The following is a 115,343-nucleotide window of genomic DNA, read 5'->3' on the forward strand; positions in this document are numbered from 1 at the left end:
GGCTGGATGCCGGCCTTCGCCGGCATGACGACGAAGGTGAATTCAACCTCGCTTGTCATCCCGGACTTGATCCGGGATCCATCTGCCCGTGAGCCAAGATAAGGTCCGCTACTCCAAGGTCGCACGGTGGGAGGCTGGATGCCGGCCTTCGCCGGCATGACGAAACAATGGAAACCACCATCATCCGTCATCCCGGACTTGATCCGGGATCCATCTGCCCGTGAGCCGAGCTAAGGTTTGCTGCTCCAAGGTCGCACGGTGGGAGGCTGGATGCCGGCCTTCGCCGGCATGACGATGTGGGCAGCGATGGCTTTGTGACTGGCAGGTGCCTCCGCGCCTTGTCATCCGCGGGCCAGGGTGCCTGGCCCAGCGGTTCAGGCTTGGATCAGCCCTGCTGGGTCGAGGACGCCAGCTTGCCGTGGCACTGCTTGTACTTCTTGCCGGAACCACAGGGGCACGGGTCGTTACGACCGACCTTGGGGCCGCGACGGGCAGGCTCGGGAATCGCTTCCGGTGCTGGCTGGGTTTCCGGCATGGCGGAAGCCTGGGCATGCTGCAGTTCCAGCTGCTGCTTGCGCTGCTCCTCGATGCGGCGCTGCTCCATTTCTTCCATCTGCTCGCGGGTCATGGGCTCCACGTGAGCCAGCACGCGGATTACCTCGTGCTTGAGATTGTCCAGCAGGCTCTGGAACAGGTGGAAGGACTCGCGCTTGAACTCCTGCTTCGGGTTCTTGTTGGCATAGGCCCGCAGACCGATACCCGCGCGCAGGTGGTCCATGCTCGCCAGATGCTCTTTCCACAGCTGATCGAGTACCTGCAGCATGATCTGCCGCTCGATGGTGGGCATCAGGTTGGTGTCGCCGGTGGACTCGCCGATACGGGCCACTTTGGCGTCGTAGGCTTCCTGGGCGGTGGTGACGATCTTCTCGCGCAGGCTCTCCTCGTGGAGGGTACGGTCCTCGTCCAGCCACTGCTGGACCGGCAGCTGCAGGCCCAGTTCTCCGGCCAGCTGCTTCTCCAGGCCCGGGATATCCCACTGCTCTTCCACGCTCTGCGGCGGCACGAAGCCGGAGATCAGCTCGTCCACCACATCCGCGCGGATGGCGGTGATGGTGTCGCTGATGGTCTCCGCTTCCAGCAACTCGTTGCGCTGGCCATAGATCACCTGACGCTGGTCATTGGCGACATCGTCGTATTCCAGCAGCTGCTTGCGGATATCGAAGTTGCGACCTTCCACACGGCGCTGGGCTTTTTCAATGGCATTGGAAACCATGCGATGCTCGATGGCCTCGCCCTTCTCCATACCCAGCATCTGCATGAAGTTCTTCACCCGGTCGGAGGCGAAGATACGCATCAGGCTGTCTTCCAACGACAGGTAGAAACGGGTCACACCCGGGTCGCCCTGGCGGCCCGCACGGCCGCGCAGCTGGTTGTCGATACGGCGGGATTCATGGCGTTCGGTGCCGATGATGTGCAGGCCGCCGGCCTCGATCACGGTGTCGTGACGCTTCTGCCACTCGGCCTTGAGCTGCTCGATCTCCGCCTCGGTGGGTTCGCGTCCCTTCTCCTGATGCAACTCTTCGACCTGGGCCTCCCAGTTGCCGCCCAGCACGATATCGGTACCGCGACCGGCCATGTTGGTGGCGATGGTGACGGTGCCCGGGCGACCGGCCTGGGCAATGATCTGTGCTTCTTTTTCGTGGTACTTGGCGTTCAGTACCTGGTGCTTGATCCCCGCCTTGGTCAGGCGACGGGACATCTCTTCAGAGGTCTCGATGGAGGCAGTACCGACGAGGATGGGAGCCTGCTTGTCACGGCAGTACTTGATGTCCTCGATGATGGCATCCATCTTCTCTTCTTTGGTCAGGTAGACCAGATCATTGAGGTCTTCCCGCTGCTTCGGCTTGTTGGTGGGAATGACCACCACGTCCAGACCGTAGATCTGGCGGAATTCAAACGCCTCGGTATCGGCAGTACCGGTCATACCGGCCAGCTTAGGGTAGAAGCGGAACAGGTTCTGGAAGGTAGTGGAGGCCAGGGTCTGGCTCTCGCTCTGGATCTGCACGCCCTCTTTTGCTTCCAGTGCCTGGTGCAGGCCCTCGGACAGGCGGCGGCCGGGCATGGTGCGGCCAGTATGTTCGTCGATCAGCACCACCTGGCCGTTCTGCACGATGTAGTCCACATCGCGATTGAACAGCACATGCGCGCGCAGGGCCGCGTGCATGTGGTGCAGCAGGCCCAGGTTGCCGGGCGCATACAGGGACTCGTCCTGCTTGATGAATCCACCGCGGGCCAGCAGGTCTTCCACCAGCTGGTGCCCGTCTTCTGTCAGCTCCACCTGGCGGGTCTTCTCGTCCACCGAGTAGTGGCCCTCGCCACCCTCTTCTGCGCGCTCCAGCTGCGGCACCAGTTTGTTCATGGCCATATAAAGCTGGGAGGAGTCCTCCGCTGCACCGGAAATAATCAGCGGCGTGCGCGCCTCGTCGATCAGGATGGAGTCCACCTCGTCCACGATGGCGTAATGCTGCGGGCGCTGAACCCGGTCTTCCTTGCGCAGCACCATATTGTCGCGCAGGTAGTCGAAACCGAATTCGTTGTTGGTGCCGTAGGTGATATCCGCCTGATAGGCAGCCTTCTTGTCGTCCGGGTGCTGCCCGGAGACAACCACGCCCACCTGCAGGCCGAGGAATTCGTACACCGGGCGCATCCAGTTGGCATCGCGGCCGGCCAGGTAATCATTCACGGTGACAATGTGCACACCCTTGCCTTCCAAGGCATTCAGGTAGGCCGGCAGCGTGGCCACCAGGGTTTTACCCTCACCGGTGCGCATCTCGGCAATATGTCCTTCATGCAGGGTCATACCACCGATCATCTGTACGTCGAAGTGGCGCATGCCGAGGGTACGGCTGCTGGCCTCACGCACGGCAGCAAAGGCCTCGGGCAGCAGTTTGTCGAGGGCCTCGCCGTCAGCGAGGCGTTGCTTGAACTCGTCAGTTTTGGCTTTCAGCGACGCGTCGTCGAGCTGCTTGTACTCGTCTTCGAAGGCGTTGATCTTTGCCACGGCCTTCCGCATGCGCTTGATCTCGCGGTCATTTTTTGAGCCGAAGACCGTTTTTATCAGTGTGCCAATCATTATGTAGAAACCACTCAATCCAAATTGCAGATCCGGCCCTCTGCGGGACCGGCCTCTCACGGCATCTGGGCCGGAGAGCGACAAGGGGTGCAAGTAAACAGGAAGGCGCCAAGACTAGCAACTCCCCACGGGAGCTGGCCTGGCGCATACGGAAGGATAGTTGTTAACGGCCGGTGCGGCGGATGTAGGTAGCCGGGTCGACAGGGCGGTTATTCTTGTACACCTCGAAGTGCACATGGGGACCGGTGGAGCGTCCACTGGAGCCCATCAGGGCGATCACCTGGCCTTTCTTGACCACGTCACCCAGCTTGACCTTGATCTCGCTGTTGTGCCCGTAGCGGGTCTTGTAGCCATTACCGTGGTTGATCTCCACCAGCTGGCCGTAGCCGTAACGGTCTTCAGCCCAGGTTACAACGCCGGAGGCCACAGCCACTACGTCGGAACCGTTTTTGCCGGCGAAATCGACACCTTTGTGCCAGGAGCGGCGGCCACTGAAGGGGTCCGTGCGGTAACCGTAACGGGAAGACATCCAGCCGCGGGTAATGGGGCGGCCGGCGATGAACTGCTCGTCCTGCAGCTGGCGGCGGGCCAGCAGGGATTCGAGGGTGCTCATCTGCATCTGGCGATCTTCGATCTGGTCGGACAGATCGCCCAGAACATCAACGAATTCGGGGGGCTGGTAGGGCAGCTCCGCCGCACCGGCGATACCCGGATCTTCCGGCCCGCCCAATGCCGGTGCAGTGCCGAACTGGAACTCTCCCTCATCCAGCTTGGCAACAGTGGTGAGCCGCTCGCCGAGGGCATCAATTCGGGTCAGGCGAGCCTGCATCTCCGCCATTTTGACGGTGAGGGCAGTCAGTTGCTCGCGGGCGTGGCGATCAGCCTCTTCGATCTGCTCTTGCTGCTTGCGCAGGGCCTTGTTCCAGGCCTTGGCGGTGCGGGAATCGAAGACGTCGCTTTCAGAAACCGGCAGGTTAGAGCCAACAAGGAAAGCCCCCACCGGCAAACCGAGCAGGCACAGCCCCAGCAGGGCCTTGCTCAGGCCGCCGAAACGGAAAGTGCGCGACATTCCGCCGCGCTCGTTGACAAGGATTACTTTCATAACAGGCGTATTCAGGTCTGGCAGTCTGTTGTTGTCTTCTCTATCTGCTGCTCCGCAGGGCGTAACCTCTCCCTGCTACACCTCACACCTATCCATTGGCTTGCGAACCGACGATTCCCTTCACTGTACCACTGGTCGGCCGCTGTGAACTGTTCGCTGGGGCACAGTTGTCCAACTGCGCCCCATAAAAAAACCGGCAATTTTCATGCCGGTTTTTCGTATCCCGGCTCAGACCGCCAGGATGGGTTTGACGTAGGAGATGGGGGACTCTTCTTCGCCCTCGAAGGTCACCATTTCCCAAGCGTCTTCCTGCGCCATCAGGGTGCGCAGGGACTTGTTGTTCAGTGCATGCCCGGACTTGAATGCCTTGTATTCGCCGATCAGGCTGGTGCCCAGCAGGTACAGGTCACCGATGGCGTCCAGGATCTTGTGCTTGACGAACTCATCCTCGTAACGCAGGCCGCCCTCATTGAGGATGCGGTACTGATCGATCACGATGGCATTGTCCACGCTGCCACCCTGCACCAGGCCTTTTGAACGCAGGTACTCGATTTCGTGCATAAAGCCGAAGGTGCGCGCGCGGCTGACTTCCTTCACAAACGAGGTACTGGAAAAGTCCACGGAAGAAGTCAGGTTGCGGCCCTGGAAAACCGGGTGGTCAAAGTCGATGGTGAAAGACACCTTGAAGCCATTGAACGGCAGGAAGCTGGCGACCTTGTCACCCTCTTCCACGGTCACAGGCTTCTTGATCCGCAGGAATTTCTTCGGGGCGGACTGCTCCTGGATTCCCGCAGACTGAATCAGGAATACAAACGGACCGGCACTGCCGTCCATGATCGGCACTTCCTGGGCGGACAGTTCGACCACGGCATTATCGATACCCAGCCCCGCCATGGCGGACAGCAGGTGCTCGACGGTGGCGACGCGAACGTCGTCTTTCACCAGGGTGGTGGACAGCAGGGTGTCACCCACGTTTTCGGCGCGGGCTTCAATTTCGACCACCGGATCCAGATCGGTGCGACGGAAAATGATGCCAGTGTCCACCGGCGCCGGTTTGAGAGTCAGGACGACTTTCTTACCAGTGTGGAGACCCACGCCCGTGGCGCGGATAGCATTTTTCAGTGTGCGCTGCTTGATCATGTATTCGTGTTTTCCCAGTCGGTGAGCGGCATAAACCGCAGCAAGCCGGCGATCTTAGCAGAATTCATACGCCAAGACCACCAATAAGATGACAGTCATCCTGACTCCCCTGTCACAACTCCCCGCTCATCATTCGGACATTGCTGACAAAGGTGTAGATCCACTCTTTTTCAGCTTAGTCCAGCGAGAAGACTGCTGCGCCACTGCCCTATTTTAAAGCGCTTCCCTGGGCACACGCTGTCAATAAAAGTAAACCCGGGTGAGCCCGGGCTACTTTTCCGACCAATCGGTCGAAACCGAACCACTCGCCGCCGAAGCGGGGTGCCCGGCCCGAGGGCCGGGCGGACATGAGCGGTGTATTTGCCTCGCCTGCGCGGCGGTTCGGTTCCAGCGATGGTCGTAAAACCAAGGCTCGCTGACCGAACTAGTCCGCCTGACGGCGCAGGAATGCCGGAATATCCAGGTATTCCATATCCGTATCGGCCGGGTTCATGCTGGGCGCCGGGCGCTTGGGCCGTTCGGCCTCCGTGCGCGGGCGACCTTCCATGGGCTCACGGGTAACGGCAGACTTGGGGCTTTGACCATCGCGGCCCTCGCGCAGTTCCGGGCGACGGGTGTTATCCACCACTTTGGTGGGGCGGGCAGCCTGCTGGGCACCCTCACCCAGACCTGCTGCCACCACGGTTACCCGCATCTCATCACCCAGCTTGTCATCCACAGCAGTACCGATCACTACGGTGGCTTCGTCTGAAGCGATTTCCTGAACGATTTCCGCAACCTCGGAGTACTCGCCCAGGGTCAGCTCCTGACAGCCAGCTTCTTCGCTACCGGTAATGATATTGACCAGGATACCGCGAGCGCCCTGCAGGTTGACGTTGTCGAGCAGCGGGCTGCGCACCGCCTTTTCCGCCGCTTCGCGGGCACGGTTCTCGCCCACTGCGGCACCGGAGCCCATCATCGCCATACCCATCTCGGACATCACGGTGCGCACGTCGGCAAAGTCGACGTTCATCTCGCCGGGACGAATCATCAAGTCGGCGATGCCCTGAACTGCGCCCAGCAGAACATTGTCCGCTTCTTTGTAGGCTCCCTTCATGGTCACCTTGGCACCGAGCACCTCCATCAGGCGGTCGTTGGGAATGGTAATCAGGGAGTCGACTTTGTCGCGCAGCTCGAGGATGCCCTCCTCGGCGACTGCCGTGCGCTTCTTGCCCTCAAGCTTGAAGGGACGGGTCACCACCGCAACGGTCAGGATACCCAGATCCTTGGCGATTTCTGCCACGATCGGTGCACCACCGGTACCGGTACCACCACCCATACCTGCAGTAATGAAGACCATGTCCGCACCTTGCAGCACTTCGGCAATGCGCTCGCGGTCTTCCATCGCTGACTGGCGGCCTACATCCGGGTTAGCGCCGGCACCCAGACCCCGGGTGATGTTGTTACCCAGTTGCAGGATTGTGCGCGCCTCGATGTCCTTGAGTGCCTGTGCATCGGTGTTGGCGCAGATGAAATCTACTCCCTCCACCTCGCTGGCGATCATATGCTTCACGGCATTACCACCACCGCCGCCGACACCGATCACTTTGATGACAGGCTTGTCCTGTACGCTATCGACTAGTTCGAACATTGCTGTTCCCCTTTTTTGCTCATGTCAAAATTGTTATTCGTTCCTGAATTTCCAGAAGGGCCAGTCGAACTTCAGCCCATTCTGTCTTGGCGGCTTTTAACCGCCCTTTTTCTTACAGATTTCCCCGGAACCAGTGCTTTACCTTGTCCCACCACTGATTTTCTTCCCGCTGCGGCCGCTGGCGATTCCCCGAGGTGTCCTCCCTCTGTATGGCATACATCAACAGGCCCACGCCAGTGGAGTAAATCGGGTTGCTGACGATGTCGGTCAGACCAGCAATTCCCTGCGGCACCGCAAGGCGCACCGGCATATGGAAAATCTCCTCTGCCAGTTCCACCGCGCCCTCCATCTTTGAGGAGCCACCGGTCAGCACGACGCCGGCGGCACACAGGTCTTCGAAACCGCTGCGGCGCAGCTCCGCCTGCACCAGAGTAAAGAGCTCGTCATAACGGGGCTCTACCACCTCGGCCAGCGCCTGACGGGACAGATCCCGCGGCTCGCGGTCGCCAACACTTGGCACCTTGATGGTTTCACCTTCGCGCGCAAGCTTGGCCAGCGCACAGGCATATTTGATTTTCAGCTCTTCTGCGTGCGGTGTCGGTGTACGCAATGCCATGGCAATGTCATTGGTGACCTGGTCACCGGCAATGGGTATGACACCGGTATGACGAATCGAGCCGCCGGTAAACACGGCAATATCGGTGGTGCCGCCACCGATATCCACCATGCACACGCCGAGCTCTTTCTCATCATCGGTCAACACCGCATAGCTCGAGGCCAGCTGTTCGAGGATGATGTCTTCAACCTCCAGGCCGCAGCGGCGGATGCACTTCTCGATATTCTGTGCCGCGTTTACTGCACCGCTGACCAGGTGCACTTTTGCCTCCAGGCGAACACCGGACATCCCCAGAGGTTCCTTCACGCCCTCCTGGTTATCGATCAGGTACTCCTGCGGCAGGGTGTGCAGGATTTTCTGGTCAGCCGGAATCGCCACGGCCCGGGCAGCGTCGATCACCCGGTCGAGGTCGTGCTGGGTCACTTCACGATCTTTGATCGCCACGATGCCGTGGGAATTGAGACTGCGGATATGGCTGCCTGCAATACCGGCGTAAACGGAATGGATTTCGCAGCCCGCCATCAATTCGGCCTCTTCCACGGCACGCTGAATTGACTGCACCGTGGACTCAATATTGACCACCACGCCCTTCTTCATACCTGTGGAGCGGTGTGAACCGATACCGACGATATTCAGCTCTCCCTCGCCAGTGACCTCGCCAACGATGGCCACCACTTTGGAAGTGCCGATATCCAGCCCGACGATCATGCGGTTATCGGATGCTTGTGTCATTCTTCTACCAACCTCGCTGAACCTCTCCGCCCGTTATTGTTAATAATCGGCCAGGGTCGAGTTCTCGCTTTTTTACTATTTTGATTGTGCCGGCTTTTGGCCGCGTTTACTGCTTTCCGTTTATTCCATTTCTTGTTTTGTTCGCCACTGCACTGCCAGAGCGTTGCTATAGCGCGTATCCACCCGCGCCACCTTTTCCAGGTGTGGTGCCAGTACACCCCGGCTGAGAGTCAGGAAGCGATTGACCCGCTCCAGCAACTCGTCGTGCCCGAGATACAACTCCACCCCTGAAACCAGTTCCAGATGCCACCCGGCGAGGTCGTCGAACGTTAATCGCTTGACCTCCATGTCCCGGGTTGTCAGCAGTCCGGCCAGCGCCTGGTACTGCGACAGAATACGTTCCACCAGTTCCTCATCACCGGCAAGTTCCGGCAGTTGGCCTGTCTCCAGTCCCTCGGGACGAGGCAACAAGTCTCCACTCGCCACCAGCAATTTGTCTTTACCCCAGACCGCCAGCGGACTGGCTTCTTTTACCGCCACCTCAACACCCCGGGGCCAGCGACGGCGCACATCCGCCTCGGTGATCCAGGGGTGCCCGAGCAGAGCTTCCTGCATCGCGGCAATATCCACGGTGAGAAATCCGCGCTGCAAATACGGCAGCAGGATTTCCTCGACCTGCCGCTGTGAAACGGCTTTAAACGGGCCCTTCACGCGGACCTGCTGCAGCGCATCCACCCGGCTGAGTTCCGTCACCGGCACCTGTCGCCAGAGCCACAGGCCGCTATACGCCGCAGACAACACCGCACCGGTGGCCAGCAGCGCAATAACCAGCATGCGCAGGCCGCCGCCGGCAGACGCGGAGCGTTCTGTCCGGGGACTTGCGCCGCGCACCTTGCGCTGCCGCTTGTCACTGTTGGCGGTGGCCTTTTTCACTGGCTGCCTGCGCTCCTCATCATTCTCTGTGTTTGCTGTCTTCGAGCTTCTATGCTTCTTCGCCGGTATCACCCAGGCGCCACTGCGCCAGCTGCTGGGACAAGGCACCGACATTACCGGCCCCCTGGGTCAGCACGATATCACCCGGCTCCAACAGATCAGCCAGGATCGGCGGCACCTGTTCGATGGTCTCCACGAAAATCGGGTCTACCTGACCACGATTGCGGAGGCTTCGCGCCAGGGTGCGACCATCTGCCCCGGGGATTGGTGCTTCGCCGGCACTGTACACATCCAGCAGGATCAGCTTGTCCACCTGCGACAGCACCTGCACGAAGTCCTCGAACAGGTCTCTTGTGCGCGTGTAGCGATGCGGCTGGTAGATCATCACCAGGCGCCGCTCCGGCCACCCGTCTCGAACGGTCTTGATCGTGGCCGCCACCTCTCGCGGATGGTGGCCGTAATCGTCCACCAGCATGACTTTTTCTGCACTGGCGTCGTCGCTGACCGCGTAATGACCGTAGATCTGGAAGCGTCGACCGACCCCCTGAAAGCCAAGCAGTCCCTCGCGGATCGCCTCGTCAGCAACCCCCTCTTCCGTGGCAACGGCAATCGCGGCGGTTGCATTCAGCACATTGTGGATGCCCGGGGTGTTCACGCACACTTCCAGCACATCTCCTTCCGGCCGCTGTACTTTGAAGTGGCTGCGCAGGGGTTCCTGGTTCACTTCGACGATCCGGTAGTCATTCCCCTCATCAAAACCGTAAGTAGACACCGGACGAGAGAACTGCGGGATTACATCCTGCACGTTTTCATCATCCCCACACACCACCGCCAGACCATAGAACGGCAGGTTGTGCACAAAGTCGATAAAGATCTGCTTGACCTTTTCAAAATCCCCGCCGTAGGTCTCCATATGGTCCGCATCGATGTTGGTGATCACCGTCACCATCGGCTGCAGGTGGATAAATGAAGCATCGCTCTCATCGGCCTCGGCAATCAGGTAGCGGCTCTCACCCAGCGCGGCGTTTGCCCCGGCTGCGTTCACCAGGCCACCGATGACAAATGTGGGATCCTTGCCGTCGGCAGCAAAGATCGAAGCAATCAGACTGGTGGTCGTGGTCTTGCCATGGGTGCCGGCCACCGCGATTCCGTAGCGATAACGCATCAATTCACCGAGCATTTCAGCACGACGCACTACAGGAATACGGTTTTCCCTGGCCGCAACCAGTTCCGGATTGTCTTCCTGTACCGCAGAGGAGTTCACCACCACATCCACGTCGCGCACGTTGTCTGCGGTATGACCGACCTGCACTTTTACACCCAGGTCCCGCAACCTGCGGGTGACCGAGGACTCTTTCAAGTCAGAGCCCGAAACTTCGTAACCCTGGTTCTGCAACACTTCGGCAATACCACTCATGCCGGCGCCGCCGACTCCGATAAAGTGAATACGGCGGATGCGGCGCATGGCAGGCACGCTGTAGCTGCTCTTTTCCATTGCTGCGTCTTTGGTCATGTTAAATTCCTTACCTCCGCCGAATTTCTCACTTGGTGCCGGTCATAGCCGCACAGGCCTCGACCACACGGGTTGTCGCATCGGTGCGGGCTGCACTGCGAGCGGCTTTTGCCATCGCCAGCAATTTTTCCGGCTGCGTAAACAGGTCACTCAATAGGCCGGCCATCTGCTCGGCGCTCATGGTGTCCTGTTGAACCACAATCGCGCCGCCGGCCTCCTGCAGCCACTCGCCGTTCCTGGTCTGGTGGTCGTCAATGGCAAACGGAAACGGCACCATGATCGCGCCCACTCCCGCCGCCGCAATTTCCGAAACGGTCAATGCCCCGGCCCGGCAGATAACCAGGTCTGCCTGCTCGTAGGCGCCGGCCATGTCCGCGATAAACGACACCACCTCCGCATCAATGCCCGCCTGGCGATAACTGTCGCGGGCCACATCCAGATGACGCTGGCCGGCCTGATGTGTCACCCTTGGCCGGATGGATTCTTCCACCAGCGACAGTGCCTGCGGTACCACCTCATTGATGGCAACCGCGCCGAGGCTACCGCCCAGCACCAGCAGTCGCAGGGGGCGCTCTTTTGCTATGCGCTTTTCCGGCGACGGCAGCTGGACAATCTCCTCTCGCACCGGATTACCGACCTGTTCGCCGCGGCCAAGGCCGCTGGGAAACGCCTCCAGAACCCGATTGGCAATTTTGGCCAGCAGCCGGTTGGTGGTGCCCGCTACGGCATTCTGTTCGTGTATCAGTAGCGGGATGCCACGCAGTCGGGCGGCAACACCGCCCGGGCCCGTGGCATAACCGCCGAATCCGAGTACCGCATCCGGATTAACTTTCTTCATCACCCCAAGGGCCTGACGCACTGCGCCCAGAATCTTGAACGGTGCTTTTGCCAGAGCCAGCTTGCCCTTGCCCCGGACACCCTCGACGGTGATGAAATGCAGCGCAATGCCTGCATCCGGAATCAGCTGCGCCTCAATGCCACGCTCGGTACCCAACCACTCCACTTCGGCGCCACACGCCTGCAGCGCCCTGGCCACCGCCAGCGCGGGAAACACATGGCCGCCGGTACCGCCGGCCATCAGTAAAAAGCGCTTGCCGGAAAAATCCGGGGCACTCTGCTGGTCCGGGGCACTCTGCTGATCCAATGTCTCCTCCACCATCAGGCCGCCTCCCCCTGCGTTCGATCGCCGAGTTGTAGCGGATTGAAAATCGGCAACTTGCGCACGCTGCCACTGGACTTTTTCTCGCTGGTGGATTCTTGCAACTCGCCCTGAATTCGCAGGGCCAGCGCAAACAGGGCGCAGCAAATCACCAGGCTACTGCCCCCGGAACTGACGAACGGCAGCGTCAGTCCCTTTGTCGGCAGCAGGCCCGAGGCCACGCCCATGTTGACGAAGGCCTGACCGGCCAGCAGCACTGCAATCCCGAAGGCCAGCAGTGCGGCGAAGAACTGCTGTTTCGCCAGCGCCTGGCGCACCAGCCGCAAAAGCGACCAGGTCAGGGCCGCAAACAGTCCGATCACCAGCAAGCCACCGACCATGCCCCACTCCTCAGAGAGGATGGCGAAGATAAAGTCCGTGTGGGCCTCCGGCAGGTAAAAGAGTTTCTGCACGCTATTACCCAGTCCAACACCGAACCATTCACCACGGCCAAACGCGATCAGCGACTGGGTCAACTGGTAGCCACTGGCGAACTGATCCCGCCAGGGATCCAGGAAAGTCGTCAGTCGCTGCAACCGGTATGGGCTCATCAGCGCCATCATCGCCAGGGCGCTGGCCGCCAGCCCCACCAGGGTGAAGGTGTGCGGCAGGCGGGCGCCAGCCAGGAATACCATTGCCAACACCGTCCCGGAAATCACCACCACCGAACCGAAGTCGGGCTGCAGTAGCAACAGCAGAGCCACCAGGCCGAGTATCACTACGGGCACCATAAAGCTGCTCCAGTGACGCAACTGCTGGTTTCGACGGGTCAAAAAGCTGCCGAAGAAAACCAGCAGGCAGAACTTCGCCACCTCTGCCGGCTGCACCGTAATGGGGCCGAAAGACAGCCAGCGGCGACTGCCGTTTACCTCGCGCCCAATCCCCGGCACCAACACGATCAGCAGCAGCAGGCCAGCAAAAAGCAGCAACGGCCAGGAAAGGCGCGACCATGCGGCGAGCGGTACCTGGCTGACCACACCAGCAATCACGGCACCAATACCGAGAAACATCAGGTGGCGCTTCAGGAAAAACCAGGGATCGCCGTAGGTATCGCTGGCAAAGGCAATCGAAGCGGAGGCCACCATCACGACACCGATACTGGCCAGGGCGAGCACACTGAAGGGCAACACCCACTCCGCTTTCATGCCACTGCCACCGTCAGCAGCCAGCTGCTGCAGTTTTTCTTTTGTGCGACTCACAACGCACCTCCCGCCGGCACACTGGCGCCGAGCGCGGTCACCGCGCGACGGAAGTCTTCGCCGCGGGCCTCAAAATTCCGGTACATGTCAAAACTGGCGCAGGCCGGTGACAACAGCACGTAATCACCCGGCTCAGCCAGTGTCATCGCGGATGCGACAGCTTCTTCCATACTGCCGGCAGTTTTCACCGGGCAGGCCCCGGTCAGTGCGGCGGCAATTTTCGGCCCGTCGACACCGATCGTAACCAGCCCACGCAGATTGCCCGCCACTTCACCCAGAGGCGTGAAATCCGCACCCTTGCCCTCACCGCCGGCAATCAAAACGATCTTCTGACTGGACGAACCGAGTCCCTCCAAGGCTGCGCGAGTAGCGCCGACGTTGGTGCCCTTGGAATCGTTGACGAAGATCACTTCGCCGATATCGCCGATCCGCTCACAACGGTGAGTGAGGCCGGGGAACTCCCGCAGCACGGTCAGCATGGTGTCCATCGGCAGGCCGACAGCGTGACCTAGGGCCAGTGCCGCCAGCGCGTTGGCCGCATTGTGTCGACCGACCATGGCCATCTCAGCAACCGGCATGAGCTTTTCCACACCGCGGACCAGCCATTCCTCGCCATCGACCTGGCGCAAACCAAACTGGCCCAGGTCCGGGTTATTCAGACCGAAGCTCCACTCCTTCACTCCCTGGGCCAGGGGTGCGCGGGTTAGCGGGTCGTCACGATTGACCACCAATTGCTGTGCATGGCGGTATATACGCTGCTTCGCGGCATGGTAGGCGGCCATGTCCGGGTAGCGATCCATATGGTCTTCACTGAGGTTCAGAATGGTCGCCGCAGTCAGCTCCAGTGAGTGAGTGGTTTCCAGCTGGAAGCTCGAGAGCTCCAGTACAAACAGCTCGGGTAAAGCCTGTTCCAGCAGATCCAGCACGGGGACACCGATATTGCCACCGACAGCCACTCGCACACCGGCTCGCTGCGCCATTTGCCCCAGCAGGGTGGTCACAGTGCTCTTGCCATTGGAGCCCGTGATAGCGGCAATCTTCGGCGGCTGCTCGAGGCGATTCATTTCCCGCGCGAACAGTTCTATATCCCCGACCACGGGAATGCCCTCGGCGAGGGCACGCTGCAGGGCCGGCTCCGCCAGCGCGACACCGGGACTGGTGATGATCTCGCTCGCCGCGAGCAGCGTCTCTGCATCCAGCGGCCCGAGCTGCACCGGCACATCGGGAAACTGTTCGCGGAAACTTTCCAGCCCCGGGGGCTGCGGGCGGCTATCGAGCACAACGGGGACTAAACCGGCGCGCAGCAGGTAACGCACCACCGATACACCGGTGGCGCCTAACCCGATTACCACTTTTTGCTGCGAAGTTGCGATCAATGTCATCCGTTGTCTTTCCAGTGCGCTTTGCGCTCTTATGCTCTTGTCGTGCTCTCTTCGTGCTCTACTGTCGATCTACTGTGAAATTCTTTCTACTCGTGCTTTTGCCTGTTCTTACCGCAGCTTCAGTGTTGCCATGCCCAAAAGCACCAGCACCACGGTGATAATCCAGAAGCGCACGATCACCCGCGGCTCCGGCCAGCCCTTCAGTTCGAAATGGTGATGCAGCGGCGCCATGCGGAAAATCCGCTTGCCGGTCAACTTGAATGAGGCCACCTGCATGATCACCGAAACAGTTTCCATCACGAATACGCCGCCCATGATGAACAGCACGATTTCGTGCCGGGTGATCACCGCAATGATGCCCAGTGCCGCGCCGAGGGCTAGTGCACCCACATCACCCATAAATACCTGGGCCGGATAGGTGTTGAACCAGAGAAAGCCCAGACCGGCACCCCCAAGCGCAGCACAGAAGACAGCCAGCTCACCGGCACCGGGAATCGATGGAATATGCAGGTATTCCGCGAACTCCACGTGGCCGACCAGGTAAGCGATAACGCCCAGCGCTCCACCCACCATCACGGTTGGCATGATGGCCAGACCGTCCAGGCCATCGGTCAGGTTAACCGCATTGCTGGAACCCACCACTACGAAATAGGTCAGCACAATAAAGAAGACCGGGCCCAGATCGATGGCGATATCCTTGAAAAACGGCACGAAGAACTGGGTTTCCGCAGGGCTGACAGCAGCCATATACAGGTAGATAGCCGCACCCAGCCCGGCGATGGACTGCCAGAAATATTTCCAGCGCGCGATCAGGCCGCGCGGGTTTTTCTCCACCACCTTCTTGTAATCGTCGACGAAGCCCACCGCACCGAAGACAAAGGTCACCAGCAGGGTGACCCATACATAGCGGTTGCTGAGATCGGACCACAGCAGGGCAGCGGAGAAGATGGCAGCCAAGATCAGGGTGCCGCCCATGGTGGGCGTACCGGACTTGCTCAGGTGCGTCTGCGGGCCATCATCGCGCACCGCCTGGCCCACCTGCAGCTGGTTCAGCCAGGTAATCATGCGCGGACCGACCAGCAGGGAAATGCCGAGCGCAGTGAGCGCACCCAGAATCGCCCGCACGGTCAGGTAGTTGAACACCGAAAAGGCGCTCACGTGTTGTTGCAGTAATTCTGCCAGCCAGAGCAGCATCAGTTTTCCTCTTGCGCGTCCGCGCCTTCCGTCAGTGCCTGCACTACCCGCTCCATGCGGGCACTGCGGGAACCTTTCACCAGCACCGTGGTGTTTTCATCCAATTCGCGTTTTAGCGCCTCCACCAGCGCCCGATGTTCGCGAAAGTTATGACGCGGCTTGCCGGTTCCCTCGGCGAAAGCCACGCTGGCCGCCATACCCAACGGCCCCAGGGTGAAGAGTGCATCCAGGCCACGATCCCGGGCCAACTCTCCCATCTCGCGGTGCATCCGCTCCGCGTCTGCCCCCAGCTCTGCCATATCGCCGAGGACGAGAATTTTTTTGCCCTGCCGTTGCGCCAGCAGTTCGATCGCTGCCGCCACGGAGCCGGGGTTCGCGTTGTAGCTGTCGTCGATCACGGTCTCGCCACCGAGACCGGTATGCACCTGCAGGCGGCCGCCAACGGATCCCGCCATGGCCAAGCCACTGGCGATTTCCAATGCCGGAATCCCGGCAGCCAGCGCGCAGCCGGCAGCCACCAGGGCGTTGTGTACATTGTGCTCACCGAGCAATTGCAGCTGTACCGGGTGAGCCACCTCGTCGATGACCAGGTCGAACCCGGGGCAACCGCGTTCGTCCAACACGATATTGTCAGCGTGCACCGCACAATCGTGACCGAGCCCTACTGCCAGCGTGTTTACTTCCTCGGGCATCTGGCTCAGCCAGTAGCGGGTGTAATCCTCGTCCGCATTGATGACCGCGGTGCTGCCGCCGGCCAGGCTGGTGTAGATCTGGCCTTTTGCCGCGGCGATTCCATCCACTGAGCCGAAGCCTTCCACGTGCGCCGGCATTACGTTGTTGACCGCTGTGATCTGCGGCTTGCCAATACCGCACAGGTAACCGATATCGTCGGGACCGTTTGCGCCCATTTCCAGAATCAGCACCTCGTGCTCCGGCGTGAGCCCGAACAGTGTCATCGGCAGGCCGAACTGGTTGTTCAGGTTACCCTGCGTCACACAGACCTTATGGCGCTGCGAAAAAATCGCCGACAGCATCTCTTTCACGGTGGTCTTGCCGCAGGATCCGGTAATGGCGATCACCGGCCCTTCAAACTGCTCACGACACAGCAGGCCGATCTGGCCCAGGGCTACAGTCGTGTCCTCGACCCGCCACTGGGGCAGGGACACGCCGGGAATCTCGCGCTCTACCACCAGCCCCAGGACCTTGCCTTCCAGTTCCGCGGCAAAATCGTGCGCATCGAAGTTCTCACCCACCAGCGCCACGAACAACGCGCGCTCGTCCAGCTTGCGGGTGTCGGTGCAGACGCGATCAAACGTCACCGAGCCGTTAATGAGCTCGCCACCAAAACGGCGCTGCAACTGTTCAAGGGTCAGCGGGGCGATCATCAGCGCATCCCCTCGTCATCGGCAGAGGCATGCCGTTTGGCCAGGGCCGCAGCCGCCTGCTCCCGATCACAGAAATGGAAGCGCTCACCACCGATGATCTGGTAGTCCTCATGCCCCTTGCCGGCGATCAACACAATGTCGCCGGGCTTCGCGGCGGTCACCGCGCGTTCGATAGCCTTGCCGCGGTCGATCTCCACTTCGATATTGCTGGCAGCGCCCTCGAGGATATCGTCAATGATTTTCTGCGGATCTTCGCTGCGCGGGTTGTCGCTGGTGGCAATGGCGTGATCCGCCATCTCGGAAGCGATCCGCCCCATGGGCGCGCGCTTGCCGGTATCGCGATCGCCGCCACATCCGAAAATGCACCACAGGCGCCCGCGGCAATAGGGGCGTGCCGCCGCCAGCGCGGCGCGCAGGGCATCCGGCGTGTGGGCGTAGTCCACCAGAACACTGACTTCTTCCTCCATCCCCTCCACTCGAACCCGCTCCATGCGGCCCGGTACGGCACGGATTTTCGGGAAAGCGGCGAGGATGTCTTCGAGCGGCATACCCGAGGCAGCCACAGCCGCCACCACCGCCAGCGCGTTGTGAATATTGAAGTCGCCGATCAGGGGCGCCTCCAGCCTTCCCGAGCCCCAGGGGGTGGTGAGCTGAACAGAAAATCCGGTTTCATGGCGCTGCAGGTCAGTGGCGTGCAGATCGCCCGCCTGCAGGCCGTAAGTAATCACTTTCAGGTTGCGCACTTTGCAGCGCTCGGCCAGCTGGGCACCGAAGGGGTCATCGAGGTTGATAACACCGCGCTTCAGCTTGGGCAGACCAAACAGTTTTTCCTTGGCGGCACCATAAGCCGCCATGCTGCCGTGGTAATCCAGGTGATCCCGTGACAGGTTGGTGAAAATCGCCGTGTCAAAAATCAGGCCGTGGACGCGCCCCTGCGCCAGGGCGTGGGAGGACACCTCCATCGCTGCAGCCTTGACACCGCGGCCGCGGAAGTCGGCGTATTCCGCCTGCAGGCGCACCGGGTCCGGCGTCGTCAGGCCTGTATCTTCGAGCGAAATATGCCCTTCTTTCCAGACACCGTTGCCGATGGTGCCCATCACGCCGGCGCTGCCGAAGTGATACGCCAGCAGCTGGGCTGTCAGGTAGGCGCAGGTGGACTTGCCGTTGGTTCCGGTCACACCCACCAGGTACATTTCCTCGGTGGGGTTGCCGTAGAAGCGCGCAGCGATCTCGCCCACACGCTTGGCCAGGCCCGGTACGGTCACAACCTGCACGCCATCGCGGGTGATGGTGTCCAATTGGTCGCCATCCGCGAGCACCGCCGCAGCGCCGGCATCAATCGCATTACCGATAAACTCTCGGCCATCGACGACGCTGCCGCGCAGGGCCATAAACAGGTCGCCCGCGCGCACCTCGCGGCTGTCCAGAGCCACCCCGGATACCGGCACGTCTGGAATACCGGCATAGCCGGGCACCAGTTGCTGCAGGGAAACTTTGCTCTGATTCACGATTTTTTACCTCTTTCGCCCAGCTGTACGGCCAGCTGCTCGTCCGCCGGGGGAACCTCTTCCGGCGGTACCTGAAGCAGGCGCATGGCACCTTCCATCACGGCACCGAAAACCGGTGCAGCCACTTCACCGCCGTAGTACTTGGCCTGACTCGGATCGTCGATGACCACCACCGCCGCGAGACGGGGATTGTCCGCCGGAATGAAACCGGCGAACACCGAGCGATAGCGATTCTCCACATACCCCTGGCTACCCACTATATGCACCGTGCCGGTCTTGCCAGCCACCCGGTATCCGTCCACACCTGCGCGGCGGCCGGTGCCTTCCTCGCCAATGACCGTCTCAAGCATCGAGGTCACCTGCTGGGCCAGCGCGTTTTCAACCACTCGCTCACCCTCGGCGGGGGCTTTTTTACCTTCCGCCAGAACCAGTGAAACCGGGCGCTTGAGCCCGGCATTGGCGATGACGCTGTAGGCCTGTGCCAGCTGCACGGCGTTTACTGTTAAACCGTAGCCGAAGGCGAAGTTGGCCCGCTCGATTGGATGCCATCGACTTCGACTGGGCAGGATGCCCGCGGCCTCTCCCGGGAAGCCGCTGCCCACCGCCTCCCCGAGACCCAGTCGGTAAAAGAGTTCACGCAGGGTGTTTGGTTCCAGGTCCATGGCAATTTTTGTGATCCCGACCTGGCTCGACTTCGTGATCACCCGGGTCAGGTCGATGCGACCGTAATTCACCGGATCCACCAGGGTCTTGCCCGGCAGGCGGATATAGCCGGGACTGGTATTGATCGCCGTGTGCGGCTCGTAGCGCCCGCTCTCCAGAGCGGCCAGCGCCGTCAGCGGCTTCACCGTGGAGCCCGGTTCAAACTGATCGATCAGGGCGCGGTTGCGCATGGCCGCTGCGGTCACACCCTTGCGGTTGTTGGGGTTGAATGACGGCTGATTGGCCATGGCCAGCACGTCGCCGCTGCGAGTGTCCAGGATCACCATAAAGCCGGAGGCGGCACCGTTTTCGTTGACGGCGCGCTTGAGCTCACGGTACGCCAGGTATTGCAGGCGCATATCGATGGACAGCCGCAGGTCGCGGCCCGGGCGCGCCTCACGTTTGGTGGCCAGATCCTGCACGGTGCGGCCCTTGAGATCCTTCAGCACCTGCTGCTGACCGGGCTGACCCGACAGCCAGTTGTCGTAGGCGAGTTCGAGCCCTTCCTGGCCACGATCGTCGATATTGGTAAAACCGAGCAGCTGTGCCACCACCTCACCGGCGGGGTAGAAGCGGCGGTACTCTTTCTTGCTGTATACACCCGGAATATCCAGCGATAGCGCACGGCCGGCCTGCTCCGGAGACAGATGCCGGCGCAGGTACATGAATTCCTTGCTGCCATATTTTTGCAGCCGCTTGGCGAGCGTGGCGGGCTTTATTTCCAGCGCTCTGGCGAGACGACGCAGATCGTCCGCTGACGCTTCGCGGAGATGCTGAGGGTTGGCCCACAGGGTTTGCACCGGTGTACTCACCGCGAGCAACTCACCATTGCGGTCGACAATGGTGCCGCGATAGGCGGCGATTTCTTCGGTGCGAATGGTCCGTGCACGGCCCTGGTCCTGCAGGAAGCGATAGCCACGCTCCTCTGCGGGCAATACCTGCAGGCGCGCCAGATGAAACACCAGGGCCGCGGCCAGCAGGCACAGCAATACTGCCACCAGCGCAAAGCGCCAGCGGGCAATACCCGGCTGTACCTGTTGTTTCTTAACCGCACCCATGACAGTCCCCAAAGACCCTTTCTAAATTATTGTTGCGGTACCAGGACTCGCTCGTCCGAATCCGGCATGTGCATATTCAATTTTTCCTGCGCCACCTGCTCAATGCGCCCGTAGGCTGACCAGGCACCTTTTTCCAGTAGCAGACGCTCCTGCTCAAAGCGCAGCTCATCGCGCGCTTTCTGGGCTTGCACCAGCTCGGCCGTCAGCACTCGACTGCGATGGGTGGTGTGCACTACCGCCAGCGCCGAGGCAATCACCGCCAGCCACAATCCAACCAGCAGCAGGCCCCTGTTTACCTTCACCCTGCCCCCTCAGTTCCGAGCTTCTCCGCTACCCGCATCACTGCACTGCGAGAGCGCAGATTTTCCCCAAGCTCCTCGGCTTCGGCCTTGACCGCCTTGCCGACCGCTCGCAGGGTCTTGACGATCTGGCTATCCATGACCGGCAACCCCCGCGGCAGAGTAGGGCCGCGTTCCTTGTCGCGGATAAACCGCTTTACCATCCGGTCTTCCAGCGAGTGGAAACTGATGACCACGAGCCGCCCATTGGGTGCAAGCAGTTCAATCGACTTCTCCAGCGCCTGGCGCAGGTCCTCCAGCTCGCCATTCACGTGGATGCGAATGGCCTGGAAAACCCGTGTCGCCGGGTGCTTACCCTTCTCCCAGGCGGGGTTGGCCTCCTTGACCACCTCTGCCAGGTCCAGGGTGCGCTCAAACGGACGTTCGGCACGCCGGCGTACGATGGCGCCAGCCATACGGCGAGCGAACCGCTCCTCACCGTATTCCTTGAACACCCGCGCCAGCTCCGCTTCGGACTCGGTATTGACCCACTCCGCCGCGCTGATACCGCTGGTGGTATCCATGCGCATGTCCAGCGGCCCGTCTTGCATAAAACTGAAGCCGCGCTCCGCCTGGTCCAGCTGCGGTGATGAGACACCGAGATCCAGCAGTACGCCGGTCACCCGCCCCACCTCGGTTGCCGCAGCCCTGTCCATATCGGCAAAAGAGCCGTGCCAGATGGAAAGCCGTGGGTCACCGGCAAAACGTTCTTTCGCGTATGTGACTGCGTCCGGGTCTTTGTCAATCGCCAGCACGCGACCGTTTTCGTTCAAGCGCTCCAGGATTGCGGCACTGTGGCCACCGCGACCGAAAGTGCCATCGATATAAAGGCCGCCCGGATCTGTGACCAGGGCGTCCACGGCCTCGCGCAACAACACACTGCGATGCAACTCTTGCGACACCCGGGTCATCTCCTCTGTTATTACAGCGACAGCGAAGCCATTTCCTCCGGCATTTCGCCCTCACCCTCACTGCTGTCGAGCCAATCCATCCAGCGCTCTTCGCTCCACAGCTCCAGTTTCTTGCCCTGCCCCACCAGCATCAGCTTCTTTTCCAGCCCGGCGTACTCACGCAGGGTGGGCGGGATTAACACACGGCCGTTAGCGTCCACCTGTAACTCACAGGCGTAACCGATCAACAGCCGCTGGGCACGGCGGGCCACTTTATTAAAGCTAGACAGTGCTTCAATCTTTGGGAGAATTTCCTGCCACTGCGGCTCTGGATAAACCAGCAGGCAGCGCTCTTCGGTGTGGGCAGTCACCACCAGATTACCGGCGCACTCTTCCAGCAGCGTGTCGCGAACGCGCGCTGGAATCGCCAGACGCCCTTTGGCGTCCATATTGATTGCGTGGCTGCCGAGATACACGAGTGTGTCCGATTGATGCCCGAGTTTTGCCCCCTTAAAACCGCTTGGGCGCGCTGTTATTAGCGGAAAAATATTGTGTGTTTTTCATCCAACTGATGGTGAATACCCACTCACCCAACCAGATGAACCACCAAAACCCACAAAACTCCACTTTTCTCCACCTCGAACACTATAAATCTGGATGGTGCAAAGTCAAGGAAATAGGTGCGATGAAAACGCAGAAAGCCCAGTAATTTCGCGGCCTGCGAGGTTAATGAGGCTCAAGGAGGGAAATTTTGCCGCCAAACTTTTGCGCCTGAAGCGAGTACTCACTTTTCACTCCTCAGAGACTACTTTAAGTTTCGCGCGGAGGTTATTGAATCAGCGACAGTGAGCGAGCACTCACAACAAATCGTGCGTTTTTTGTCCACAAAAAATGATCCGATGGAATCTCCGGGCTTGTATCGCTACCCTGCATCGCTGGCCCTTTCTGGCGCATAATCACAGCGAGAGACGCTGCCCCCGGCACTTCCTCGGCTGCCCGGAATAATAAGGATGCACTCCATGAAACATTTGCTGCTCGGCCTCACCTGGATCCTGCTGGTCGCCACCGGCGCAGCGGCCAGCGACGCGGGCAGGCTTTACCTGCCCCTCGACGATGCAATGGGAGCCGTTGACCGCACGCTGCTGAAGGCGCGAGAGAACAACAAACGGGCACTGATCATCATGGGCGCCAACTGGTGCCACGACAGCCGCGCGCTGGCTTCAAACCTGCAAGCACCGGAGCTCGCGGCACCAGTCTCAGAGGCATTCGAAATCCAGTACGTGGATGTGGGATTCCTGGAGAAGAACTTCGATATCAACCGCCGCTTCGGCCTGCCAGTGATCTTCGGCACCCCCACCGTGCTGGCGATAGACCCCGAAACACAACAACTGGTCAACCGCGACTCGCTGCACATCTGGAGCAATGCGGCCAGCTTCAGCAAGGATGAAACCCTGGAGAGACTCGCAGTGCTCGCAAACCCGACAGCCCAAGCAGCCTCTCCGCCCGCGGACACCAGTGAAGTTCTTGCGATGTTGCTTGCCCAAATCGATACATTCGAGCGACAGCAGGCCGAGCGCATCTACGGCGGCTTTGCTGTGGTGGGACCGATGCTGGCAGCGTATATGAAAGGCGAAAAGCCGGAGAACTTCGATAGCTACTGGCGACAGCTCCACACCATGCGATCGCAGCTACCGAAGGACCTGATCCGGTTGCGGGAGCAGGCAGAGTTAATAGTCGCATCCGGAAAAGAAGAGGCCCAGCTCCAAATTCCGGCTTATCCGCTATTTGATTGGGAGAAGCCCTCCGAAACCAACTAGCCCTGGCGAGGACAGTAGATCGCAGGCAAACAGGAGCATTCATACCAGGGCCCCGACTGCTCTGACAACGGCGGGCATTGAGCCCCGGCAGGCGCTTACAGGGTTAGCCGCATCGAGGCTGCGGCTGACTTTCAGCAAATTTGGTGAGCTGGCCTGTAAGCCGGGTTCTGTCGAGGACAATCATTCATCTGGGATGCCTGTCACCAGACACCTCAAGCGACCTACCCGCCCTCAGTGCGGGTCACACCTGTAGAGGGCCTATTTGGTCTTGCTCCGAACGGGGTTTACCGTGCCGCGGACTGTTACCAGCCGCGCGGTGCGCTCTTACCGCACCCTTTCACCCTTACCTGTGCTTCCGGGGAAGCCATCGGCGGTCTACTCTCTGCTGCACTTTCCGTAGGCTCGCGCCCCCCAGGCGTTACCTGGCGTTCCACCCTATGGAGCCCGGACTTTCCTCCGCTCCCCAGAAGAGAAACAGCGATTGTCCGGCCAGCTCGCGCGCAAGCCTAATGAGGGGTGTGCCCGTGCGCAAGGATTATTTGAGACTGGTGCTCAGCCCAATCAGGGTTTCTGCTCCAGCGCCCAGTTGTAGAGCGCCTTCTTCTTTACCCCAGTGATCTCGGCAGCCAGGGCGGCGGCGCGCTTGGGCGGCAGCTCCGCCATGAGCAACTTCATGACTCTCTGAGCCTCCGCGTCCACCTCCCCTGTCTGGCTGACATCAGCACCTCGGACCATCAGCACAATCTCCCCGCGCTGCTGGTTACTATCCGCCCGTACCCAGGCTGCCAGTTCCCGGAGCGGGGCCATATGGAAGGTCTCGAATGCCTTGGTCAGCTCGCGGGCGATCACCGCCTCCCTGTCACCGCCAAAGGCCTTAGCCATGGCATCGAGGGTATCCGCCACCCGGTGAGGCGCCTCGTAGAACACCAGGGTCCTCGGGTCGGCGGACAGCGCCTGCAGGGCATTGGCGCGCGTACCCGACTTCGACGGCAGGAAGCCCTCGAAGCTGAAGCGATCGCTGGGCAGGCCGGCGGCACTGAGAGCGGCCACAAACGCACAGGCACCGGGGACAGGCACCACCCTGATACCGCGGCTGCGGGCCTCCCGCACCAGCCGGTAGCCGGGATCGGAGATCAGTGGAGTGCCCGCATCGGAGATCAGGGCAATGGTCTGCCCCGCCTCCAGCTGGGCCAACAGCTCGCCGGTGCGCTTGTCGTCCGAGTGGTCATGGTAGGCAACCAGCGGCGTGGTGATGCTGAAATGGGAAAAAAGTCTCTGACTGTGACGTGTGTCTTCCGCCGCCACCAGATCGGCGGATTGTAGAACTTCGATAGCTCGCGGTACCATATCCGCCAAATTACCAATCGGTGTTGCGACTACGTAAAGCACCTGATCCGGCCCCATTGTTCACTCCGATTTAAAGAATTGCTGGAGAAGCATATGTCCGTCCAGTCCCGGCGCACGCCCCAGATGTTCGCCAGAGTTGCCGCCGGCGCACTGGCCCTGGCCCTGGCCGCCTGCCAGACACCGGCGCCGAAGCCGGGGGCCCAGCCCCAGATGCCGGTCACCGGCCCTGCGGCCAGCCGCGCCAGCGCCCAGCAGCTATTGCAGAGCGCCAGAACCCTGCCCTCTCCGCAGCGCGACCAGCAGACCCTGCAGGCGGCGGCCATTCTATACGACTTGGGAGAGGCTGAGGGTGCCCGTGACGCGGTCACGCAGATCGACCCGCAGCAGCTGAACGATGCGCAGTTTGCCCGCTACGCCCATGTCTACGGCAACCTGCTGGCCTCGGAGGATGAGTTCTTCCGCGCCCTGGACCTGGCAGCATCGCCGCGCCTGGATGGCACCTGGCTGCAACTGCCGCGGGAGACCTCCCTGCCCCTGCGGGATCTGCGCGCCGATCTCTGGGGCTTGCTGGGGGATCTGGACAGCGCCATCGCCGAGCGCCAGCAAATTGCCATGATGGCCCAGAACGCGGAAATGGTTGCCGAGAACAACAACGGCTTCTGGCAACTGCTGACCCAGCTGCCCTCCAGCGAACTGCAGCTGCGCGCGGATGAGTCCAACGACCCAATGATGCGCGGCTGGTACGAGCTGGCTCTACTGGGCCGCGATACCCAGACCGATATCAGTTCCCAGCTGACGGCCCTGAGCCGCTGGCGCCAGCAGTGGCCCCGGCATACGGCAGCCAGCAACCCGCCCCAGGCACTGCGCCTGCTGGAACAACTGGCGGCAGAGCGGGCGGACCAGATCGCACTGCTTCTGCCGTTATCCGGCCCGCTGGGCAGTGCCGGCCGCGCCATCCGCGACGGCTTTATGGCGGCTTATTACAGCGCTCTCGAAGCCGGCGCCCCGACGCCCAAGGTGCAGGTGTACGATACCGGCGCCAACAAGCCCTTCGAGGAGATCTACCAGGAGGCCGTCAACGGCGGTGCCCAGGCCATTGTCGGGCCACTGGACAAGCAGAAGGTCGCCAACCTGGTGGCCACGGAAAAGCTGCCAGTGCCCACCCTGGCCCTCAACTACGCCGATGAAGGTCGCCTGACCGGCGACCTGGTCCAGTTTGGACTCGCGATCGAGGACGAGGCGCGCCAGGTGGCCCGCCAGACCTACCGGCAAGGCCATCGACAGGCCATGATCCTCGCCGCGGACTCCGGCTGGGGCCAGCGTGGCGCCGATGCCTTCACCGAGGAATTCCAGCGACTGGGCGGCTCGGTCAGTGTGCGCCGCACTTTCCACGATCGCAGTGACTTCTCCAAGCTGGTCAGCGACACCCTGCTGATCCCGGAGAGCAAGTCCCGTGAAGCAGCCTTGCGTCGCCAGCTGGCGGCACCGCTGGAGTTCACCCCCCGCCGCCGCGGTGACGTGGACATGCTGCTGGTTCTCGCCCAGCCGCAGCAGGCGCGCCAGATCAACCCGATGCTGGCCTTCTTCTACGCCAGCGACCTGCCGGTGTTCGCCACCTCCCAGGTCTTCGCCGGCACGATCAATCGTGAGCGGGACCGGGATATCAACGGTGTGCGCTTCACTGCAATGCCATGGCTGTTCGAGAACGACAACCAGACCAAGCAGGTGATCGAATCACAGGCAGCGCCGGCACCGGCCTTTGCTCGCCTGTACGCACTGGGGGCGGACGCCTTCCGGCTCTTCCCGCGCCTGCCCATGCTGCGCCAGTTCCCGCAACAGCGGGTGCACGGCCTGACCGGCGCTCTGAGCCTGACAACAGATGGCCGCATAGTCCGCGAGCAGGTGTGGGCGCGAATCGACCAGGGGGCACCGGTACCCATCACCACCACAGTGGAGCCGCTGCCCCGGCCGCAGGAAAATATGGAAAGCATCGAGCTGTCGAGCAGCGGTGAAAATCTTTAGAGGCAGGGATACCAGCGCAGGGCCGACGGCGGACCCGGCCCCGGTCGGCGCCAGGATGGAGGAGACCGCCGCACGGCACCTGGCCGCGGCGGGCCTCGAGATCGTTGAACAAAATTTCCGCACCCGCAGTGGTGAAATTGACCTGATCGCCCGCGACGGCGCCATGCTGGTTTTCGTCGAGGTCCGCTTCCGGCGATCCCGCGCTTACGGCGGCGCCGCCGCCAGTGTGGATCGACGCAAACAACAGAAACTGCTGGCGGCAGCGGCAAGCTACCTTCAGCAAAAACGGCTGGACTGCCCGTGCCGCTTTGATGTCATCGCCATTGAGGGCAGGGACGGCGAGCAGTCCGTTGACTGGATAAAAAGCGCCTTCGAGGCGTAGTGAGCTGTAACCGGGCCGCTGGCGGACCCGACTGACACCAGAGGCGGGTTTGCTACCGCCCAGATAAGGCAGGGAATGGAACAGAGAGTCGTCACCCTTTTTCATCGCAGTCTCGAGGCAACCATGAATGCCGGCGAGGTGCTGGCCCCTCTGATCGCCGAAGCCAGCGACATGATCGTGCACACACTGCTGGGGGAAAACAAACTGTTGCTCTGCGGCAATGGCGTCAGCGGCGCGCTGACCCAGAGTTTTGCCGCACAGATGCAGGGCGGCTTCCAGCGGGAGCGCCCGGCACTCCCTGCGATTGCACTGAGCAGTGACGCGGTCTCGCTTGGCACTGTGGTGCGCAATCATGGCCGCGCCGAGTCTTTCGCCCGGCCGGTGCGGGCACTGGGCCAGCCCGGCGACCTGCTGGTGATCATCTCCAACGATGGCCGCGACTCCAACCTGGTGCAGGCCATGCGCGCCGCCCGTGACCGCGACATGGGCATCCTGGCGCTGACTGGCGGCGACGGGGGCGACTGCGCTGCACTGCTGGATATGGACGATATTGAACTGCGCGTACCTTCTGAAGTCGCAGCTGAGGTACACCAGGTACACCTGTTAACTATTTTCTGTCTGTGCGATCTCATCGACAGCAGTTTGTTCGGTGGCTACGAGGACTGATTAATGAAACCACTGTTTAATAATGGAAAGAAATCCCTGCTCACGACCGTGTTGGCTTCCCTGTTACTGAGCGGTTGCGCCACCGTGATGGAGGCAACCAGCGATGGTCCCATCCAGGAAGATCCGGGCGAACGTTCCCTGGGAACCTATCTCGACGACGAGAAAATAGAGACGGTCACCACAGTCAATATCAACAAGTCACACCCGGACCTGAAAGCGTCCAACATCAATGTGAACGTTTTCAACGGAGTCGTGTTGCTGACAGGCCAGGTGCCGAATAATGAACTGCGTCTGCTGGCGGGCCGTACGGCACAGCAGGTGAAAAACGTGCGCCAGGTCTACAACGAAATTCAGGTTCGGGGCAAAGTCTCGCTGCTGGCCAGCAGCAGCGATGCCTGGCTGACCACCAAGGTTCGCAGCACCCTGCTCGCGGATAAAGAGATCGACAGCGGCCGGATCAACGTGATCACCGAAAATGGTGTCGTCTACCTGATGGGCCTGCTGACCCGTGCGGAGGCTGAGCAGGCTGCCGATGCCACCCGCAGCGTCGGCGGCGTGCAGAAAGTGGTCAAAGCGGTGGAATACATCGACTGACAGCGGCGCTGTGTGCTGCATTCACCACGAAAAACGGAGGCCGAAGCCTCCGTTTTTTATTGACGGCTGAATGGGTCTATCAGACCCGCTCGATCGCCACTGCGGTGGCCTCACCACCGCCAATGCAGAGGCTGGCAACTCCCTTTTTCAACCCACGCTTCTCCAGCGCGCCCAGCAGGGTTACGAGAATCCGCGCGCCGCTGGCGCCGAGTGGATGACCCAACGCGCAGGCACCGCCGTTCACGTTCACCTTTTCATGGGGCAGGCCCAGCTCTTTCATGGCCGACATGGTCACCACGGCAAAAGCTTCGTTGATTTCGAACAGGTCCACCTCGTCGGTATTCCAGCCGGTCTTTTCGAGCAGCTTCTGCATGGCACCTACCGGCGCAGTGGTAAACCACTCCGGCTCCTGCGCAAACTGGGTCTGGCCCTTCAGCACTGCCAGCACCTTTAATCCACGTGCCTTGGCCTCGCTCTCGCGCATCAGCACCAGTGCCGCGGCACCGTCAGAAATAGAGCTGGCATTGGCGGCAGTCACGGTACCATCCTTGCGGAAGGCGGGTTTCAGCTGCGGAATCTTGTCTGGACGCGCGTTGCCGGGCCCCTCGTCGACGGAGACAGTGACATCGCCACGACGGGAAGAGATGGTAACCGGTGCGATCTCACGCTCGAAAGCGCCACCCTCAATGGCGCTGCCGGCCCGAGCCAGTGATTCCAGTGCAAACGCGTCCTGTTCCTCGCGGGTAAAGCTGTACTTGTCCGCAGTGCACTCGGCAAAGGTGCCCATCAGCTGGCCGTCGTAGGCATTCTCAAGGCCATCTGTGAACATATGGTCCAACACCTTGCCGTGCCCGAGGCGCATTCCGCTGCGGGCATTGGGCAGCAGGTAGGGCGCGTTGCTCATGCTCTCCATGCCTCCGGCCACCACCACTTTGGCGTCGCCGACCAGCAGGGCGTCGCGGGCCATCATCACGGTTTTCATGCCGGAGCCACAGACCTTGTTGACCGTGCTCGTGGGTGTGCCCTGCGGGATACCCGCGCCCAACGCTGCCTGACGGGCCGGAGCCTGGCCGACACCGGCTGGCAGCACACAGCCCATTAACACCTCGTCGACATCCGCAGGGGCGATGCCGGCGTCCTCTAGCGCTCCCTTGATCGCCACAGCACCCAGTTTCGGTGCACTGACCGCGGACAACGCGCCCTGCATGGCGCCCATGGGCGTGCGGGCCATACCGACAATGACCACCGGATCTGAAGTTACTTCGCTCATACTGGCTGCTCCCGTTGTTGACCCTCAGGTACCGCATAGTCGCGGCCCAATGGGCTGGATCGTTATTTCGCGGCGCATTATACCTGAAGGAACCGGGACCTCCGCCATCCACCCTTAGCAGCACTCCCAGAGCAGAACCGGCGACCATTTCCGGCCGCATGCCCATGGTATGATCCGGTGACAGCGCCGCCTGCTTCGCGGCCGGGATTACTAACGACAAGAAGGAAAACCATGGAAGTCTCTACCATTGTCTGGCTGGTGGCCATCGCCGCCCTGCTCTTCTACGTGATGGGCATCTACAACAAACTGGTGTCCCTGAAAAACCGCTACGAAAATGCATTCGCGCAGATCGAGGTGCAACTCAAACGCCGCTACGACCTGATCCCCAACCTGGTAGACACCGCCAAGGGATACCTGAAGCATGAGCGGGAAACCCTCGAGGCCGTGATCAGTGCCCGCAATACCGCCCTGACCGGCCTAAAGAATGCGGCGGCACACCCGGACAACCCCAATGCTATTGCCGAACTCGGGCAGGCCGAGGGTGTGCTGGCCAGCGCGCTGGGACGCCTCAATGTGGTTATGGAGGCTTATCCGGACCTGAAAGCCAACCAGAACATGATGCAACTGACCGAAGAGCTGACCAGCACGGAGAACAAGGTTGCCTTTGCCCGTCAGGCTTTCAACGACTCCGTGATGGCTTACAACATCTACAAGCAGAGCTTCCCACCGGTATTTTTTGCCGGTTTCTTCGGCCACCGCACCGATGCCCGCCTGCTGGAATTTTCCGACTCCGAACAGTTCCAGGCCGCCCCACGGGTGGAATTCTGAGGTAGCCCAGAATGAACTTTTTCGAGTACCAGGACCGTGCCCGTCGCAATAGCGGACTGCTCGTCGGCCTGCTGTCACTGGCGGTAGTGTTACTGATCGGCATCACCACCCTGGCGGCCGCCGCACTTGTCGCCTATTCCAGCGGACAGCCCTTCAACCCGGTGAACGTGGGCACACTGCTGGGCTGGGACACCGTCGGCGCAATCGCACTGACGATCTCGGCCGTGATCGTGCTGGGAAGCTTCTACAAGCTCCGCCAGCTGTCCTCCGGCGGGCGGACTGTGGCGGAGGCGCTCGGCGGCCGCAAGATCAATATCGCCCAGCACAGTGATGCGGAAAAACGGGCCCTGAATGTGGTCGAGGAGATGGCCATCGCATCCGGAACCCCGGTGCCGGAGGTTTACGTGCTCGACGACGATGCCATCAATGCATTTGCGGCCGGGCACGAGCCCCAGGACGCGGTAATCGGCCTGACCCGCGGCTGCATCGAACGCCTCAGCCGCGACGAACTGCAGGGCGTCGTGGCCCACGAGTTCAGCCATATTTTTAATGGCGACATGCGGCTCAATATCCGTATCGTCGGTTTACTGCACGGCATTCTGGTCATCGGCCTGCTGGGTTATTGGCTGCTGCGCGGCACCTATATCGGCTCCAGTCGTGACAATCGCGGGCGCGCCGCACTGTTCGGGATTGGCGCCGGCCTGATGGTCATCGGCTATACCGGCACATTCCTCGGCAACCTGATCAAGTCGGCCGTGAGCCGCCAGCGCGAGTATCTCGCCGACGCCTCGGCAGTGCAGTTCACCCGCAGTAATGCCGGCATCGCCGGCGCGCTGAAGAAGATCGGCGGCTACAGCGGTGGCTCGCAACTGTCCTCCGCCCAGGCGCCAGAGTTCAGTCATATGTATTTCGCCAGCGGGCTGCGGCGCTCCTTTACCAACCTGTTTGCCACCCACCCGCCACTACCGTCGCGCATCAATCGTCTCGATCCAGACTGGAGCGGGCATTTCCCGTCGGTAGAGAGCGCCGTGCCCGGCCCTCAGGATGAGCGCCTGGCCGGAATCGTGGGAGTGGCGCCACTGGATTCCGCCGCGTCACTGGAAAGACTATCGGAGTCGGTAGACAACAGCATCGGCAACCCGGGGCAGGATCACATTGAGCTTGGGCAGCGCTTGCTGGACAGTATTCCCGTAGACCTGCGCGCCGCCGCTCACGACCCTTTCGCTGCCCGCGCCATTGTCTACCTGTTACTCAGTCATCGTGAGGCATCGCAAAGGCAGAAACAGCACGCCATACTGGAAAAAATTGCCCACCCCGGTGTTTACCGGGAACTGCAGAAGCTCTCACCCTCCATTCGTGCGATGCCGGCCTGCGCCCGCCTGCCCCTCCTCGATCTGTGTATTCCCGCATTGCGGGCTCTGGCACCGCAGCAGTATCAGGTTTTCAAGCGCAACCTGATCAAGCTCCTGCGCAGCGACGGCCGCGTGGAGTTATGGGAGTGGGCGCTGTATCGGGTCGCTATGCACGGAATCGAGGGTGCTCCGGACGGGCATCGGGTCAGTCACAACCGCAAAGCCCTGGCGGACGCCACCCGCTTCCTGCTGGCAGCACTGGCGCACGCGGGCCATGAGGATTATCTGGCTGCCAACCGGGCATACGGTGCGGGCCTGGAGGCGCTCAACTACAGCAAAACGCCACTGCCATCCCGCTCCGACATCACGCTGCCTCGATTGGATAAGGCGATTGCCATCACCCGCTCCATGAAGCCGCTGCAGAAACCGGGGCTGCTGAAGGCGCTGGCCGCCTGTATGGCCCATGATGGCGTTCTCGAGGCCGAGGAAATTGAGTTACTGCGGGCAGTCGCAGACAGCCTCGACTGCCCGATGCCGCCTCTGGCAGTGGACATGGTGACCCGGGAAGCCTTGCAGAGATCCACAGAATCCATCCTCTGAGGCGCCGGCCCCATTAAGCGGTTTCGCTTCGATCCACCACCGCGCAGCAAAAACAACAAAGCCGGCCATGATGGCCGGCTTTTTTTTGTTTTTGCTTCTCCCTTTCATCTTGGAAGGCCCCGGGACAGATGGGCCTTTCAGGCCAGTCCGGATTCTGTCACACGTTCTGGTAGACCGGCCCGACCCCCATACTCCAGAGAATCACGGTTCCGATCCGCACCGTGATCAGTAGCACCAGGCCGACGGTCACTACCGATGTGGCATACAGGAACGCCCGATCCTTATCCAGGTTCATCAGGATCGGGATGCCCTCGTAGATCAGATAGATCGAATAGCAGGCCGCCAGCATGGTGACCGCGGCATTGACCCACAGGTTAGGATAGAGGCCGATAAAGCCCACCAGGAAAATGGGCGTGGTAACGAATACTGCCAGGGCCGTGCCCTCATAGTGGCGCGTGGGCTCGTCACCCTCCACGTTGTAGGTCTTGGCCATCCAGTTGATGAACTCACCAAAGAGGTAAACACCGATCAAAATGGAGATATAGGTAATGATCGAGAGAGTCAGGGCACTGCTGGCCGTGAGCTTTTCAACATTGTTGCCAATGCGGAAGCCCACCTGGGTGACGCCGATATATCCTGAGATTGTTGGTATCAGCGCCAGAATCGGCACATGGCTGAGAAAAACCTGAGCAAATGAATGCTTGTCCCGCCGAATCGCCTCCCACTCTTTGTCCGGGTTGGTCAAAATCCCAATAGTATGACTGAGTAGACGCACGCTTTTTCTCCCTTCTCTGCTATGTCATGCAGTATCGGGGCGCCGGATACGATTAACCAACCCAAAAGAAGGAATGCCCGCCAACTTTTTTCGAGCTGCAACCCGCCTCCTCACGAGGCCGTGCAAACCCGGTTACGGCCGGCGCGTTTTGCCCGATACAGAGCCCGGTCCGCAGCTTCCAGCACCTGGTCGGGGGACCGCGCTTTAGGCCCGCTACTGGCAAGTCCGACACTCACGGTCGCGCGGATCTTTCGCCCACCACCCTGCCCGCGGCTTTTGCGTGCGTTGCCACCTGCCTTTTTGGGGCGCCCCATCGCACGGATTTTCATCGGATAGGCGGCGATCTTCTCGCGCATACGCTCCAGCGCTCTCTCAGCGCGCTGGGGGTCTCCGCCCCGCATCACTACTACAAACTCCTCACCGCCGTAACGGAATGCCCGCCCGCCACCGTAACGGGCGATCCTGGACGCCACCATCCGCAGGGCCTGGTCCCCAACCTGATGGCCATGTCTGTCGTTCAGCTTTTTGAAGTGATCGATGTCCACAACTGCAATGGAGTAATTCCGGCCCAGGGTGAGCAGGTAGCGGCTGTAGGCACGGCGCGAGGGAATACCCGTAAGCTCATCCCGAAACGCCAGATCGTAGGCCGTTCGCAGTGCCAGCAATACCAGCAGCAAACTAATGGCAGTGGTCACCAGCAACAGGGTTTGGCCCCCACCGAAATAAGCGACAGCCAACAGGGCATTTGCGCCGAGCAGGCCAATACTGACCTGATCCCGGTGCCAGAGGGTGGCGAGGACGGCGCTGGCGAGGGCCGACCACAGCAGGAGATCCGACAGGCGAGTATCGCCGAGTAATGTACCGACTACAGGCAAACCAGCTGCCGGTGACCAGCGCGCGGCCAGCAAGTCGCCGCAGCAGCCCCCCAGCAGGTAGTGAATACCAGCGGCCTGTGCTGCCAGCAGAAGCACAAGGGTCAGCCCGGAAAAGCTCAGCAGGCTCCGGTCCCGGGTCAGTGCAACCAGTGCCACATTGAGCGCCCCCAGTGCCAGCCAGAACGGAAGCTCTGCCTCACTCGGCGACCAGCCCCAGTAGCTGAGGCCGCTCAAAAGCAGCAACAGCAGCAGAGCCGCAGTGGCGATCCGGCTGGCCTTGAAGAAAATGCCGAGCGCGAATGCCGAGGCGGCAAGTCCTCCCGCAAGCAGAGTGCTGAGGGGAAGATCGAGAGACAGCCACTGTTGCCACTGGGCGACGACGACGAAAAACAACAGCACAGGAGGCCAGATATGGCGCAGGGGGATCATATTCGGGATGCACAGGCATTGATGGATGTAGAAAGGGAATTCTACCGCCTGTTTGGCAAAGTCGCTGGGGTGCCGGTCGCAAACTGGCGACCGGCAACGCAGGCCGGCCGCCAGAGCGGGGTTATTTGACTACGCGCAGAGAGGGCTTCTTGGCGGTTTTTTTGCCCAGGCTGGTTGGCGGCGTCGGCTCCGGTGGTTCCGGAGTCTCCTCAGCCTCGAACACCATGCCCTGACCGTTCTCCCGCGCATAAATCCCGACGACCGCTCCCACCGGCACCTGGATATCAGTCGGCACACCGCCAAAGCGCGCGCTGAAGCGGATCGCGTAGTTATCCATGTTGAGCCCGACTACTGCGCTCTCGGAAATGTTGAGCACGATCTGGCCGTCTTCATTGACGTGGTGCTGGGGAACCAGCACGCCGGGCAGGTGGGTGTCTACGAGGATATAGGGAGTACACCGGTTGTCGGCTATCCACTCGTAAAACGCTCGCAGGATATACGGGCGATTGGATGTCATTTCCGGTTTACTCAAACCCTCTCCCCTCAGCGCATCTCGCGCTCAAATTCGGTCAGGCTCTGCTGGAAGGACTCGCGGTTGAACAGGCGGTCCATGTAATCCAGCAGCGGCTTGGCCTGCTTGGTCTTCGGCAGCGAGATCTCAAACTGCTCCAGGCGCCACAACAGCGGAGCCATGCAGCAGTCCACAAGGGAGAATTCCTCGTTGAAGAAGTACGGCAGGTCGGTAAACATCGGCGCGATACCCACGAAGCTGTCGCGGAGGTCCTTGCGCGCTGCTGCGACGTCTTTACCGCCGGCGAGGATTTTGTCCACCAGCGGGCACCAGTCACGCTCGATCCGGTGCATGATCTGCCGGCTCTGGGCGCGGGCCACCGGGTAGACCGGCAACAGCGGCGGATGTGGGAAGCGCTCGTCCAGGTACTCCATCATCACCTTGGTCTCAAAGAGCACCAGGTCCCGGTCTACCAGGGTCGGCAGAGAGTTGTAGGGGTTGAGGTCCGCCAGCTCCGCGGGCTTGTTGTCGGGATCCACATCGATAATGTCCACGGACACGCCTTTTTCCGCCAGGACAATTCGCACGCGGTGGCTGAGATGACTGCGACCATCGGAAAAGAAGGTCATTGAGGAGCGCTTGTTAGTCGGCACACCCATGTTCTAACTACCTCAAGATTGGAGGCCGGCAGGGTTGCCGGCTTGTCGAGCTAAAATACAAAAAGGGTGGCAGAGCGAGCCCACCACCCCCGGAATCAAAAATCCGTAGCGACCTCAGTGGTGCACGTCTTTCCAGTACTCACGATTGAGCAGCCAGGCAAAGACGAAGAACACCAGGATGAAGGCCAGCACGAAGAAGCCCACACGCTTGCGGTCTTCGGCCATCGGTTCAGCGATGTACTCCATGAAGTTCACCAGGTCGTACATCGCCTGATCAAACTCCGCTTCCGTCATCGAGCCCTTTACACTGCCGACTTCGATGCTGCCGCAATCCGCGTCCATGATCGGGTTACCCAGCTCATCGCGCACCACTTGACCGTGGTCTTTCTTGGGCCCCGGGGCACACTCGGGCAGGCCCTGGAGCTCCATCAGCACATGCGGCATACCCACATTGGGGAACACTTTGTTGTTCACGCCAGTAGGACGGCTGTCATCCTTGTAAAAACTGCGCAGATAAGTGTAGAGCCATTCCGGTGACCGCGAGCGGGCCACCAGGGTCAGGTCCGGCGGCGCGGCGCCGAACCAGACCTTGGAGTCTTCCGGACGCATGGAGATCTTCATCAGGTCACCGATCTTGTCGTCGCCCAGGACCAGATGCTCCATCATCAGCTCATTGGGGATACCGAGATCAGTCGCCACACGCCCCCAGCGGGAAAAGTTGGCGCTATGACAGCCCATGCAGTAGTTGACGAAGAGGTTGGCACCGCGCTGCAGTGACGGCTTGTCCTGCAGATCGATGTTGATGTTGTCCAGTTCCACTTTCGCACCGGCTGCGACCGCCTTGATGGGCAGGAATGCCAGCAGGCCAACCACGATGATGCCACCAAACAGGATCGCAAAGGTCTTCTCACCAGAGGGACTGGTCACACGCTCAGGCGGCTGCTTGATGTGGTCGCGGTTGGTCAGCCAGGGCAGTGCAGCAAAGAATGCCGCCAACACAAGGCTCATCAGGCCGACAAACAGGCTGGCCTTGAAGTTGGTAACCGCCATCCACAGGAACAGCACGCCGAAGATCCCGCTGACCACCCAGGAGATGGTGCTCTTGCGCTCTTCCGGGTTGGTCCAGATCGGCATGGTAATGAAGTACGCGAAGTAGAACAGTGTCGCTACCTGCGCCAGGAAGTTACGGCCCGGAGTCGGGGATTTCACACCCAGGTACCCCAGCACGATGAACATCGCCGCAAACACCAGCAGCAGTATCTTGGGCAGCATGCCCTTGTAGCGGATTGAGCGCACCGGGCTCTTGTCCAGCCACGGCAGCACGAACAGGATCGCGATCGCCGCCCCCATGGCCACCAGGCCGAGGAACTTGGCGGTCAGCGGACCGATATCGATCGTTACTGCACGTAGAATCGCGTAGAACGGGGTGAAGTACCATACGGGCGCAATGTGCTCCGGGGTCTTCAGCGGGTTCGCCTCCTCGAAGTTGGCGTACTCAAGGAAGAAACCGCCCATTTCCGGGAAGAAGAACACAACGACGCAGAAGATGAACAGGAATACCGCGATACCCACCAGGTCATGCACGGTGTAGTACGGGTGGAAGGCGACGCCGTCTTTCGGCACACCGTTCTCGTCCTTGTTCTTCTTGATATCGATGCCGTCGGGGTTGTTGGAGCCCACTTCGTGCAACGCGAGGATATGCAGCACGACCAGCAACACCAGCACCAGCGGCAATGCAATCACATGCAGGGAGAAGAAGCGGGTCAGGGTAATACCAGAGATCAGGTAGTCACCGCGAATCCACTGCACCAGGTCCTCGCCGATACCCGGGATGGCACCGAATAGGGACACGATGACCTGCGCGCCCCAGTAGGACATCTGGCCCCAGGGCAGTACGTAGCCCATGAAGGCTTCTGCCATCAGCACCAGGTAGATGCACATACCGAAGATCCACACCAGCTCGCGCGGCGGCTTGTACGAGCCGTACATCAGGGCGCGGAACATGTGCAGATACACCACCACGAAGAACGCGGAAGCACCGGTGGAGTGCAGGTAGCGGATCAGCCAGCCCCACTCCACATCACGCATGATGTATTCGACCGAGGCGAAGGCACCGTCGGCAGACGGCTCGTAGCTCATCACCAGCCAGATGCCGGTTAGCAGCTGGTTGACCAGTACCAGCATCGACAGGACGCCGAAGAAGTACCAGAGGTTGAAGTTCTTGGGCGCGTAGTACTTACCCATATGGGTGTCCCACGCGCGATAGATCGGCAGACGCTGGTCTACCCAGTCACCCAGTGCGGTTAGCCAGTTCATGCGCTGCCCTCCTGATCCACGCCAATTACGATGATGTCATCCCCTTCGAAGGAATACGGCGGCACGTCCATATTGGTCGGCGCCGGTACACCGGTGTATACACGGCCGGCCATATCGTATTTGGAACCGTGACAGGGACAGAAGAAGCCGCCCAGCCATTCGTCGCCACCGAGGTCGGTGGCGCCGACCTCAGGCCGGAACATTGGCGCGCAGCCCAGGTGGGTACAGAGGCCCACCAGCACCAGCAGGTGCGGCTTGATGGCGCGGTTCTGAGGATTGACATATGCCGGCTGAATAGACTCTTCGGAGTTCGGGTCGCGCAGCAGCGGAGTGACCTCCTCGAGGTTCTGCAGCGTCTCGTCAGAGCGACGCACGACATAGACCGGCTTGCCACGCCACTCTACGGTGACCATCTGGCCGGGCTCCATCTTACTGACGTTGAATTTTACCGGTGCGCCGGCGGCCTTGGCCTTGGCACTCGGATTCCAGGACTTTACGAAGGGGACGGCTACCCCCACGGCACCCACGCCACCAACTACCGAGGTAGCGGCCGTCAGGAACCGGCGCCGCCCTACGTTTACACCGTCATCACTCATGACGTATTTCTCCCATCACAGCGAATTTTCGCTGGCCCAAACCCAAAAAGTGTTCCGAAACGAGGCGCCGCCGGCAAAGTGCCGGCGCCAAGAAACCCCAGAAATCAAGCGGATACAAATTCGCGCAATGTTAAAGAAAATGCCAATTTGATACAAGGAGAAGCCTGGGGGAACGTCGGTAAACCGGCGGCAAAATGGCGAGAAAGCGAACAGAACTGGCAGCGAGGCACCGCCCAGCCGACAGACTGCCTCCACTCTCGCACAAATAAAAAAGCCCGGCAGGTGCCGGGCTTTGCAAGCAGAGATAAGCAGATCAACGCTTGGAGAACTGCGGCTTCTTGCGCGCCTTGCGCAGGCCGATCTTCTTACGCTCTACCGCGCGGGCGTCGCGGGTTACATAACCCTCGGCACGCAGCGGCTGGCGCAGCGCTTCGTCATACTGCATGAGGGCGCGGGTCAGGCCGTGACGGATAGCACCCGCCTGACCGAAGGAACCACCACCTTTGACAGTGACGTTGATATCGAATTTTTCGACCATGTCGACCTTTTCCAGCGGCTGGCGCACGATCATGCGAGCCACTTCACGGCCGAAGTACTGGTCCAGACTGCGACCGTTCACAGTGATTTTGCCTTCACCCGCCTCGATAAATACGCGTGCGGTGGAGGTCTTGCGGCGGCCGGTACCGTAGTATTGAGTAGTTGCCATCAGATTCTTCCCGTTTAGATCGCCAGTTCAGTCGGCTGCTGTGCCGCGTGAGGATGTTCGCTGCCGCTGTATACCTTCAGCTTCTTGAACATGGCACGACCCAACGGACCTTTCGGCAGCATGCCTTTAACGGCGCTTTGAACGGTGCGCTCGGGCGCTTTCTCGATCAGCTTTTCGAAGCTGATGGACTTGAGACCACCAGGGTAGCCGGAGTGGCTGTGGTAGATCTTGTCTTTGGCCTTGTTGCCGGTCACGCGGACCTTCTCAGCATTGATCACGATGACGTAATCGCCGGTGTCCACGTGGGGCGTGTACTCAGGCTTGTGCTTGCCGCGCAGGCGGTGGGCGATCTCGGCGGAAATACGGCCGAGAGTCTTGTCCGCAGCGTCAACAATGAACCAGTCGCGTTTTACCGCTTCCGGCTTGGCACTGTATGTCTTCATGTTATAAACACCTGTATGTGGCCCCGGGAAAGGGGCCGTCCCACGAAAGAGCGCGGATAGTACATAAGCGCCCCAGCCATTTCAAGCAGTTTAGGCTCAATTTTCAACCAGTTGCCAGAGCGTCGCGCAACGCGCCTCAAGGCCTGTGCGGACGGGCCAGGTAGTCCCTGGACTGCATCTCCAGCAGGCGGCTCACCGTGCGCTGGAACTCAAACGACAGATGGCGAGCCTGATAGAGCTGCTCCGCCGGCACCTCGGCGGAAATGACCAGCTTGACGCAGCGGTCATAAAACTCATCCACCAGGTTAATGAAACGCCGGGCCTGGCTTTCCATGCGCCCATCGAACTGAGGCACGTTGGCCAGCAACACGCTGTGATACTCCCGGGCCAGCTCGATGTAGTCGTTCTGGGAGCGCGGGCCATCGCACAGCTCGGCAAACTCGAACCACGCCACATCATCCGCCTCGCGCACGGCCGTGATAGTGCGCCCCTCAATCTCGAGCGCCACGTCTTCGTGTACTTCAGCCCCCTCGACGATAAGCGCGTTGAAGCTGCGCGCCAGGCTCAGGTCCGCCGCCTCATCCAGTGGCGAATGGTAAAGCTCGGCTTTCTCCAGGGCCCGCAGCCGGTAATCCACCCCGCCATCAACATTCACCACCTTGGTGTGCTGCTTCAACAGCTCGATGGCGGGCACGAAGCGGGCCCGCTGCAGTCCGTCCCGGTAGAGCCCGTCGGGGACGATATTGGAGGTCGCCACCAGCGTGACCCCGCGACGGAACAGCGCGTCCAACAGGTTGGCAAGAATCATGGCATCGGTGATATCCGACACAAAGAACTCATCGAAGCAGAGAACCCGGGCCCTGCCGGCAATGCGGTCTGCCACCTGCTCCAGCGGGTTTTTCTCCCCCGCCAGGCCCTTGAGCTCCTTGTGCACCTCCCGCATAAAGCGGTGAAAGTGGGTGCGGTGCTTCTCCTCAAAGGGGAGGGACTCATAGAAGGCGTCCATCAGGTAGGTCTTGCCCCGGCCTACCCCGCCCCAGAAGTAGAGCCCCCGCTCCGGCTCGGGCGCGCCACGCCAGAGAGTGCGCAGGCGGCCCCAGACTCCCGCATCGGAACCGCTCCGGAGCAGGCGCTGATATAGGTCCTCCAGTTCTGCGACGGCCGCCTCCTGGGACGGATCGGCAACAAAATCGGGGCGCTGTAAATCGCGCTGGTAGCGCTGCATGGGCGACAGAGGTGAATGCATGGCTGGAGCTATGAACTGAGTCACTGATACTGGTGAAGGGAGCGCACTCTACCAAATCTGCCGCGAATCCGCCTAGCGTCGCCCAGCAGTACTAATGACAGGGCCCATTGGCCCTGCGCTCGGGAGAAATGGCCACCCTTTTTGCTCCCCCGGCCGTTCATGGCGCGGAGATGACGTATAATGGGGGCGTCGTCAGGGACGGCGAGTGAACTGTCAACCTTGAGGAGAAGTCTTCGTGCACTCAACATCGGTTTTAATTTTGGTAGGCATCCTCGGCGTAGCGCTGGGCGCCCTGCTTGCGTTCCTGGCCGTGCGCGGCCGCTCCGGCGTGGATCGCACCCAGGAGCTGGAAGCGCGCCTGCACGAGGCCAACAAAAAGCTGGAGGACTTCCAGCTGCAGGTCAACGAGCACTTCGACCAGACATCACAACTGGTCCACAACCTGACCGAGAGCTACCGGGAAGTACACGAATATCTGGCCAACAGCGCCATGCGCCTGTCCAGCCAGGACATTGGCCGCCAGATGCTGGAGGCGGGTAGTGGCAAACTGAGCGACAACGACGAGAGCCTGAAAGGGGTCATCCCGCCCCGCGACTGGGCACCGAAGGAGCCCGGCGCCAAGGGTACCCTGGCAGAGGACTTCGGCCTGGAAAAGGAACCCCTGGAGAACCCGGAGACGGCGACAAACCGTTAATGCCTGGCGCATTTTCCGCCATAGCGAAATGAACTGGCGGTTTCAGCAAATAAAAAGGGCGGGTTCAACCCGCCCTTTTTCGTGCCCGCTCACAGGCTCTGGTAGTAATCCATCAGAATCTGCGCCACTTCCGGACGGGAGAACTCCTGCGGCGGCGCGATACCGTCACCGAGCATCTCCCGCACCTTGGTGCCGGACAGCAGGATAAAGTCCTCTTTGGTGTGGTCCGGCACATCCCGCATCATCACCACTTTGTTGAGCTTCTTTGAATAGGCCGTGTGGTCTGCGCGGAAGATCTCGATCTCCAGCGCGCCTTCCGGAACCTGCTGGTCGAAGATGGTCTGGGCATCAAAGGCGCCGTAGTAATCACCAACGCCAGCGTGGTCACGTCCCACGATCAGGTGGCTGCAGCCACAGTTCTGGCGGAACACCGCATGCAGGACTGCCTCGCGCGGTCCGGCGTAGAGCATGTCGAAACCGTAGCCAGTCACCATAACGGTGTTGGCAGGGAAGTAGAGCTCGACCATCTTGCGAATAGAGGCATCGCGCACGGTGGCGGGAATGTCACCCGGCTTCAGCTTGCCGAGCAGCATGTGAATCAGCACACCATCGGCATCCACGTCCTCGAGCGCCATTTTGCACAGCTCCTCGTGAGCGCGGTGCATGGGGTTGCGGGTCTGAAAAGCCACCACTTTGTTCCAGCCACGCTCGACGAATTCGTTGCGGATCTCCACGGCCGTGCGGAAAGTATCCGGGAAGTCGCTCTGGAAGTAGCTAAAGTTCAGCACTTCGATGGAGCCGGAGAGCAGCTTGCGGCCGGCGGACTTGAAGGTCGCAACACCCGGGTGCTTGTCGTCCACGGTGCCGAAGATGTGCTCCGCCATGGTGTTGATCTGCTCATCGGCCACCGTTTCGATGGCTGCCACGTCCATGATCGCCAGAACCGGATTGCCCTCGACATTGGGGTCGCGCAGGGCGATACGGGAGGCCCCCTCGATCGCACTCACGTCCTCGACCATGTTCAGGACCGGCACCGGCCAGAAGAGGCCATCCACGGTACGCAGGGTTTCCGCCACACTCATGGCATCCGCCAGGTTCATGTAGCCGTGCAGGGGGTTGAAGTAACCCGCCCCCAGCATCACCGCGTTGGCGGCCGCGGCGGAACTGATCACGATAGACGGCAGGGACTCCGCCTCGTGCATCAATTCATGGTGTCGCTCGCTATCGTAAACAAACCGGGGCTGCAGCTGAGCGCTGCCGTGGGGCCGAACCAGGGACATAAGGGTCTCCAAATCAAGAAAGACGAGTGTGTTGGAATTTTTGGACCCGCCATTATACGGATCTGGCGCCAATCACCAACGGGGGCGGCCCATGTATAATGGCGGCCAAATCAAGGAGCTCCGAGTGTCCCTACAACGTTTCCTGCATGACTGGGCCGCCCCTGCCGCGATCGGGCTGGTACTGGCGGCCGCGATTCTGTCCCTGTTTCCGCAGTTGCGTGGCGACATCCGCCCCGCCTCGGACGACGAGTGGCGGGGCCCCGTCTCGTACTCCGCCGCCGTCCAGAAAGCGGCGCCGGCAGTGGTCAATATCTACAGCCGGATCCCCCTGTCCAGCCATCCCCAGGCCAACAACCCCTTTTTTCGCCTGCTTCTGGAGCGGATGGATCCGCAACAGCGCCAGCGCATGGAGTCCAACCTGGGCTCAGGGGTGATCGTCAGTGACGAGGGTTACATCCTCACCAACCACCATGTGATCGATCAGGCGGACGCCATCGTGGTGTTACTTCCCGACGGCCGGGAGGCCCTGGCCGAACTGGTGGGCAGCGATGCTGATTTCGACCTGGCAGTCCTCCGTGTGGACCTGCCGCGGCTGACGGCAATCGAAGTGGGTGAACCCCAGCGCGCGGAAGTGGGGGACGTAGTGCTGGCAATCGGCAACCCTCTCGGCGTCGGGCAGTCGGTGACCCAGGGCATCATCAGTGCAACCGGCGACCGGGCACTCAACCTTGGTGCCGGCGGCATCGGCGGCTATTTGCAGGACTTCCTGCAGACCGATGCCGCCATCAACCCCGGTAATTCCGGTGGCGCCCTGGTCGATGTCCACGGCCGACTGCTGGGCATCAACACCACCGAACTTAGTGGGAGCAACTATGCGGGCGGTGTCGGCTTCGCCATTCCGGCCAATATCGCTTTCAAAGTGATGCAGGACATTATCGAGTACGGACGCGTGGTACCGGGCTGGCTCGGTATCGAGGCCCAGGCGGTCAACCCGCAACTGGCACGGGCCTTTGACCTGGGCTCCAGCAACGGCGTCATCGTCACCGCCATCTACAACCAGGGACCGGCCCACCAAGCTGGCCTGCAGCCCGGTGACGTGATCACCCACATCGATGGCCTGCCGATCAATGATGGCAAACGTGGCGTTGCCGCCATGGCCACCCTGCGGCCCGGGGACACGGTGGCAATCACTTATATCCGCGAGGGGGAGTCACGTACGGTAACCGCGACTGTCTCGGAAGAACCCAAACCACAGCCCGGTAATTGACGGAGAGAACATGCGCAAACTGCTCACCATCCTGCTCTTTGTGATCACCCCCCTGGTTACAGCGGCTGATTCAGACGACAGGGCAGAACTGCATTCTCTTCTGGAGAGATTTCTGGCTGGCGCAGCTGCGGACGCAGCCATCCACCGGCGTTTCTGGGCAGACGACCTGATCTACACCAGTTCTGCGGGACAGCGTTTCGGCAAGGAAAAAATCATGCAGGGCCTGGAACAGGCCAGCGGGGAACCGGTGACAACCAGCTACAGCGCGGAAGATGTGGATATCCGCCTGTTCGGTGATACCGCGGTGATCGCTTTTCAACTGGTTGGGGAGGACACCGCCGGCGGCCAACCCAAGATCAGCCGCTATTACAATACCGGCACCTTCGTGAAACGGGATGGCGAGTGGCGAGCCGTTGCCTGGCAGGCAACGCGAATTCCCGACTGATCCGGGCTTCTCCGGCGAAGCCTCTCACGTAAACCCGGGCGCCCCGGGGATGACTCCCGCCAGCACCGGTACACTGCGGCTCAACTGAAACGCCCGCGCCGGTGGCGGTACCGGGTGGCCGCGCCGCCCACCGGACTCAGCGCGTCCCCAGCATAAAGCCATTCCCAGAACTTACTTGCCCCGCACCCGGTATTCCGCCGAGCGCGCGTGCGCTTCCAACCCTTCACCCCGCGCGAGAGTGGCCGCCACCTGCCCCAGCTGGTCCGCCCCCTCCGGGGAGCAATGGATAATCGAGCTGCGCTTCTGGAAGTCGTAAACACCAAGCGGCGACGAAAAACGGGCGGTGCCGCTCGTAGGCAGCACGTGATTGGGGCCAGCGCAATAGTCACCCAGCGCTTCGGCTGTATAACGGCCCAGGAAAATGGCACCGGCGTTGCGAATCATCGGCAGGTACTGTTCCGGCTCGTCCACTGACACCTCGAGGTGCTCGGGCGCAATGCGGTTGGAAATGGCAATGGCCGACTCAATGGAATCGACCGCAACCAGGGCGCCGCGCTCAGCCAGGGAAGTCGCGGCGATATCGCGCCGGGGCAGCTGTTCCAGCAGTTTTTCAAGGGAGCGCTCCACAGCATCGAGGAAATCCTGGTCGGGGCTGACCAGGATCGATTGCGCCTGCTCATCGTGCTCCGCCTGCGAGAGCAGATCCATTGCGATCCAGTCGGGATCGGTTTTGCCGTCGCAGATGACCAGGATCTCCGATGGCCCCGCAATCATGTCGATGGCAACCTGGCCAAACACGGCACGCTTGGCCGAAGCGACAAAGATGTTGCCCGGGCCGACGATCTTGTCCACTTTTGGCACTGTGTCGGTACCATACGCCAGTGCAGCCACCGCCTGGGCGCCACCGATGGTGAACAATCGGTCCACTCCCGCAATGGCGGCAGCTGCCAGCACCAGGTCACTCACCTGGTTGTCCGGCGCCGGCACCACCATAATGACCTCTTCCACACCGGCCACTTTGGCAGGAACGGCGTTCATTAGCACCGAAGAGGGATAACTCGCCTTCCCCCCCGGTACGTAGATGCCGACCCGCTGCATGGGAGTAATCTGCTGGCCCAATACCGTGCCATCCGCTTCACGATACTGCCACGACTCCTGCCGCTGGTGATTGTGATAGTTGCGCACACGTTCGGCTGCAGACTCCAGTGCGCGCCGGGCCTCGGGCTCTACCCGTGCCAGGGCGGCCTGCAGTTCATCCGCCGACAGGGTGAAGTCAGCGGCAGACCGCAGCTGGCGACGATCAAACTGGTTGGTGTAGCCGATAACGGCGGCGTCCCCGCCCCGGCGGACCTCATGCAGAATCTCTGCAACCGTTTCCTCGACGCGGCGATCCGCCACGGATTCCCAGGCCAATAACATTTCCAGCTGGGCATCGAAATCCGGGGCGAGACTGTCTAACTGGCGAATCACGGCCATGGTATTGACCTGCTCCTGCTTATTTCTCTCTGCTGGGGCGCGGCGGATAGCGCTATCCGGCCACGGATTCTGAACCGACAGCGGCGGAAAGCTTGTCGATCAATGTCCGGATCGGCTGGTATTTCATCTTCATCGAGGCTTTGTTGACGATCAGGCGGCTGCTGATCTGGGCGATGGTATCCCGCGCTTCGAGGCCGTTGGCCTTCAGGGTGTTTCCCGTATCCACGATATCGACGATTTCATCCGCCAGATCCATCAGTGGGGCCAACTCCATGGCGCCGTAGAGCTTGATAATGTCAGCCTGGCGCCCCTGGGCGGCATAGTAGCGCCGGGCGCTCTCGACGAACTTGGTAGCCACCTTGATTCGACCGCGGGGCAGTTCCGCTCCGCGGATACCGGCAGTCATCAGCCGGCAGCGGGCAATACCCAGATCCAGCGGCTCGTAGATGCCGTCGGTGCGATGCTCCAGCAGGGTATCCTTCCCGGCCACCCCCAGGTCAGCAGCGCCGTGCTGGACATAGGTCGGCACATCGGACCCGCGCAACAGCAGCAGCCGCACCCCCTCCTGGTTGGTGGGGAAAATCAGTTTGCGACTGCTGGCAATATCCTCTGCCGGCTCAAGCCCGGCAGCGGCGAGCAACGGCAGGGTTTCCTTGAGGATTCTCCCCTTGGTCAGGGCGATAGTGATCTGCATGGCACTTATATTTTGTTGTCACTTTCACCGCGTGAGCGAGCCACGCGGCGTTTAAAAGCACTGCGGGTGAATTGACGCCAGCCCGCTCAGCCGGGCACCCGGCGGATATTGGCACCCAGCTGCTGGAGCTTCTCTTCGATACACTCGTAGCCGCGGTCGATATGGTAGATCCGGTCCACCACCGTGGTGCCCTCGGCGATCATGCCGGCAATCACCAGGCTGGCGGAAGCCCGCAGATCTGACGCCATCACCGGCGCGCCCTTGAGTTTCTCCACGCCGGTTACAATCGCCGTGTTCCCCTCAAGGGTAATGTTGGCACCCATACGGTTCAGCTCGTGCACCTGGATCAGGCGGTTTTCAAAAATCGTCTCCACCACTGTGCCCTTCCCCTCTGCCACGGCATTCATGGCCATCAACTGGGATTGCATGTCGGTGGGGAAAGCCGGATAGGGTGCTGTGCGAAAGCTCACCGCTTTGGGGCGATTGCCCTTCATATCCAGCTCGATCCAGTCGTCACCAGTACTGAGGTGGGCACCGGCCTCCTCGAACTTGACCAGTACCGCATCGAGGATATCCGCCCGGGTATGGGTCAGGCGGACCTTGCCCCGAGAAGCGGCTGCGGCAGCGAGAAAAGTCCCGGTCTCGATCCGATCGGGCATCACACTGAAAGTGCAGGGGTTCAGCCGTGGCACACCGTGTACCCGCATCGTGTCGGTACCGACGCCTTCAATTTGGGCACCCATGGCAATCAGGAACTCCGCCAGATCGACGATCTCGGGCTCCCGGGCCGCGTTGTGCAGCACGGTGGTCCCCTCCGCCAGCACCGCCGCCATGAGCAGGTTTTCGGTGCCGCCTACGGTGACCTTTTCCATCACGATGTTGGCGCCTTTCAATCGGCCATTGGAGCGAGCGCGAATAAAGCCCTCGTCGATGGTGATCTCTGCCCCCATCGCCTCGAGCCCCTTGAGGTGGATATCCACCGGCCGACTGCCGATTGCGCAGCCTCCCGGGAAAGACACATTGGCCACGCCATGACGGGCCAGCAACGGACCGAGCACCAGAATGGAGGCACGCATGGTCTTTACCAGCTCGTAGGGCGCGGTCAGATCGTTCACTGAACGAGGGTCAATCTCCACACCAAGCTTTTCATCGATGGTGACGTCACACCCCATACACCGCAGCAGGGTGATCATGGTGGTGATGTCATTGAGATGCGGCAGGTTGTGGATATGCACCGGCCCATCCGCCAGCAACGCTGCCGCCAGAATGGGGAGTGCCGCGTTCTTGGCACCGGAAATTTTCAGGGTGCCTGAGGTGGGGCCACTGCCCTCGATAATCAATTTGTCCATGGGCTCGGGGCCTACTGTCCGGCTTCTGCGGGCGTAAGAGTCTGCATCTGCACGGCGTGCAGGGTGCCATCGGCAATCTTGTCGCCGAGCGCACCATAAACCAGCTGCTGTTTCTTCAGGCGGCTAAGTCCTTCGAAGGCCGGGCTGACCACGGTCACCATCAAGTGGCTGCCCTCGAAAGCGACATCGACCTGGCTGTCTGGAACGTGCCCTTCGATCAGGGCTTTGATTTCATCGGGTTGCATAGGCGGGGAATTACAGAGTTGAGTTGCAAAAGAGCGCGGCAGTTTACTGGAAACCGCCAGTCCGCGCAGCCGCACGGACTGGCGCAGCGCTTAGCTGACCTGATCCGCGACCTGATCTGCGGACCAGTTCGCAATCACCTTATCGATATCACCATGGGTCTGCATGGCCTGGGCGAACTGGCTGCGGAAGGTCTTGCCGAGATTCACGCCATTCAGGATGACATTGATCAGCTTCCACTGGCCGGCACGGTTGCGCACGAGGGTATAGGAAACCTTGGTGATACCCTCCTGACTGCGCACCTCCTGAAGCACGTTCACGCGGTTGCTTTTCGGAGTGGAACCCGGGTTGACCACTCGCACATCCATCTCGCCAAAGCTCGCCACGCCCCGGGCAAAAGTGGCCACCAGGTCACGACGGAAGGTGCTGGCAAAGCGGGACTGCTGGGCCGCCGAGGCCTGCTTGGCATAGCGCCCCATCACACCGCGGGCGATGAAATCGAAATCCACCACCGGTTCCAGCACGTTGTCCACGGCACTGTAATAGCGCTGCGGATCAGAATTCAGATACTGTGAGTTGGAGCGAATCACCCCCAACAGACTCTGGGATACACCCTCGATCACGGTGTAAGGGTTTTGGGCCGCGCTCGCTGCCGGCGCCCAGAAAGAAAGGAGCAGCGTGCAGAGAACCCCCTGCAGCCACAGGGCCAGCGGGTTGCGGCCAGTTTCAGAAAGTGCGTTCACAAAGTGTCTCCCATTGGCAAATCGGTCCTTGGACGCAAGCAGCGTCATAAAGTGCCACGATACTGCCGCTTTTTCTGCTTGGATCAGTCCCAGCCAAGCGGCCACGAACTCCGGGAACCGGGTGAGGCTGACAGCGGCGGCGGCAGACTATACCATGGCCGCGCCCGCGGGTGTTGAGGCGCCGATTACACTCGGGCACACCCGCACGTCTCATTTTTCACCTAATTCATTGTTTGAGGGTAGCATGCCGGAAGTATGGCTGGCGGCACTGGCATTGCTTGTCGGATTGGCTGGACTCGTCTGGGCCGCGGACCGTTTTGTCGCCGGCAGCGCTGCACTGGCATTACACCTGGGCCTCTCCAAGCTGGTGATCGGCCTTACCATTGTGTCCCTCGGTACCTCCGCCCCGGAAATCATGGTTGCCGTCAGTGCAGCACAACGCGGCGCAGGAGAGCTGGCCATCGGCAATGCACTGGGCTCCAACCTCGCCAATATCGGCCTGGTTCTCGGGGCAACGGCGTTGATCGCTCCATTGCCGGTGCAGCGGCACCTGCTAGGCCAGGAGATCCCGGCACTCCTGGTCGTCACCGCTCTTGCGGGCTTTGTGCTCCACGATGCCCGCCTCACGGCAGGCGAGGGTCTGTTCCTGATTGCCGTGCTCATGCTGCTCTTATGGATGACTGTGCGCCTGAAAAAGCGCCATCACGGCGCCGAAGAGGAGGGCGTGGAGATTCGCGACTATACCGCAGCCCGGGGATTTCTCTGGTTTGGCATCGGGCTTGCCGCCCTGCTTGCCAGCGCCGAAGTCCTGGTCTGGGGCGCGAGCCACCTGGCCGCAGCGGCCGGCATCAGCCCGCTGATTATAGGTCTCACCGTGATCGCCGTGGGCACCAGCCTGCCTGAGCTGGCTGCCTCTGTGGCAAGCGCGCTTAAAGGCCATTTTGATCTCGCCATCGGGAACGTGGTGGGCTCCAATGTGTTCAATATCCTGGCAGTGATGTCGGTTCCCGGTATTATCGCCCCCCTGGAACTGCAGCCGGCGGTATTCTCACGGGATTACCTGGCAATGCTGGCGATGACCCTGCTACTGGTGAGCGCCATCGCCGCGAGCCTCTGGCGTCGCCCCTGCGGCGCCCGGATCGGGCGCAGACTCGGGGCCACACTGCTGGGGTGCTACGGCGCCTATTACTGGCTGCTGCTGCACAACTGAGCAGCGACTGTCTAATTCCTACAATCTATGAAGGCTGTTTGCAGAGAAGCGCAATGACTCAGGACCTGATCTTACAAGCGGGGCGACGCACCATTCTGATGGAAACCGAGGCCGTCGCCGCACTGGAACACCGTATCAATGGCGACTTCAAGGCCGCCTGCGAGCTGATCCTGCAGTGCCGCGGGCGCGCCATCGTGACCGGCATGGGCAAATCCGGGCATGTTGGCGGCAAGATCGCAGCCACCCTGGCGAGCACGGGAACACCAAGCTTTTTCGTGCACCCGGGAGAAGCCAGCCACGGTGACCTGGGCATGATCACCCGCGAGGACCTGGTAATTGCCATCTCCAACTCCGGCTCCTCCGCCGAGGTCCTCACCCTGCTGCCCCTGCTAAAGCGGCTCGGCATTCCCATGATCAGCATGACCGGAAAGCCGGAGTCACCCCTGGCCCAGGCTGCGGATGTGAACCTCGATATCTCCGTGGAAACTGAGGCCTGCCCACTGAACCTGGCGCCGACCTCCTCCACCACCGTCACCCTGGTCATGGGCGATGCACTGGCGGTGGCGCTACTGGAGGCCCGCGGCTTCACCGCCGAGGATTTCGCCTTCTCCCATCCCGGCGGCGCGCTGGGCCGGCGACTGCTACTGAAGGTCGAGGATGTCATGCACGCCGGCGAAGAACTGCCCCAGGTATCCCCTGAGACCCCGCTGTCCAAGGCCCTGCTCGAAATGACCAGCAAGGGCTTTGGCATGACCACCGTGGTGGACCACAAGGGTACGCTGCTGGGCGTGTTTACCGACGGCGACCTGCGCCGGGTCATCGACCACAAGGTAGAGCTGGATACCGCCACCATGGACGCGGTGATGAGCCGTCGCCCCAAAACCGTCTCCAAAGAGACACTGGCGGCAGAGGCCCTCCGTATCATGGAGGACAACCGCATTACAGCACTGGTGGTGGAAGATGAAGCGCACCACCCCGTGGGCGTACTGCATATGCACGATATACTGCGCGCCGGCGTCATCTGACCAGAGGGAATTCAATCCGTGAGCAGCAAGCACAAAGAACACAAAGACGCAGAAAAAATCGACCAGAAGCTGGCACAGGTGCGCCACCTGGTACTGGATGTGGATGGTGTCCTGACTGACGGCCGCCTCTTCTTCGATAACAGCGGCAACGAGCTGAAAACTTTCAGCACACTGGACGGCCACGGCATCAAGATGCTGCAGAAGTCCGGCGTACAGGTGGCCATTATCACCGGCCGCCGCAGCAGCGTGGTCGAACGCCGGGCGCACGATCTCGGCGTGCACAAGCTGATCCAGGGACGCGAGGACAAGTTCACTGCCCTCAAAGAGCTGTTCGGCGAGGACGGCTACCGGCTCGAGGATATTGCCTATGTGGGTGACGATTACCCCGACCTCCTGGTGATGACGCGGGTCGGCTGTCCCATCTCGGTACCCAACGCAGCGGCGCCGGTGCGCGAGCGAGCCATCTGGGTAACCGAAGCCCGCGGCGGCGAAGGTGCCGTGCGCGAGGTCTGTGATCGCATCATGAAGGCACAGGGCACTTTTGACGCGGCGCTCGCGCCCTACCTGCGTCAAGACTGAGCGGCACCTGAGGAGAAGCTCAATGCGCACCTGGCTGCCACTCGCCATCATCGTCTCCCTCATCAGCCTGGGGCTCTGGTTTTACGAGAGTCCCCCCGAGCAGCTGCTGGGCAAGCGCCCGACCCCGAAGGAATATAACCGGGCGGCAGATCTGGTCATTCGCGAGGCCAAAACCCGCCACTTCAACACCGAGGGCACCCTCGCCTATCGCGTCGACGCTGACAGCATCACTTATTTTCAGTTTGCCCGCCGCGACCGTGCCAACCTGGACAAACCCCGCATCGTTTTTTACCAGGGGGAGTCACCGCGCTGGCGCACAGAATCCCGCAAGGGCGTGGCCCATAACAACGGTCAAAGAGTGGTCCTGCGCGGCGACGTCAATATCTGGGAGCTTCCGGAAACCGACGGAATCCACCTGCAAACCCCGGCGATTACGATCAAGCCGCGACAGGAATACGCCGAGACCGACAAAATTGTTAAGATTACGGCCGGCGCCAACCGCACTGAGGGCCGCGGCCTGCGTGCCTTCCTGAAAAAAGACCGGGTTGAAATCCTCTCTGAGGTACAGAGCATCTATGAAACGCAATAACCTGCTGCGGCCCCTCGCCGCCGTCGCCTTCCTGTTGTTGAGCGCCCAGGCCCTCGCACTCCCGGAAGACCGCAACCAGCCGATCAAGGTGGATGCAGACCACTTCGACGGCAACCGCTCCAAAAACCTGTTCGTCTACAGCGGCAATGTGCAGATCTCCCAGGGCACCCTGCAGATTCGCGCTGACCGGGTTGAAGTGCACGGCACCGCACAGGGAGAGATTCAGAAAGTGGTTGCCACCGGCAAACCTGCCCACTTCCAGCAGCAGGTGCAACAGAGCCAGGCCCCGGTCAAGGCCAAGGCCAGCCGTATCGAGTTCCGGGTCAATGCGGACGAACTCCAGCTGTCCGGGAACGCCCATGTGGATCGCGACGGCAATACCCTGTCCGCCGAAAAAATCGACTACGACCTGAACAGCGAACAGATCGAGGCCCAGGGACAGTCAGGCAATGGCCGCGTGGAAATGATCTGGCAGCCAGAGAAGAAACAGGCGGAACCAAAGCCAGAGGGCCAGCAGGCCCCCTGATACAGCGGCAACGCATCCTGCCCCAACCGCCCACAACGACTGCGGAATAGACTATGCCAAGGCTGAGAGCACTACACCTCGCCAAACAGTACAAGAAAAGAAAGGTGGTCCAGGACGTATCCGTCGAGGTCAGCAGTGGCCAGGTGGTCGGATTGCTCGGCCCCAACGGCGCCGGCAAGACTACCTGTTTCTACATGATTGCAGGCCTGGTACAGGCGGACGCCGGCCAGGTGCTCATCGATGAAGAGGACATCACCCGCCTCTCCATGCACGGTCGGGCCCGCAAGGGCATTGGCTATCTACCCCAAGAAGCCTCCGTCTTCCGTCGCCTGTCGGTGCGGGACAACATCCTCGCCATCCTGCAGACCCGCAAGGACCTGTCCCGCTCGCAGCGGGAAGAAGCCGTGCAGGAACTGCTGCGGGAATTCAATATCACCCATATCGAGGGCAGCCTCGGCATGGCGCTGTCAGGCGGTGAGCGTCGCCGGGTGGAGATCGCCAGGGCACTGGCCACAGATCCTGACTTCGTCTTGCTGGACGAACCCTTCGCCGGGGTCGACCCCATCTCGGTCAACGACATCAAACAGATTATTCGCCACCTGCGCGACCGGGGCATCGGCGTCTTGATTACCGACCACAACGTGCGCGAGACCCTGGATATCTGCGAGAAGGCCTATATCGTCAGCGAGGGGCATATCATCGCCGCGGGCACCCCCGCCGAAGTCCTGGCCAACCAGCAGGTGCGCGAAGTGTATTTGGGACACGAGTTCACCATCTGAACCACCTCCGCGCCCCGTATCACCCGCTTCTCCCCCGGGGCGTAACAGTAATCTCCTCCTGTCGACTTAGCCGGAAAAGTGTCCGCACAGTGGGCACACTTATTGCTTGTAATTCGATCAGACGGGGGGTAGTCTGCTGCGTCGTTCAAGACGATTCATCCGCCGAACGCGTGCACCCCACCGTATGAAGCAGTCGCTGCAGTTAAAACTCGGCACCCAGCTGACCATGACGCCCCAGCTCCAGCAGGCGATCAGGCTGCTGCAGTTGTCGACCCTAGACCTCCAGCAAGAGGTCCAGTCTGCGCTGGACAGCAACCCCATGCTGGAAGTCGAAGCAGAGGATTACGGCGAACGGACCGGCGACTCGGCGGCAGACGACAGCCCCCCGGAAAACGGCACGGCTGAACGGGAACAGGGGGAAGCGACCGCGGCCGCCGAGCCGGAGGGGGAATGGAACTCGGACATCCCGAACGACCTGCCGGTAGATACCCAGTGGGACGATATCTACGGCTCCGGCAGCTACAGCAGTGGCCCCGATACCGAGGAGAGCGGGTTTGAGCAGCGCAGTGCTGCCGGTATCGGCCTCTCCGACAACCTCCTCTGGCAACTCAACCTCACCGGACTGTCCGTCGAAGACAAGCATATCGCCGAGACACTAATCGACGACCTCTCACCCGCCGGCTTCCTGCAGACACCCACCACAGAGCTGGCTGCGACGCTGCAGATTGAGGAAGACGAGCTGGTGGCAGTCCTGAAGACCATCCAGCAGTTCGAACCGGCAGGATGCGGTGCGCGGGACCTGCGCGAGTGCCTGATCCTGCAATTACGACAGCTGCCCCTGGACACTCCCTGGCTGGCCGAAGCAAAACTGGTGATAGAAAAGCACCTCGACCTGCTCGGCAAGCGGGACTTTCGCCAGCTGAGCCGACGCACACGACTCAGCGAAGCGCAGCTGGGGGACGTGGTACGCCTTATCCAGACTTTGACGCCGCACCCGGGGGAAACCTTCGCCACTGAAGAAACCCAGTATGTGGTGCCGGACATCATCGTGAGCCGGCGGGAACACCGCTGGCTGGTGGAACTGAATCCGGAAACCACTCCGCGCCTGCGCATCAACAACAGCTATGCGTCGCTGATCAAGCGCGCGGACAATTCCAGTGACAACACCTACCTGAAGGACAACCTCCAGGAAGCGCGCTGGTTCCTGAAGAGCCTGCAAAGCCGCAACGAGACCTTGCTCAAGGTCGCCACCAGTATCGTGGAAAAGCAGCAGGGCTTTTTCGAGCAGGGCCCCGAGGCCATGAAACCCATGGTGCTGGCGGACATCGCCGAGAGTATCGGCATGCACGAATCCACCATCTCACGCGTGACCACGCAGAAGTTCATGCTCACCCCCCGCGGCGTGTTTGAGCTGAAATATTTCTTTTCCAGCCACGTCAGCACCGATTCCGGCGAGGATGCCTCCTCCACCGCCATTCGGGCACTGATTCGCAAGCTGATCGATGCAGAGCCGCCGCGCAAACCACTGTCCGACAACAAGATCACCCAGGAACTAGACAATCAGGGCATCAAGGTAGCCCGGCGTACCGTCGCCAAATACCGCGAGTCCATGGGCATCCCCTCGTCCAGCGAGCGCAAGCGCCTGGTCTGAGTCGCTTCCCGGCCACGCTCCCCCCCTCTTTCCTGACCGCGTTTTCCCTCCCGGTCACCCCCTTCTGGCGCGCGATCAAACCAGCGTGACAACCGAACGCCGAAGTTTGAGTGTATCCTTCCAATCTGGCGAACTTCCTAGTAGGGTTGCCGCCCTGAAGAGGGGGTAGCGCCTGAAAGCGATGCACTCTTTGAGGAGATTTCCATGCAGATCAATATCAGTGGCCGTCACCTGGATGTAAGCCCAGCCCTTCGCGATTACTGTCTCGAAAAACTGGATAAGCTTGCCCACCACAACGATCTGATTACGAACGCGCAGGTGACCCTGTCCATTGAGAGGGAGATCCAGCGCGCGGAAGCCCTGATGCACGTCAATGGGGCTGAAGTCTTCGCCAACGCCGAGGCCGATGACATGTATGCGGCGATCGACGGTCTGACAGACAAACTCGACCGCCAGCTGTTGAAACATAAAGAGAAGTTGCGCAAGCACCGCTAGCTTATGACATTGGAAGCATTACTCTCTCCCCGCTTGAGCCTCTGCAATCTGGCGGGGAGCAGCAAAAAGAAGTTGCTGCTCAATATTGCCCAGGCCATTGCAGAACAGTACCCACAACTTGACTCCGACACCGTCTTCAACCAGCTGATAGCCCGTGAGCGCCTGGGCTCGACGGGCATTGGTGAGGGTGTCGCAATTCCCCACTGCCGACTGCCAGGTTGCGAGCACCCCATCGGCGTACTCTGTACCACTGAGCCAGCCGTGGATTTCGACGCTGCCGATCGCCAGCCGGTAGATTTGCTGTTCGCGTTACTGGTACCAGAGGACAGCGAGCAGGAGCACCTGGACACTCTGGCCCAGATCGCCGGTCTTTTCAGCGACAGCCGCGTGCGCGACAAGTTGCGCGCAGCGGAAAGCGGCGACGAGCTCTACGCACTGGCCATCAACAGCGCTGCCGCTGCATAATCACCGCAGACCTGAAACAGAGTTCAAAGGCGCGCCCGGTCGGGTCGCCTCTCAATTGCGCTTGTTGACTGAAGGACCTGCATCCATGCGCCTGGTAATAATCAGTGGCCGCTCCGGCTCCGGCAAAAGCTCTGCGCTGCAACTGCTGGAAGATGTCGGCTTCAACTGTATCGATAACCTGCCCGCCAGCCTGCTGCCCGAGCTGGTCAGACGCGTCAGCGATCAGCCGCCTGTGGACAACACACGGCTGGCACTGGGTATTGATGCCCGCAACCTGTGGCAGGACGTGCAACAGGCGCCGCGGGTGATTGAGGAGCTGCGACAGAGCGGCATCCACTGCGACGTGATCTATCTCGACGCGCGCTCCCCGGTGCTGGTGCAGCGTTTCAGCGAAACGCGCCGCAAACACCCGCTCAGCGATAACCGCACCCATCTGCTGGAGGCGCTGAACCGGGAAAAAGAACTGCTGGCCCCCCTGGCCGCCATGGCGGACCTGGTAATCGACACCAGCAGCCTCAGCCTGCACCAGTTGCGGGACCTGGTGAAGACCCGCGTTGTCGGCGAGGAGTCGCCCAGCATGGCGATTCTGTTCCAGTCCTTTGGTTTCAAGCACGGTGTGCCCGTGGACGCGGACCTGGTTTTCGACCTCCGCTGCCTGCCCAACCCCTACTGGGTCGCTGAACTCCGCCACCAGACCGGTCTGGATCCGCAAGTGGTGGAATACCTTCGCTCTCACCAGGAGACCGCTGATATGGAACGGGATATCAGTGGTTTCCTGGAACGCTGGCTGCCCTCGTACCAGAAAAGTAATCGCAGTTACACCTGTGTCGCGGTGGGCTGCACCGGCGGGCGCCATCGCTCCGTCTATATGGTGGAACAGTTGGCCGAGCACTTTGCCCAACGCTTCGACAACGTCCAGACCCGCCATCGCGAGCAGCAGAAATAGATCCGGCGGGGAGAAAGACCATGCAGAAAAGCCGACTGGAAATCATCAACAAGCTTGGCTTGCACGCCCGCGCGGCGAGCAAGTTCGCGCAGACCTCCGCCCGCTATTCCGCCGATGTGCGCGTGCACTGCCAGGGCAAGTGTGTTGACGGCAAGAGCGTGATGGCACTGATGCTGCTGGCCGCAGGCAAGGGCTGCGAGCTCGAGCTCGAAGTGAGTGGCAGCGATGAGGAAGCCGCTCTCGAGGCCATTACCGCACTGATCGCCGACCGCTTCGGCGAAGGAGAATAAACAGAACCCGGCAACCCGCCCCGCCCCTGGCTGGCGGGTGACCGCTGATCCGCATAAAATCCCGCTCTCCGCAGCCCCCTGAAGCGCGCTGCCAAACAACCCCGCAGTCGAGGATAAGCCGTGTCGAATCCCCCTTCCGCCGAGATCAACTTCCGCGCACAGAGCCAGCTCGGTGAGCTCTTCGCTGCGCTGGACAGTGGTACCGGTCGGGAAGTGCAGCGAATGCTCGCCACCCTGAGCCCCCAGAGTATCGCGCAATTGCTGGAGAGTTCACCGCCGCGGATCCGCCATGTCCTGTGGACACTGATCGACAAGGAAATCGAAGGGGACGTCCTGCAGGAACTCTCCTACGACGTCCAGAGCCAGATCCTCGCCACCATGGACACCGAGGAGATGGTGGCGGTGATGGAAGGTCTCGACGCCGACGATGTCGCCGACATCCTGCAGCAACTGCCGGAGCGGGTCATGGCTGAGGTCCTCTCCGCCATGAGCGAGACGGATCGACAGCGGGTCGAAAGTGTGCTGGCGTACGACGAAGAGACCGCCGGTGGCCTGATGGACACCGACACCATTTCCGTGCGGCCGAACCTGACCCTGGATGTGGTCCTGCGCTACCTGCGTCGCCACGAGCAGCTTCCCGAGTCCACCGACAACCTGTTCGTGATCAATCGCCGCGGCCAGTACATCGGCCAGTTGCCGTTGTCCCGACTGCTCACTACCGATCCCTCCGTCACCGTGCGGGAGGTAATGAGCACTGACGTGGAGCCTATCCCGGCCGATATGCCAGACACCGAGGTGGCTCGACTCTTTGCCAAGTACGACTGGATTACCGCCCCGGTAGTCGACGATATGAACCGGCTCCTCGGCCGCATTACCATCGACGACGTGGTCGACGTGATCCGGGAGGACGCCGATCACTCCCTGATGAGCCTGGCGGGCCTGGACGAGGAAGAGGATACCTTCGCCACCGTGCGAAGAACCGCCCCCCGGCGGGCCGTATGGCTGGGTATCAACCTGCTCACCGCCCTGCTCGCGTCCTGGGTCATCAACCTGTTTCAGGACACCATCGATAAGGTCGTGGCGCTGGCAGTGCTGATGCCGATCGTCGCCAGTATGGGAGGAGTCGCCGGCAGCCAGACACTCACCGTGGTGATTCGTGGCATGGCCCTCGGCCAGATCGGTCGCAGTAACCTCAACTGGCTGCTCTCCCGTGAGCTGGGCTCGGCGGTACTCAATGCGATGCTGTGGGCCGTGGTCATCGGGTTGATCGCCGGCTTCTGGTTCGACGACTCCCGTATCGCGCTGATTATCCTGGTGGCGATGGTCATCAACCTCATCACCGCCGCGCTGGCCGGGGCTATCCTGCCAGTGGCGTTGCGCGCGATGCGTATTGATCCTGCACTCGCTGGCGGTGTGGCACTGACCACAGTCACCGACGTGGTCGGTTTCATGGCCTTTCTCGGCCTCGCCACCCTCTACTACGGCTAGTGTGCCAACTCCTGAAAGACTGAAGATATGCACGACCACGAAGAATTCGACGACGAGCTGCCGAAAAGCAAGACCCAGATGAAGCAGGAAATGCACGAGCTGCAGGAGCTGGGACGGCAACTGACCGAGCTAGGGCCGGCGCAATTGGCAGAAGTCCCGCTGGATGACGACCTGCGCGAGGCCATCGATACCCTGCATCGCATCAAGTCCAATGAAGCGCGCCGCCGGCAGATGCAGTACATCGGCAAGCTGATGCGCTCCGCGGATGGCGAGGCGATTGGGGAGGTGCTGCACCGGTTCAAGGAGCGTGACCAGCAACACCTGCGCTTCGATCGTATGGCGGAGGAATGGCGGCGGCGCCTGCTTGAAGAGGGGAAAGAAGCACAGAGTGACTTTTTCGAGCACTACCCGCAGGCGGACCACCAGCACCTGCGGCAGCTGGTGCGCGATTCCAGCCGGGAAATCCAGAAGCAGAAGCCGCCAACCCAGCAGCGCAAGCTGTTCCGCTACCTGCGGGATCTGTTTATGGAGGTGGGGTGATCGCGTAAAGAGCGCGTGCGAGTCGCGCTTGGTTTGGGCGATTGGCAACCCCGTAATTAAAAAAAAAAGCGGCACCACCATCGGTAGCGCCGCTTTTTTTATTGTGAAGAAATCACGACTCTTCGGCGCTGGTCTCTGCCTGCCACTCGAACAGGTTCAGTTCGATGAAGAAGAAGGCCACCAGCCACAGGAAGGCGTCCCAGAAATCCAGGAAGCTGCCATTGATGCCCCAGTAAATGGCACAAAGCAACAGTGTGAAGTAGAGCAGGCCCTTGATGACCTGGGAATAACGCATAACGGCGTCAGACAGCTGGTGGCGCAACTGCAGCCACACATCGAAGGCCAGGATGGCCACCACCAGCAGCCAGGCGCCAGCGTTGATCACATCGGTCCAGGCCAGCCATTTGATGTCGCTCCAGGTCTCGACGCTGCCGAGCACCTGTGCATCGGCCAGGCGCAGCACCTGTGTGTCTGCCAGGGCCGCACAGCTCTCGGCCGTCAGTGGCACATAATCATCCTGCCCCACCACCAGGAGCCAGTCGCCGCGTCCCGCCAGCTCACAGGCGGACTGAGTGACCGGCAACAGGTTGGTAAGCGAAGCCATCTCCGCCACATAGCCGTAGAAGGAGTAGACGATAAACACGTAACAGAAGGCGGAAGTGCCGTTCAGTGCCCACTTCACCCAGCCGCGGATTTTCTCGTCCGGCAGAACGAACGTCTCCAGCTCGAACACCAGCAACAACAGTACCCAGGCCAGCGTATCGATGGAATCGTTGTAGGCTTCGATCACCCGGCCGAACTGCACGCCGTCAGCGAAAACTGCACCGGCTGCGGCATGATTTTCGACAAAAAAGGCGTAAACGTTGTAGGCGAGTAAAAGGTATACCGTGTATTTGAATACCCGGAACAGGGCGTAGCGGTTGACGCGGGAACCTGCCAAAGTGGCCACCTCGGACATCTGCTCAGACCTCGATTATTGATTATTTTTCGGGGTGAATACACGCGATTCGATAGCCGCGCGCGCCGCAAAAGCGCTTCCACCAACTAGCGATCGTCTGTCGGTCGAATCAACGGTCGCGTCCTACAATATCGAACAATTATTCGGTTTTTGCAACCGCGGGGACGAAATCCAGGGCCAGAGAGTTGAGGCAGTAGCGCAGCCCTGTGGGCGCGGGACCGTCCTTGAAGACATGCCCCAGGTGCTCACCGCATGCCGACAGCACCTCGGTGCGCTTCATCCCCCAGCTGTAGTCTGTTTTCAGGACCACATTCTCCGGATGTGCGACCTCCCAGAAGCTGGGCCAGCCGGTACCGGACTCAAACTTGTGCTCGGAACTGAACACCGGCAGTCGACAGCCCGCGGTCACATAGGTGCCCTCGGCCTCATTCTTCAACCATTTGCCGGTAAACGCCCGCTCCGTCTTCTTTTCCCACAACACCGCGTACTGGTCGTCCGGTAGAATCTGCTCCCAGACAGCATTCGGAATCGCGGACAGGTTGCTGCCCGCCTCGATATTCGCGCGGGCCTCAGCCACGGTCATCTCTTCATTGGTGGCGCGCTTTTCATCCGCCTCGGTGCAGGCCGGAAGGCCGATGACCATCGCCAGTAAACCGGTTCCCAACAGACGCTTGTGCATTGCTCCTCTCCTCTCTGTGCAGACCCCAAAGTCCTACACGTTTAGTCGGAGATACGGCGTTTACATTACAGCGGACCGCTTTTCGCCGACTTCTTCACTGGCCCCCGAGGCGCGCCTGGCATTGACGTTCACCGCTTCCGTCGGCCCGCGTTCTCGCTGCAAGCGCCCCTGCTGCTCTGCCTCACTGCCCTGCCGTGTTGCGCCGTCACCATCGAAAAGCTTGTCAAACCGCACTTCCGGCTCGGTCCAGTCTCCGCTGATACGATAACTGACACTGGCGACGCTATTTACCTGCTTTTTGAACGCCTTACTGATCAGGTAAACACCAGCTGCTGCCGGCAGGCCACCGGCCAGCGCTGCAATCAGGGCGAGATTGTTCCCCACCGGCAGCGTTGCCACCAGAGTGAGGTCGAGGTTTTCCCGCTCCAGGTTGACCCGGCCGGCCATCTGCAGCTCGCTGGTAGGTCCCTCCACCTGGATGGGCACCGCGATCAGTAATTCCCCGTCCCCCTCGAAAAACACCTCTCCGCGCACCTGATCGAAAGCCATACCGCTCTGGTACAGGTCAGAGAAATCCAGACGCAGGCGACGCGCCCAGGTATCAAAGTTGAACAGGGACAACAGGCGCAGCAACGCGGAACCGGCGCTGTCCGTGGCGCGCAGGAAGCGCCCATCGCGAATATCGATCTTCAGGTCACCGGTCAGCTGCCGGGGCGTCAGCTGCAGGGGGGAGCCGTCCCAGCGCAGGGCGGTATCGAAGGTGGCCGACTGGCTCTCGATCAGAGGCTCCTGACCCGAGGCCCGCTGGACATCGGCCAGGTTGTCTGCGCTCAGGCGGCCGATGAACTGAGAAGACTCGCGGCCATCGGCATCGCGCATCCACATCAGCTGCGCCCCGAGCCGGTTGGGACCCTCGCCGCGCCCCTCGACGCGCACGCCGCGTGCGGCGCCGATGATATCGCTGACGACGAGGCGCTCCGCAGAGGGGCGCACCCTGAATGACCAGCGACCATAGTCCTCGTCACCAAACCAGAGGCTGTCGGTACTGAAGTCCATATGCGGGAGCTGGGAGAAATCGAAGCCGGCCAGGGGATCGCGCTTGCCGCCGGCAGCCATTGACTGCTTTGAGTCCTCGCCATTGTTATCCGTCTCGCTGCCAGACACCACTTGCTGCTCGTCTGGCTGCCCCTGCTCGCCTTCATCGGACCCGGGCAAGCGCAGGTGCTCGAGCTCCACTTCCATCGGCGTTTCCGCCCCGAGCACGCCGCTCAGCTGGCCGGTGGCCATCTCGCTGTCAAAGCTCAGTTGCCAGTCGGCCCCCAGACCCCGCCCGCGGACGTGAATGTGCTCCACAGTCGCCGCACCGAGCATCAGTCGATCGGTACTCAGGTCGAGGCGTACCGGCAGGGGATTCTGGTCTGCAGACGCGGCAGCGCCCTCATGGCCGGTTTCGCTGTCCGCGCTGTAGACTTCGAGCAGCTCGCGCCAGCGGGGAAAATCGATACTGGAGAGGTGACCGGTCACGTTGAGCCCGCGCTCGGACGGTAAGGCCGCCTCTGCATTGAGTGCAATCGCGCCACGGTCCAGTGCGCCGCCCACCTGCCAGAATTGTCCTTTCAGGTGCTCACCGTAATTGAGGTGATAGAGGTTACCATCCGCCCCGATCGGGATTCGAAGGACAAACTCCGAACGCTGTTGGGCCGGCTTTCCCAGGGGGCTGGGCAGGTTGACCGCGACCCCCGCCAGATCGGAGGTCAACTGAACAACGGCCGAATACGGCAGCTCCCGCGCCGCGGCGGGAATCGTTACCAGCGCCCGGTACTCGAAGTCGCCGTTCATCCAGCCAAGCTCCGGCCGACCGCTCCACTGCCGAACGCTGTCGGTCGCCGCGTCGCCGCGGATCACCACCTGGGTATCCTGCAGGCCACCCTCTTCGGGGTGGGTAATCTCGGCGCGGAGATCACGGCCCCACAGCTGCCCCTGGAAGGCACTGCCGGCCAAGCCGGTGTCGCTGTCGTAGCGAACCTCCCCATCGAGGCGCCGAACCTGGAGATCGAGATGCTCCATCAACAGGTCTGCCTGCTGCAACTCGACCTGCACAGTCTGGCGCGGCGTCAGCGCGGCACCGCCGAGCGGTTGCTGCAGCGTAATGCTGCCGGCAATGGAGCCGTCAAGACGCCAATGATCGAAAGCCGTGCCCACCCGGTCCCTCAGCGGGGTTTCCCGCAGCAGCCGCAAGCCATCGGCAGCGGAACCACTGGCCAGGGCGCGGACACCGAGCATGGCACCCTCCCCGGACGGATCCGGACTGATGCCAACCTCGATATCCCGGGCCGCGAGATCCCACAAACGTGCACTGGGGGCAGTTACCAGGGTGTGGCGGTCGTCAATTTTCAGGTGTGCATCGATCTGTCGCGCACGGGGCCAGTCACTGGCGAACAGCAGATCGGCTTCACGGATGTCTGCAGCGAGCTGTAACGTCTGCCGCTCTGGATGCTCCCCGAGGGCTAAAAGAGCCCTGTTTTCGCCCTCTTTGTAGGCGTAACCACGGTAAATAAATCCAGCCCGGGTCACGCGACCGGGATTTTCCTTGCCAACCGCCCGCCGCAGCCAGTCCCGCAGTTCATCACTGGCAGTGAAGGGTACCAGTAACCGCTGCGCGGTAACCGGCGCATCCTGAAGCCCCAGTGCCAGCGTGAGCGCCGCTGCCCGACTGTGCGGCTTGAATGGCAGCTCCAGCAGGAACTGGCCATCGATTTTCCCGAGACTGCCTCGCAGCGCGAGCGGACCGGAGTAGACCTGCACGGAGTTGTTGTCGCGATCTACCGCCCAGGCCAGGGTGCCGCGAGCCCCATCGAGGGTAAAAGGCTGCTCATAGAGCTTGGGGAAGTGGAGCGTAAAGCCCTCGGACACATCCAGCTCCACAATGCCACGACCACCGCGCAGTTGCAGATAACCGTCAAGCTGCTGCACTGCCGGGGCCCCCTTGTGGGCGGCGGCACTGATGTCATGCAGTTCCGCAGCAAGAGCCACCTGCCCGTCCCCGCCACGTGAGAATTGCAGGCCCTGCAGGCGACCGGACGGGCTGAGCGCTTGCAGCCACTCATCAGCGGGACCACGCAACAGCTCCATCCTGCTCAGGATTCCGCTCCAGGTGGCAAGATCGATGGTATCCACAGCGAGCCTGAAACCTTCGCTGGCACTGCCCCGCGCCTGGAGGTTAAAAGTGGGGACCGCCAGATCACGCCAACCGATCTGCACCTCCTGCAGAGCCAGACGCCAGCTGTCCCCCGGGAGCCACTCCCCGGACAGGTCGCCTGAGACCGAGGAAAGCGGTGCCAGGGCTGCCCCGGGGGCATCGGCGGTCGAAGGATCTGCAGACTCCGCGACGGCTTGCCCCTGGTCACTCTGCGCCAGGTCCAGGTGCCCCCGAAGCTGGTAAGCACTGCTGCTACCATCCAGCCACAGGCTGCCGCGGGCCAGCTTCGGGCCACGCCAATGGTAGTGATCTGGCAGCGGGGTAAGCTGTTGCAACAGGTCGACAACATCGGCATCGACCAGCAGTTCATTCAGCTGCAGGTAGCCGCGCAAGTGGAAATTCTCGCTGTCGCGCGCGTCCCCTCGCCCCTCCAGGATCAGGCGCAGGGTCTCCCGTTCACCGGAGCCCTCCAGGTTATTGTCAGTGTCGGCTGAAGCGCCGGAACGGCTGATAAAGGCTTTTCCGATCAGGCGGTGGAAATCGCCACTGTTCTCCAGCAACACTTGCGGCAGTTGGAGCTGTGCCAGCTGGCCATCATCAAGCCGTATCGAAAAGCTGGCATCGCGAATATGAATCTTGGGTCCGAGCCGAAACAGGCGCGCCGGATCCCCCATTTGCTGGGGCATGGCACTGTCACCGGCCGGCATGGCCGAATCGGGGAAGCCGTCCAGTTGCCAGCGGCCACGGGCATCGCGGTGAGCACCCGCTTTGAAATCGTGTACCTGCAGGTTCTTCCACACCAGGTCACGGTTCCAGAGGCTCGCCAGCAGGTCGAGATGGAACAGGCCGTAGCCCATCTGCATCTCACCGTCCTGGCCGAGACGCAACCCCTCCAGCTGCAACGCCACCTCGAGCGCCTGCCAGCGCAGCGACAGTCGCTCTACCTGCACCGGCACACCGAGACGGGCGGAGAACCAGGCACTGATCTGCGGCCGGAACTCCTGCACATGGGGTGAGAGCATGCGACCGGTCTGCACCAGAATCGCGAGGCAGATCACCACCGTAATCACCAGCAGCCAAAACTTGCGCGCCAGCCAGCGCACCGCGAGCAGCAACCCGGCCATCACCGGCGAGCCTCCAGTCCACGCACACGCGTACTCGCGCTGTACCGGGCAGCGCGGAGGCATCGATCAGCGGGGCAGCGATCAGACCAGAACAATATCGTACTGCTCCTGGTTGTAGATGGGCTCCACCTGGAACTGGATGGGGCGCCCGATGAATTCTTCCAGGTCGGCGACGTTGGCGGACTCCTCGTCCAGCAGCAGATCAATCACCACCTGGCTGGCGAGCACCATAATCTTCTCACTGTCGTAGGCGCGCGCCTCGCGGATGATCTCACGGAATATCTCGTAGCAGACAGTCTCGGCACTTTTCAGCGAACCGCGACCACCGCAGACCGGACAGGGCTCGCAGAGGATCTGCCCCAGTGACTCACGGGTGCGCTTGCGGGTCATCTCCACCAGCCCGAGCTCGGAGACGCCGGTAATGCTGGTCTTGGCGTGGTCCCGCTCGAGGGTCTTTTCCAGCGTGCGCAGCACCTGACGGCGGTGCTCCGGATCCTTCATGTCGATGAAATCGATGATGATGATGCCGCCCAGATTGCGCAGCCGCAGCTGGCGGGCAATGGCAGTCGCAGCCTCGAGATTGGTCTTGAAGATCGTCTCTTCGAGGTTCCTGTGACCGACAAACGCACCGGTGTTCACGTCGATGGTGCTCATGGCCTCGGTCTGTTCGACGATCAGGTAACCGCCAGACTTGAGCGTGACCTTGTTGTGCAGGGCCTTGCGGATCTCCTCCTCTACCCCGTAAAGATCAAACAATGGCCGCTCGCCGGGATAGTGCTCCAAGCGGTCGGCGATCTCCGGAGCGTATTTGCTGGAAAACTCCGCCGCGCGCCCGTGGGCCTCGCGGGAGTCGATACGAATTTTCTCTGTGTAGGGCCGTGCCAGGTCGCGCAGGGCGCGCATAAAAAGTGGCAGGTCCTCATAGATGACCGACGGCTGCGGCCGGCTGCGGATACGCTGCTCCAGCTCGTGCCAGAGCTTGTACAGAAACGGGATATCCCGCAGCAGTTCTTCCTCGCTCACCCCCTCGGCCACGGTGCGCAGGATAAAGCCGCCGTCGCCCTTCTGGCCCTCTTCCGCCAGCTTGGCACTGGCCTGGTCCACCAGTTCCCGCAGGCGCTCACGCTCGCCCTCGTCCTCGATGCGGTTGGAGATGCCGATATGACGGGTCTGGGGCATGTACACCAGGTAGCGGGCGGACACGGACAGGTGCGTGGTCAGCCGCGCGCCTTTACTGCTGATGGGGTCCTTGACCACCTGCACCACCAGTGACTGGCCCTCGCGCACCAGGGCGCGGATATCCGCCACCTCGGACTCCCGGGACTCCATGCCGTCCTCGTCCAGCGGAGCGATATCGGAAGCGTGGATAAAGCCGGCCCGTTCCAGGCCGATATCGACGAATGCCGCCTGCATCCCGGGCAGGACACGCACGACCTTGCCCTTGTAAATGTTACCGACGATGCCCCGGCGCGCGCTGCGCTCCAGGTAGACTTCCTGCAGGACACCGTTCTCCACCAGCGCCACCCGGGTCTCCGTCGGCGCCACATTGATCAACAGCTCTTCGCTCACTGGTTTCCCTCCCACTGCCAGTAAGGGATACCCGCTTCCTCGAGCATCGGTACCAGAGTCTCCAGAGGCAGGCCGACCACATTGCTGTAGCTGCCACTGACAGAGGCAACCAGCGCCGCGCCGAGCCCCTGGATACCGTAGCCTCCCGCTTTGTCCCGCGGTTCCCCGGTGCGCCAGTAGGCCTCGATCTGGGCCGGCGCCAGCTGACGGAAGCGAACGCGTGTTTCCACCGTCTGGCCGAGGTGGCAGTCGTTGCCGGCCAGGCAGACTGCCGTCAGCACGGAATGCTCGCTCCCAGAGAGTGCAGACATCATGGAGGAAAAATCATCGAAATCACGGGGCTTTTCCAGCACCCGATCTCCGGCCAGTACCAGGGTGTCAGACCCGAGGGACCAGTCTGGATGCGGCGGCGGGGTACCTTTCCGCAGGGCCAATCCGGCCACCGCTTTCTCCCGGGCCAGGCGGGCCACGTAGGCCTCCGGAGCCTCTCCGGGCAACCGCTCCTCGAGCACCGCTGTGGAGCGCTGTACGAAGCGCACACCAATCTGCGCCAGCAGCTGGGCGCGGCGCGGGGAGCCGGAGGCGAGCAGGAGAGGTTTGTCGGCGGCGGTATTCGGCACTGCAATCTTTATTGTTGGTGGATCAGCGTCGGATTATAGCGGTATCGGTCGAAAAATGATCGCCCCTTTACCGGACTTAACCCAAAATGTGACGCGGACACAGGTTGAGTCACGCGCCAGCCCGGGTCAGCGTACCTGCAGGCGCCCGGCCATCAGGTTTAACCAGGGGGTCACCCAGGGCCACAGTAGCGCCGTGGTAATGGCCGGCCACAGAAAGGTCAGCCCCGGCACAGGCTTGCCAGCAAGGTTGTGGACCCAGTTACCCACCACCTGCTGGATACCGACCAGCACGAACACCCACAACAGCTGCTGTGCCGGATTGAAGGCGCGCGTGCGCTGATAAGTCAGCAAACTGAAATAGGCCAGCACGGCCAGGGCCAGCGCATGGGTGCCCAGCGCCGCACCGGTGACTAGATCCTCCGCGAACCCCACCAGCCAGGCGAAACCCACCCCCAGGTTCTGGGGCATGCGGGTGATCCAGAAAATGACCAGCAGGGCAGTAAAAGAGGGACGAAACCAGAGCCAGTTCTGCGGCAGCGGCATGACCGCCAGCAGCAGCGCCATCACGATCGAGGCGATAATGAACCAGCGGTTATTCGCTTCCAAGGGCCTGCTCCTCGCCGGACAAGACGGCGAGCACGAAGCGGCTGCGGTTCATGCGCCCGCGGGGCTGCACCTCCGCCTCGGCGAATGACCGGCCCGGGTCCCGGGTGACCGACACCACCTCACCCACCGGATAACCCGCCGGGAAGCGACCGCCGAGTCCGGAACTGAGCAGCAAGTCTCCCTCGCGGATATCACTGGTGTTGGCCAGATGGCGCAGCTTCAAGCGGTACAGGTCACCAGTCCCCTCTGCCACGGCACGTACGCTATTGCGCAACACTTGCACCGGCAGGGCGTGACTGGCGTCGGTAATCAGCAGCACACGACTGCTGGACCCACCGGCCTCAATCACCTGACCCAGCAGGCCCGCTGCATCCATGATCGGTGTGCCGGGCACGACGCCGTCATCGCGCCCCTTATCGATCACCAGGACATGCTCCAGCGGATCCGGCGATACACCGATCACCTGGGATACCAGTACCCGCTCATCCAGCATCTCGGCGGAATTCATCAACTCCTTGAGCTGGGTGTTCTCCGCCTTGACCGCCGCCAGCAGCTGGCTACGCTGCTCCAACAGCAGGACCTGGCGCTTCAGACGGCTGTTCTCTTCCAGCAGTTCTTCGCGACTGCGCAACTGATCGCCCGCCCAGCCGGTTACCCGGGCGGGAGCATCGGTCAGCCAGTAGAAGGGTGTCACCAGTGCAGCAGCGCGCTCACGCAGAGGCTGCAGCCAGTCGGTGTAGAGATTGACCACGATCAATGCGGCCGCCGCAAGCCCCAGCAGGAGAATGCGGGACTCGGGCGAGGGACCACGGGTAAACAGCGGCTTAATGGGAAACCCCCATTAACAAATCAGTTTTTATTATCAGTTGGACACCAGGTACAGGCGGCTCTTGTCCATCATATCGAGCGCCTTGCCGCCGCCGCGAGCCACACAGGTCAGCGGGTCATCGGCGACGATTACCGGCAGGCCGGACTCTTCCATCAGCAGGCGATCCAAGTCCCGCAGCAGCGCGCCGCCGCCGGTCAGGACCATGCCGCGCTCGGCAATATCCGAGGCCAGCTCGGGGGGAGACTGCTCCAGGGCGCTCTTTACGGCCTGCACGATACCGGTCAGGGGCTCCTGCAGGGCCTCGAGAATCTCATCGGAATTCAGGGTGAAGCTGCGCGGCACACCCTCGGCCAGGTTGCGGCCGCGCACATCGATTTCACGCACCTCACTGCCGGCATAGGCACAGCCGATCTCTTCCTTGATGCGCTCGGCAGTCGCATCGCCGATCACGCTGCCGTAGTTGCGGCGCACATAATTGACGATCGCCTCGTCGAAGCGGTCACCGCCAATCCGCACGGAATCGGAGTAAACCACACCATTCAGGGAGATGATCGCGATCTCAGTGGTACCACCACCGATGTCCACCACCATGGAACCGCTGGCCTCCTCAACCTTCAGGCCGGCACCAATGGCCGCGGCCATGGGCTCCTCGATCAGCCAGACCTCGCGCGCTCCGGCACCCAGGGCGGACTCGCGGATTGCACGGCGCTCCACCTCGGTGGACTGGCAGGGCACACACACCAGGACCCGCGGGCTCGGGCGCATCCAGCTGTTCTCGTGCACTTTCTTGATAAAGTGCTGCAGCATCTTCTCGGTCACCTGGAAGTCGGCGATCACGCCGTCCTTCAGCGGACGAATGGCTGTGATGTTACCCGGGGTGCGCCCCAGCATGCGCTTGGCTTCGACACCAACGGCCTCGACAATCTTCTGCCCGTTGTAGTGGCGAATAGCGACGACGGAGGGCTCGTCGAGAACCACCCCACGGTCGCGAACGTAGATCAGCGTGTTGGCGGTTCCCAGGTCGATGGAGAGATCACTGGAGAACATGCCCCGCAAACGTTTAAACATGGAATTCGATTACCTTGTACAAAATTACGGCACCCTGTGCGGGTACGGTAGCGCAGACTAGTGCGCCGTAAAGCCTAGTTAGTCCGCGTGAATTATTCTGAGTTCCGAAGCCCAACATGGGGCCTCTTGCCCGATTCGGAGCGTACCTCGGGCAGAATCGGCAAACTCTAACAACGGCGCGGGTTCAGGGCAAGGCTGAATCCCCCGTTAATCCCCCCAAGTGCCTGCCACCTTCCTATCCCACCATCCGGGCACGTCGCGATGAGAATCGGCCGCGACTGTGCTAAATTTGCGGGCCCTCTGCCCGGCCATTGGCGCCCGGGCAGCAGCAAAACCACGAAAACGACCAAATAACGCAAGCTGGAGCCCACCCCATGGCCGTGGACGCGCAAACCGTACATCGACTGGCCGAGCTGGCCCGCATCGCCATCTCCGACGAAACCCTCGAGGAAATGAGCGGCCGCCTCGGTGACGTGCTCAAGCTGGTTGACCAGCTCCAGACCGTCAACACCGAGGGCGTCGCCCCGATGGCCCACCCACTGGACGCCAGCCAGCAGCTCCGCCCCGACCGGGTTACCGAGCAAGATTGCCGGGAGGCGATGCTGGCGCTCGCCCCCCAGAGCGAAGACGGGCTCTACCTGGTCCCCAAGGTTATCGACTGAGCCCTCAAGCCCCGCTGCCCACTCAAGAACAGGAACAACCCGGGAAGTTCATGCACCAGCTAACCATTGCCGACATTATCAAAGGGCTGCGCGAACGCCAGTTCTCCAGTACCGAGATCACTCGCCACCTGCTGGAGCGCATTCAGCAACAGGACGAGCGCTACAACAGCTTTATCACCGTTACCGCCGATGAGGCGCTGCAGCAGGCAGCGGCTGCAGACGAGCGGCTTGCTGCTGGCGATGCACCCGCAATGTGCGGCGTGCCCATCGCTCACAAGGACATCTTTTGCACCAGCGGCGTTCGCACCAGCTGCGGCTCCCGCATGCTGGACAATTTTGTCCCCCCCTATGACGCGGCGGTAGTGGAGAGCTTCGAGCGTGCCGGCGCAGTGAGCCTGGGCAAGACGAATATGGACGAGTTCGCCATGGGCTCGTCCAATGAGACCAGCTTCTACGGCCCGGTGAAGAATCCCTGGGATACCAACCGTGTGCCCGGCGGTTCTTCGGGCGGCTCGGCAGCCGCCGTGGCCGCCCAGCTGTGCCCAGGCGCAACCGCCACAGACACCGGCGGTTCAATTCGCCAGCCCGCCGCGCTGACCAATACCACCGGTATCAAACCCACTTACGGGCGCGTGTCCCGCTGGGGCATGATTGCCTTCGCCTCCAGCCTGGACCAGGGCGGCCCCATTGCCCGTTCAGCGGAGGATGCAGCGCTGATGCTGTCGGTGATGGCCGATAGCGACCCCCGGGATTCCACCAACCTGCAGCGCCCGAGCGATGACTTCACCCGGGACCTCGACCAGTCCATTCAAGGCCTGCGCATCGGCGTACCGAGGGAATATCTGGCCGAGGGTTTGAACAGCGACACCGATGAGCGCGTGCAGGAAGCGCTGCGCGAGTATGAAAAGCTGGGCGCGGAGCTGGTGGAGATCAGCCTGCCCCATACCCAACTGGCAGTGCCAGCGTATTATGTCATCGCCCCGGCAGAGGCCTCGGCCAATCTGTCCCGCTTCGATGGCGTGCGTTACGGACACCGCTGTGAAAACCCGGCCGACCTGCGCGACCTCTACATGCGTTCGCGGGGTGAGGGTTTCGGGGAAGAGGTTCAGCGCCGCATCCTTGTCGGCACTTACGCCCTTTCCGCGGGCTATTACGATGCCTACTACAACAAGGCCCAGCAGGTGCGTCGCCTGATCAAGCAGGACTTCGTCAAAGCTTTCGAGCAAGTGGACGTCATCATGGGGCCGACAGCACCCTCCCCTGCTTTCAAGCTGGGAGAAAAGCGGGCGGATCCGGTCAGCATGTATCTTGAAGACATTTACACCATCGCCGTCAACCTGGCCGGCCTGCCGGCAATGTCGCTGCCCTGCGGCACCGTGGATGGCCTGCCGGTGGGCCTGCAGATCATCGGCAACTATCTCGACGAGGCGCGCATGCTCAACGTTGCGCACCAGTACCAGCAGGCCACCGACTGGCACAAAGCCAGCGCAGTCTAGGAGGCGATCACATGGAATGGGAAATCGTTATCGGGCTGGAAGTTCACGTCCAGCTCTCCACCCAGTCGAAATTATTCTCCGGTGCCAGCACCCGCTTCGGTGCCGCCCCCAACACCCAGGCCTGCGCCATCGATCTGGCCATGCCGGGTACTCTGCCAGTGCCGAATGAAGAAGCATTCCGTTACGCCGTCATGTTCGGCCTGGCCATGAATGCGGAGATCGGCAAACGCTCGGTCTTCGAACGCAAAAATTATTTCTACCCGGACCTGCCGAAAGGCTACCAGACCACCCAGCTGGCAGAGCCGATTGTCGGTGCCGGTGAGATCGAGATTCACCTGGAGGATGGCAGCAGCAAAAGCGTACGCCTGCACCATGCGCACCTCGAGGAAGACGCAGGCAAATCTCTGCATGATGCTGTTTTCAGCGAAGGCCACGGTATGTCGGGTATTGACCTGAACCGCGCCGGCACACCGCTGATCGAAATCGTCTCCGAGCCCGACATGCGCAGTGCCGCCGAAGCGGTGGCCTACCTCAGGAAGATTCACAGCATCGTCACCTACCTGGGCATTTCCGATGGTGACATGTCCCAGGGCTCCATGCGCTGCGACGCCAACGTCTCCGTGCGCCTCAAGGGTGAGGAGAAGCTTGGAACCCGCACCGAACTGAAAAACATCAATTCCTTCCGCTTCGTCGAGCGCGCCATCAAGGTAGAGGCCCAGCGCCAGATTGACCTGATCGAGGATGGCGGCCGAGTGGTGCAGGAAACCCGGCTCTACGACGCGGACAAAAACGAAACCCGCTCCATGCGCAGCAAGGAGGTGGCCAATGACTACCGCTACTTCCCCTGCCCGGACCTGCTGCCGGTAGAGTTGACCGATGAGTACGTCGATACGATCCGCCAGCAGCTGCCGGAATTGCCGGACGCCAAGAGCACCCGCTTTGCCAGCGAATATGGTTTGTCCGCCTATGATGCCGACCAGCTGACCCAGGAGCGGGCCGTGGCAGAGTTTTTTGAAGCTGCCACACAGCACTGCGGCCAGCCCAAACTGGTGGCCAACTGGATGATGGGCGAGCTCGCCGCACTGCTGAATCGCGAGGAAATCGCCATCGCGCAGTCACCGATCAGTGCAGAGCAGCTGGCGGGGCTGATCGAGCGCATCGTCGACAACACCATCTCCAGCAAGATCGCCAAGCAGGTGTTTGAAGCCATGGCCAATGGCGAGGGCGATGCGGATGCAGTGATCGAAAAGCGCGGCTTGAAGCAGGTTTCCGACACCGGCGCCATTGAGAAAATGGTGGACGACGTGATCGCCAACAGTGCCGCCCAGGTGGAGAACTATCGCAGTGCCGATGAGGCCAAGCGACCGAAAATGATGGGCTACTTTGTCGGCCAGATCATGAAGGCGTCCAAAGGTCAGGCAAACCCACAGGTGATCAACAAAATCCTGAAAGAGAAGCTGGACGCACTACTGTAAAAGCAATTAGCGCGGCACCGAAACCTGCCAGCGGGTGGCCACCACTACCTTCGCTGGCAGCCAAGTGCGGGGTTGGCGCTCTCAAGGAGAGTAGCCACCCACTTTCCGCTCAATCACATTTATTTCGTACAACATTGACGCCCTGTGGCTCTTGCCAGGTAGCATGGCCAGCGTCCTATCAGATCAACAAAAGGAATTAACCCGTGAGCCTGAAAAAAGACAAACAAAAAGTCCTCGGCGAAGTCTTCGACGATGAGCGCATCGCCGGATTTCTGGTCGGCGAGGCACCGGAAGGCCGGAACCGGGATTATTATTTGCTGGAGCGCGCCTATCGGGGCATGAAGTCGGAAAACTTTGCCACCTTCATACAGCTGTTCCTGGCACACGGGGGCGACATCAATGCTCGCAATGCGGAGGGGCAGACTTTCCTGGCCCGCATAGCCGAACACCGCCAGAGCAACGATTACGCTGAAGTGCTTCGCAGCGCCGGCGCAGAGGTGTAATCCGCCAGTCATTTACGCTTGGGGAGCCAGTCCATGACATCCAATCCGTCTCACGGCCTCGACGCCCTGGTTCGCGGTGCAAGGTTACTGACACGCCGGGAACTTCGCCCCTTTATTATCGTGCCGCTGCTGATCAACCTGGTGCTGTTTATTGCGCTGACAGTCCTGATGTTCTCCCAGATCGGTGGGCTGGCGGACTACCTGGGCAGCCTGCTATCACACACGCCGGTGAATACCGAAGAGATGTCCTGGTGGCGGGCTTTCATGGCCAAAAGTGCTGCCTGGGCCGCCGAGGCGTTCCAGTGGCTGGCATGGCTGATTGCCATCGCCGTAGTGCTGCTATTTCTGTTTGTGTACGGTTACGCGTTCGGGATTATCACCAACATCATCGCAGCACCGTTCAACGGCTTTCTGGCCGAGAAAGTGGAGGAACTGCTCACCGGTCGCGCGCCACCCGCGGAGCCACTGGCAGCCATGGTCTGGCGGACAGTGGGCCGGGAGCTGCGCAAGCTGATGTATTTTATCGGCTGGGGGATCGTGATCTTTGTTATCGCCATACTCACCAGCTGGACGGTCTTTATCCCGGCGGTGCTCGGCGGACTCTGGGGCGCCTGGTGCATGGCGATTCAGTATGTGGACTATCCCCTGGATAACCACCAGCGCCCGTTTGACGAACTGAAGAGCGTCCTGCGTCGCCGCAAGTTCACGTCGCTGGGATTCGGCGGCGCTGTAATGCTGGCAAAAATGGTCCCGATACTGAATATCTTCGTCATGCCGGCAGCCGTCGCCGGCGGTACAGTTTTGTGGGTCGAGCGCCTGCGCATAGAGGGAGATCCCGGTACTGACAAGGCGCTGGAGCAGGATTCGCAGGGATAAGCAGCCGCGGCCCTGCCCCACTTCGCACTGACAAAGCACCAAATCCAGAATCGAAGGTAAGGTGCCAGGGCGGGCATTTCGAGCCGTCGGCGACAGGGACGTCGCCGACAGAGCGTACAGGGAAGTATTCACAGCGTTTCGAAATGCCCGCCCTGGTGCGTTACCGCCCCAGCCATCGAAAAATACAGTCCGGGTTTGTCAGCCAGCTATGGCAGGCCTGCTCTGCGACTTCCTTAACTCAATTCTTCAGCCAGCTCCACATCACGCAAGTAGCGTGGCTCGACTAACCCGAAGGTAGCCGGTCGAGAAGTTCCGGCACCAGCTGCTCCGAGCCAAAGGTGCTTAGGTGATCGTCGTCACGGTAAAGGGGCCTCCCATCCGCCTGAATCTGGCAACGGGGATGGCACAGGTCAGGCACCAGGCTCTCCCGCTGCACCCCGAATTCCTCAACCAGGGCATCGAAGATAGCGTTGGTGCGCTGATTTCGCGCCCGCACGTCTTCCAGGGTCGGGGCTGCCTGCAACTGAGCGCCTACGAAGTCGGCGCTGACAATGGCCATTGGCACGGAGAAAGCAATCTCGGGAATACTGTCTACGATCAGCACCTCTCGTCCTGTCGCGCGAACCCTGGCCACGGTCTCAGCCAGGCCGCGGGAAACCAACTCCGCATTGTTTGTTACAGACTCCCCAGCATCCGTTTCCGCAGCCGCTGACTGAGTGCCCGCCAGCCCCATAATCGCCGGCGGACCGCCTTCACCAGGTGAGCGCTCACCCTCCACTACCAGCGCCCAACGAGCCACCAGAATAACCGTGCCGATATCCTCTCTGCTTTCCAGCATCTCCAATACCTGCGCATTGAAACCATCGCAGCCATGGGCAGGCCCCATCTCCACCCGGACCACTCCCAGCAGCGGCGCACAGGCAGACTTCACGGCAGCGATGCCACGATGACCGTTTTCGGCCAGCCAGCGCTGGTAGCCCGGCAGGAAAGCGCCAGCGTGGGAATCGCCCCAGAGGAGATAGTCCGCGTCGCCAGCCTCATTACTGGCAGGGCCAAATTCACAAAGCCCTTCTTCAGGAGTCCGCCCCATACAGCGGCGCTGCTCCGGCGTGCGCTCGATGGCATCACGATAGGTCGCGAAAAGTTCCGCCGGCAGCCGACTCGGCACGCCCTTTGCCACATTGATTACCAGCGCAACAGCCACAATGACTGTAGCCAGCCCGCCGCATGTGCGGATCAGGGCGCGCCGCGATAATCCAGCAGGCAACGGGTGGCGGAATGGGGCTTCCACAAACCGCCAGCTCGCCCAGCCCAACAGCAGGGAAAGAAAGATGGCCTGTGCGACCAGCTCCATGGGAAGCTCGGTACTGCCGTGCAGCAGGCGCATCAGCACCAGCACCGGCCAGTGCCACAGGTAGAGCGAATAGGAGATGAGGCCCACCGCCACAAGAGGCCACCAGGACAGCAGCCGTCCAGTCGCCGTCTGGCCCTGCCCGCCGGCCCAGATCAGAGCGGCGGCACCGCCACAGGGTAACAAAGCGGCCAGACCGGGAAACGGCGTCCGGGCATCGTAGAAAAATACACTGGCGAAGATCATGGCGAGACCCAATCCAGCCGCCAGCTCTGCCTGCCACTGTCTGCGCGCCGGTGGCAACGCCCCCAGCGCAATCAGCGCCCCCAGGCCCAGCTCCCACACCCTGCTGGGCGTAAGGAAATAGTTGGCAAATGGCTGCGCCTTGGTGGCCCAGACTGACAGCCCCAGCGAAAGCACACAGACGCTGACGACACCCAGCAAAACCGAACGCCGTCCACGAGCGACCAGCCAGCACAACAATAGCGGGAAACCGAGATAAAACTGCTCTTCGACAGACAGGGACCAGGTATGCAGGAGCGGTTGCCACTCGGCATCAGTGCCGAAATAATCCTCCGTGCTTTGCCAGAACCAGAAATTCGATACGAAGAACACCGTCGCCAGAACTGACTGTGCCAGTTCCTTGAAAGGCTCGGGCGGCAGCACAAACCAACCGGTGATAAGCGACACCAGCAGGACGGCAAAAAGAGCCGGCAGGATTCTTCGCGCCCGGCGCTCATAGAAGTTTGCCAGTGAAAAGCGTCCCTCGCCGATCTCCCGCAGCAAAATTCCAGTAATCAGGAAGCCAGAGATAACAAAAAACACATCGACGCCGACGAAGCCACCGGAAAATCCAGGCAGCCCCGCATGGGCAAAGAGAACGGGCAGAACCGCAACAGCGCGCAAACCGTCAATATCGCGACGGTATCCAAATCTACTCACAATCGAAAACCAGAGACAAACTATTCAAAAAAAGAGTGGAAACATGTCCATCCCTGGCGCACCCGGCTGGTGCGACTCGACCGTCAGGGTCGCGCTTTTACAATTTCGCGGTGGCCACTCCAAGTCACCACGCATCAAAAACAGATCAACCCGTTCAAGCTTCCCGCTGTTTGCGCGAAACTCAGCGCCCATTGCGCTTGCGGCCGCGCAGTCGCTCCCACCACCTGTTCGGTTCAGGCTCAACGGCCGCGGTGGGCTCGAGACACTGCCTCAGCGACAGCAACTCTCGCCCCCGCTCTGTCTCGACCCCCGCTTCGTCACAGAGCGCTTGCAGCGGTTCCAGCAACAGCGCATCCCGCAGTTCCAGCGGCTTTCGCAAACCGGTCTCGAGCAAATCCACTGTCCAATCCGCGACGTCCTCTACCAGCAACCGATCATTTCCCACCTCGGGATAACCGTCGAAGTCATCGCTGAAAGCGAGGCCTGAGGCATGCGGGAGAAAGTGCTGATCCAGATCACGGTTGCTGGACTCAAACTGGCGATAGAAAGCCTCAGCGGAATTCCGGGCTGGTTTCAGCCGGGTTTCGTCGCGCTGCATTCGCGGCTTGAGCTTTTTGAGCTGGCGGGGGTCCAGGCCCAGCTCGATCAGCCGATGGCTGAGCACGAATTCCTTGCGTGAGACACATTCGTTGACACGGCATGGTTCCAGCTCAACGCCAGTGCCTAACAGAGCGACAAAGTCGGTGACGATATCTCCACCCTCGAGATCCGAAGCCTGGAATCGTCGAACCCGCAACGCATCTTTTCCGAAGCGTTCCGCCCAGAGATGAAGCTTGGCACTGTAGTCATAGTAAGCCCTGACACACTCGGTCAGCTGAGGGAAAGCGCCACCATCATGACCGAGCAGCTTGCTCGACGAGCTTCGATCCCTTTCACAGCCCCGCGCAGCCTGCTGCTTGAACGATACTGCCTGACGATCCTGTCGGCGCAGGTAGACGACCACGACAGTGCGGTCGAAGTAACGCTCGCACAGCCGCTGGACTTGGCCAATCTCCTCCGGGGTATGAAAAAAAGAAAAATGCTCAGCGGAAACGATGACGTGCTCAGCTTTGCTGGAGCTGAGTAACTGGTCAAAGCGCTCGTTCAGGGAATAGCAGACCCGGCCGTCATGCTTGCCGACGTCGATCGCCCCTGAGGAGTTACCTTTCTTCCCCAGCGCGACAAATTCATATCCCTCAGCCAGCAGCTGCTCCCGACCACGGGTCAGCGCAAGCTGCAACGACGTAGAGCCAGTCTTGTGGAAACCGATGTGCAGGTAGAGAGTCCGCATGGAAGCAAAAGCAGGTCGTTATCAGGGGCAGGCTATCTGTCCATGATACCCGGCCAGCTATTTTAAAACGCGGGCACAGCCCGCGCTTTTCGTCAGCGGCGCGGCCGTCGGCCGCCACCACCACCGCCAGTACGACGACCACCGCGGCCGCCATCACTGCGTTTGACGTGGACCTTGGGTGGCTGCACCAGCAGCGTTTCCGGGGGCTGTTCGCACTTCAGCTTCTGACCCAGGAGTGCCTCGATGGGTTCCAGGCGCATGGCATCATCTTCACAGGCAAAACTGATTGAGGTTCCGGTCTTGCCTGCGCGGCCGGTACGGCCAATGCGGTGCACGTAATCCTCGGGCTCCTCCGGCAGGGTGAAGTTCACCACGTGGCTGATACCGTCGATATGGATACCACGGCCCGCCACATCAGTGGCCACCAGCACCTTGGTTTTGCCGGACTTGAAGTCCTCCAGCGTGCGCACACGCTTGTTCTGAGCGATCTCCCCGGACAGCAGGCCGGCAGCAATGCCATGCGCCTGCAGGTTCTCGTGCAGTCGACGGCACTGATCGCGCCGGTTGGCGAATACGATCAGGCTGTCTACCTCGTCACTCTGCAGAATGTTGTAAAGCAGCGTGTATTTCTCCTCGCTTGCAGCCAGGTAGACATGCTGCTCGACAGAATCTGTCGCAACCCGTTCCGGCTCAATCTCGACGATCACCGGCTCGTCGGTCCACTGCTCGACCAGCGTGTCCACCTCAGGGGTGAAAGTTGCGGAGAAGAACATGGTCTGGCGATGGCTCTTGCGGGGGGTCTGACGCACGATGCGGCGCACCTGGGGAATGAAGCCCATGTCCAGCATGCGATCCGCTTCATCAATCACCAGGATCTCGACCTGGTCCAGGTAGCAATCGCGGTTACCGGCAAAGTCCAGCAGGCGCCCCGGTGTGGCCACCAGGATATCCACCAGCCTTTCATTCAGCTTGCGCTGCTGTTTGGCATAGTCCATGCCGCCAACCAGGGTATGGATTTCCAGATCGGTGTGTTTGCAGAGCGCCTTGGCGTCGTCTGCGATCTGCATGACCAGCTCACGAGTCGGCGCGATCACCAGCGAGCGGGCCTCACCGGCATAGCGCTCGCCCTCCAGAGGATTCTTCAGCAGGTCGTCGATGATGGTGATCAGGAATGCCGCGGTCTTGCCGGTACCGGTCTGGGCCTTGCCCACCAGGTCGTGACCGTTGAGCGTATGCGGCAGAGACTGCCCCTGGATGGGGGAGGCATACTGGAAGCCCAGGTCCTGAATCGCATGCATCAGCTCATCGGGTAGACCCAGGTCGTGAAAGCGCACCTTGCCCTCTTGCTCCGGTACCTGGAAATCCGCCAGGGACCAGGGCTTCGCCTCTCGCTCCTGCCGCTTGCGCCCCTGACCACTGCGGCGGCGCTGGCGCGATTCACCAGTTGCAGAGGAAGCCTTGTCGGCATCGGCGGCATTTGACTCCCGACCGGACTTGCGCCGCTCGTGCCCGGCTTTGACGCCCTTGCTGGCGCCTTTACCGGAACGGTTGCTGTCACCTCCGGACCGGCCGCGCCGCTCTGCGCGACCTTCGCTTTCTGGCTCGGACTCGGTGGTCTTGCGCTTGTCTGACGCCGATGATGAACGGCGAAACAACTTTCCTATCAAGAGTAATACTCGCTTAAACGATCAAATAATCGGCGAGTATATCATCTATAGGGCTTGACTACTTAATTACCACCATGACCGCCAGTGGCCCGCCGCAGCCAGTAATCCAGGCTGACCCAGCGCCCGCCTCCCGAACACAGCAGTGCCAGCAGCATCACAAAATAGGTGGCGGCAAACTCGATACCGTTTTTCAGGATCGTGAAGCTGCCGGCCTCGGTGAGCCAGCTGTAGTTACCGTGCGCCTTCAATAGCTCGGTCGCTTTCTCTTTCCGCACCACCGCCTCCTCGATCAGGTCCCCCCGCCATTCCCACGGCATGGTCAGGGTCTGTTCGGGCAGCGCATGCCAGCCGTACTCCCAGTGCGCAGTACCCGCAGCCACGGCCATGACAAACATCAGCGGAATGGCCACCAGCCGTACCCCAAGCCCTATCAGCAGGGCAATACCGCCGACGAACTCCGTCAGCGCGGCAAGCCAGGCCATCAGGTAGGGGGCCGGCAGGCCCAGCCCCCAGTCCGGGTTACCAAACCAGGCCGCCACGTCACCGATATTACCCAGCTTGTTGAGGCCAGCCAGGATCAGGATGGGAGCGAGGAATATCCGCAATGCCAGAGGGCCCAGCCAATCTATACCCTCCACGGCTCGCGAGAAGCCCCGGTAAAATGCGTTGATGCCACGCGGCCCCTTATCCATAATTCAGCCCTCTTTTCGGTTTCCATATGCGCCATCAGGTGCATTAGTCGGCGTTTTGGCCGCTCTATTACACCACTCACACCCAGCAATCAGGGAAAGATAGCCCTCGGCGCCACACCATGTTCAGGATCTACCCCCGCGCTGCTACCACCGAATTGCGTCACCTGGCGCATCTGGGCGGGCCACTTGTGGTCAGCAACCTGGCGGTCGTCAGCATGGGGGTCACCGATACCTTGGTAGCCGGTCGTGCCGGCGAGGTGGATCTGGCAGGACTCGCACTGGGCTCCAGCATCTGGGCCGTCTGTGCCGTTATCCTGATCGGCCTGCTGGCCGCGGTCTCGCCGCTGGTCGCGCACCTGCGCGGCGCCCGGGATGAGCAGGGCTGCGCCAGGCAACTGCAACAGGCACAGTGGATCGCACTGTTCGGCGGAATCGCAGTAATCGCCCTGCTGCTGGCAGTGCCCTGGTGGGGCCAGTGGATCGACACCGAGGAGCCGGTGCGTCGGGTCATGGAGCACTACCTGCTGGCGCTGGCCACCGGCACCCTGCCCTTTGCCCTCGGTACCGCGCTGCGCGGCTACTGCGAGGGTATGGGGCAGGTGCGCCCGGTCATGCGTATCTACCTGGCGGCGGCGGTGCTGAATATCCCGCTGGATATCATTCTGGTGTTTGGCGCAGGGCCGATTCCGGCCATGGGTGGTGCCGGCTGCGGCTGGGCGACCAGCCTGGTGAGCTGGGCCCTGGCCGGAGCCCTGTTCTGGCATGCGGGGCGCGACCCGGCCTACCGCAGCCTCAAGCTGAGCCTGTTGCCACCCCGTCCGGACTGGCCGACCCAGCGCCACCTGCTGGCGGTGGGCCTGCCCATTTGCATCGGTGCCGGCAGCGAGGTCACATTCTTCGCCAGCCTGGCCATCCTGCTGGCCCCCTATGGGGCCACCATTGTGGCCGCGCACCAGATCGGCATGAATGTCGGCACCATCTTTTATCTGGTGGCACTGGCTCTGGCACAGGCCCTCAGCATCCGCACCGCCCAACTACTGGGCCAGCAGCGTCCCAGGCGGGCCCGGTTTGCCAGTGTCGTAGGGGTAGGCAGCGGCCTCGTCTACGCGGCGGCCACCGGGGTGCTCCTGATCGCGCTGCGCTACCCGTTCGTGATGGCCTACACCAGCAATGCGGACATCATCGCCGTCGCCACCAACCTGCTGTTGCTGTGCGCCGCTTTCCAGCTGGTGGATGTCGCCCAGGCGATGGCCTGGGGGGCCCTGCGAGGGTACAAGGACACACGGGTGCCCATGTATATGCAGATCTTCTCCTACTGGCTGGTGGGGCTCACCAGTGCCTACTGGCTGGGAGAGAATCTCTGGGGCGTTTATGGGTACTGGACCGGTATCTGTATCGGCCTTGGGGTCGCCTGTGTCCTGCTGGGACTGCGCCTCAAGCACACCAGCAGCCGCGCCATCGTCTCCGCCCGGGCAGTTTCCGCGCCACACTGAGCCACAGTTTTTGCAGACTGTCAGCGGATTGGGGAACGCTTTCGCTATACTCGCGCTCCAACCGTCAACTGGTGTGTAAAACAACGCCCGCGGGCCGCACCCACCACTGTGCCGCCAGAGCAACAACGAACCGGAGTCACTCAATGCAATTGCGCTTGCGCACGAGTCCCAAAACCCTCGCCCAGATCGTCGCCGCCACCCTGATGCTGGCAGCCCTGCCCGGCTGGAGTACTGAAGAGGCCGACGATCCCGAAGGTAGCATCGAGACGGAGACCGAGGTGCCACAGGCCCAAACACTGGAAAAGGCGGAGAGCATCCCCCTGGACCAGCCTGTAGCGCCTGCGGGGACCAATAAGGAAGAATCCGCGGCTTCCGTGGAGACTGAAAAAACCGGGGAAACCGATCAGGAGACGCCCCCGGCTGAGGCCGCGAGGGCCAAACCCCTGCGCCTGCTGGGAGCCGAAGTTCCTCCGGCCACCTCGACACGCCTCGCCTGGTCGCCCAGCCAGCATTTCGAGGGTGTCTACAGCTCCACCGCGGTGCTGGTCGTCAACGGTGCCGAACCGGGCCCGACCCTGTGCCTGACTGCCGCCGTCCATGGAGACGAGCTCAACGGTATCGAGACCGTGCGCCGGGTGCTGTACAACCTGGATCCCGACACCCTCAAGGGGGCCGTCATTGGTGTGCCGATCGTGAACCTGCAGGGCTTCCACCGCGGCTCTCGCTATCTGACGGACCGGCGGGATCTGAACCGCCATTTCCCCGGGGATCCCAACGGATCCTCCGCCTCCCGGATCGCGCACTCGTTTTTCCACGAGGTCATCTCCCACTGCAATGCGGTGGTCGACCTGCACACCGGCTCTTTCTATCGCACCAACCTGCCACAGCTTCGTGGCGACCTGACCAACCCGAAGGTGGTCAAACTCACCAAGGGCTTCGGCTCCACCGTGGTCCTGCACAGTGATGGTGCCAAGGGCACCCTGCGTCGGGCGGCGGTCAACGCCGGCATCCCGACGGTAACCCTGGAAGCCGGTGCGCCAATGGTGCTGGACGAGGTATCTGTCAGCCACAGCGTGAAGGGCATCCGCACCCTGCTGAACCAGCTGGATATGGTGAGCAAGTTCCGTCTCTGGGGCGAGCCGGAGCCGGTCTACTACAACTCCACCTGGCAGCGAGCCACCACCGGCGGCATCATTTTCAGCAAGGTGAAGCTGGGCCAGTTTGTGCGCAGGGGCGACCTGCTCGGCACGGTAACCAACCCGATCACCAACGTGCGCAAGGAAATCCGCTCGGAACACAACGGGCGCATTCTGGGCATGGCGCTGAACCAGGTGGTGCAACCGGGTTTCGCCGCCTACCACATTGGTATCCAGGCCCCGCAGGAACAGATCAGTGCGCCGGAGGAAGTCACCGCAGAGACGCCTGTAGCCGGCAAGGATCAGGAGGATCAAGCCACTGCCGGCAATGAGCAACCGGCGGATGTGGTCACAGAGGATGGTGAGCCTGCGGGGGACGAACCCGCGGTCGATACTCCCCCCGGCGGCGCCATGCCCGCCGATGCCGGTGACGAGCCGGAGCCAGAGCCGGCCGATCCGGACAGCGAGGACAAGTAGGGGTAAATAGCAGCACGCGATTAGCGTCGCCGGATCAACTGATCAGAAAAGGCAGCGCGGCTCAGGGATTTGAAATGCGGTCGACGATCTCCACCTTGCGATCCTGCAGCGGTTCGGGCTGCAGGGTGATATGGTCGATATCAAAGCGCTGGATCAGGGTCTGGCGCAATCGATCCAGCACACCCGGCCAGGCCTGCAGGTCATCCACCACGATATGCGCGGAAAGGGAAATGGTGCTCGAGTCCAGGCGCCAGATATGCAGATCGTGCACCGAGCGAACACCGTTGACAGCGGCCAGCGTTTGTCCAACCACCGGCAGGCTCAACTCCCGGGGCACCCGCTCCATCAACACATCGATGGAATCCCTCAGCAGGCGCAGGCTGGAGAGAAGGATCAGGCCACAGATCAGCAAAGACAGGATCGGATCGATCGGTGTCCAGCCGGTAAAATAAATGACCGCACCGGCCATCAGCGCTGCCACTGACCCCAGCAGATCCCCCATCACATGCAACAGGGCGCCGCGGATATTGAGGGTTTGTTCACCGCGGTGGAGCACCCACGCCACCGCCAGGTTCACCACCAGGCCGATAGCCGCGATCACCATCACGACTCCGCCCTGGACCGGTTGCGGTGCCCGCAGCCGGTCGATGGCAGCGACACCAATGGCAATGATGATCAGCAGCATAAACAGGGCATTGACCACGGCCGCCAGTACCTCGGCGCGTCCCCAGCCAAAGGAAAGCTCCCGGTCCGCCGGCTTCTGTGCCAGCAGTGCCGCCACCGCACCCAGGGCAAGCGCCAGCGCATCGGTGGCCATGTGGCCGGCATCGCCCATGAGCGCGAGAGAACCCGAGAGCCAGCCGCCGACGGCCTCAACCAGAGCGAATGCAAACGTGATGACGAGCCCCCAGACCAGGGGGCGCAGGTGACCACTGCCGTGGCGATGGTGGGTGTGTTCGTGCATCTTCCCTGCCTGATTTCCCGATTCCGACTCTAGGACTGGTACCAATTTAACATTGGCGGCGCCCCAGGGTCAGTCGCTCCCGATTGCCGTAATCGTTGCGACTTTCTATCGACACCAGGCCCGCCTCCGCAAACACCGCCCGCACCGCAGCGGCCTGCTGCCAACCATGTTCGACAACCAGCCAGCCTCCGGGTGCCAGATATTCGATTCCGGTGGATGCAATCTCCTTGATGTCGGCAAGCCCCTCCCCCTCAGCCACCAGCGCCGAGCGCGGCTCGAAGCGCACATCTCCCTCCGCAAGATGCGGGTCGGAGGCATCGATATAGGGGGGGTTGCTGACGATCAGGTCAAAGGGTTGCGGCGGGATCCCGGCAAACCAGTCGCTCTGGATCAGCTGCACATTGCCGAGGCCGAGGCTGTGGCGATTGCGCTCCGCCAGCGCCAGGGCCTGCGGCGACTTTTCCGCCGCCAGCAGCTGCCAGGCGGGACGCTCGGAGGCCAGTGCCAGGGCGATAGCACCGGTACCGGTGCCGAGATCCAGCACCTGCTGCGGTGTTTCCGGACACAGGGCCAGCGCGGTTTCCACCAGCAACTCGGTTTCCGGACGTGGAATCAGGGTGGAGGCATCCACCGCTAACGGCAGCGACCAGAATTCCCGCAGCCCGGTGAGATGGGCCACCGGCTCACCGGCGGCGCGACGCCTGACCAGGTCATCGAACTGTCGCTGCTCGGTGGCCGACAGCTCGTATTCGGGCCAGGTATAGAGCCAGGTGCGCGTGCGCTTCAGCACGTGCCCCAGCAGCACCTCCAGATCGAGGCGGGCCGTGTCGCTGCCCGGGAGTTCCAGCCCACGGACAAGGTTCTGCTTAACGGTCGCCATCAGCACTCATCCGGCAGCAGGGGTAAGCCGTCCACTGCTACCTCAGCCCTGGCCCAGGGCCGCCAGCTGATCCGCCTGGTGTTCAGTACGCAGGGGATCGATCACTTCCTCGAGAGCGCCCTGCATAATCTCATCCAGCTTGTACAGCGTCAGGCCGATGCGGTGGTCGGTGACGCGGCCCTGGGGAAAGTTGTAGGTACGGATACGCTCGGAGCGATCGCCGCTGCCAACCAGATTGCGGCGCGCGTCGGAGATCTCTTTCGCGGCGGCAGCCTCCTGCTCGCTGGACAGGCGCGCCTGCAGCAGCGCCATGGCCTTGGCCCGGTTCTTGTGCTGGGAGCGCTCGTCCTGGCACTCCACCACGATACCCGTGGGAATATGGGTAAGGCGCACGGCAGAGTCGGTCTTGTTCACATGCTGACCGCCTGCACCAGAGGCGCGGTAAGTGTCCACGCGCAGGTCCGCCTTGTTGATATCCACCGCCTCGCGCTCATCGGGCTCCGGCATCACCGCCACGGTACAGGCGGAGGTATGAATACGGCCCTGGGACTCGGTCTCCGGCACCCGCTGCACCCGGTGGGCTCCGGACTCAAATTTCAATTTGGCGTAGACGTCCTCGCCGGCGACGCGGCTTATGATTTCCTTGTAGCCGCCGTGCTCGCCCGGATTCTCGCTGATGATTTCCACCCGCCAGCCCTGGCGCTCCGCATAGCGGGAATACATGCGGAACAGATCGCCGGAGAAGATCGCCGCCTCGTCACCACCAGTGCCGGCGCGGATCTCCAGGAAAACGTTCTTGCGGTCATTGGGGTCTCTCGGCAGCAGCAGGGTCTGCAGCTCCTTTTCCAGCGGCTCCACCTGGGACTCCGCCTCGGCGAGTTCCTCCTGTGCCATCTCGCGCATGTCCGCATCACTCTCGTCGAGCATTTCGCGGGCCGCACTCATATCCTCCTGCAGCTGGCGGTAGCGGTTGTAGCACTTCACCACCTCTTCCAGCTCGGCGTACTCCCGGGACAGGTCGCGGAATTGGTCCTGGTCGCTGATGACCTCGGCGTCCCCCAGCAGGGCGGAGACCTCTTCGTGGCGATCCACCAGGTTTTCCAGCTTGTTGCGTACCGACTCTTTCATTCGTTGCGTTTTCTCAGTAGTGATCCGGCGACTTCAATCAGCCGGCCGTTGTCAGTCCACGGATTCCTGGCCAGTGGAATCCGGCTCCAGGCCGACGATTTCCCGCGCCAGGCGCAGCCGCTCGGCGTCGCCCTCGGCGGTCACACGTTTGAGACTGACAGTGGGGGCGTGGATCAGTTTGTTGGTCAGCGAGCGGGTTAACTGCTCCAGTAAGCGCCGTGGGTCGCCGCCTTTGTCGAGCTGCTGTAAGACGCGTGCCAGCTCCGCATCGCCGATTTTCTGCGCGCGCTGACGGAAGCTGCGGATGGTATCCACCGCCTCGAGCGCACGGTGCTGGCGCATAAACTCGGTGGCCGCCTGTTCCACGATCTCGTGCGCGGCCTCCGCGGCCTTCTCCCGCGAGCGGCGCCCCTCGTCAATTACACCGCGCAGGTCGTCCACTGTGTACAGGTAGACATCGTCCAGCTGGTTCACCTGGGGCTCGATATCCCGCGGCACAGCGATATCCACCATAAACATGGGGCTGTGCCGACGCGTCTTCAAAGCCGTCTCCACAGCACCCTTGCCGAGGATCGGCAGCTGGCTGGCGGTGGAACTGATGACGATATCGGCCCGCGCCAGATGATCGGGAATATCCGCCAGCAGAATAGGCTCGGCACCAAAGTCCCCCGCCAGCTGCTCGGCGCGGTTCAGGGTTCGGTTGGCCACGATCAGCCCGGTGACACCCTGCTCCCGCAAGTGGCGCGCCACCAGCTCTATGGTTTCCCCGGCGCCGATCAGCAGGGCAGTCTGCTGGCCGAGGTCTGTGAAAATACGCGATGCCAGGGAAACCGCGGCATAGGCCACAGAGACCGGGTTCTCGCCGATGGCCGTCTCGGTGCGCACACGCTTTGCGACCGCAAAGACCTGCTGGAACACGCTATGCAACAGGCTCCCCACAGCGCCGGACTCCCGCGCCACGGAATAGGCGGACTTGATCTGGCCGAGAATCTGCGGCTCGCCCAAAACCAGCGAATCCAGGCCGCAGGCAACCCGCATCATGTGTCGCACCGCCTCTTCGCCGCTGTAGCTGTAGGTGCAAGCCGTCAGCTGCTCCAGCGGGACCCGGTGGTACTCGGCCAGCCACCGCAGCAGGCGCTCACGGGTCACCTCGCCGTAGATCTCGGTGCGGTTACAGGTAGAGAGAATCGCCAGCTCGGGGCACTGCAGTGCCTGGCGCGCATCGCCGAGCGCGCCGGACATGGTCTCCGGGGCAAATGCCACCCGCTCGCGCACCTCGATCGGTGCACTGTCGTGGTTGATACCCAGGGCGAGGATTGGCATAGGCTCCCGTCAGTATTGCTGGCAGTCAAGAAATCAGGCCGGGAGGCGCGCAAATGCGGGGCTCCGGGGGGCGCATTTTCCCGGCGGACCGCTCCCCTTGCAAGCGGTGCCGCGGAGAAGCGCGCTTTTACTGGAGCGCAGGCTGGCATCTGCGGCCTCCCCCACCGGGCCGCGGCAGCGAAATCGCGTCTAGAATGAAAGGGCGGCACCAGACGGGCGAGAAACGGCGTGATAGCGCCAAACTCCACAGCCATAAACCTGCCCGCGGGCCCAGCCACCGCAACGCACCGGGAACGCACCGGGAATGCACCAGGAAAGGTGTCACCAATTGAGGTGCGACCATAACGAACGGACACTCTCCCATGCGACCAGTTCTACCAGCTCTCAGGCCCCAAGGCCCGTCTCTCACAAGCGCGGCGATGCTCCTGCTCGGCAGCCTGCTTGCCTCGTCCTGTGCCCAGCAGCAGCCCGATAACGAGTCAGCGCTGCTACCAGAGGCGCCACCCGCCACAGAACAGCCTCAAGCTGCTAAACCAGGTGCAGAAAGTGAACCAAGGCCGGCTCAGGTCGCCAGCGAGGCACCGCAAACGCCACCGGAAGAGTCCTCTCCCGTGCGGCCCTTTCCGATCGAGACTCTCTACACCCTGCTGGTGGCCGAGGTGGCTGGCAATCGGGAGCAGTTCGATGTCGCCCTTGCCAATTACTACCACCAGGCGCAGAGCACACGGGATGCCGGCATCGCCGCGCGCGCCACACGCATTGCGCGCTTTCTCAATGCCCGCCGCGCAGCATTGCGCTCTGCCCAGCTGTGGGCTGAGCTGGAACCCGACGAGCCCGAAGCACAGCTGACCGCCACGGCAGAGCTGACCCTGGCCGGCGAGCTGGATCCAGCGCTGGTGCACGCTGAGAAAGCCCTGGAGCTGGGCGGAGACGCCCCCCTGCAATCCCTGGCAGCCACTGCTGTTTCGAACCCGAAACTGGTGGAGCGCATAACACCGGAGTTTCGCCGTCTGGCGGAGAAATACCCCAACAATGGCGAGGCGGCGCTGGCCCACGCGATGATGCTGCGCGCTGCCGAGCAATATGACGCCGCACTGGCTATCGTGCGGCGCGTGAAGGAGCAGCACCCGACGATGCTGGACGCCCCGCTGCTCGAGTCTCACCTGCTGGCTGACCTGGAGCGGGAGGACGAGGCCCTGGCTTTGCTGGAGCAGATGGTAGCAACCTATCCACAGGAGACCCGTATTCGCCTGCAATACGCGCGACTGCTGGTCAGCAGGGATCTCGAACAGGCTCAGGAGCAGTTCACCACGCTGGTGGAACAGCGGCCGGGGGACGGAAACCTGATCCTGTCGCTAGCGCTGATTCGCATGGAGAGCGACGACTTTGCCGCTGCCGAGCCACTGCTGGAAAAACTACTGACGCTGGGACAACACGAGTCCGCGGCGCACTTTTACCTGGGCACCATTGCCGAACAGGCCCGCGACCCACTGCGCGCTGCCGCACATTACCGCAAGGTGGAACCGGGTAACGATTACATGCAGGCCATCACCCGTGGCACGGAGCTGCTGGCTGCCGTCGGTAAGAGCAATGAAAACCAGCAATGGTTCGCAGAGTTGAGGCAACGACACCCGGAGCAGTCCGAGCATTTCTTTGTGATCGAGGCCAACCTGCTGCGGAAGTACGATCGCGCCCCGGATGCTCTGACTCTGCTGGACCGGGCTCTGGAGCAGCACCCTGGCAGCGGCCGCCTGATCTACGTGCAATCCCTGATTCACGAACAGCAGGGTAACGTCGAGGCTTTCGAAAAAGGCGTGCGTCAGCTTCTGGCCCGCGACCCGGATAACGCCACGCTGCTGAACGCGCTGGGCTACAAGCTACTCGACGACGACAGCCGCCTCGAGGAAGCACTGCAATTGATCACCCGTGCGCTAGAGCTGGAGCCAGACGACCCCGCCATCATCGACAGCATGGGCTGGGTGCAGTACCGTCTCGGCAACCACGCTGAAGCGATCCGCTACCTCGAACAGGCGCTGGAAAAGCTGCCCGATCACGAAATCGCCGCCCACCTGGGCGAAGTGTTGTGGATGCAGGGCAACCGTGAGCGCGCCATGCAGGTCTGGCAGCAAGGGCTCGAGATCAATCCCGACAGCGAGATCATCCCGGCGGCCATGGACAGACTGAAAAACATGAAACCTCTGGAGCAGCATGTATCCGACTAATGAGATTTTCCAGGGCGCCCATTGCCGCCTGACAGTGAACCCGCCCACCATGCGGCTGGCCTTCTTGTGCCTGGTCGCACTGCTCAGCGCCTGCGCCACCCAGACACCGCAACCTCCGGTCGCCGCGGAACAACCGGTGATGCAGTTACAGCAGTGGACCATCAAGGGAAAACTGGGTGTACGCTCCCCCAATGACAACGGCAGCGCCAATCTCACGTGGCTGCAACAGTCGGAGCCCAATTACCGCATCCACCTGAGTGGCCCGCTCGGTGCGGGTGCCACGGTCATCAGCGGCACGCCGGCGGGCGTCAGCCTCAAGCGTGGTGATGACCCCACCACTCACGCCACCAGCCCGTCCCAACTGACCGCCCTGACCCTGGGGTGGCCGCTGCCGGTGGAGGAAATGTTTTACTGGGTGCGGGGCCTGCCCGCCCCGGGGCAAACCAGTGGCGAACAGCGGGATGCTCAGGGCCTGTTGCAAACCCTCCAGCAGGCCGGCTGGCAACTCAATTTCAGCGGCTACCAGAACGTGGGGGCTTACGTGCTTCCTACCCGCATCAAGGCAGAGACACGCCAGGCCGCCGGCCCGGTCAAGGTAACCCTGGTGATCAAGGAGTGGCTGCTCTGACCCACCCCTGCGCACACAAAGGTTAAGTGCGCTGATTTCCCCGGGCCGCTATCATGGCGGCCCTTTTCGGCCCGCGAAACGATCCAAGCATGTCTCTGCAACTCCCCGCACCCGCCAAACTAAACCTGTTTCTTCGCATCCTCGGCCGTCGCCCCGATGGCTACCACGAGCTACAGACCCTGTTTCAATTGCTGGACTACGGCGACACCCTCGACTTTGAGCTTCGCAGTGACAGCGGGCTTTCAGTGGAGGCGCCGGGAGTGGATGTGCCGGAGCGGGACAATCTGGTTTACCGCGCCGCGCAGCTTCTGCAGAACACCTGCGGTACAGCGCAGGGGGCGCACATCCGCCTGCAGAAGAGGTTGCCGGCAGGCGGCGGCATCGGCGGCGGCAGCAGCGACGCGGCCACAACACTGCTCGGCCTCAATCATCTCTGGCGCTGCGGTCTGTCCGTCGATGAACTGGCTAAACTGGGTCGACAGTTAGGCGCCGATGTTCCTGTTTTCGTTGCCGGGCATACCGCGTTGGCAGAGGGAACCGGCGAGCGACTGGTGCCGGTCAGAACCGCACCCTGCCATTTTCTGGTCCTCGCTCCCGACTGCCATGTGAGCACCGCGGCGGTATTCGGTCACCCGGGTTTGACAAGAGATTCTGCCGCAATTACATTAGCGCACCTTCGCGACAGGGTGCTGGACAGCGACTGGCTCCAAAGCCACGCTGGCAACGATTGCGAGCCTCTGGTGGAGCAGCTATACCCCGAGATCCAAGCGACTCGGCAATGGCTGCAACAGCACGCCAGAGCGCAACTGACCGGCACTGGAGCCTGCGTATTCGCCGCCTTCCCGAGCGAATCAGAGGCGCAGGAGGTCCTCGAGCAGAGGCCTGAGGGTTGGCGCGGCTTTATTGCTGCCAGCGTCAACACATCGCCAGCACACACGGCGCTCGCGAAACTCACTTCCACCAGTGGCAAGTGAAAAAGATTACTGGGGTGTAGCCAAGCGGTAAGGCAGCGGGTTTTGATCCCGTCATGCGTAGGTTCGAATCCTACCACCCCAGCCATATTTCGCTGACTGCGTTAATGCAGATCAGATCTCCGCGACTCGACAGGTTCGAGCCGACAAACTTGCGAAGCGAGTTTGGGCGTCGGAGTAGAAGTAAACGGACGGCGGGGCGCAGCCCCGAGCACGAAGTGCGAGACAACCGGCCGGGGCCGCCGGAGACCAGCGAGCCGCAGGCGACGCTAATCCTACCACCCCAGCCATTTTCATCCCCGCCGGACTCATCCCTGAGACCGGCGGGACACCCGGCCCGGCCGACAGGCTGGCTGGAGGCGGCATTATCCATGCCGCACAGCTTACAAACCGGGTAAACGCCCTACCCCTTCGCGGCCGCCTGTGCCGCCACAGCAAAAGGTGACGCAATCGCGCGCTACAAGCTTACACACTGACAGGCATCTACACTTTTCACGTCCAGAAGAACTCAACAGAACCAAAGGTATTCGCAGTGGCTGACTTAATGGTCTTTACCGGCAACGCCAACCCGGAACTGGCGCAGAAGATTGTCGACCAAATGGCAATTCCGCTTGGCGAGGCGGTGGTCAAGCGCTTTTCCGACGGTGAGATTGCCGTGGAAATCACCGATAACGTCCGCGGACGGGATGTCTTCGTCGTGCAATCCACCTGTCAGCCCACCAATCGCAACCTGATGGAGCTGATCCTGCTGGTCGACGCCCTGCGACGCGCTTCTGCCGGCCGCATTACCGCCGTCGTGCCCTACTTCGGCTACGCCCGCCAGGACCGCCGGGTGCGCTCCCAGCGCGTGCCGATTTCCGCCAAAGTGGTCGCCGACATGATGGTGAGCGTGGGCATCGACCGTGTACTGACCGTCGACCTGCACGCCGAGCAGATCCAGGGCTTCTTTGATGTGCCTGTGGACAACGTCTACGGCTCCTCCGTTCTGCTGGACGATATCGAGCGTCAGAAATATGAAAACCTGGCAGTCGTGTCCCCGGACATTGGCGGTGTTGTTCGCGCCCGTGCCGTGGCCAAGAGCCTCGAGTGCGACCTGGCCATCATCGACAAGCGTCGTCCCGCCGCCAACGTGGCGGAAGTAATGAACATCATCGGTGAAATCAACGGCCGCACCTGCCTGCTGGTGGACGATATGGTCGACACCGCCGGCACCCTGTGCAACGCCGCCAATGCCCTGAAGGAGCACGGCGCCAAGAAGGTAGTCGCCTACTGCACCCACCCGGTACTGTCCGGCAAGGCCATCGAGAACCTGAACAATTCCGTTCTGGATGAACTGGTGGTCACCGACTCCATCCCCCTGGGCAACAAGATGGAGCAGGCTCCCAAGATCCGCCAGCTGACCCTGTCCGCCATGCTGGCGGAGTCCATGCGCCGGATCAGCAACGAGGAATCCCTGTCAGCAATGTTCCGCTGATGCCGTGATAACCGGGCCGCGCTCAGATTTTGTAGCGCTTTCCCGGCGATTCCCTTAGAATACGCGCCCGCCCGGCACTGCCGGGCGTTTACTATTGGGGATACGGGACTTTCCGTGCCCCATTTACAGCAACGCCAGAGCGGTCCGGTCGCAGGTCGCTCTGGGCAGACAACCCGAGGTTTACCCCATGTCTGATTTCAAACTGAACGCCAACGTCCGCAGCGACGAAGGGAAAGGTGCGAGCCGCCGCCTGCGTCGCGAGGAAGGTCGTGTACCCGCCATCGTTTACGGCGGCAAGGCGAAGCCTGCCTCCATTTCCCTGCTGAGCAAGGAAATGTTCAAGGCCCTGGAAGATGAGACCTTCTTCTCCTCCGTACTGACCCTCGACATCGAAGGCAAGGAAGAAAAAGTGATCCTGCGTGACCTGCAGCGCCACCCGGCCAAGCAGATCCTGCTGCACGCTGACTTCCAGCGCGTATCCGCCAACACCAAGGTACACCTGAAAGTGCCACTGCACTTCCTGAACGAGGACAAGTGCAAGGGCGTGAAAGCAGGCGGCATCGTCTCCCACACCCTGAATGAGCTGGAAATCAGCGCCCCGGCCTCCAAGCTGCCCGAGTTCATCGAGGTAGACCTGGCAGACCTGGAGCTGGACGGCACTGTTCACATCTCCGACATCAAGCTGCCGGCTGGCGTCGAGTCTGTGGACCTGGCCCACGGCGAAGACCACGACCTGGTTGTTGCCTCCGTTCACATGCCCCGCGGCGCCATCGAAGCCGAAGAGGAAGGTGAAGAAGGCGAAGCGGCCGAAGGCGGCGAAGAGTAAGGGTCAATATTTTGGCCAAGGCACCGGACACACCGATCCAGCTGATCGTGGGACTGGGCAATCCCGGTCCCGAATACGATCGGACCCGTCACAATGCCGGTGCCGACTTTGTCACCGAGCTGGCGCGCCGCCACGGCGCCCAGCTCGCGTCCGACAGCAAGTACCGCGGTCTCACCGGCCGGGTACGGATCGGCGGGCAGGATGTACGCCTGCTGATTCCCACCACCTTTATGAATCGCAGCGGACAGTCAGTGGCCCCGCTGGCGAACTTTTTCAAGATTCCCGCCGAAGCCATTCTCGTCGCCCACGACGAACTCGACCTGCCACCGGGCACCGCACGGCTCAAGTCCAGCGGCGGACACGGCGGTCACAACGGTCTGCGGGACATCATCTCCTCGCTCGGCAACAACCGCGATTTTATGCGGCTGAGACTGGGTATCGGACACCCCGGAAGCGCCCGCGAAGTGGTCAACTTCGTGTTGCAGCGCGCCCCCCGAACAGAGCAGGAGCAACTGGCTGAAGCGATCGACCGCGCCGTCGACGTGATGCCCATCGCCGCCGAAGGCGATTGGGGCGCGGCCATGAAAACACTGCACACGGCAGCCACCGCGGCAAAATAAACCTCCGCGGTGCCGGGTCGGTGCACCCCGAATCAACCGGCGCCACAGCGCCACTCGCAACGGAAAGAACACCATGGGTTTTACTTGCGGAATCGTCGGCCTGCCCAATGTGGGCAAATCCACCCTGTTCAACGCCCTGACCAAAGCAGGCATTGATGCAGAGAACTTCCCGTTCTGCACCATTGAGCCCAACGCCGGCGTAGTCCCGGTGCCGGACACTCGTCTCGACAAGCTGGCGGAAATCGTCAAGCCGCAGAAGGTAATCCCCACCACCATGGAGTTTACCGACATCGCCGGCCTCGTCGCCGGTGCCTCCAAGGGTGAGGGCCTGGGCAACAAGTTCCTGGCCAATATCCGCGAGACCGACGCCATCGCCCATGTGGTGCGCTGCTTCGAGGATGAAAACGTCATTCACGTGGCCAACCAGGTACACCCCGTCGCGGACATCGAGGTCATCAACACCGAGCTGGCTCTGGCGGACCTCGACACCGTGGAAAAGGCTCTGCAGCGCTTTACCCGCGCCGCCAAAGGGCAGGACAAGCACGCCATCAAGATGAAGGCACTGCTGGAAAAGATTCAGCCGCACCTGGACGAAGCCAAGCCCCTGCGCTCATTCGGCCTCAGCGATGACGAGCTGGCAGACCTGCGCGAGCTGAGCCTGCTGACCATCAAGCCCACCATGTACATCGCCAACGTCGATGAGGATGGTTTCGAGAACAACCCGCACCTGGACGCAGTCGCTGCGATTGCGGCCGAGGAAAATGCCGTACTTGTCCCCATCTGCAACAAGCTGGAAGCGGAGATCGCTGAGCTGGATGACGATGAAAAGCAGGAGTTCCTTGAAGAGCTGGGTATGGAAGAGCCGGGCCTGAACCGCGTGATTCGCGCCGGATACCAGCTGCTGGGCCTGCACACTTACTTCACCGCAGGAGTCAAAGAGGTTCGCGCCTGGACCATTCCCCTGGGCGCCACTGCGCCGCAGGCTGCGGGCAAGATCCACACCGACTTTGAGAAAGGCTTTATCCGCGCCGAGGTAGTCAGCTACGCGGATTTCGTCGCCTGTAATGGCGAGGCGGGCGCCAAGGAAGCGGGCAAGTGGCGCCTGGAAGGCAAGGACTACGTCGTTGCAGACGGTGATGTCATTCACTTCCGCTTCAACGTCTGATTACCGCCTCACGCCCTACCGCGCCCCTCGACAATCGAGGGGCACCCTCCCGCCCCAACCTCGACGATCGTCAACATGCACCCACCCAACTGGAAAGTCGGCCTGCCGCTGGCGCTGATCACCGCATTCATGTGGGCCCTGCTACCGATTGCGCTAAAGGGCCTGCTGGATTCCATGAGCGCGACCACCGCCACCTGGTACCGCTTTGTGGGCGCGGCTGTGCTGGCCGGCACCTATTACGGCTGGACCCGGCAACTGAACCTGAGGCAACTATTTGAGCGGGGGCTGCTACCGCTGACGGTCATTGCGGTGCTCGGGCTGCTGACCAACTACCTGACCTACGCCTCCGGCCTGCACTTCATCACCGCCGGCGCCGCGCAGATCGTGATCCAGCTGGCACCGCTGCTGCTGCTGACATCCAGCGTCCTGTGGCTGGGCGAGCACTTCTCACCCCGCCAGTGGCTGGGGGTCGCCATGGTGGTGGGCGGCCTGCCGCTGTTTTTCAACCAGCGACTGCCGGAGCTGGCGAGCGGTGCCGACGCCGATTACCTACTGGGCCTCGGGCTGATCGTGGTGGCGGCCGTGGGCTGGGCCATCTACGGCTTCTTCCAGAAGAAGATCCTGGGCCGCGCCAAGCCCCAGGACCTGCTGGTGCTGATCTACATTGCCGGCACACTGTGTTTCCTGCCGCTTGCGGATCCACTTTCCGCGTTGACGCTGGACTGGCTCGGCTGGGCCCTGCTGATCTTCCTCACCGCCAACACCCTGATTGCCTACGGCGCCTTTACCAAGGCACTGGCGCACTGGGAAGCCTCCCGGGTCAGCGCTACCCTGGCACTGGTGCCGTTACTGACACTGGCGATCGGGGCCCTTATCGGCGCGGTCTGGCCAGACTATATTGAAGTGGAGCCGATGAACTGGATCAGCTGGCTGGGGGCTGCCACTGTCGCCAGTGGCTCTCTGTTCGCGGCAATCGGCAGGGGGCGCTAGACACTCTTCTCAGGTGGGTTCAGGCGATGACGCTAACTCACTGAAAATTCAGCAAAAAAGGGGGTTGACAGCCCCACCCTGGAGTCCCATAATTCGCGCCCTCGGTTAGCCGAGACTTTCAGTGGCAAGGTAGCTCAGCTGGTTAGAGCGCAGCACTCATAATGCTGAGGTCGGGAGTTCAAGTCTCCCCCTTGCTACCATTTTCCTCCTGCGAGAGGCTTCTCGCAGCACCTTTACTGGGGTGTAGCCAAGCGGTAAGGCAGCGGGTTTTGATCCCGTCATGCGTAGGTTCGAATCCTACCACCCCAGCCATTTTCTTACCTGCTCAACCACTGCTGAAAAGCGGATAAACATAGGTTCGAGCCGGAGCTGGCGGTAGCCAGCGGAGACCAGCGAGCCGCAAGGCGACGCTAATCCTACCACCCCAGCCATTTTCTTCTCTGATCCAAACCCAATCCGGAAGCCATTCATTTGAGATGAAGCCAGATGGATCAGCGAGCCCGCAGGGCGACGCTCATCCTACCACCCCAGCCATTTTCCTCTCCGATCCAGCCTTTACTTCAAAGCTTTATAAATCGAGATCAAACTGGACGACTTAGTGAGCCCGACAGGGCGACGCTAGTCCTACTACCCCAGCCATTTTCTCCCCTGTTCCGGAAGCCACCTCAGAAGCTATCTATCTGAGTTGAAGCTGAAGGGACCAGTGGGGCCAGTGAGCAGCGCACTCGCCGAGCGCCAGCGATCCCGGGGAGCTTAGCGGGAAAAGAGTGAGGGCGAATAGATTTCAAGCCGGGCCGGAATTCATCCGGCCTGGGGCACCTGAATGCCGCTGGAAGACAGGCCTGAGGACGCCTCAGGACGAGGACGCCGCCGACCAATCGACCGCAGCCATTCGAAGCCGAGAAGCCCCAACAGCACGGTCGCAGCCACGATTACCGCACCCGCGGGACCGATGGCCTGCCACTCCACGTAGCAGGTCCAGAACAGCTGCACCACGCACAAGCAGGCCACCACCAGCAGTGTGGGCTTGCGACCAATCAGGCTGACCACAAACACCCCCAGGGGCGCCCCAAGGGCAACCACGGGTGCCGCCGCCATCCAGTTGCCAAACACCTGAGGGTGCCAGTCGCCAGACAGGCTTTTGACGACCACGCCGATCACGGAACTGAATGCCATGATGACCACAGACGTGGGAATCGCCACTTTCAGATCCACGCGACACATCAGCACCAGCACCGCGTAAATCAGCATATCGATGCCAACCCCGGTCGTCGCCACCGCAGAGGCACCGGCCACAGCGCCAAGCCAGGCTCCAAGCCGAAAATCCCGCTGCGGCTCACTGTGGGGACAGGCGTTATGCGCTGTGATCTCATTGAGCCGATACAGGTGCAGGAGGCCAAAACTGCCCCATAGCACGGCAAACACCAGCTTGACCCACAGGTCAGGTATGGCCGGTGCCACGAACAGAATGCCGAGTGGTGTCCCCAACAGGGAGCCAAGCATGGCACCGCGCAGCATCGGCCACGCCAGTGTCTGGTGGCGGGCCAGAATAAAGAGGCTTGCGCTGACCATACCGATGGACTGAACTGCGAAACTGAAGTCGCGCCCGAGACTTGCGGGCATATCGAACAGCAATACCAGCACCGGGAAGCCGACCGTGCCGCCACCCATAGGCGTGGACCCGGCGGCGTAACTGCCGATAGCCATGGACAGCGCCATTGGCCAGTGCTCGCTGGCCAAGCCCCAGTGCCCCAGCCCGAAGGCGAGCAGTAGCCAGGCCACATAAAACAGCAGCAGACCCGCTAGCCAGAGCTTCATGCCCCTCAACAGCGCCATCACCCGACCTCTATCATCTCGGGCCGCACTTCTGCGGGCAGGGTACGCAGGAAAGCCTTGTGTTCCATTGACGCCACTTTCGCGCGACGAACCATGTCTTCAAAGCGCTGGAACAGTCCTTGCTGCTCCTCTTCTGAGAGCACGAACTCGAGGTCTGGCTTGTGCTGCATTCCGTAGAGTACGTACCGATAGCTGGAATCGGTGAAGATACTGGAGTAACTACCGGCGAAGTCCTGGTACTCACAGATTTTGTGCCGCCAGATTTCCAGCTGACGCTGCAGCCAGGGGCAATGCTCCACCGTTGCCGAAGCCCCGCGCCAAAAATCACTGTCATCGCGATCACTGAGGCAGTAGTGCAGGACAATGAACTGTTTCAGGTCGTGATAGAAGCCACGCATTTTTTCGTTGTAGGCATCGCGAAGCGCCTGGGGCACCTCCCCTGCAGCGAGATGTGTCGCCAGCAGGCTCACCCCCAAGTGGATCATATGCAGCCCCGTGGATTCCAGAGGCTCGATAAATCCGCCGCTGAGGCCAATAGCTACGCAGTTACCGATCCAGAATCGGTCCCTGCAGCCCACCTTCATTTCCAGATGCGTGCACTTGAGAGACTCGCTGTCCGGGCCGAGAAATTCACGCAGCTCCCGCTCCGCCTCTTCCGGCGAAATGCGGTCCGAGTCATACACGTAGCCACTGCCCTGACGATTGACCAGGTCAATCTGCCAAGCCCAACCATTACTGAGCGCGGTAGCTACGGTATAGGGTTTGGGTCCATCGCCCTCCGGCAGAGGGCGCTGGATCGCAACCGCGCGATCACACGGCAGCGCATCCGAGAAGGAGTGCCAGTTGTCTTCGGCGAGCTTTTCCAGGAGTAACCCGCGAAAGCCACTACAGTCGACGAAAAAATCACCGGTAAACTCGCCGCGATCCGTAGTCACGCTCAGCACTCGGTCTCCCTCTACCGTGACATCAGAAACGCTGGCCTCTACGTGCTCTACGCCAGCCTCCACCGCGTTCTTTCGCAGGTAGCGGGCGAGCAGCTTCGCATCCAGGTGATAACCATAGGGTGTCACTGCCTGAAAAGGCGGGGACGACATCGTTTTCGGGCAACGCCCCTCCTCAATAAGGTGGGCATTGAGACTTACCGCCTGATCGTAGCGCTGCCATGCATCCCGATTGGCAATAAACCAGGCGGAGGAAATATCCACAGAGCCACCCGGCTGTTGCTGGTCGAAAGGATGGAAATACTCATGCGGCTCGCTGCCTTGCGGTTTATTCCAGTTGCGGAACATGATGCCCGCCTTTACCGTGGCATTGGTCTCCGCCATCAGCTCTGCTTCATCAAGCCCCATCGCGGCAAAAAAGAAGCGGATGCTATGTACCGTGGCTTCCCCCACGCCGATGATGCCCACGTCCGGGCTCTCAATGAGACGAATAGAAAAGTTCTTTTTTCCGCGGTTGAAATAACGGTTGAGGTAAATGGCCGTCATCCAGCCGGCAGAACCGCCACCGATAATATTGATGACCCTTGTCTGCTTTTCTTTCATGGTTTTTTATATCTTTTGCAGGCCGAACTGCTTGATCTTCCTGATCAGCTCCCGGTGCGCGGGCAATTGCTCGCAGAGCTGCCGCGCCCCGGCCTCAATTTCGACAAAACGGGCAAGCGCATTGTCATCATCCGCAAAGCGGTTACTGATGTGCGCAGCAGAGGTCACGAAGTCCATACCGTAGAGGACGTACAGGTAATTCGGCAGGTTGAAGATTTCCATCTTGCTGGGAAAGTCATAATCGGATGGCGGCTGGCAGCGCCACAGTGCCAATTTTTCACGCAGTGCTTCAGGTATGGATTCCGCTGCACGGTTATCCAGCCAGAAGTCGCTGTCAGTGCGCTGGGAAATGCAGTAATGCAGTTTGATAAACTCAATCACCCGCTCCCACGCATAGCGGACATGCCGATTAAACTGCGCCGCCACGGTCGACATGACCTCGCGGTTCGCCGGGAAAGTATCGGCGAGCATTTTCGCCGTGGCGTCATACACGAGGATGCCCGTCGCCTCCAGAGGCTCAACAAAACCCTGGGACAGGCCGATGGCAACGCAATTGCGCTCCCAAAAGCGATCCCGGTAACCAATTTTCATCGGAATGCGGCGCACCTCGGCATTCTCACCGGCGGCACCCAGGTAATTTCGAAAAACCGTTTCCGCTCGCTCATGATCGGTGTGCGCACTGGAATATACATAACCCGTTCCGCGACGCTCCGGCAGCCCTATATCCCAGATCCAACCACTCTCCTGGGCGGTCGAAATCGTATAACTCGGAATGGGCGCATCCATCTGCCCATAGGGCACCTGGGCCGCCAGGGCATGGTCCGCAAAGAGGACATCGGTGCGATCGATAAACGGGACATCCAGGGACTGCCCCAGCAGCAGGGAGGCGAAGCCGGTGCAATCTACAAACAGATCCGCCTCAAGTGCCCCGTGACGATCAGTGACCACAGCAGCAATGTCGCCATCATCCGATCGCCGCACCTGCTCTACCGTGCCGAGCAGATGGCGAACACCCAGTTCCTCCACCGCATGGCGCGTCAGCAGGCGGGCGAACTTTGCAGCGTCCAGATGGTAGGCGTAACTGGTAAGCCCCTGATACTCGGGCAGGGTCATGTTCTTCGGACCCAGCCCCCGATCGCACACCAGCCCCTGCACGGAGACGGCATCGACAAATGAGCGGCCGGTGCCGGCCTGCTTCAGCCAGTAAGGGGTGAGGTCACCGCGACGAGTGTCCGGATAGTCAAAGACATGGTGGTAGTAATCGCTACGACCAGCGACAGGATTGTGCACCCAGTCCACGAATTTGATGCTCTGCTTGAAGGAGGCATCACACTCACGGATAAATTCGGTCTCGCTGATTCCCAGATACTGGAGCGTCTGACGGATGGCTGGCACCGTCCCTTCACCCACACCAATAGTCGGGATATTGTCTGACTCGAGGAGGGTGACCCGGACACCATCAGGTGACCGGGCCCGAAGCTTCTTGGCCAGGTGGCTGGCGGTCAGCCAGCCAGCGGTACCTCCACCCACAACCAGCACATGCTGGATGTGACCGGATGTTGCCGCACTAGCCATCAGCAAGTTTCAACGCTGCCTCAGGCAGCAGTTGTCGCCTGCATCTTGGCCAGCTTGGAGAGCTGGTGCAGGGAGCCGAGTTGAGCGTACAGTGCCGGCAGGAAGCCGCGCTTGCGGAAGTCAGCGAACTCCTCTTCACCCAGCTCGTTCAGCTTCTTCTCGTCGACGATGTAGAGGCCGTTCAGGTTGATTTTCTCTTCGCCGGCGTTGACCGTAACGGACTGCGGAGTCAGCAGCTCTTTCTCAACCAGAACGTTTACGAAGGCCTTGGTCATCTGGTCGCTCTCGAGGAAGCTCACCAGAGTCTCTTTCTTGGCCTTCAGGTAATCAGATTCTTCACCCTCGTCGGTGAACAGGGCATTGCCCTCGGCTTCACTGACCAGCGGGCTGTTCTCAATGATACCCACCATCAGCTGGTCTTTGTTCTCACCCGCGGGAGCCAGAACGAAGGGATGATTGCGGACACTGCCGGGCACAAAGACGCCCTGCCATTTCTCGCCATCCACAAACAGGTTCTCACCGACCTTGAGACCCAGCAGAGCCACGGACTGGAACTCACCGGTTTCGGAATTCTTGACAAAAACGATCGGGTACTCGGCTCCCAGTCGGGTGAACTCATGGGCGGTAACGGGCACCATGTGGGCGTTCTTTACGTGCTCAAAGCTGCCCAGCTCACGGATCTTCAGTTTGCCGTGGGCTTCTTTATGCAGGGGAGCGATCTTGGGAGTCTGTTCAGTGGTCATACAACACCATTCAGTTCGTTGGTTATTCTGTTAATTCGACTGGCCCAGTATATTTTTCAAACGAAAAAAGGGAAGCAAAAACTTCCCTTTTTCCGGTACTTCACTACCTGAGGAGCATTCCTCAGAACTTGGCGGACACGCCCAGGTTCACACGACGAGCCGTCTCGTACTCGTACAGCGGGAAGCCTGCGGTGAAGCCAGACCCGGGGGTCGGCTCGACGTTGTTACCCAGCTGTACGGATTCCTCGGCCAGCAGGTTGTTTACGTCCAGCTTGACATCCACGCTATCGGTGGCATGCCAAACGGCACTCAGGTCCAGACTGCCGAAGTCGTCGTGCAGTCGGTTCCCGTAGGCTCCAGACTCACGGATCATGTACTCACTGCGCCAGTTATAGGCCACACGGGCAGAGAACATGTCGTTCTCGTAATAACCGGTCAGGTTGTACACATTCTCGGAGCTGTCACTCAGGAACGGGTTGCCGTCGGTGAAGGTATCCCGGGCCGTGCTAGTGTCGGTCCAGGTGTAGTTGGCAATCGCACCGAAGCCGTTGCCGAAGTCCTGCTGATAACCCAGTTCGATACCGGTGATGTCAGCACTCTCGCCGTTATCCTTCTCCTGCACGGTCCAGCCGAAGCCCTGCTCGCTCGCAGGCAGATCGAAGGGTATTTCGCTGGCAGAAGCCTGATACTCGCTGATGGTCACGAAATTGGACACATCTTTGTAGAACACGGCAGCGGAGAGCAGGGAGCCCTCGGCGAAATACCATTCAAGGCCCAGATCCACCTGGTTCGCGGTGAAGGGCTCCAGGCCCACGTTACCGATTACCCAGAACTGGTTGTTGTCGATCTCATCGTCAGCGCCCAGAACGTTGGGGTTCACATACATATCCACGTACTGCGGACGGGCGATGACCTTGGCCGCAGAGGTACGCAGGATCAGGTCATCCGACAGATCGTAGGCCAGGTTGAAGCTGGGCAAAACTTCGGAGTAATCCGCGCTGGTGCTGCCGCGCTGCTCATCGAGGTAGTAGATGGAAGAGGCCTCGGTTGAGATGTAGCGTACACCGAAGTTGCCGCGCACCCGCTCCCCGTCGAAGGTAGCCATGGCATAGAGGGCGTTGTTGGTCTCGTCGATTTCGCTATAGGAGCCGAGATCTTCCACCTTGCCCACGATTGACGCTTTGGCCCAGGCCTTAAGCGCATCTGCATCCAGCTTCGGGATGTCGTAGCTACCCGCGCCGGACTCGATGGTTCCATCCAGTACTTCAGCCGTGGAGATTCTCGGATCAAAGCCATCCGCCTGGAGGAATTCAAAACGGCGGCTGGTGGTGTTGTGATCGGCTGTCTTGATACCGGTCTTGATGGCATTGATCAGGCCAAACTCAACCTCGAACTCCAGGTCCGCCTGGAAGTAGGTTTCTTCATCAGTCTTGGGCGTGGCATTGAAGTTGGCACCTGTACCCATAACCACGCTACCCGGATCATAGGAGCCGAGGTCAAAGCCATTCAGGTCCCAGCTCTGGCCGCCGCCGAAGAAGTCGTAGGTACCACCGGGAATTGGAGTGCCGCCGGAACCATCGTCCGCGACCATCTCAAAATCGGTACCACCTGTGGAAGAGGTCTGGCCGGCCTGGAAGCTCAGCTCATAACCCTCACCTGCATAATCCACGCTCAGGTCAAACACATCGGAGTTCATCGTCGCTTCGCGCGGACGAGCCTGCAGGTATGCAACGTTCAGAGGGCCACGGGCAGTGGTGCCGTTGATCTGGTCAGCCGGGTCAACGTCGACTCCGCACCAGCCGCAGTTACCCTGAGTCAGCCACAGTGCGTAGTTGGTGTTATCCGCCTCCATCTGCATGTCGATGGCATTGAAGACGATATCCAGGTTTTCAGTGGGCTGATACTGGAAAGTGGCGTTGATTGCAGAGCGCTTGCGCTCCTGCTCGAAAGCAACCGGACCGGCACCCCACTCCCAGAATGCCTCATTGCCCTGGCGCTGCAGCTGGCGCTCCTGGGAGACGGCAGAAACCAGCACACCGAAATTCTCGGCGTCGTTCTTCCAGCTGGCGAGACCTGAAAACTGGGGATCGGTGGAGTCGGAGTCGGACTGCGAGGAAGCCTCGACAGAACCGTGCAGAGTCATGCTGTCCAGATCCAGCGGCTTGCGGGTGTTGATCACCACGGTACCGCCGACACCGCCCTCAGCCAGATCGGCCTGGGAGCTTTTGTACACCTCGATGTCACCAACGAGTTCAGACGGCAGGAGCTCGTAGTTGAAGCTGCGCTTGGCCGGCTCCAGTACAAACCAGCCGGTAGAGGCAACATTCTGGCCGTTCAGCGTGGTCAGAGTCAGGTCGTTACCCGCGCCGCGGATGGAAACGGCCGCACCTTCACCGAACTGACGCTGGATGGTCACACCGGGGACGCGCTGCAGGGACTCTGCGACGTTCTTGTCCGGGAACTTGCCGATATCCTCGGCAGAAATAGCATCGACAATCGCGTAAGAATCGCGCTTGGTGCTGAGAGCGTCCTGTAGGGAGCCGCGAATACCGGTGACGGTAACCTCTTCGAGGGCCTGGTCGGACTGAGCTGTAGCCAGCGGGGCCATAAGGCCACTACTGAGCACAGCCGCACTGATGGACAGTGCGAGTTGGTTGCGCTTTAGCATCGATTTCCCTTCCTTTTTATTGGAATAAAGGTTTGGTTAAGATTTTTTTTAGTTTTTCACCTTGGTACCGCCGAATGATAGCGCTGTCATTTGTTGTTATTTGATAGCGCTGTCATTCTTATATTCGACAATACACAGAAAAAATCGAAAAAGCTACAACCCGGCAGGCAGTTTGGGCTCCCCTGGCAGCGAATACTGGTTGAATTTTAAACAACACGAACTGTCACAGGAAAAATTTTCCCGATAAAACAGAGGCTTAACGATCGCTGAAGAAATTCGGTGATGGGCAGTGAGGCGAGGAAGGGGGCGTCAGAACAGCGCCGCCGCACCCACCCCGGGCGCGGCGGCAGGGAGCTTACTCGATTTCCTTGATACGCATGGCGTTGGTCTGGCCGCCAACATTCAGGCGGTCGCCCTGGGTGATCAGGATCCGTTGCCCCTTCTGCAGCTCAAGGCGTGAGCCGACCACCTCGACGATGGACTCGGTCAGGTGACCCAGGGGGATTTCCGCCGGGTCAAAATCCACGACCGGCTCCACGCCCCGCAGCAGTACCAGCTGTCGTGCTACCGCCGGGTGCCGGGTCAACGCGTAGATCGGCAAATGTGTCGTGGCCCGTGACATCATGCGCGGCGTGCGGCCTGACTCGGTCAAGGCAACCACTGCAACCAGGTTCTCCACGCGGGCGGCAACGTCTACCGCCGCCTGGGCAATCACAGTATCGATGCGATCCGATGCCCTGCTCTGGGCAGCCGGACGATTGACACTGCCAAGGTAGCGCTCGGCACCGACAATCACTTCACTCATCGCCTCAACCGCAGCTACCGGAAAGTCACCGGCTGCGGTCTCGGCAGACAGCATCACCGCGTCGGTGCCGTCCAGCACCGCATTGGCCACATCCATAACCTCGGCGCGGGTCGGCGTGGGGCTGGTGATCATGGACTCCATCATCTGGGTCGCCGTGATCACGCCACGATTCAGTGCGTTGGCGCGGTTGATCAGTTTTTTCTGTACACCCACCAGGGAGGGATCACCGATCTCCACGCCCAGGTCGCCACGGGCCACCATGATGGCATCAGAGGCCAGGATGATCTCGTCCATCTGCTCATCGGAGGCGACCGCCTCGGCACGCTCCACCTTGGCGACGATCGCAGCCTTGCTGCCCTCGGCTTCCATCGCTTTACGCGCGGTTTCCAGGTCTTCCGCACTGCGCGGGAAGCTTACGGCCAGGAAATCTACATCCAGTTCGGCGGCGAGCTTGATATCGCGGTAGTCCTTCTCCGTCAGGGCCGGCGCAGACAGGCCACCGCCGAGCAGGTTAATGCCTTTGTTGTTGGACAGCTTGCCCCCCTGCAGTACGCGACAGTAGAGCTTTTGCGGTGTTGTGCCGGTGACTTCCAGTCGAATCTTGCCATCGTCCAGCAACAGGATGTCACCCGCCTCGCAGTCGGCAATCAGGGTCGGGTAATCCACCCCTACCCGGTGCACGTCGCCTGCTTCTGGCGGACAGTCCGCATCCAGGGTGAACTCGCTGTTATTTTCCAGCCAGATGCTGCCCTCGGCAAAACGGGCAATGCGAATCTTGGGGCCTTGCAGGTCGCCGAGGACTGCCACCAGTTTGTTCTGCGCCGCAGCGGCCTCGCGTACCGCTTCCACCCGCTGACGATGGTCATCGGCAGAGCCGTGGGAAAAATTCAGGCGCACGATATTCACGCCCGAGCGAATCATTTCTTCAATAACGCGCGGCTTGTCAGTGCCTGGGCCAAGCGTGGCGACGATTTTGGTATGGCGGATCATAGGCAGGAAATTACTTTTCAGTTGCATACAGGGCGCCCGAAGGCGCCCGAAAAGGTGGGGAATACCTCACCCTACTCTTTTTCTCTTACAGCTTCAGGCGGTCTCTGCGACCTGGGCCTGCAGCTGAAGAGCCTCGGCCATGGCCAGGCTGGTGTCCAACATGCGGTGGGAGAAGCCCCACTCATTGTCATACCAGGCCATTACTTTCACCAGGTTACCGTTCACCCGGGTGTGATTGGCATCGAAATGGCTGGATGCAGTGGTGTGGTTGAAGTCCACGGAAACCAGCGGCTGATCACAGTAAGTAAGCACTCCGCGGCTACCTGCAGCGGCCTCCTTCATGATCTCATTCACCTCTTCAACAGTAGTGTCGCGACCGGCAATAAACTGGCAATCCACCAGGGACACATTGCTCACCGGTACTCGCACAGCCATGCCATCCAGGCGCCCTTTCAATTCCGGCAGCACCAGACCGACCGCAGCGGCGGCACCGGTCTTGGTGGGAATCATATTGTCGGCGGCAGCACGGGCACGATAGATATCAGCGTGCACTGCATCCTGGGTGTTCTGGTCGTTGGTGTAGGCGTGCACGGTGGTCATGAAACCCCGTTCAACACCCAGTGCACGGTGCAGGGCCTTGGCGACCGGTGCCAGGCAGTTGGTGGTACAGGACGCATTGGAAACCACCTTGTGCTCGGCGGTCAGCTTGTCATCGTTCACACCGTAGACAACGGTCAGGTCCGCGTCCTTGGAGGGCGCGGAGATCAGCACCGCCCGAGCGCCGGCTTTCATGTGGGCCGACGCAGTCTCTTTGGTAGTGAAGCGGCCGGTGCACTCAAGCACCAGATCCACTTCCAGTTCGGACCAGGGCAATTGTGCAGGGTCACGTTCCTGACACACCCGCACGCGATCACCGCCAATCAGCAGGTCACTGCCCTCCACCGAGACCGGCGTATTGAAGCGGCCGTGAATCGTATCAAAACGGGTCAGGTGCGCATTGGACTCTACCGGGGCCAGATCGTTGATAGCCACCAGCTGAACACGGTCATTGTAGCCAGACTCGTAGATTGCGCGGGTGACATTGCGGCCGATACGGCCATAGCCGTTAATCGCTATTTTCAGTTTCATGTCGATTGCCTCAATTTTATAAATTTATTCGTCACTAATACGGTCAGCTTCAACGCTGTGCTCGCGCCCTGCATTTACAGAGCGGCGGCACCTTTCGCCAATCGCGTAATCTCATCCCAACGCTTTTCTTCCACGAGCTTTGCCGAGGCCATCCAGGAACCGCCAGCGCAGATAACATTGGGCAGCGCCAGATAGTCGCCGGCGTTACCCGGGCCAATGCCGCCAGTGGGGCAGAACTGTACTTGCGACAGGGGGCCAGCCAGCGACTTGAGCATGGGCACACCCCCGGCAGCCTCCGCCGGGAAAAATTTCTGGTAGCGATAACCGCGCTCCAGCAGACGCATCACCTCGGACGCAGTGGAAGCGCCAGGCAGCAGCGGCACTTCATGGTTCTCAGCCGCGTCCAGCAATGTTTCGGTGGCGCCCGGGCTGACCATGAATGTCGCACCCGCGTCCACGGAGCGCTGCAGATCTGCGGCATTCAGTACAGTGCCGGTTCCCACGTGCGCATCCGGAAGATGCCTGGCAATCTCTTCTACTGCCTTCAGTGCCGCTTCTGTACGCAGGGTCACCTCCAGCACATTCAGACCACCCTCGACCAGAGCCTGTGCCAACGGCAGGGCATCGTCGACTTTGTTGATCACCAGCACCGGTACGATGCCGGCCTGCGCCAGAATTTCGGCAAGCTGTTTCTGCATGATTGACTTCCAGTTTTCAGGGAACGACTGCCGCCCCTTCACTTTTTATTAATTTCCAGTAAGACTCATCTGGGCTCAGGGCGCCCAGTAAACGGTCACCGCCTTTAGGCCCTGCTTCAGAATGCTGCGAATCGGCATCTCCTGTTCATCGCTACCCAGCAGCGCCTCCCGGTAGACTTTCAGCTTGTCCTCACCGGTAATCAGCAACTTGATGTCTCGTGCCTGCAGGATGGCGGCGAGAGTCAGGGTCATACGCTCGGTATGAACACCGGTGACCTCGCTCTGCCGGGCGGTAATTGCCTTGCACAGCTGTGTCCCCTTCACATCCAGGGCTGCCTCGAGCCCTTCGGCATGGGGAAAAAGCGAGGCGGTATGGCCGTCGCCGCCCATCCCCAAAATGCACACATCGAAGGGGCGCGGCAGCTCGCTATAGGCTCGCCCGCAATCCGCTTCACCTTCGGAAGCAGTTGCGTGGGGGGTTTTCATGCCGAGAAAAGGTGCGTCTGCGGCGGCGTTCTGCAGCAGGCTCTTCTCGATAAACGCGTGGTTACTGCCGCTCTCCGACTTTTCGACCCAGCGCTCGTCCACCAGAGCCACGGTAATGTCAGACCAGGGCAGCGGACGCTTGGAGAGTTCGCGGTAGACAGGCTCCGGCGTGCTGCCCCCGGAAACGAGAAAGCTGGCCTGGCCGTGTTCCCTGATTCCCTGTTGCAACTTGCTGGCGCAATCGTTGGCCAGCGCCTGAACCAATCGCTCACGGTCCGGGAAAAACTTTTCCTCAATCATCATGGCCTTTGCCTCGATCTCGTAGTTGTTCGACGTTCCGTCACTGGTTTATTTGGCGTTCACCCAGGCGCGGCCATCCAACCGCAGCAGGTCCTCAGCGGCTTGCGGTCCCCAGCTGCCAGCCCGGTACAGACACGGCTGATCGCCGGTTGCGCGCCAGTGTTCGATAATGGGATCCACCCACGCCCAAGCCGCGGCAACCTCATCGCGGTGGATAAACAGCGCAGGATTGTTGGCAGCGGCGTCCAGCATCAGCCGCTTGTAGGCATCGCTGCGGATGCTGTCGTAGGTGTCGGAGAGGCTGAGGTTCAATTCGACCGGCTGCAGCTCCATCTCGATGCTGTCCATCTTCTTCGCCATCAGGACCAGCTTGATGCTCTCCTCCGGCTGCAGGCGAATTACGAGACGATTTGGCACTGCCTCACCAGCGGACTTGTCATAGACGTTGTGGGAGACCTTCTTGTACTGGATTACGATTTCCGCACAGCGCTTTTCCATGCGTTTTCCGGTACGCAGGTAGAAAGGCACACCGGCCCAACGCCAGTTATCGATATGCGCGCGAATGGCGACGAATGTTTCCGTGTTGCTCGAAGCCGCGTCGAGTTCTTCCAGGTAGCCGGGTACCAGCTGGTTACCGATACCACCGGCGACGTACTGGCCGCGCACAATATTCTCATCCACCTCGATACCCACCAGCGGGCGCAGTGCTTCCAGCACCTTGATCTTTTCCGCACGGATATTTTTCGCATTCATGCGGTTGGGAGATTCCATCGCAATCAGGCACAGCAGCTGCAGCAGGTGGTTTTGCACCATGTCCCGCAGGGCACCGGCTTCGTTGTAGAAGCCCGCGCGGCCCTCGAGGCCGACAGTTTCAGAAATACTGATCTGGATGTGGTCGATAGTCTGGGCGTCCCACAAATGCTCGAACAACACATTGCTAAAACGCAGCGCCAGCAGATTCTGGACAGTTTCTTTACCCAGGTAATGGTCGATCCGGAAGATGTCTTTTTCCGGAAAATAGGTCGCGATCTTGCTGTTGATCTCATCCGAGGTCTTGGCGTTGTAGCCGAGCGGCTTTTCCACCACCACCCGCGACTGCTCGTGAATCAAACCTTTGACAGACAGGTTTTCGCAACAGGGACCAAACACCGCCGGTGGAATCGCCAGGTAAAAAATACGGGCGCGTTCGGTGTCGCCACCCAGCAAGTCCGCCAGGTGGTCCCATTTTTCATCGGGTTCGGCAATATCCAGTGCTACCGCACGCAGACGGGTTTTGAATTCGTTCCAGCCTTCGTCGGAATATTCGCTGTCCCGCAGGTGTGTTTTCAGGGCATTGTGAGCGGTGTCCAGATAACTGTCCGCGTCCTCCTGCCGGCGGCAAACCGGAAAGATCTGTGAGCCCTCGTGGAGACTGCCTTCCAGATGGGCACGGTAGAGCGCCGGTATCAGCTTGCGCAGGGCAAGGTCGCCGCCGCCGCCAAACAAAACCATATCGAAGGGATTGGCCATAAATATTCTCTGTCAGTTTCCCTGTCATTTAATTGGCGCATCGCGCCATCCGTGATCAGCTGCGCATAAAACGCTCGCAGCGATCAGTAGAGAATGCTCGCCCCGCTCTCAGCACCCGTGGCAAGCGCACGCATATTCTTGAACAGCTCACGGCCCATACCGTTGGAGTGCGCGCTCAGGTCTACCTCCGGCGCCGGGCGGGCCTCGAGCTCGGCATCGTCCACATGCACCACCAGTTTGCCCGCATTGGCATCCAGCTCGATAACATCGCCGTCCTGGACCTTGGCAATAGTGCCGCCCTCGACAGCCTCCGGTGACATGTGAATTGCCGCCGGCACCTTGCCGGAAGCTCCGGACATACGACCGTCGGTCACCAGTGCCACCTTGAAACCACGGTCCTGCAGGACACCGAGTGTCGGGGTGAGTTTATGCAGCTCAGGCATGCCAATCGCCTGCGGCCCCTGGAAACGCACGACCGCAACAAAGTCCTTTTCCAGTTCACCGGCTTTGAAACGCTCCAGCAGCTCGTCCTGGCTCTCGAAAACGATTGCCGGCGCTTTGATATAGAGCTGGTCGGATTTGAGTGCCGACACCTTGATCACGCTGCGTCCCAGGTTGCCGTCCAGCAACTGCAGGCCGCCATGGCCGGAGAACGGGTCGCTGACCGGACGCAGGATCGTCGCGTCGCCGGTCTCTTCCACTGTCGGACGCCAGACGACGGATTGCTTGTCTTCGCTCAGGAAAGGATCGTGGCAGTAGGGCTTGAGGCCGGACTCGCCGAGCACGGTATGGACGTCATCGTGTAGCAGACCTCCATCCAATAGCTCGCGGATCAGGAACTGCATGCCACCGGCCGCGGCAAAATGGTTGATGTCCGCTGTGCCGTTCGGGTAAACGTGACACATCAGCGGCACCACCTCGGACAGCTCGGCCATATCCTGCCAGGTAATCTGGATGCCGGCGGCGCGCGCCATGGCGATCAGGTGCAGGGTGTGATTGGTGGAGCCACCCGTGGCGAGAAGACCGACGATACCGTTGACGAAGGCCTTCTCGGTCAGGATTTTTGCAATTGGCGTATGCTGGCTGGGCTCAGTGACCTGCACCAGCTGCTTGACCGCCGCCTCGTTCAGCGCCTGACGCAGCTCGGTGCCCGGGTTCACGAAAGAGCTGCCCGGTAGCTGCAGGCCCATAATTTCCACCAGCATCTGGTTGCTGTTGGCAGTGCCATAAAACGTACAGGTGCCCGGGCTGTGGTAGGAAGCACTCTCGGCCTCCAGCAACTCCTTGCGACCCACTTTGCCCTCGGCATACAACTGGCGTACCCGGGCTTTCTCCGCATTGGAGAGACCGGTAGGCATGGGACCAGCGGGCACAAACATCGCCGGCAGGTGGCCGAACGACAATGCGCCGATCACCAGGCCCGGCACGATTTTGTCGCAGATCCCGAGATAAAAAGCTCCCTCGAATACATCGTGGGAGAGAGCGATTGCAGTCGCCATGGCGATCACATCGCGGGAGAAGAGACTGAGCTCCATGCCGGCGCGGCCCTGGGTCACGCCGTCGCACATGGCCGGCACACCACCGGCAACCTGCGCCGAGGCGCCGTTGCTGGTTGCGGCCTTCTTGATCAGGTCCGGATAGGTGCCGTAGGGCTGGTGCGCCGACAACATATCGTTGTAGGCCGTCACAATAGCGAGGTTGGGGCCACGGCCGGAGGCAATCAGGTCCTTGTCGCGCTCACTTGAGGCAGCGATGGCGTGGGCCAGGTTACCGCAGGAGAGATGGCTGCTGGCACGCCCCTTGATATGAGCGCGCTCCACTTGCGCCAGATACTCCCCTCGGGTTTCCTCACTGCGCTCGATGATACGCTGCGTAACTGCTTGAACCTTGCTCTGCACCATAACCCTTATGCTCTTTTGTTTATCCAGCGAACTCCGCCTTGGCGGCACCGGCTTTTGCCTGCCGGTAGTATTCGATCAGGCGCGCCGTGGAAGCGTCCTCTTCCCGCAGATCACCACTCTCCAGCTTTGGTTGTAGTGCCGCGGCGAGGCCTTTACCCAGTTCCACGCCCCACTGATCGAAAGAATAAATTTGTAAGATGACACCCTGCACAAAAATCTTGTGCTCGTAGAGGGCAATCAGCGCCCCCAAAGAGTGCGGGGTCAGCTTCTTCATCAGAATCGTGTTGCTCGGCCGACTCCCCCGATGCACCTTGAATGGCGCCATGGCAGCCACTTCGGCCTGATCCAGCCCCCGGGATGTCAGCTCGGCGACCACCTCCTCCCGACTCACCCCATTCATCAGCGCCTGGCTCTGGGCCAGCATATTGGCCAGCAGAATCTCGTGGTGCCCCTCCAGTTCATGTCCTGGAGCAACGCTGCCGACGAAATCGGCGGGCACGATGGCGGGACTCTGGTGCAGGTACTGGTAGAAAGCGTGCTGACCGTTGATTCCCAATTGACCCCATATTAGGGGGCCTGTCGCGTACGCTGCCTCCTCCCCTGCCCTGGTGGTAGATTTGCCATTGCTCTCCATCTCCGCCTGCTGCAGATAGGCCGGCAACATATGCAGGGCCTGGTCGTACGGAAGTACCGCATGGGCCGGATAGCCCATAAAAGTGCAGTACCAGACACTGAGCAGGGCCATCAGTACCGGCGCATTCTCCTCCAGCGGCGCCTGCTGGAAATGCCGATCCATTTCAGCCGCCCCATCCAGCAGGGCCCGAAAACCATCAAATCCGACCGCGATTGCCACTGGCAGGCCAATCGCAGACCAGACCGAAAAGCGTCCCCCGACCCAGTCCCAGAAGCGGAAAGTCTTGTCCGCCTCTATGCCGAATGCCCGCGCCCGCTCGGGGCTGGCCGTCACGGCGACAAAGTGCCGCCGAAGCAATTCTTCCCGTGCACCCAATGGCTGCAGCCATTCCAGCGCGCTCTGCGCGTTGGTCAGGGTCTCCAATGTAGAGAACGTCTTCGATGAGACCAGGAACAGCGTCGTTTCTGGATCGAGGCGCTGAAGAACATCGGTCAACTGGGCGCCATCCACGTTCGATACGAAGTGCACATCCACCCCGCCCTTTCGAAACTCACGCAGGGCCTCAATCACCATCTGCGGCCCCAAATGGGAGCCACCGACGCCGAGATTCACCACATCGGTCACCGGTTTGCCGGTGCAGCCTGACAGGCCGCCATTATGTAGTAAATTTACAAAACCTTTCAAGCGATGTAGTTCGGCCTCCACCGCGGCGGCCACTGCCT

101 protein-coding genes, 3 tRNA genes and 1 other RNA gene (1 of these 105 running past the window's edge) are annotated in these 115,343 nt (G+C 61.1%); 41 read left to right on the forward strand and 64 right to left on the reverse strand.

Annotated elements, in window-relative coordinates; genetic code table 11:
* The 18 genes from AWR36_RS16340 to mraZ form a co-directional block, all read right to left on the reverse strand.
* A partial coding sequence (locus tag AWR36_RS16340; protein WP_231745251.1) for a hypothetical protein occupies positions 1 to 191 on the reverse strand: 191 nt, incomplete at its 3' end.
* Positions 192 to 385: 194 nt separating this feature from the next.
* Positions 386 to 3,133, reverse strand: coding sequence for a preprotein translocase subunit SecA (secA, locus tag AWR36_RS04835; protein ID WP_067081947.1), 2,748 nt, complete (start codon positions 3,131 to 3,133; stop codon positions 386 to 388).
* 163 nt (positions 3,134 to 3,296) lie between these two features.
* Entirely contained in the window at positions 3,297 to 4,235 is a 939-nt protein-coding gene (locus tag AWR36_RS04840; RefSeq protein ID WP_067081952.1) for a M23 family metallopeptidase, read from the reverse strand.
* A 228-nt stretch (positions 4,236 to 4,463) separates the two neighbouring features.
* Positions 4,464 to 5,375: a UDP-3-O-acyl-N-acetylglucosamine deacetylase gene (lpxC, locus tag AWR36_RS04845; RefSeq protein ID WP_067081955.1), complete on the reverse strand. Its 912-nt coding sequence runs from the start codon at positions 5,373 to 5,375 to the stop codon at positions 4,464 to 4,466.
* A 424-nt stretch (positions 5,376 to 5,799) separates the two neighbouring features.
* Positions 5,800 to 7,005, reverse strand: a complete 1,206-nt coding sequence (gene ftsZ / locus AWR36_RS04850) for a cell division protein FtsZ (protein ID WP_067081958.1) — start codon at positions 7,003 to 7,005, stop codon at positions 5,800 to 5,802.
* 112 nt (positions 7,006 to 7,117) lie between these two features.
* Positions 7,118 to 8,353 (reverse strand): cell division protein FtsA, encoded by a 1,236-nt coding sequence (gene ftsA / locus AWR36_RS04855; protein WP_067081961.1) that lies wholly within the window; start codon positions 8,351 to 8,353, stop codon positions 7,118 to 7,120.
* Between the two features lie 120 nt (positions 8,354 to 8,473).
* On the reverse strand, positions 8,474 to 9,286 hold the full coding sequence (locus AWR36_RS04860; RefSeq protein ID WP_231745252.1) for a cell division protein FtsQ/DivIB: 813 nt from the start codon (positions 9,284 to 9,286) through the stop codon (positions 8,474 to 8,476).
* A gap of 49 nt (positions 9,287 to 9,335) precedes the next feature.
* Positions 9,336 to 10,781 (reverse strand): UDP-N-acetylmuramate--L-alanine ligase, encoded by a 1,446-nt coding sequence (gene murC / locus AWR36_RS04865; RefSeq protein ID WP_067083902.1) that lies wholly within the window; start codon positions 10,779 to 10,781, stop codon positions 9,336 to 9,338.
* Positions 10,782 to 10,827: 46 nt separating this feature from the next.
* Positions 10,828 to 11,943, reverse strand: a complete 1,116-nt coding sequence (murG, locus tag AWR36_RS04870; RefSeq protein ID WP_255353970.1) for an undecaprenyldiphospho-muramoylpentapeptide beta-N-acetylglucosaminyltransferase — start codon at positions 11,941 to 11,943, stop codon at positions 10,828 to 10,830.
* Between the two features lie 14 nt (positions 11,944 to 11,957).
* Entirely contained in the window at positions 11,958 to 13,196 is a 1,239-nt protein-coding gene (gene ftsW / locus AWR36_RS04875; RefSeq protein ID WP_231745253.1) for a putative lipid II flippase FtsW, read from the reverse strand.
* Positions 13,193 to 14,578, reverse strand: coding sequence for a UDP-N-acetylmuramoyl-L-alanine--D-glutamate ligase (gene murD / locus AWR36_RS04880; RefSeq protein ID WP_067081964.1), 1,386 nt, complete (start codon positions 14,576 to 14,578; stop codon positions 13,193 to 13,195). The genes ftsW and murD overlap by 4 nt, the downstream gene beginning before the upstream one ends.
* Positions 14,579 to 14,686: 108 nt before the next feature.
* Positions 14,687 to 15,772 carry a phospho-N-acetylmuramoyl-pentapeptide-transferase gene (gene mraY, locus AWR36_RS04885; protein ID WP_067081968.1) on the reverse strand — a complete coding sequence of 362 codons (1,086 nt, stop codon included), beginning with the start codon at positions 15,770 to 15,772 and terminating at the stop codon, positions 14,687 to 14,689.
* Entirely contained in the window at positions 15,772 to 17,157 is a 1,386-nt protein-coding gene (locus AWR36_RS04890; protein WP_067081971.1) for a UDP-N-acetylmuramoyl-tripeptide--D-alanyl-D-alanine ligase, read from the reverse strand. Before AWR36_RS04890 ends, mraY begins: the two co-directional genes overlap by 1 nt.
* Positions 17,157 to 18,665, reverse strand: a complete 1,509-nt coding sequence (locus tag AWR36_RS04895; RefSeq protein WP_231745254.1) for a UDP-N-acetylmuramoyl-L-alanyl-D-glutamate--2,6-diaminopimelate ligase — start codon at positions 18,663 to 18,665, stop codon at positions 17,157 to 17,159. The genes AWR36_RS04890 and AWR36_RS04895 overlap by 1 nt, the downstream gene beginning before the upstream one ends.
* Complete coding sequence (locus AWR36_RS04900) at positions 18,662 to 20,425, reverse strand: peptidoglycan D,D-transpeptidase FtsI family protein (RefSeq protein ID WP_067081976.1); 1,764 nt, start codon at positions 20,423 to 20,425, stop codon at positions 18,662 to 18,664. The genes AWR36_RS04895 and AWR36_RS04900 overlap by 4 nt, the downstream gene beginning before the upstream one ends.
* 26 nt (positions 20,426 to 20,451) lie before the next feature.
* Entirely contained in the window at positions 20,452 to 20,727 is a 276-nt protein-coding gene (gene ftsL, locus AWR36_RS04905) for a cell division protein FtsL (RefSeq protein WP_067081978.1), read from the reverse strand.
* Entirely contained in the window at positions 20,724 to 21,665 is a 942-nt protein-coding gene (gene rsmH, locus AWR36_RS04910; RefSeq protein WP_067083906.1) for a 16S rRNA (cytosine(1402)-N(4))-methyltransferase RsmH, read from the reverse strand. Before rsmH ends, ftsL begins: the two co-directional genes overlap by 4 nt.
* Positions 21,666 to 21,685: 20 nt before the next feature.
* Positions 21,686 to 22,129 (reverse strand): division/cell wall cluster transcriptional repressor MraZ, encoded by a 444-nt coding sequence (mraZ, locus tag AWR36_RS04915; protein ID WP_067081982.1) that lies wholly within the window; start codon positions 22,127 to 22,129, stop codon positions 21,686 to 21,688.
* Between the two features lie 543 nt (positions 22,130 to 22,672).
* Between mraZ and AWR36_RS04920 the strand changes: the two genes are divergently transcribed.
* On the forward strand, positions 22,673 to 23,470 hold the full coding sequence (locus tag AWR36_RS04920; protein WP_176491097.1) for a thioredoxin domain-containing protein: 798 nt from the start codon (positions 22,673 to 22,675) through the stop codon (positions 23,468 to 23,470).
* Positions 23,471 to 23,610: 140 nt separating this feature from the next.
* On the opposite strand, the gene rnpB is transcribed toward AWR36_RS04920, so the two are convergent.
* Both rnpB and rsmI read right to left on the reverse strand, forming a co-directional pair.
* Positions 23,611 to 23,967: RNase P RNA component class A (gene rnpB / locus AWR36_RS04925), an RNA gene on the reverse strand.
* A gap of 64 nt (positions 23,968 to 24,031) precedes the next feature.
* Positions 24,032 to 24,874, reverse strand: coding sequence for a 16S rRNA (cytidine(1402)-2'-O)-methyltransferase (gene rsmI, locus AWR36_RS04930; protein ID WP_067081987.1), 843 nt, complete (start codon positions 24,872 to 24,874; stop codon positions 24,032 to 24,034).
* 36 nt (positions 24,875 to 24,910) lie between these two features.
* Between rsmI and AWR36_RS04935 the strand changes: the two genes are divergently transcribed.
* From AWR36_RS04935 to AWR36_RS04950, 4 genes are all read left to right on the forward strand, one after another.
* Complete coding sequence (locus tag AWR36_RS04935) at positions 24,911 to 26,839, forward strand: penicillin-binding protein activator (protein ID WP_067081990.1); 1,929 nt, start codon at positions 24,911 to 24,913, stop codon at positions 26,837 to 26,839.
* The gene (locus AWR36_RS04940; protein WP_231745255.1) at positions 26,826 to 27,221 is read left to right on the forward strand and encodes a YraN family protein; all 396 of its coding nucleotides are present in this window, start codon (positions 26,826 to 26,828) and stop codon (positions 27,219 to 27,221) included. Before AWR36_RS04935 ends, AWR36_RS04940 begins: the two co-directional genes overlap by 14 nt.
* 75 nt (positions 27,222 to 27,296) lie before the next feature.
* Entirely contained in the window at positions 27,297 to 27,887 is a 591-nt protein-coding gene (locus AWR36_RS04945; protein WP_067081997.1) for an SIS domain-containing protein, read from the forward strand.
* Between the two features lie 3 nt (positions 27,888 to 27,890).
* Positions 27,891 to 28,481 carry a BON domain-containing protein gene (locus AWR36_RS04950; RefSeq protein WP_067081999.1) on the forward strand — a complete coding sequence of 197 codons (591 nt, stop codon included), beginning with the start codon at positions 27,891 to 27,893 and terminating at the stop codon, positions 28,479 to 28,481.
* A 79-nt stretch (positions 28,482 to 28,560) separates the two neighbouring features.
* Here AWR36_RS04950 and AWR36_RS04955 read toward each other — a convergent pair whose 3' ends face one another.
* Positions 28,561 to 29,751: an acetyl-CoA C-acyltransferase gene (locus AWR36_RS04955; protein WP_067082002.1), complete on the reverse strand. Its 1,191-nt coding sequence runs from the start codon at positions 29,749 to 29,751 to the stop codon at positions 28,561 to 28,563.
* A gap of 231 nt (positions 29,752 to 29,982) precedes the next feature.
* On the opposite strand from AWR36_RS04955, the gene AWR36_RS04960 reads away from it, so the two are divergent.
* Positions 29,983 to 30,579: a LemA family protein gene (locus tag AWR36_RS04960; RefSeq protein WP_067082005.1), complete on the forward strand. Its 597-nt coding sequence runs from the start codon at positions 29,983 to 29,985 to the stop codon at positions 30,577 to 30,579.
* Positions 30,580 to 30,590: 11 nt separating this feature from the next.
* A complete protein-coding gene (locus tag AWR36_RS04965) occupies positions 30,591 to 32,531 on the forward strand; it encodes a M48 family metallopeptidase (RefSeq protein WP_067082008.1) in 1,941 nt (646 codons plus the stop codon).
* 157 nt (positions 32,532 to 32,688) lie between these two features.
* On the opposite strand, the gene AWR36_RS04970 is transcribed toward AWR36_RS04965, so the two are convergent.
* The 9 genes from AWR36_RS04970 to zapE form a co-directional block, all read right to left on the reverse strand.
* Entirely contained in the window at positions 32,689 to 33,306 is a 618-nt protein-coding gene (locus tag AWR36_RS04970) for a Yip1 family protein (protein WP_067082010.1), read from the reverse strand.
* A gap of 110 nt (positions 33,307 to 33,416) precedes the next feature.
* The gene (locus tag AWR36_RS04975) at positions 33,417 to 34,610 is read right to left on the reverse strand and encodes a GGDEF domain-containing protein (RefSeq protein ID WP_067082012.1); all 1,194 of its coding nucleotides are present in this window, start codon (positions 34,608 to 34,610) and stop codon (positions 33,417 to 33,419) included.
* 121 nt (positions 34,611 to 34,731) lie between these two features.
* Entirely contained in the window at positions 34,732 to 35,127 is a 396-nt protein-coding gene (locus AWR36_RS04980) for a ClpXP protease specificity-enhancing factor (protein WP_067082015.1), read from the reverse strand.
* A gap of 26 nt (positions 35,128 to 35,153) precedes the next feature.
* The gene (locus AWR36_RS04985) at positions 35,154 to 35,780 is read right to left on the reverse strand and encodes a glutathione S-transferase N-terminal domain-containing protein (protein ID WP_067082018.1); all 627 of its coding nucleotides are present in this window, start codon (positions 35,778 to 35,780) and stop codon (positions 35,154 to 35,156) included.
* A gap of 114 nt (positions 35,781 to 35,894) precedes the next feature.
* A complete protein-coding gene (locus tag AWR36_RS04990; RefSeq protein WP_067082021.1) occupies positions 35,895 to 38,096 on the reverse strand; it encodes a ubiquinol-cytochrome c reductase in 2,202 nt (733 codons plus the stop codon).
* Positions 38,093 to 38,692 carry a ubiquinol-cytochrome c reductase iron-sulfur subunit gene (gene petA / locus AWR36_RS04995; RefSeq protein ID WP_067082024.1) on the reverse strand — a complete coding sequence of 200 codons (600 nt, stop codon included), beginning with the start codon at positions 38,690 to 38,692 and terminating at the stop codon, positions 38,093 to 38,095. Before petA ends, AWR36_RS04990 begins: the two co-directional genes overlap by 4 nt.
* Positions 38,693 to 39,005: 313 nt before the next feature.
* Positions 39,006 to 39,398, reverse strand: coding sequence for a 30S ribosomal protein S9 (rpsI, locus tag AWR36_RS05000; protein WP_067082027.1), 393 nt, complete (start codon positions 39,396 to 39,398; stop codon positions 39,006 to 39,008).
* 14 nt (positions 39,399 to 39,412) lie between these two features.
* Positions 39,413 to 39,841 (reverse strand): 50S ribosomal protein L13, encoded by a 429-nt coding sequence (gene rplM, locus AWR36_RS05005; protein WP_067082030.1) that lies wholly within the window; start codon positions 39,839 to 39,841, stop codon positions 39,413 to 39,415.
* A gap of 136 nt (positions 39,842 to 39,977) precedes the next feature.
* A complete protein-coding gene (zapE, locus tag AWR36_RS05010; RefSeq protein WP_067082034.1) occupies positions 39,978 to 41,087 on the reverse strand; it encodes a cell division protein ZapE in 1,110 nt (369 codons plus the stop codon).
* A 235-nt stretch (positions 41,088 to 41,322) separates the two neighbouring features.
* Between zapE and AWR36_RS05015 the strand changes: the two genes are divergently transcribed.
* Positions 41,323 to 41,781: a YhcB family protein gene (locus AWR36_RS05015; protein ID WP_067082037.1), complete on the forward strand. Its 459-nt coding sequence runs from the start codon at positions 41,323 to 41,325 to the stop codon at positions 41,779 to 41,781.
* Between the two features lie 89 nt (positions 41,782 to 41,870).
* Here the strand turns inward: AWR36_RS05015 and sat are convergent, their stop codons facing one another.
* Entirely contained in the window at positions 41,871 to 43,061 is a 1,191-nt protein-coding gene (sat, locus tag AWR36_RS05020) for a sulfate adenylyltransferase (RefSeq protein ID WP_197409238.1), read from the reverse strand.
* Between the two features lie 124 nt (positions 43,062 to 43,185).
* On the opposite strand from sat, the gene AWR36_RS05025 reads away from it, so the two are divergent.
* Both AWR36_RS05025 and AWR36_RS05030 read left to right on the forward strand, forming a co-directional pair.
* Positions 43,186 to 44,328: a S1C family serine protease gene (locus AWR36_RS05025; RefSeq protein ID WP_231745256.1), complete on the forward strand. Its 1,143-nt coding sequence runs from the start codon at positions 43,186 to 43,188 to the stop codon at positions 44,326 to 44,328.
* Between the two features lie 10 nt (positions 44,329 to 44,338).
* On the forward strand, positions 44,339 to 44,773 hold the full coding sequence (locus tag AWR36_RS05030) for a nuclear transport factor 2 family protein (RefSeq protein ID WP_067082042.1): 435 nt from the start codon (positions 44,339 to 44,341) through the stop codon (positions 44,771 to 44,773).
* Positions 44,774 to 44,944: 171 nt separating this feature from the next.
* Here the strand turns inward: AWR36_RS05030 and hisD are convergent, their stop codons facing one another.
* The 5 genes from hisD to AWR36_RS05055 all read right to left on the reverse strand — a co-directional run bounded on the left by hisD (position 44,945) and on the right by AWR36_RS05055 (position 49,278).
* Entirely contained in the window at positions 44,945 to 46,249 is a 1,305-nt protein-coding gene (gene hisD / locus AWR36_RS05035; protein ID WP_067082045.1) for a histidinol dehydrogenase, read from the reverse strand.
* A 52-nt stretch (positions 46,250 to 46,301) separates the two neighbouring features.
* A complete protein-coding gene (gene hisG, locus AWR36_RS05040) occupies positions 46,302 to 46,943 on the reverse strand; it encodes an ATP phosphoribosyltransferase (protein WP_067082048.1) in 642 nt (213 codons plus the stop codon).
* An 86-nt stretch (positions 46,944 to 47,029) separates the two neighbouring features.
* Positions 47,030 to 48,292 carry a UDP-N-acetylglucosamine 1-carboxyvinyltransferase gene (gene murA / locus AWR36_RS05045; protein WP_067082051.1) on the reverse strand — a complete coding sequence of 421 codons (1,263 nt, stop codon included), beginning with the start codon at positions 48,290 to 48,292 and terminating at the stop codon, positions 47,030 to 47,032.
* 11 nt (positions 48,293 to 48,303) lie between these two features.
* Positions 48,304 to 48,537: a BolA family protein gene (locus AWR36_RS05050; RefSeq protein WP_067082053.1), complete on the reverse strand. Its 234-nt coding sequence runs from the start codon at positions 48,535 to 48,537 to the stop codon at positions 48,304 to 48,306.
* Between the two features lie 90 nt (positions 48,538 to 48,627).
* Positions 48,628 to 49,278: an MlaC/ttg2D family ABC transporter substrate-binding protein gene (locus tag AWR36_RS05055; RefSeq protein WP_067083908.1), complete on the reverse strand. Its 651-nt coding sequence runs from the start codon at positions 49,276 to 49,278 to the stop codon at positions 48,628 to 48,630.
* A gap of 244 nt (positions 49,279 to 49,522) precedes the next feature.
* On the opposite strand from AWR36_RS05055, the gene AWR36_RS05060 reads away from it, so the two are divergent.
* The 13 genes from AWR36_RS05060 to yjgA all read left to right on the forward strand — a co-directional run bounded on the left by AWR36_RS05060 (position 49,523) and on the right by yjgA (position 59,861).
* Positions 49,523 to 50,488, forward strand: coding sequence for a calcium/sodium antiporter (locus AWR36_RS05060; RefSeq protein WP_197409239.1), 966 nt, complete (start codon positions 49,523 to 49,525; stop codon positions 50,486 to 50,488).
* 53 nt (positions 50,489 to 50,541) lie between these two features.
* Positions 50,542 to 51,513 carry a KpsF/GutQ family sugar-phosphate isomerase gene (locus AWR36_RS05065; protein WP_067082056.1) on the forward strand — a complete coding sequence of 324 codons (972 nt, stop codon included), beginning with the start codon at positions 50,542 to 50,544 and terminating at the stop codon, positions 51,511 to 51,513.
* A gap of 18 nt (positions 51,514 to 51,531) precedes the next feature.
* Positions 51,532 to 52,092 (forward strand): KdsC family phosphatase, encoded by a 561-nt coding sequence (locus AWR36_RS05070; protein ID WP_082679412.1) that lies wholly within the window; start codon positions 51,532 to 51,534, stop codon positions 52,090 to 52,092.
* Between the two features lie 22 nt (positions 52,093 to 52,114).
* The gene (gene lptC, locus AWR36_RS05075; RefSeq protein ID WP_067082059.1) at positions 52,115 to 52,681 is read left to right on the forward strand and encodes an LPS export ABC transporter periplasmic protein LptC; all 567 of its coding nucleotides are present in this window, start codon (positions 52,115 to 52,117) and stop codon (positions 52,679 to 52,681) included.
* Positions 52,668 to 53,207: a lipopolysaccharide transport periplasmic protein LptA gene (gene lptA / locus AWR36_RS05080; RefSeq protein ID WP_067082061.1), complete on the forward strand. Its 540-nt coding sequence runs from the start codon at positions 52,668 to 52,670 to the stop codon at positions 53,205 to 53,207. The genes lptC and lptA overlap by 14 nt, the downstream gene beginning before the upstream one ends.
* 53 nt (positions 53,208 to 53,260) lie before the next feature.
* Entirely contained in the window at positions 53,261 to 53,986 is a 726-nt protein-coding gene (lptB, locus tag AWR36_RS05085; RefSeq protein ID WP_067082064.1) for an LPS export ABC transporter ATP-binding protein, read from the forward strand.
* Between the two features lie 184 nt (positions 53,987 to 54,170).
* Positions 54,171 to 55,637 carry an RNA polymerase factor sigma-54 gene (locus AWR36_RS05090; RefSeq protein ID WP_067082067.1) on the forward strand — a complete coding sequence of 489 codons (1,467 nt, stop codon included), beginning with the start codon at positions 54,171 to 54,173 and terminating at the stop codon, positions 55,635 to 55,637.
* Positions 55,638 to 55,841: 204 nt separating this feature from the next.
* Positions 55,842 to 56,132, forward strand: a complete 291-nt coding sequence (gene hpf / locus AWR36_RS05095; RefSeq protein WP_067082070.1) for a ribosome hibernation-promoting factor, HPF/YfiA family — start codon at positions 55,842 to 55,844, stop codon at positions 56,130 to 56,132.
* Positions 56,133 to 56,135: 3 nt separating this feature from the next.
* On the forward strand, positions 56,136 to 56,597 hold the full coding sequence (ptsN, locus tag AWR36_RS05100) for a PTS IIA-like nitrogen regulatory protein PtsN (protein WP_067082073.1): 462 nt from the start codon (positions 56,136 to 56,138) through the stop codon (positions 56,595 to 56,597).
* 85 nt (positions 56,598 to 56,682) lie between these two features.
* A complete protein-coding gene (rapZ, locus tag AWR36_RS05105) occupies positions 56,683 to 57,543 on the forward strand; it encodes an RNase adapter RapZ (protein ID WP_067082076.1) in 861 nt (286 codons plus the stop codon).
* Positions 57,544 to 57,563: 20 nt separating this feature from the next.
* Positions 57,564 to 57,833, forward strand: a complete 270-nt coding sequence (locus AWR36_RS05110) for an HPr family phosphocarrier protein (protein ID WP_067082078.1) — start codon at positions 57,564 to 57,566, stop codon at positions 57,831 to 57,833.
* A gap of 120 nt (positions 57,834 to 57,953) precedes the next feature.
* Positions 57,954 to 59,321 carry a magnesium transporter gene (gene mgtE / locus AWR36_RS05115; RefSeq protein ID WP_082679413.1) on the forward strand — a complete coding sequence of 456 codons (1,368 nt, stop codon included), beginning with the start codon at positions 57,954 to 57,956 and terminating at the stop codon, positions 59,319 to 59,321.
* Positions 59,322 to 59,348: 27 nt separating this feature from the next.
* Complete coding sequence (gene yjgA, locus AWR36_RS05120) at positions 59,349 to 59,861, forward strand: ribosome biogenesis factor YjgA (protein ID WP_067082081.1); 513 nt, start codon at positions 59,349 to 59,351, stop codon at positions 59,859 to 59,861.
* Between the two features lie 112 nt (positions 59,862 to 59,973).
* Here yjgA and AWR36_RS05125 read toward each other — a convergent pair whose 3' ends face one another.
* The 8 genes from AWR36_RS05125 to AWR36_RS05160 all read right to left on the reverse strand — a co-directional run bounded on the left by AWR36_RS05125 (position 59,974) and on the right by AWR36_RS05160 (position 70,513).
* The gene (locus AWR36_RS05125; RefSeq protein WP_067082084.1) at positions 59,974 to 60,819 is read right to left on the reverse strand and encodes a hypothetical protein; all 846 of its coding nucleotides are present in this window, start codon (positions 60,817 to 60,819) and stop codon (positions 59,974 to 59,976) included.
* A gap of 139 nt (positions 60,820 to 60,958) precedes the next feature.
* Positions 60,959 to 61,498: a peptide-methionine (R)-S-oxide reductase MsrB gene (gene msrB, locus AWR36_RS05130; protein ID WP_067104527.1), complete on the reverse strand. Its 540-nt coding sequence runs from the start codon at positions 61,496 to 61,498 to the stop codon at positions 60,959 to 60,961.
* A gap of 60 nt (positions 61,499 to 61,558) precedes the next feature.
* On the reverse strand, positions 61,559 to 65,821 hold the full coding sequence (locus AWR36_RS05135; RefSeq protein ID WP_067104529.1) for a YhdP family protein: 4,263 nt from the start codon (positions 65,819 to 65,821) through the stop codon (positions 61,559 to 61,561).
* Positions 65,822 to 65,902: 81 nt separating this feature from the next.
* Entirely contained in the window at positions 65,903 to 67,390 is a 1,488-nt protein-coding gene (rng, locus tag AWR36_RS05140; RefSeq protein WP_067082087.1) for a ribonuclease G, read from the reverse strand.
* Positions 67,387 to 68,010 carry a Maf family protein gene (locus tag AWR36_RS05145; protein WP_067082090.1) on the reverse strand — a complete coding sequence of 208 codons (624 nt, stop codon included), beginning with the start codon at positions 68,008 to 68,010 and terminating at the stop codon, positions 67,387 to 67,389. Before AWR36_RS05145 ends, rng begins: the two co-directional genes overlap by 4 nt.
* 126 nt (positions 68,011 to 68,136) lie before the next feature.
* A complete protein-coding gene (mreD, locus tag AWR36_RS05150; protein WP_067082093.1) occupies positions 68,137 to 68,616 on the reverse strand; it encodes a rod shape-determining protein MreD in 480 nt (159 codons plus the stop codon).
* Complete coding sequence (gene mreC, locus AWR36_RS05155; protein WP_082679414.1) at positions 68,603 to 69,445, reverse strand: rod shape-determining protein MreC; 843 nt, start codon at positions 69,443 to 69,445, stop codon at positions 68,603 to 68,605. The genes mreD and mreC overlap by 14 nt, the downstream gene beginning before the upstream one ends.
* Before the next feature lie 33 nt (positions 69,446 to 69,478).
* Positions 69,479 to 70,513: a rod shape-determining protein gene (locus AWR36_RS05160; protein ID WP_067082099.1), complete on the reverse strand. Its 1,035-nt coding sequence runs from the start codon at positions 70,511 to 70,513 to the stop codon at positions 69,479 to 69,481.
* 374 nt (positions 70,514 to 70,887) lie between these two features.
* Between AWR36_RS05160 and gatC the strand changes: the two genes are divergently transcribed.
* The 5 genes from gatC (at position 70,888) to cysZ (ending at position 75,525) form a co-directional block, all read left to right on the forward strand.
* Positions 70,888 to 71,175 carry an Asp-tRNA(Asn)/Glu-tRNA(Gln) amidotransferase subunit GatC gene (gatC, locus tag AWR36_RS05165; protein WP_067082102.1) on the forward strand — a complete coding sequence of 96 codons (288 nt, stop codon included), beginning with the start codon at positions 70,888 to 70,890 and terminating at the stop codon, positions 71,173 to 71,175.
* Between the two features lie 50 nt (positions 71,176 to 71,225).
* Positions 71,226 to 72,671 carry an Asp-tRNA(Asn)/Glu-tRNA(Gln) amidotransferase subunit GatA gene (gene gatA / locus AWR36_RS05170; RefSeq protein ID WP_067082105.1) on the forward strand — a complete coding sequence of 482 codons (1,446 nt, stop codon included), beginning with the start codon at positions 71,226 to 71,228 and terminating at the stop codon, positions 72,669 to 72,671.
* 11 nt (positions 72,672 to 72,682) lie between these two features.
* Positions 72,683 to 74,146, forward strand: coding sequence for an Asp-tRNA(Asn)/Glu-tRNA(Gln) amidotransferase subunit GatB (gatB, locus tag AWR36_RS05175; RefSeq protein ID WP_067082108.1), 1,464 nt, complete (start codon positions 72,683 to 72,685; stop codon positions 74,144 to 74,146).
* Between the two features lie 203 nt (positions 74,147 to 74,349).
* Positions 74,350 to 74,649 carry a PA4642 family protein gene (locus AWR36_RS05180; protein WP_067082111.1) on the forward strand — a complete coding sequence of 100 codons (300 nt, stop codon included), beginning with the start codon at positions 74,350 to 74,352 and terminating at the stop codon, positions 74,647 to 74,649.
* 33 nt (positions 74,650 to 74,682) lie between these two features.
* Positions 74,683 to 75,525, forward strand: a complete 843-nt coding sequence (gene cysZ, locus AWR36_RS05185) for a sulfate transporter CysZ (protein WP_067082114.1) — start codon at positions 74,683 to 74,685, stop codon at positions 75,523 to 75,525.
* Positions 75,526 to 75,808: 283 nt separating this feature from the next.
* Here the strand turns inward: cysZ and AWR36_RS05190 are convergent, their stop codons facing one another.
* The 4 genes from AWR36_RS05190 to AWR36_RS05205 form a co-directional block, all read right to left on the reverse strand.
* Positions 75,809 to 77,818 (reverse strand): acyltransferase family protein, encoded by a 2,010-nt coding sequence (locus AWR36_RS05190; RefSeq protein ID WP_067104533.1) that lies wholly within the window; start codon positions 77,816 to 77,818, stop codon positions 75,809 to 75,811.
* 181 nt (positions 77,819 to 77,999) lie between these two features.
* Positions 78,000 to 79,148 carry a hypothetical protein gene (locus AWR36_RS05195; protein WP_141398472.1) on the reverse strand — a complete coding sequence of 383 codons (1,149 nt, stop codon included), beginning with the start codon at positions 79,146 to 79,148 and terminating at the stop codon, positions 78,000 to 78,002.
* Between the two features lie 92 nt (positions 79,149 to 79,240).
* Positions 79,241 to 80,815 carry an ATP-dependent RNA helicase RhlB gene (gene rhlB / locus AWR36_RS05200; RefSeq protein WP_067082122.1) on the reverse strand — a complete coding sequence of 525 codons (1,575 nt, stop codon included), beginning with the start codon at positions 80,813 to 80,815 and terminating at the stop codon, positions 79,241 to 79,243.
* 62 nt (positions 80,816 to 80,877) lie between these two features.
* A complete protein-coding gene (locus AWR36_RS05205) occupies positions 80,878 to 81,507 on the reverse strand; it encodes an HvfX family Cu-binding RiPP maturation protein (protein WP_082679417.1) in 630 nt (209 codons plus the stop codon).
* A gap of 119 nt (positions 81,508 to 81,626) precedes the next feature.
* On the opposite strand from AWR36_RS05205, the gene AWR36_RS05210 reads away from it, so the two are divergent.
* Entirely contained in the window at positions 81,627 to 83,000 is a 1,374-nt protein-coding gene (locus AWR36_RS05210) for an MATE family efflux transporter (protein WP_067082126.1), read from the forward strand.
* Positions 83,001 to 83,143: 143 nt separating this feature from the next.
* Entirely contained in the window at positions 83,144 to 84,613 is a 1,470-nt protein-coding gene (locus AWR36_RS05215; RefSeq protein WP_082679418.1) for a succinylglutamate desuccinylase/aspartoacylase family protein, read from the forward strand.
* Between the two features lie 61 nt (positions 84,614 to 84,674).
* Here AWR36_RS05215 and AWR36_RS05220 read toward each other — a convergent pair whose 3' ends face one another.
* Genes AWR36_RS05220 through hemA form a run of 4 tightly spaced genes read right to left on the reverse strand, consistent with a single transcriptional unit; the run spans position 84,675 to position 88,908 of the window.
* Positions 84,675 to 85,577, reverse strand: a complete 903-nt coding sequence (locus AWR36_RS05220; protein WP_067082129.1) for a cation diffusion facilitator family transporter — start codon at positions 85,575 to 85,577, stop codon at positions 84,675 to 84,677.
* Between the two features lie 46 nt (positions 85,578 to 85,623).
* A complete protein-coding gene (prmC, locus tag AWR36_RS05225) occupies positions 85,624 to 86,457 on the reverse strand; it encodes a peptide chain release factor N(5)-glutamine methyltransferase (protein ID WP_067082132.1) in 834 nt (277 codons plus the stop codon).
* Positions 86,458 to 86,499: 42 nt separating this feature from the next.
* A complete protein-coding gene (prfA, locus tag AWR36_RS05230) occupies positions 86,500 to 87,585 on the reverse strand; it encodes a peptide chain release factor 1 (RefSeq protein ID WP_067082135.1) in 1,086 nt (361 codons plus the stop codon).
* Positions 87,586 to 87,636: 51 nt separating this feature from the next.
* Positions 87,637 to 88,908 carry a glutamyl-tRNA reductase gene (gene hemA / locus AWR36_RS05235; protein ID WP_067082137.1) on the reverse strand — a complete coding sequence of 424 codons (1,272 nt, stop codon included), beginning with the start codon at positions 88,906 to 88,908 and terminating at the stop codon, positions 87,637 to 87,639.
* A 611-nt stretch (positions 88,909 to 89,519) separates the two neighbouring features.
* Here hemA and AWR36_RS05240 point away from each other — a divergent pair.
* The 11 genes from AWR36_RS05240 (at position 89,520) to AWR36_RS05290 (ending at position 98,116) form a co-directional block, all read left to right on the forward strand.
* On the forward strand, positions 89,520 to 91,130 hold the full coding sequence (locus AWR36_RS05240) for a tetratricopeptide repeat protein (RefSeq protein ID WP_231745258.1): 1,611 nt from the start codon (positions 89,520 to 89,522) through the stop codon (positions 91,128 to 91,130).
* Positions 91,117 to 91,758, forward strand: a complete 642-nt coding sequence (gene lolB, locus AWR36_RS05245; RefSeq protein WP_096866617.1) for a lipoprotein insertase outer membrane protein LolB — start codon at positions 91,117 to 91,119, stop codon at positions 91,756 to 91,758. The genes AWR36_RS05240 and lolB overlap by 14 nt, the downstream gene beginning before the upstream one ends.
* Before the next feature lie 89 nt (positions 91,759 to 91,847).
* Positions 91,848 to 92,732: a 4-(cytidine 5'-diphospho)-2-C-methyl-D-erythritol kinase gene (gene ispE, locus AWR36_RS05250; protein WP_096866631.1), complete on the forward strand. Its 885-nt coding sequence runs from the start codon at positions 91,848 to 91,850 to the stop codon at positions 92,730 to 92,732.
* A gap of 10 nt (positions 92,733 to 92,742) precedes the next feature.
* Positions 92,743 to 92,817 (forward strand) — tRNA-Gln (locus AWR36_RS05255).
* A 456-nt stretch (positions 92,818 to 93,273) separates the two neighbouring features.
* Positions 93,274 to 94,203, forward strand: coding sequence for a ribose-phosphate pyrophosphokinase (locus AWR36_RS05260; protein WP_067082148.1), 930 nt, complete (start codon positions 93,274 to 93,276; stop codon positions 94,201 to 94,203).
* A 187-nt stretch (positions 94,204 to 94,390) separates the two neighbouring features.
* Positions 94,391 to 95,029 carry a 50S ribosomal protein L25/general stress protein Ctc gene (locus AWR36_RS05265; RefSeq protein WP_067082150.1) on the forward strand — a complete coding sequence of 213 codons (639 nt, stop codon included), beginning with the start codon at positions 94,391 to 94,393 and terminating at the stop codon, positions 95,027 to 95,029.
* Between the two features lie 11 nt (positions 95,030 to 95,040).
* Positions 95,041 to 95,649, forward strand: coding sequence for an aminoacyl-tRNA hydrolase (pth, locus tag AWR36_RS05270; protein ID WP_067082154.1), 609 nt, complete (start codon positions 95,041 to 95,043; stop codon positions 95,647 to 95,649).
* A gap of 73 nt (positions 95,650 to 95,722) precedes the next feature.
* A complete protein-coding gene (gene ychF / locus AWR36_RS05275; protein WP_067082157.1) occupies positions 95,723 to 96,814 on the forward strand; it encodes a redox-regulated ATPase YchF in 1,092 nt (363 codons plus the stop codon).
* A gap of 75 nt (positions 96,815 to 96,889) precedes the next feature.
* A complete protein-coding gene (locus AWR36_RS05280; protein ID WP_067082160.1) occupies positions 96,890 to 97,804 on the forward strand; it encodes a DMT family transporter in 915 nt (304 codons plus the stop codon).
* A 123-nt stretch (positions 97,805 to 97,927) separates the two neighbouring features.
* Positions 97,928 to 98,004 (forward strand) — tRNA-Met (locus AWR36_RS05285).
* A gap of 37 nt (positions 98,005 to 98,041) precedes the next feature.
* Positions 98,042 to 98,116 (forward strand) — tRNA-Gln (locus tag AWR36_RS05290).
* Positions 98,117 to 98,605: 489 nt separating this feature from the next.
* Here the strand turns inward: AWR36_RS05290 and AWR36_RS05295 are convergent.
* The 12 genes from AWR36_RS05295 to pgi all read right to left on the reverse strand — a co-directional run.
* Complete coding sequence (locus tag AWR36_RS05295; RefSeq protein ID WP_067082163.1) at positions 98,606 to 99,640, reverse strand: sulfite exporter TauE/SafE family protein; 1,035 nt, start codon at positions 99,638 to 99,640, stop codon at positions 98,606 to 98,608.
* On the reverse strand, positions 99,640 to 101,184 hold the full coding sequence (locus tag AWR36_RS05300; protein WP_067082166.1) for a tryptophan halogenase family protein: 1,545 nt from the start codon (positions 101,182 to 101,184) through the stop codon (positions 99,640 to 99,642). The genes AWR36_RS05295 and AWR36_RS05300 overlap by 1 nt, the downstream gene beginning before the upstream one ends.
* Before the next feature lie 6 nt (positions 101,185 to 101,190).
* Positions 101,191 to 102,759, reverse strand: a complete 1,569-nt coding sequence (locus AWR36_RS05305) for a tryptophan halogenase family protein (RefSeq protein WP_067082169.1) — start codon at positions 102,757 to 102,759, stop codon at positions 101,191 to 101,193.
* 20 nt (positions 102,760 to 102,779) lie between these two features.
* Positions 102,780 to 103,502, reverse strand: coding sequence for a SapC family protein (locus tag AWR36_RS05310; RefSeq protein WP_067082172.1), 723 nt, complete (start codon positions 103,500 to 103,502; stop codon positions 102,780 to 102,782).
* Positions 103,503 to 103,623: 121 nt separating this feature from the next.
* A complete protein-coding gene (locus AWR36_RS05315; protein ID WP_067082175.1) occupies positions 103,624 to 106,170 on the reverse strand; it encodes a TonB-dependent receptor in 2,547 nt (848 codons plus the stop codon).
* A 355-nt stretch (positions 106,171 to 106,525) separates the two neighbouring features.
* Entirely contained in the window at positions 106,526 to 107,965 is a 1,440-nt protein-coding gene (gene pyk / locus AWR36_RS05320; RefSeq protein ID WP_067082178.1) for a pyruvate kinase, read from the reverse strand.
* A gap of 93 nt (positions 107,966 to 108,058) precedes the next feature.
* Positions 108,059 to 109,093, reverse strand: a complete 1,035-nt coding sequence (gene gap / locus AWR36_RS05325) for a type I glyceraldehyde-3-phosphate dehydrogenase (RefSeq protein WP_067082181.1) — start codon at positions 109,091 to 109,093, stop codon at positions 108,059 to 108,061.
* 74 nt (positions 109,094 to 109,167) lie between these two features.
* Entirely contained in the window at positions 109,168 to 109,791 is a 624-nt protein-coding gene (locus AWR36_RS05330) for a bifunctional 4-hydroxy-2-oxoglutarate aldolase/2-dehydro-3-deoxy-phosphogluconate aldolase (RefSeq protein ID WP_067082184.1), read from the reverse strand.
* Between the two features lie 75 nt (positions 109,792 to 109,866).
* The gene (gene pgl, locus AWR36_RS05335) at positions 109,867 to 110,580 is read right to left on the reverse strand and encodes a 6-phosphogluconolactonase (RefSeq protein ID WP_332835511.1); all 714 of its coding nucleotides are present in this window, start codon (positions 110,578 to 110,580) and stop codon (positions 109,867 to 109,869) included.
* Positions 110,581 to 110,625: 45 nt separating this feature from the next.
* On the reverse strand, positions 110,626 to 112,086 hold the full coding sequence (gene zwf, locus AWR36_RS05340; protein ID WP_067082187.1) for a glucose-6-phosphate dehydrogenase: 1,461 nt from the start codon (positions 112,084 to 112,086) through the stop codon (positions 110,626 to 110,628).
* 83 nt (positions 112,087 to 112,169) lie between these two features.
* Positions 112,170 to 113,987 (reverse strand): phosphogluconate dehydratase, encoded by a 1,818-nt coding sequence (gene edd / locus AWR36_RS05345; protein WP_067082190.1) that lies wholly within the window; start codon positions 113,985 to 113,987, stop codon positions 112,170 to 112,172.
* Positions 113,988 to 114,006: 19 nt separating this feature from the next.
* On the reverse strand, positions 114,007 to 115,343 hold the 3' portion of the coding sequence (pgi, locus tag AWR36_RS05350) for a glucose-6-phosphate isomerase (protein WP_067082193.1). The gene runs 328 nt beyond the window's last position; the window shows 1,337 of its 1,665 coding nt (coding positions 329–1,665); its start codon lies off the right edge, out of view — the gene reads right to left on this strand; its stop codon occupies positions 114,007 to 114,009.

This window comes from Microbulbifer flavimaris, assembly GCF_001641755.2.
In the GTDB taxonomy this organism is placed as follows: domain Bacteria; phylum Pseudomonadota; class Gammaproteobacteria; order Pseudomonadales; family Cellvibrionaceae; genus Microbulbifer; species Microbulbifer flavimaris.

What these genes read in the sequence shown, in the direction of transcription:
- secA (WP_067081947.1), bottom strand. Translation starts at nt 3,133, where the DNA reads ATGATTGGCACACTGATAAAAACGGTCTTCGGCTCAAAAAATGACCGC.
- AWR36_RS04840 (WP_067081952.1), bottom strand. Translation starts at nt 4,235, where the DNA reads ATGAAAGTAATCCTTGTCAACGAGCGCGGCGGAATGTCGCGCACTTTC.
- lpxC (WP_067081955.1), bottom strand. Translation starts at nt 5,375, where the DNA reads ATGATCAAGCAGCGCACACTGAAAAATGCTATCCGCGCCACGGGCGTG.
- ftsZ (WP_067081958.1), bottom strand. Translation starts at nt 7,005, where the DNA reads ATGTTCGAACTAGTCGATAGCGTACAGGACAAGCCTGTCATCAAAGTG.
- ftsA (WP_067081961.1), bottom strand. Translation starts at nt 8,353, where the DNA reads ATGACACAAGCATCCGATAACCGCATGATCGTCGGGCTGGATATCGGC.
- murC (WP_067083902.1), bottom strand. Translation starts at nt 10,781, where the DNA reads ATGGAAAAGAGCAGCTACAGCGTGCCTGCCATGCGCCGCATCCGCCGT.
- murD (WP_067081964.1), bottom strand. Translation starts at nt 14,578, where the DNA reads ATGACATTGATCGCAACTTCGCAGCAAAAAGTGGTAATCGGGTTAGGC.
- mraY (WP_067081968.1), bottom strand. Translation starts at nt 15,772, where the DNA reads ATGCTGCTCTGGCTGGCAGAATTACTGCAACAACACGTGAGCGCCTTT.
- AWR36_RS04890 (WP_067081971.1), bottom strand. Translation starts at nt 17,157, where the DNA reads ATGATCGCCCCGCTGACCCTTGAACAGTTGCAGCGCCGTTTTGGTGGC.
- AWR36_RS04900 (WP_067081976.1), bottom strand. Translation starts at nt 20,425, where the DNA reads ATGGGTGCGGTTAAGAAACAACAGGTACAGCCGGGTATTGCCCGCTGG.
- AWR36_RS04920 (WP_176491097.1), top strand. Translation starts at nt 22,673, where the DNA reads ATGAAACATTTGCTGCTCGGCCTCACCTGGATCCTGCTGGTCGCCACC.
- rsmI (WP_067081987.1), bottom strand. Translation starts at nt 24,874, where the DNA reads ATGGGGCCGGATCAGGTGCTTTACGTAGTCGCAACACCGATTGGTAAT.
- AWR36_RS04935 (WP_067081990.1), top strand. Translation starts at nt 24,911, where the DNA reads ATGTCCGTCCAGTCCCGGCGCACGCCCCAGATGTTCGCCAGAGTTGCC.
- AWR36_RS04945 (WP_067081997.1), top strand. Translation starts at nt 27,297, where the DNA reads ATGGAACAGAGAGTCGTCACCCTTTTTCATCGCAGTCTCGAGGCAACC.
- AWR36_RS04950 (WP_067081999.1), top strand. Translation starts at nt 27,891, where the DNA reads ATGAAACCACTGTTTAATAATGGAAAGAAATCCCTGCTCACGACCGTG.
- AWR36_RS04955 (WP_067082002.1), bottom strand. Translation starts at nt 29,751, where the DNA reads ATGAGCGAAGTAACTTCAGATCCGGTGGTCATTGTCGGTATGGCCCGC.
- AWR36_RS04960 (WP_067082005.1), top strand. Translation starts at nt 29,983, where the DNA reads ATGGAAGTCTCTACCATTGTCTGGCTGGTGGCCATCGCCGCCCTGCTC.
- AWR36_RS04965 (WP_067082008.1), top strand. Translation starts at nt 30,591, where the DNA reads ATGAACTTTTTCGAGTACCAGGACCGTGCCCGTCGCAATAGCGGACTG.
- AWR36_RS04975 (WP_067082012.1), bottom strand. Translation starts at nt 34,610, where the DNA reads ATGATCCCCCTGCGCCATATCTGGCCTCCTGTGCTGTTGTTTTTCGTC.
- AWR36_RS04980 (WP_067082015.1), bottom strand. Translation starts at nt 35,127, where the DNA reads ATGACATCCAATCGCCCGTATATCCTGCGAGCGTTTTACGAGTGGATA.
- AWR36_RS04985 (WP_067082018.1), bottom strand. Translation starts at nt 35,780, where the DNA reads ATGGGTGTGCCGACTAACAAGCGCTCCTCAATGACCTTCTTTTCCGAT.
- AWR36_RS04990 (WP_067082021.1), bottom strand. Translation starts at nt 38,096, where the DNA reads ATGAACTGGCTAACCGCACTGGGTGACTGGGTAGACCAGCGTCTGCCG.
- petA (WP_067082024.1), bottom strand. Translation starts at nt 38,692, where the DNA reads ATGAGTGATGACGGTGTAAACGTAGGGCGGCGCCGGTTCCTGACGGCC.
- rpsI (WP_067082027.1), bottom strand. Translation starts at nt 39,398, where the DNA reads ATGGCAACTACTCAATACTACGGTACCGGCCGCCGCAAGACCTCCACC.
- rplM (WP_067082030.1), bottom strand. Translation starts at nt 39,841, where the DNA reads ATGAAGACATACAGTGCCAAGCCGGAAGCGGTAAAACGCGACTGGTTC.
- zapE (WP_067082034.1), bottom strand. Translation starts at nt 41,087, where the DNA reads ATGCATTCACCTCTGTCGCCCATGCAGCGCTACCAGCGCGATTTACAG.
- sat (WP_197409238.1), bottom strand. Translation starts at nt 43,061, where the DNA reads ATGTCCCTGGTTCGGCCCCACGGCAGCGCTCAGCTGCAGCCCCGGTTT.
- AWR36_RS05030 (WP_067082042.1), top strand. Translation starts at nt 44,339, where the DNA reads ATGCGCAAACTGCTCACCATCCTGCTCTTTGTGATCACCCCCCTGGTT.
- hisD (WP_067082045.1), bottom strand. Translation starts at nt 46,249, where the DNA reads ATGGCCGTGATTCGCCAGTTAGACAGTCTCGCCCCGGATTTCGATGCC.
- hisG (WP_067082048.1), bottom strand. Translation starts at nt 46,943, where the DNA reads ATGCAGATCACTATCGCCCTGACCAAGGGGAGAATCCTCAAGGAAACC.
- murA (WP_067082051.1), bottom strand. Translation starts at nt 48,292, where the DNA reads ATGGACAAATTGATTATCGAGGGCAGTGGCCCCACCTCAGGCACCCTG.
- AWR36_RS05050 (WP_067082053.1), bottom strand. Translation starts at nt 48,537, where the DNA reads ATGCAACCCGATGAAATCAAAGCCCTGATCGAAGGGCACGTTCCAGAC.
- AWR36_RS05060 (WP_197409239.1), top strand. Translation starts at nt 49,523, where the DNA reads ATGCCGGAAGTATGGCTGGCGGCACTGGCATTGCTTGTCGGATTGGCT.
- AWR36_RS05065 (WP_067082056.1), top strand. Translation starts at nt 50,542, where the DNA reads ATGACTCAGGACCTGATCTTACAAGCGGGGCGACGCACCATTCTGATG.
- lptC (WP_067082059.1), top strand. Translation starts at nt 52,115, where the DNA reads ATGCGCACCTGGCTGCCACTCGCCATCATCGTCTCCCTCATCAGCCTG.
- lptA (WP_067082061.1), top strand. Translation starts at nt 52,668, where the DNA reads ATGAAACGCAATAACCTGCTGCGGCCCCTCGCCGCCGTCGCCTTCCTG.
- lptB (WP_067082064.1), top strand. Translation starts at nt 53,261, where the DNA reads ATGCCAAGGCTGAGAGCACTACACCTCGCCAAACAGTACAAGAAAAGA.
- AWR36_RS05090 (WP_067082067.1), top strand. Translation starts at nt 54,171, where the DNA reads ATGAAGCAGTCGCTGCAGTTAAAACTCGGCACCCAGCTGACCATGACG.
- hpf (WP_067082070.1), top strand. Translation starts at nt 55,842, where the DNA reads ATGCAGATCAATATCAGTGGCCGTCACCTGGATGTAAGCCCAGCCCTT.
- ptsN (WP_067082073.1), top strand. Translation starts at nt 56,136, where the DNA reads ATGACATTGGAAGCATTACTCTCTCCCCGCTTGAGCCTCTGCAATCTG.
- rapZ (WP_067082076.1), top strand. Translation starts at nt 56,683, where the DNA reads ATGCGCCTGGTAATAATCAGTGGCCGCTCCGGCTCCGGCAAAAGCTCT.
- AWR36_RS05110 (WP_067082078.1), top strand. Translation starts at nt 57,564, where the DNA reads ATGCAGAAAAGCCGACTGGAAATCATCAACAAGCTTGGCTTGCACGCC.
- yjgA (WP_067082081.1), top strand. Translation starts at nt 59,349, where the DNA reads ATGCACGACCACGAAGAATTCGACGACGAGCTGCCGAAAAGCAAGACC.
- AWR36_RS05125 (WP_067082084.1), bottom strand. Translation starts at nt 60,819, where the DNA reads ATGTCCGAGGTGGCCACTTTGGCAGGTTCCCGCGTCAACCGCTACGCC.
- msrB (WP_067104527.1), bottom strand. Translation starts at nt 61,498, where the DNA reads ATGCACAAGCGTCTGTTGGGAACCGGTTTACTGGCGATGGTCATCGGC.
- AWR36_RS05135 (WP_067104529.1), bottom strand. Translation starts at nt 65,821, where the DNA reads ATGGCCGGGTTGCTGCTCGCGGTGCGCTGGCTGGCGCGCAAGTTTTGG.
- AWR36_RS05160 (WP_067082099.1), bottom strand. Translation starts at nt 70,513, where the DNA reads ATGTTTAAACGTTTGCGGGGCATGTTCTCCAGTGATCTCTCCATCGAC.
- gatC (WP_067082102.1), top strand. Translation starts at nt 70,888, where the DNA reads ATGGCCGTGGACGCGCAAACCGTACATCGACTGGCCGAGCTGGCCCGC.
- gatA (WP_067082105.1), top strand. Translation starts at nt 71,226, where the DNA reads ATGCACCAGCTAACCATTGCCGACATTATCAAAGGGCTGCGCGAACGC.
- gatB (WP_067082108.1), top strand. Translation starts at nt 72,683, where the DNA reads ATGGAATGGGAAATCGTTATCGGGCTGGAAGTTCACGTCCAGCTCTCC.
- cysZ (WP_067082114.1), top strand. Translation starts at nt 74,683, where the DNA reads ATGACATCCAATCCGTCTCACGGCCTCGACGCCCTGGTTCGCGGTGCA.
- AWR36_RS05195 (WP_141398472.1), bottom strand. Translation starts at nt 79,148, where the DNA reads ATGCGGACTCTCTACCTGCACATCGGTTTCCACAAGACTGGCTCTACG.
- AWR36_RS05205 (WP_082679417.1), bottom strand. Translation starts at nt 81,507, where the DNA reads ATGGATAAGGGGCCGCGTGGCATCAACGCATTTTACCGGGGCTTCTCG.
- AWR36_RS05210 (WP_067082126.1), top strand. Translation starts at nt 81,627, where the DNA reads ATGTTCAGGATCTACCCCCGCGCTGCTACCACCGAATTGCGTCACCTG.
- AWR36_RS05215 (WP_082679418.1), top strand. Translation starts at nt 83,144, where the DNA reads ATGCAATTGCGCTTGCGCACGAGTCCCAAAACCCTCGCCCAGATCGTC.
- AWR36_RS05220 (WP_067082129.1), bottom strand. Translation starts at nt 85,577, where the DNA reads ATGCACGAACACACCCACCATCGCCACGGCAGTGGTCACCTGCGCCCC.
- prmC (WP_067082132.1), bottom strand. Translation starts at nt 86,457, where the DNA reads ATGGCGACCGTTAAGCAGAACCTTGTCCGTGGGCTGGAACTCCCGGGC.
- prfA (WP_067082135.1), bottom strand. Translation starts at nt 87,585, where the DNA reads ATGAAAGAGTCGGTACGCAACAAGCTGGAAAACCTGGTGGATCGCCAC.
- hemA (WP_067082137.1), bottom strand. Translation starts at nt 88,908, where the DNA reads ATGCCAATCCTCGCCCTGGGTATCAACCACGACAGTGCACCGATCGAG.
- lolB (WP_096866617.1), top strand. Translation starts at nt 91,117, where the DNA reads ATGTATCCGACTAATGAGATTTTCCAGGGCGCCCATTGCCGCCTGACA.
- ispE (WP_096866631.1), top strand. Translation starts at nt 91,848, where the DNA reads ATGTCTCTGCAACTCCCCGCACCCGCCAAACTAAACCTGTTTCTTCGC.
- AWR36_RS05260 (WP_067082148.1), top strand. Translation starts at nt 93,274, where the DNA reads ATGGTCTTTACCGGCAACGCCAACCCGGAACTGGCGCAGAAGATTGTC.
- AWR36_RS05265 (WP_067082150.1), top strand. Translation starts at nt 94,391, where the DNA reads ATGTCTGATTTCAAACTGAACGCCAACGTCCGCAGCGACGAAGGGAAA.
- ychF (WP_067082157.1), top strand. Translation starts at nt 95,723, where the DNA reads ATGGGTTTTACTTGCGGAATCGTCGGCCTGCCCAATGTGGGCAAATCC.
- AWR36_RS05280 (WP_067082160.1), top strand. Translation starts at nt 96,890, where the DNA reads ATGCACCCACCCAACTGGAAAGTCGGCCTGCCGCTGGCGCTGATCACC.
- AWR36_RS05295 (WP_067082163.1), bottom strand. Translation starts at nt 99,640, where the DNA reads ATGGCGCTGTTGAGGGGCATGAAGCTCTGGCTAGCGGGTCTGCTGCTG.
- AWR36_RS05300 (WP_067082166.1), bottom strand. Translation starts at nt 101,184, where the DNA reads ATGAAAGAAAAGCAGACAAGGGTCATCAATATTATCGGTGGCGGTTCT.
- AWR36_RS05305 (WP_067082169.1), bottom strand. Translation starts at nt 102,759, where the DNA reads ATGGCTAGTGCGGCAACATCCGGTCACATCCAGCATGTGCTGGTTGTG.
- AWR36_RS05310 (WP_067082172.1), bottom strand. Translation starts at nt 103,502, where the DNA reads ATGACCACTGAACAGACTCCCAAGATCGCTCCCCTGCATAAAGAAGCC.
- AWR36_RS05315 (WP_067082175.1), bottom strand. Translation starts at nt 106,170, where the DNA reads ATGCTAAAGCGCAACCAACTCGCACTGTCCATCAGTGCGGCTGTGCTC.
- pyk (WP_067082178.1), bottom strand. Translation starts at nt 107,965, where the DNA reads ATGATCCGCCATACCAAAATCGTCGCCACGCTTGGCCCAGGCACTGAC.
- gap (WP_067082181.1), bottom strand. Translation starts at nt 109,093, where the DNA reads ATGAAACTGAAAATAGCGATTAACGGCTATGGCCGTATCGGCCGCAAT.
- AWR36_RS05330 (WP_067082184.1), bottom strand. Translation starts at nt 109,791, where the DNA reads ATGCAGAAACAGCTTGCCGAAATTCTGGCGCAGGCCGGCATCGTACCG.
- pgl (WP_332835511.1), bottom strand. Translation starts at nt 110,580, where the DNA reads ATGATGATTGAGGAAAAGTTTTTCCCGGACCGTGAGCGATTGGTTCAG.
- zwf (WP_067082187.1), bottom strand. Translation starts at nt 112,086, where the DNA reads ATGGCCAATCCCTTCGATATGGTTTTGTTTGGCGGCGGCGGCGACCTT.
- edd (WP_067082190.1), bottom strand. Translation starts at nt 113,987, where the DNA reads ATGGTGCAGAGCAAGGTTCAAGCAGTTACGCAGCGTATCATCGAGCGC.